This is a genomic window from Enterobacter sp. CC120223-11 (genome assembly GCF_900215375.1).
Classification (GTDB): Bacteria; Pseudomonadota; Gammaproteobacteria; order Enterobacterales; family Enterobacteriaceae; genus Scandinavium.
Genome location: NZ_OBEF01000009.1, coordinates 57,672 through 173,014, shown reverse-complemented (window position 1 = coordinate 173,014; position 115,343 = coordinate 57,672). Strand labels below are relative to the sequence as shown.

The window sequence follows — 115,343 nt, the reverse complement described above, 5'->3', positions numbered from 1 at the left end:
ATGGTCAATCTGATGCGTCTCAGCAGCCTGAAACGCCAGTGTTTAACACGCTGCCGATGATGGGTAAAGCCAGCCCGGTTAGCCTGGGTGTTCCGGCGGATGCCAACGCCACGGCTTCTGGCCAGCAACAACAGGTCCAGGAGCAGCGTCGTCGTATCAATGCGATGCTGCAGGACTACGAATTGCAACGCCGTCTGCACTCAGAGCAGCTTCAGTTTGAACAGGCACAGACTCAGCAAGCGGCTGTTCAGGTGCCAGGTTATCAAACGTTAGGAACGCAACAGCAGTAATGAAGCAACTTTGGTGTGCCATGTCACTTGTGGCTGGTAGCCTGTTCTTCTCCGCCAACGCCTCGGCTGATGTTTCGTCCGGGGCGTTGTTGCAGCAGATGAATCTGGCCAGCCAGTCTCTCAATTATGAGCTGTCGTTCGTCAGCATTAACAAGCAGGGCGTGGAATCGCTACGCTATCGTCATGCACGTCTGAACAATCAGGCCCTGGCGCAGCTGCTGCAGATGGATGGCCCGCGTCGTGAAGTGGTCCAGCGCGGGAATGAAATCAGCTACTTCGAGCCCGGCCTCGATCCCTTTACCCTGAACGGCGATTACATCGTCGATTCACTGCCTTCGCTGGTATATACCGACTTTAAGCGCCTCGCACCCTACTATGATTTTATCTCTGTAGGCCGCACCCGTATTGCCGACAGGCTTTGCGAGGTTATTCGCGTTGTCGCCCGCGACGGCACCCGCTACAGCTATATTGTCTGGCTGGACTCAGAAACGAAGCTGCCGATGCGCGTCGATCTGCTGGACAGGGACGGCGAAACGCTGGAGCAGTTCCGCGTCGTGGCGTTTAACGTTAGTCAGCAGGTAAGCAGCAACATGCAAACGCTGGCGACGGCCAGTCTGCCGCCGCTGCTGTCCGTGCCTACCGGAGACAAAGCCAATTTCAACTGGCAGCCGGGCTGGCTGCCGCAAGGTTTTGCTGAAGTGGCAGGCAGCCGCCGCTCTTTGCCAACCATAGAGACCCCTGTCGAATCTCGCCTCTATTCCGATGGTCTGTTCAGCTTCTCGGTGAATGTTAACCGCGCTGCTGCTAACAGCAGCGAGCAGGTGCTGAGAACCGGGCGTCGAACCGTCAGTACATCCGTGCGTGATAACGCCGAAATTACCATTGTCGGCGAACTGCCGCCGCAAACGGCAAAACGCGTGGCGGACAGCATTAAGTTTAAGGCGGCAAAATGATCAAAGAGTGGGCCACGGTCGTATCGTGGCACGAGGGTCTCGCCCTGGTCAGCTGCGACGTAAAATCATCCTGTAGCAGTTGCTCGTCACGGGCGGGTTGTGGCAGCCGGGTGCTGAATAAGCTCGGGCCGCAGACGGAGCACACCATCAGCGTGCCAAGTTCGCAGCCTCTGGCCGTCGGGCAGAAAGTGGAGTTGGGCATCAGCGAAGGCAGTTTGCTGACCTCAGCCGTGCTGGTTTATATGACGCCATTACTGGGTTTGTTTGTCATGGCGGCGCTATTCCAGCTGCTGTTCAGCAGCGATCTGGCCGCGTTTGCTGGCGGCATTCTCGGCGGCGTGGGCGGTTTCCTGGTCGCCCGCGGACTCTCCCCAAAGCTCGCCTCCCGCGAAGCCTGGCAACCGGTTATTCTCAGCGTTGGCCTCCCGCCGGATCTGCTGCGGGTTGAGACTTCCCCTTCTGAACTGAGCCAGTAATTACGCTGGCTTTTATCTTTATTTACATCTCCAACAGGATCTCCTTCCTGCTAACCGCTAAGCTTGCCGGAAGAGCATTTCCTGGCGACGGAGATGTAGTGTAGAATGCGGCGTTTTCGAACGATCAATCGTCCGGCGCAGACCCGCGGCTTCCAGGAATTCGTAAGGCATAATTAACTCTAACTATGAAGAATATACGTAACTTTTCGATCATCGCTCACATCGACCACGGTAAATCCACCTTGTCCGACCGTATCATTCAGATTTGCGGTGGTCTTTCCGATCGTGAAATGGCGGCGCAGGTTCTCGATTCTATGGATCTGGAGCGCGAACGCGGCATCACCATCAAAGCGCAGAGCGTGACCCTGGATTACAAAGCGTCTGACGGCGAAACCTATCAGCTTAACTTTATCGACACCCCGGGCCACGTCGACTTCTCCTATGAAGTATCCCGTTCTCTGGCCGCCTGCGAAGGCGCGCTGCTGGTGGTGGACGCCGGGCAGGGCGTAGAAGCGCAGACCCTGGCGAACTGCTACACCGCCATGGAAATGGACCTGGAAGTGGTTCCGGTTCTGAACAAAATCGACCTGCCAGCCGCCGATCCTGAGCGCGTGGCGGAAGAGATTGAAGACATCGTCGGCATTGATGCCACGGATGCCGTGCGCTGCTCGGCGAAAACCGGCGTAGGCGTTCCCGACGTGTTAGAGCGTCTGGTCCGCGAGATCCCGGCGCCGGAAGGTGACCCTGATGCACCGCTGCAGGCGCTGATTATTGACTCCTGGTTTGATAACTATCTGGGTGTTGTGTCGCTGATCCGCGTGAAAAACGGCACTCTGCGCAAGGGCGATAAAGTTAAAGTGATGAGCACCGGGCAGGTCTACAACGCCGACCGTCTGGGGATCTTCACGCCGAAACAGGTTGATCGCACCGAGCTGAAGTGCGGCGAGGTAGGCTGGCTGGTTTGCGCCATCAAAGACATCCTCGGCGCGCCGGTGGGCGATACCCTGACCCTTTCCCGTAACCCGGCAGATAAAGCGCTGCCAGGCTTCAAAAAGGTTAAACCTCAGGTCTATGCGGGCCTGTTCCCGGTCAGCTCTGACGACTATGAAAACTTCCGTGATGCGCTCGGCAAGCTGAGCCTGAACGATGCTTCCCTGTTCTATGAGCCAGAAAGCTCAACGGCGCTGGGCTTCGGCTTCCGCTGTGGCTTCCTCGGCCTGCTGCACATGGAAATCATCCAGGAACGCCTTGAGCGTGAATACGATCTGGATCTCATCACCACGGCCCCGACGGTGGTGTACGAGGTCGAGACGACCAATAAAGAAGTGATCTACGTCGACAGCCCGTCCAAGCTGCCGCCGCTGAACAACATCTCTGAGCTGCGCGAGCCTATCGCCGAGTGTCACATGCTGCTGCCGCAGGAGTTCCTCGGCAACGTCATCACGCTGTGTATTGAGAAGCGTGGCGTGCAGACCAACATGGTTTACCACGGTAATCAGGTTGCGTTGACCTATGAAATCCCAATGGCGGAAGTAGTGCTCGACTTCTTCGACCGTCTGAAGTCCACCTCCCGCGGCTACGCGTCGCTGGATTACAACTTCAAGCGTTTCCAGGCTTCGAACATGGTGCGCGTGGATGTTCTCATCAACGGCGATCGTGTTGATGCCCTGGCGCTGATCACCCACAACGACAACGCGCCTTATCGCGGTCGTGAGCTGGTGGAGAAGATGAAAGAGCTGATCCCGCGTCAGCAGTTTGATATCGCGATTCAGGCGGCAATCGGCAACCACATCATTGCCCGTTCCACCGTGAAACAGCTGCGTAAAAACGTTCTGGCGAAATGCTACGGCGGTGACGTCAGCCGTAAGAAAAAGCTGCTGCAAAAACAGAAAGACGGTAAAAAACGCATGAAGCAGGTGGGCAACGTTGAGCTGCCGCAGGAAGCTTTCCTCGCCATTCTGCATGTCGGTAAAGACGGTAAATAACCAATAAGGAGTTGGCATGGCGAACATGTTTGCCCTGATCCTGGTCATTGCGACCCTGGTGACCGGGGTTTTATGGTGCCTGGATAAGTTTATATTTGCACCAAAACGCCGTGAGCGTCAGGCCGCTGCACAGGTTGCAGCGGGTGATTCGCTGGATAAAAAAACGCTGAAAAAAGTCGGCCCGAAACCGGGCTGGCTGGAAACCGGGGCTTCTGTTTTCCCGGTGCTGGCCATCGTGCTGGTGGTACGCTCCTTTATTTACGAGCCGTTCCAGATCCCTTCAGGTTCGATGATGCCAACGCTGTTGATTGGTGATTTTATTCTGGTAGAGAAGTTCGCCTACGGGATTAAAGATCCGATTTATCAGAAGACGTTAGTCGAAACCGGGCATCCTAAGCGTGGCGATATCGTGGTGTTCAAATATCCGGAAGATCCGCGTCTGGATTACATCAAGCGTGCAGTCGGTTTACCGGGTGACAAAGTAAGCTACGATCCTGTCGCCAAAGAAGTGACCATTCAGCCAAACTGCAGCTCTGGTCAGGCTTGTGGAAACGCGCTGCCGGTAACCTACTCCAACGTAGAGCCGAGCGATTTCGTGCAGACTTTTGCCCGCCGCAACGGTGGCGAAGCGACCAGCGGTTTCTGGCAGCTGCCGCAGGGTGAGAGCAAAGACAACGGCGTGCGTCTGAGCGAGCGCAAAGAGACGCTGGGTGAAGTTGCACACCGTATTCTGACCGTGCCAATTGCGCAGGATCAGCTGGGTATGTACTACCATCAGCAGGGCCAGCAGTTAGCCACCTGGATTGTGCCGCCTGGGCATTACTTCATGATGGGCGACAACCGCGATAACAGCGCCGACAGCCGCTACTGGGGCTTTGTGCCGGAAGCGAATCTGGTTGGTAAAGCCGTCGGTATCTGGATGAGCTTTGAGAAGCAGGAAGGTGAATGGCCAACCGGCGTGCGCTTAAGCCGCATCGGTGGGATCAAGTAATTCCTCACTTTTATTCATGTCGCCACGCCTGTTGTGGCGACATGAATTATTTCCGATATAAATGCCTCTCAGCTAACGACATCCCTTGTCGTTGCGTATAGAATATCCCCCCGAAGTTTTAGGTTGGTACCCGCAAGGGATCCACGGCACACGAAACCGCGTTGGCTTTCTCAGGTCGGTTTCGTGTGCTGCATTATTGACGCATTCATCTATTGGTAGAGCATGAACCCCATCGTAATTAATCGGCTTCAACGCAAGCTGGGCTACACTTTTCAACATCAGGATCTGTTACAGCAGGCATTAACCCACCGCAGCGCCAGCAGCAAGCATAATGAGCGCCTCGAGTTTCTGGGTGATTCCATTTTAAGTTATGTCATTGCTAACGCGCTGTATCACCGCTTCCCGCGCGTAGACGAAGGTGACATGAGCCGCATGCGTGCGACGCTTGTACGCGGCAACACGCTGGCGGAAATTGCCCGTGAATTTGAACTGGGTGAATGTTTGCGCCTGGGGCCGGGTGAGTTGAAAAGCGGCGGCTTCCGTCGCGAATCAATTCTGGCGGATACCGTTGAAGCACTGATTGGCGGCGTGTTCCTCGACAGTGACATTCAGAACGTCGAGAAGCTGATTCTGAGCTGGTACCAGACCCGACTGGACGAAATCAGTCCGGGTGATAAGCAAAAAGATCCGAAAACGCGTTTGCAGGAATATTTACAGGGTCGTCACCTGCCTCTGCCTTCCTATCTGGTTGTGCAGGTGCGTGGCGAAGCCCACGATCAGGAATTTACTATCCACTGCCAGGTCAGTGGCCTGAGTGAACCGGTGGTTGGCACAGGTTCCAGCCGTCGCAAGGCGGAGCAGGCTGCCGCCGAACAGGCGCTGAAAAAACTGGAGCTGGAATGAGCGACGAAAAAAGTTACTGCGGATTTATCGCCATCGTTGGTCGTCCCAACGTCGGCAAATCCACCCTGCTGAACAACCTGCTTGGTCAGAAGATTTCTATCACTTCTCGCAAAGCGCAGACCACGCGTCACCGTATTGTCGGCATCCATACCGAAGGGGCTTATCAGGCGATTTACGTCGATACCCCGGGCCTGCATATGGAAGAGAAGCGCGCCATTAACCGCCTGATGAACAAAGCGGCCAGCAGCTCCATCGGCGACGTTGAGCTTATCATTTTTGTGGTCGAAGGCACCAAGTGGACCGCTGACGACGAAATGGTGCTGAACAAGCTCAAAGGTGGTCGTGCGCCGGTGATCCTCGCGGTCAACAAAGTGGACAACGTGCAGGAAAAAGCGGACCTGCTGCCGCACCTGCAGTTCCTCGGCAGCCAGATGAACTTCCTCGACATCGTGCCGATTTCTGCGGAAACCGGCCTGAATGTGGATACCGTGGCGGGCATCGTGCGTAAGCACCTGCCGGAAGCAACGCATCACTTCCCGGAAGATTACATCACCGACCGTTCTCAGCGCTTCATGGCCTCTGAAATCATCCGTGAAAAGCTGATGCGTTTCCTTGGTGCCGAGCTGCCGTATTCTGTGACCGTTGAAATTGAACGCTTCCAGAGCAACGAGCGCGGCGGCTATGACATCAACGGGCTGATCCTCGTTGAGCGCGAAGGGCAGAAGAAGATGGTGATTGGCAACAAAGGCGCCAAAATCAAAACCATCGGCATTGAAGCCCGTAAGGACATGCAGGAAATGTTCGAAGCCCCGGTCCATCTGGAACTGTGGGTGAAAGTGAAATCAGGCTGGGCCGACGACGAACGCGCGTTGCGCAGTCTCGGTTACGTCGACGACCTCTAAGTAAACCCCGTGGAAGGCTGGCAGCGCGCTTTTGTTCTGCATAGTCGTCCCTGGAGCGAAACCAGCCTGATGCTGGACGTCTTCACGGAAGAGTCGGGCCGCGTGCGCCTTGTAGCAAAAGGCGCACGTTCCAAACGCTCAAATCTCAAAGGTGCGCTTCAGCCCTTTACCCCTTTACTGGTCCGTTTCGGTGGCCGCGGTGATGTCAAAACGCTGCGCAGCGCTGAAGCCGTCTCGCTTGCGTTGCCGCTAAGTGGCATTGCGCTTTACAGCGGTTTATACGTCAACGAACTCCTCTCTCGCGTGCTGGAAAACGAAACCCGTTTCTCCGAACTCTTCTTTGATTATCTGCACTGTATCCAGGCCCTGGCTGGCGTAAACGGCACACCGGAACCGGCGCTGCGTCGCTTTGAACTGGCGCTGCTGGCGCATCTTGGCTACGGCGTGGATTTTCTGCACTGTGCGGGCAGCGGTGAGGCCGTCGACGACACCATGACCTACCGCTACCGCGAAGAAAAAGGCTTCATCGCAAGCGTAGTGATTGATAACAGCACGTTTACCGGGCACCATCTAAAAGCCCTCGCCAGCCGGGAGTTTCCGGATGCCGATACGCTGCGGGCAGCAAAACGCTTTACCCGCATCGCGCTCAAACCTTATCTCGGTGGCAAGCCGCTCAAGAGCCGTGAACTGTTCCGGCAGTTTGTGCCGAAGCGAACATAAAGATTGACCGATTTCCCTCTCCCCGGCCCTCTCCCAGGGGGAGAGGGGGAAAATCAGCCCGCGATTTCATTGTGGTCGCGATCTATTCCCTCTCCCTCCGGGAGAGGGTTAGGGAGAGAGAAAACAACGAACCAAAATCAATAACGAGGATTGTCATGGCTGAATTACTGTTAGGCGTCAACATCGATCACATTGCCACCCTGCGAAACGCGCGCGGCACGGCGTACCCGGATCCTGTTCAGGCGGCATTCATCGCCGAGCAGGCTGGCGCTGACGGCATCACCGTGCATCTGCGTGAAGACCGCCGTCACATTACCGATCGTGACGTGCGTGTCCTGCGCCAGACCCTCGACACCCGCATGAATCTGGAAATGGCGGTCACCGAAGAGATGCTGACGATTGCCTGCGAGACGAAGCCTCACTTCTGCTGTCTGGTGCCTGAAAAGCGTCAGGAAGTGACCACCGAAGGCGGTCTGGACGTGGCAGGCCAGCTCGATAAAATGCGCGATGCCTGCAAGCGCCTGGCGGACGCCGGGATCCTCGTCTCCCTGTTCATTGATGCCGATCGCGAACAAATCAAAGCCGCGGCAGACGTGGGTGCGCCGTATATCGAAATTCACACCGGCTGCTACGCTGATGCCGAAAGCGAAGCACAGCAGGCGAAAGAGCTGGATCGCATTGCTCAGGCAGCGACCTACGCGGCGAGCCTCGGCCTGAAGGTCAATGCCGGACACGGCCTGACCTATCACAACGTCAAAGCCATTGCTGCGCTGCCGGAAATGCACGAGCTGAACATTGGTCATGCCATCATTGGTCGCGCCGTGATGAGCGGGCTGAAAGAAGCCGTGGCCGAAATGAAGCGCCTGATGCTGGAAGCGCGCAAGTAATGGCCATCGTCGGCATCGGCACGGATATCGTGGAGATCGCCCGTATCGAAGCGGTGATCGCCCGCAGCGGCGATCGCCTCGCACGGCGGGTGCTCAGCGAGCATGAATGGAAAATCTGGGAGACGCACCAGCAGCCGGTGCGTTTTCTGGCAAAGCGTTTTGCGGTCAAAGAGGCTGCGTCAAAGGCGTTGGGCACCGGGATCCGTAACGGGCTGGCGTTTGAACAGTTTGAAGTCTACAACGATGAACTGGGCAAGCCGAAGCTGCGTTTATGGGGCGCAGCGGCAGAGCTGGCGGCTCAGCTTGGGGTGGCCCACATGCACGTGACGCTGGCAGACGAACGTCATTACGCCTGCGCCACGGTGATTATGGAAAGCTAGATTTTATCGGCGTGATGCAGCTGAACGAATTTGTCCCACAGCTGCTCTTCGTTTTCCAGGTGGGCCGGGTCTTTGATGATAGTGTTGGGGATCGGGCACACTTTCTGGCAGGTCGGCGTTTCGTAATGGCCGATGCACTCGGTGCAGCGGTCGCTGTTAATCTCATAAATGCTGTCGCCCATCGAAATGGCCGTGTTCGGGCATTCCGCCTCGCACATATCGCAGTTGATGCATTTTTTGGTAATTAACAGCGCCATACGGAAATTCTCAGAAACAACACAAACAGGGCGGGCATTATACGCTCATTCTCTGTTCAGACCAGTTTTTTCACCAACGCTTCGCTGTGGCGGATCCTGTCCGGCGCATTTTCCAGATCCTGCTGAACCAGGCCCATAAATAGCAGATCGGTCAGCAGCATCTGTGCGCTGGTTGAGGAAATGGCTGCGCTGCGCGTGGCCTGCTCCTCGGCGATGGTATAAAGACAATGGCTGGCCCGCTGCTGCAGGGCATTGGGCGAAAACCCGGTAATGGCAAGCACTTTGCCGCCGACTCGCAGCGTTTCGTCTGCCGCCAGGTTTATCTCTCGGCGCTCGCCGGAATAGGAGATAGCCAGCAGCAAATCATCCGTCGTCAATGCCTGGACGGTGGCAAGCAGGGCGTGCATATCCTGTTCTGCGACGGCATTGAGGCCAATTTTCATTAGCTTCCAGCTAAAGTTTTGCGCCACCAGCCCCGAGGCGCCGATACCGGTCACCACAATCCGCCGGGCGCTGCGCAGCAGGCCGATGCTTTCCCGCAGCTTCTCCTCAGGGTTAACGTCCAGGGAGGCGTGCATCGCTGAGACGTTGTCTTTAATCAGCTTTTCACCCACCAGGCGCAGCGGATCGTCACCACGGATCTGGTTATGCACCGGGACAGAGTAGGGGTGGGGATGACTTGCCAGCGCCTCACTGAGCGCAAGCTTTAGCGCGGGGAAACCTTTGAATCCCAGCTTCTGCGCAAACTTCACCACGCTCGACTGGCTGACGCCTGCGGCTGCGGCCAGCTGCTGGGAGCTGAGATGACGGGCCTCGTCCGGCTGCGCCAGAATAAAGTCCGCCAGTTTTTTGTCGCTTTGCGCAAGCCCGGCGTACCGTTGGCGGATGCGAATCAAACAGTTCATTGCCTCTCCAGAGGGCCAAAGCCTGGCCAGCTGTCAGAAATTTGTCTTTGATTATAGGGGATTGCGATGCTGCACGGCCCAAACAGGGAAAATTATGCGGCATTATTAAACAATTCATTATGCTAATCAAAAGGATACGCTGTCCGGAAAAGAAGGGAAAGCCGCATTGCGTATCGTTTTTGGAAATGTGAGGTTCCGACTGTTAGGCTAACTAACAGGCATGACGCTTACGCGTTCAACTATGAGAGGGAAATGCTTTGGTAAGTAATTCGCGTCGGGTGGTGTTTTTTGACCTGGATGGCACGCTGCATCAGCAGGATATGTTTGGCAGTTTTTTACGCTACCTCTTCCGCCATAACCCTTTGAATGCTCTGCTGGTGCTTCCATTGCTGCCGGTGATAGGCGTGGCTCTGTTGGCAAAAGGGCGCGCGGCACGCTGGCCGATGAGCCTGCTGCTGTGGGCCGCCACCTTCGGCCACAGCGAAACGCGGCTCAAAGGCATTGAGGCTAACTTCGTTCGTTGGTTCCGCGGGCATGTTACCGCTTTCCCGGTGGTGCATCAGCGTCTGACGGATTATCTGACCAGTTCCGATGCGGACGTGTGGCTGATTACCGGTTCGCCAAAATCTTTAGTGGAGCAGGTTTACTTCGACACGCCCTGGTTGCCGCGCGTCAACCTGATAGCCAGCATGACAGAACGCCGCTACGGCGGCTGGGTGCTGACGCTTCGCTGCCTGGGACACGAAAAAGTTGCCCAATTGGAGAAAAAAATCGGTACCCCTTTGCGCCTCTACAGCGGCTACAGCGACAGCAATCAGGACAACCCACTGCTCTATTTTTGCCAGCACCGCTTTCGTGTTACGCCGCGCGGCGATCTGCAACAACTGGAATAGTGCAACCGCCAGGCGCCATGTATAATGCGCCCCGTTTTCTACCGGAGTAGCCGCTTTGTCTGACAATGAACTGAACCACGAACGCTGGATGCGCCACGCGCTGACGCTGGCTCAACGCGCCTGGGACGAAGGGGAAGTGCCGGTCGGCGCGGTACTGGTTTATCAGGATCAGGTGATTGGCGAGGGCTGGAACCGGCCGATTGGTCGTCATGACCCGACGGCGCACGCGGAAATTATGGCGCTGCGCCAGGGCGGGCTGGTGCTACAGAACTACCGATTGATTGACACCACGCTATACGTGACGCTTGAACCCTGCGTGATGTGCGCAGGGGCAATGGTTCACAGCCGCATAGGGCAGCTGGTGTTTGGTGCACGGGATGCGAAAACGGGTGCGGCGGGCTCGCTGATTGACGTGCTGCACCATCCGGGCATGAACCATCGGGTTGAAATCACCGAAGGGGTGCTCGCCGACAGCTGCTCGGCCATGCTGAGTGATTTTTTCCGCCACCGTCGCGAACAGAAAAAAGCTCTCAGGCGCGCCGCCCAGTCTCAGTGACGCAGAATATCAATGAGGCTGCCGGGGTGTTTGACGCCAATCTGCCCGCTGTGCTCATCTGCCGTTAATGAGATAAATGGCAGCACGCCGACGCTTGCGGTGGTGTGATTCAGTTCGTCCGGCCTGACCGCCGGATAATCCTGCGCGAACTCCCTTTCTTGCGTGGCCTTCTTCTCTTTCTCCAGCAGATAGCCCACCAGGCTTATCTGATACTTACGAATGTTTTCCACATAGGCGTAGGCTTCATGCCCGCGCGCGTAGCCGTACGTCAGCCGGGTGTAATAGGGTTTCTGGCTGAGCAGCGGCAGACGCTGCTTTACGTCCGCCCAGCTGTCCGGATTGCCTTTTTGCTTCGCGGTGAGTGCCCTGGCATCCAGCATATGTGCATAGCCCATGTTGTAAGCCGCCAGTGCGAACCAGATCTTTTCGTCCTTTGGCACGGTGTCCGGCACTTTATCCATCATGTCCTGCAAATAGCGCATCCCGCCGCTGACGCTCTGCTCGGCATCGGTGCGGTCCGTCAGGCCCAGGCTTTGCGCGGTGTTTTTGGTCAACATCATCATGCCGCGCACGCCGGTGGGAGAAGTGGCGAGCGGATCCCAGTGGGATTCCTGCCAGGCGATGGCCGCCAGCAGACGCCAGTCGATCTCTGCGGCATATTTCTGGAACAGCGGCTGGAAGTCCGGCAGCAGGTTGTCCACCGCGCGCAGGAAGGTGCGGGTGTCGAAATAGTCGAAATCGTCGCCGTGGCCGAGGTATTTCTCCTCAAGCCTTGCCAGGGTGCCGTCTTCATTGATGTTGTTGAAGAAATCGAGCATCGCGGCGGGCAGGGTATTGTCGCTGTCCTTCAGGCTGAACCAGGTGACCGGCTGCTCATCGGTAATGTCGAGCGCCACCGCCAGCTCCGGATGCACGCGCTGGAACAGGCTTATCGCCACCGAATCGGCAATGGTATAGTCGAGCCTGCCGTCAAGAACCTCATCCATCAGCTCAACGCTGCCGCGCTTGTCGTCGACGGTCCAGTCCAGATTCGGGTACTTCTTCGCCTTCAGTTCCTGCAGGTCATTAATGGCCACATGCCCTGGTGCAATAGTCAGCTGCTGAGCCGTGATATTTTCAAGCGTTCGCGGGCGGAAGCTGCCTTTGCGGTACACCAGCTGCTGTGAAACGGAGTAATAGGTCGGGCCGGCCTGATAGTTTTTGATGCGCTCGCTGTTGTACACCAGGCCTGCGGCCAGCATATCGGCTTTGTCATTATCGAGGTCGTCAAACAGCTGGCTGATGTTCTGCCGGACGGTGACTTTAAGCTCCACGCCGAGGTAGTCGGCGAACTGCTGGGCCAGCTCGTAGTCCAGGCCATAATCTTTTTCGTTAATGCTGGCGAAGGTCAGGGGAGAGACTATTGTGCTGACGCGCAGCTCACCGCGCGCCTGAATGGCGGCGATGCGGTTCTCTGGTTTATTGAACCAGGGAACGGAGGGCCATAGCGCCGCTGCCAGTAGCAGGGTGACAATGCCGATAAACAGATAATTAATCTTTAATTTTTTCAATTAGTTAATTCTCTGCAACGAGAGCAATCTCAGGCAATAGTTACCGTGTTAAAGTTTAGGGACACTACAGAATGAGCGGCATTTTGCTTAAACAAGCGCCAGTTGGCAACCTATTGATCGTATAAGTCGCATTGGGTGGTAAAACGAGGCGGCGGTTTTATTTTGACGCAAACGGTTACGTAGCCGTGCAGGATGCTCTATAATGGCGCCCGTTTTCCGCCATTGCGCACACTGAAACCCAGAAGACGAGAGACTTATGATGGAAATTCTGCGTGGTTCGCCTGCACTGTCTGCATTTCGTATTACCAAACTGCTGGCACGCTTTCAGGCAGCCAACCTTCCGGTCAGCAACATTTACGCCGAGTACGTGCACTTCGCCGAGCTGAATGCGCCGCTGTCAGAAGAGGAACACACCCGCCTGGCAAGATTGCTGCAGTACGGCCCAAGCCTCAGCAGCCATACACCCGCCGGTAAATTACTGCTCGTCACTCCCCGCCCTGGCACCATCTCCCCCTGGTCTTCAAAAGCAACCGACATCGCCCACAACTGCGGCCTGGCTCAGATTGAGCGCCTGGAGCGCGGCGTCGCGTACTACGTTGAAGCCTCCACGCTGAACGAAGCGCAGTGGAAGCAGGTTGCTGCCGAACTGCACGACCGGATGATGGAGACCGTTTCTGCTGAGCTGCAGGATGCGGAAAACCTGTTTGCCCATCATCAGCCTGCGCCTGTTGCCAGCGTGGACGTGCAGGGGCAGGGCCGTCAGGCGCTGGTGGACGCCAATATGCGTCTGGGGCTGGCGCTGGCGGAAGATGAAATTGATTACCTGTTCGATGCCTTCACCACGCTGAACCGCAACCCGAACGACATCGAACTCTATATGTTTGCCCAGGCGAACTCCGAACACTGCCGTCACAAGATTTTCAACGCCGACTGGGTGATTGACGGCGAACAGCAGCCCAAGTCGCTGTTCAAAATGATCAAGAACACCTTCGAAATAACGCCGGATCACGTGCTGTCTGCTTATAAGGACAACGCCGCGGTGATGGAAGGTTCCGACGTGGGGCGCTTCTACGCCGACCGCGACGCGCAGCGCTACGATTTCCACCAGGAGCCAACGCATATCCTGATGAAGGTGGAAACCCATAACCACCCGACGGCCATCTCTCCGTGGCCGGGCGCGGCAACGGGTTCCGGCGGTGAAATCCGTGATGAAGGTGCCACCGGGCGCGGCGCTAAGCCGAAAGCCGGGCTGGTGGGCTTCTCCGTTTCCAACCTGCGCATTCCGGGCTTTGAGCAGCCGTGGGAAGAAGACTTCGGCAAGCCCGACCGCATCGTGACAGCGCTGGATATCATGACTGACGGCCCGCTGGGCGGCGCTGCGTTCAACAACGAATTTGGTCGTCCGGCGCTGAACGGCTACTTCCGCACCTATGAAGAGAAGGTCAACAGCCACAACGGTGAAGAGCTGCGTGGCTACCACAAGCCGATCATGCTGGCAGGCGGGATCGGCAACATTCGTGCCGATCACGTGCAGAAAGGTGAGATCAACGTCGGCGCTAAGCTTATCGTCCTCGGCGGCCCGGCGATGAATATCGGCCTCGGCGGCGGGGCGGCATCGTCTATGGCCTCCGGTCAGTCCGATGCGGATCTCGATTTCGCCTCTGTCCAACGCGATAACCCGGAAATGGAGCGCCGTTGCCAGGAGGTTATCGACCGCTGCTGGCAGCTGGGTGAAGCCAACCCGATTCTGTTTATCCACGATGTTGGCGCGGGCGGCCTGTCCAACGCCATGCCTGAACTGGTGAGCGACGGCGGACGCGGCGGCAAATTCAACCTGCGCGATATCCTCAGCGATGAGCCAGGGATGAGCCCGCTGGAGATCTGGTGTAACGAATCCCAGGAGCGCTACGTGCTGGCGGTGGCTGCCGATCAGCTGCCTTTGTTCGACGAACTTTGCCAGCGTGAGCGAGCGCCTTATGCGGTCATCGGTGAAGCCACCGAAGAGATGCATCTGAGCCTCAGCGACAGCCACTTCGACGATACGCCTATCGATCTGCCGCTGGACGTGCTGCTGGGCAAAACTCCAAAAATGACCCGCGATGTGGAAACGCTGGCCGCTAACGGTGAAGCGCTGGACAGAGCGAGCATCACTATCGCTGATGCGATTAACCGCGTTCTGCACCTGCCGACCGTGGCAGAGAAAACCTTCCTCGTCACCATCGGCGACCGCACGGTGACAGGCATGGTGGCCCGCGATCAGATGGTCGGTCCGTGGCAGATCCCCGTGGCGAACTGCGCGGTGACCACCGCCAGCCTCGACAGCTACTACGGCGAAGCGATGGCGATGGGCGAGCGTGCCCCGGTTGCGCTGCTGGACTTCGCGGCATCCGCTCGTCTCGCCGTCGGCGAAGCGCTGACCAACATCGTCGGTACTCAGGTGGGTGACCTTAAACGCATCAAGCTTTCCGCAAACTGGATGGCGGCGGCAGGGCACCCGGGTGAAGACGCAGGCCTGTACGCGGCGGTGAAAGCTGTCGGCGAAGAGCTCTGCCCGGCGCTCGGCCTGACCATTCCGGTCGGCAAAGACTCTATGTCGATGAAAACCCGCTGGCAGGAAGGCCACGAGCAGCGCGAAATGACGTCGCCACTGTCGCTGGTGATTTCCGCCTTTGCCCGCGTGGAAGATGTGCGTGGCACCGTGACGCCACAGCTCTCCACCGAAGACAACGCCCTGCTGCTCATCGACCTTGGTAAAGGCCACAACGCGCTGGGTGCGACGGCGCTGGCGCAGGTTTACCGCCAGCTCGGCGACAAAACCGCCGACGTCCGCAGCGTGGAACAGCTGAAAGGCTTCTGGGATGCGATGCAGGTCCTGGTGGCTGAACGCAAACTTCTGGCCTGGCACGACCGCTCCGACGGCGGCCTGCTGGTGACGCTCGCTGAAATGGCCTTCACCGGCCACTGCGGCGTGGACGTGGATATCGCCGCACTGGGCGACGATCGTCTGGCTGCGCTGTTTAACGAAGAGCTGGGCGGCGTGATTCAGGTGCGTGCAGAAGATCGTGCGCTGGTGGAAGGCATCTTCGCCAGCCACGGCCTGGCCGACTGCGTACACTTCCTCGGCAAAGCCACCGAAGGCGACCGCTTTGTTATCACCGCCGACGGCCATCCAGTCTACAGCGAAAGCCGCACCACGCTGCGTATGCGGTGGGCCGAAACCACGTGGCAGATGCAGCGCCTGCGCGACAACCCGGAATGCGCCGATCAGGAGCATGAAGCGAAGCGTAACGACAGCGATCCTGGCCTGAACGTGAAGCTCAGCTTCGATATCAACGAAGACGTGGCGGCCCCTTACATCGCGAAAGGCGCGCGTCCGAAGGTTGCGGTCCTGCGCGAGCAGGGCGTGAACTCCCACGTCGAAATGGCGGCGGCGTTCCACCGTGCTGGCTTCGATGCCATCGACGTACACATGAGCGACCTGCTGGCCGGACGTACCGGACTTGCAGATTTCCAGGCGCTGGTGGCCTGCGGCGGCTTCTCATACGGCGACGTGCTGGGCGCGGGTGAAGGCTGGGCGAAGTCGATCATGTTCAACGAGCGCGTGCGCGACGAGTTCGAAACCTTCTTCCACCGTCCGCAGACGCTGGCGCTGGGCGTGTGTAACGGCTGCCAGATGATGTCCAACCTGCGTGACCTGATTCCGGGCAGCAGCCTGTGGCCACGCTTCGTGCGTAACCACTCGGATCGCTTCGAAGCTCGCTTCAGCCTGGTGGAAGTGACCCAGAGCCCATCCTTGCTGTTGCAGGGCATGGTCGGCTCGCAGATGCCAATTGCGGTTTCCCACGGTGAAGGCCGCGTTGAAGTGCGTGACGCCGCGCACCTGGCGCAACTCGAAAGCAAAGGCCTGGTGGCGCTGCGCTACGTTGACCACTTCGGCAACGTGACGCAAAACTACCCGGCAAACCCGAACGGCTCACCGAACGGGATCACTGCGGTCACCAGCGAAAGCGGGCGCGTCACGCTGATGATGCCGCACCCGGAACGCGTATTCCGTACTGTCGCCAACTCCTGGCACCCGGAAAACTGGGGCGAGGACAGCCCGTGGATGCGTATTTTCCGCAACGCGCGTAAACAGCTGGGTTAACGTTCCCCGTCCTGTAAAAAGCCTTCCCGATGACGGAAGGCTTTTTTATTTGTGAGCCTGGGCGGGAAAGGTGTCGGAAAATGGCGACAGGGCTAATCTTCTGGTGTCGTCAAATGGAGACATTTATCTTATTGATATTTAATGGCTGTATGTGTGCTTCAAGTAAGGTGTCTCTTTTTAGCGACAGAGTGATTAAAAAGCAAACAGCTGCTCATTCCCTTTAAGAAGATGAAAAATCCTTATCTATTAGTGTGTTAATAAATTGTTTTGTATTGTGGCACGCTTACTGCATAATAATAAGCAGTGGCTCATTCACCCTCTTATGTCAGCCCCTTCGGGACGCGCTACATAAACTTCGAATGACGCACAACAAGGTGCCTGCCGTCCAACATCTGATATCAGCTTAGCTATATCAACCATCGGGCGAAACGTGGAGTTAGGCACCGCCTTATTCAGTAACAACGCCGGGTTAATGCCCGGCGTTGTTTTTTGGGCGAAAAAGAAGGAAAAAGCGTGGTTTTTCCTTCTTTTTGATTAGCAGCCGAAAATCAATGAATTGATTTTCCCTATTTTTTATCTGATGGCCCTGGTTGAGAGTCTCTTCGTTTACTCTTCCTCAGCCATCCGCGCGCCGGGTTAATGCCCGGCGTTGTTGTTTCCGCTTCCTGCCTCAGTTACCCTGCCATTATCATTATGTTCAGGGGCAAACTCATTGAAACGCTGGTCACTTTTCCCCCGTTCGCTGCGTCAGCTGGTTACGCTGGCGTTTCTGCTGATCCTGCTGCCGCTTTTGGTCCTTGCCTGGCAGGCGTGGCAGAGCCTCAATGCGCTGAGCGATCAGGCTGCCATGACCAACCGCACCACGCTTGTGGACGCGCGCCGCAGTGAAGCGATGACAAACGCCGCGCTGGAGATGGAACGCAGCTACCGTCAGTACTGCGTCCTCGATGACGCGACGCTTGCGAAGGTGTATCAGGGCCAGCGTAAGCGCTACAGCGAAATGCTGGATGCCCACGCGGGCGTGCTACCGGATGATAAAATCTGGCAGGCGCTGCGCCAGGATCTGAACGATCTTGCGGAGCTGCGCTGTAAAAACAGCGGCCCGGATGAGATCTCTGCCGCAAAACTTGAGGCTTTTGCCTCGGCGAATACCGAAATGGTGCAGGCCACCCGCGCGGTGGTGTTCTCTCGCGGGCAGCAGCTTCAACAGGAGATCGCCGAACGTGGGCAGTTCTTCGGCTGGCAGGCGCTGGTGCTGTTCCTGGTCAGCCTGACCATGATGCTGCTGTTCACCCGCATGATTATCGGCCCGGTGAAGGGCATTCAGCGGATGATTAACCGGCTCGGCGAAGGAAAATCGCTCGGCAGCACGGCGATGTTTACCGGGCCCCGCGAGCTGCGATCCGTTGGGCAGCGTATCGTCTGGCTGAGCGAGCGCCTTTCCTGGCTCGAATCCCAGCGCCACCAGTTTCTGCGCCACCTTTCCCATGAGCTGAAAACACCGCTTGCCAGCATGCGCGAGGGTACCGAGCTGCTTGCCGATAAGGTCGTCGGGCCGCTGACGCCTGAGCAGGAAGAGGTGGTGTCGATCCTTGACGACAGCAGCCGCAACCTGCAAAAGCTGATTGAGCAGCTGCTGGACTACAACCGCAAACTTGCCGACAGCCCGGTTGAAATGGAGAAGGTCGAACTGGCCCCGCTGCTGGATATCGTTATCTCCGCCCACAGTTTGCCCGCAAGAGCTAAAATGATGCATACCCGCGTCGAGCTTGATGTGCGCGAGTGTCAGGCGGAGCCTGTGCTGTTGATGAGCGCGCTCGATAATCTCTACTCCAACGCCGTGCACTACGGCCACGAATCCGGTACTATTTTTCTGCGCAGCCGTCAGCAGGGAAACCAGCTGCTGCTTGAAGTGGAAAACAGCGGGACGCCGATCCCGGAGGCTGAAAAAGCCATGATTTTTGAGCCCTTTTATCAGGGCAGCCATCAGCGTAAAGGGGCTGTAAAGGGAAGCGGTCTGGGACTGAGCATCGCCCGGGATTGCGTCCGTCGAATGCGGGGAACCCTGCAGTTGGTAGACGCGCCAGAGGGCCAGGTTTGTTTCTGCATTGCGCTCTCTCTTTCAGACACGGATAAACCCATAAAATGAAGCAATGTCTGGTGAATATGTCCCCTCGTTTTCTATCGCTCCTCGCCGGAGCGTCCTGTTTATGGCTGGCCGGGTGCGTCAGCGCACCGCATACTGCCAGCGCCAGCGATGAAGATAAGCTGCCGCAGCAGCAGGTTGCTGATTTCCTTTCAACAGACTGTGCCGACGTCTGGTCGTTGCAGGGTGACACCACGGAGAAAAACCCGCTCTACTGGCTGAGAAGCATGGACTGCGCCGAGCGCCTGTCGCCTGAAATGGCCCGCAGCGAAGCCCGCCTGCACAGTGATGATTCCTGGCAGGACGCGCTGCGCCGCGGCATTTTGCTTGGCAGCGCTAAAATCACCCCGCTGGAGCGCCGTGAAATGGTCAATCGCCTCGACACGTTCAGCCCACAAATTCCCGCTCAGGTGCGCCCGCTGTATCAGTTCTGGCGCGACGGGCAGACGCTACAGCTGCAGCTTTCCGATGAGCGTTCCCGCTACAGCAAGCTGCAGCAGTCCTCGGATGCCGAACTGGATATCCTCCGCCAGCAGCAACAGCACCTGAGCAGCCAGCTGGAGCTCACCACCCGCAAGCTTGAGAATCTGACCGACATTGAGCGCCAGCTCTCCAGCCGTAAACCTGCGGGCAGCAACTTTACGCCGGACGCCGGGCATGCGGGCGATGCCACTCCAACGGTGAAAGAGGCGCCCGCCGGAGAGGAGAAACCATGACAGGACGTAAACCCGCTCACCTTTTACTGGTTGACGACGATCCGGGCCTGCTGAAACTGCTCGGTATGCGCCTGACCAGCGAGGGTTTTTCGGTGGTCACCGCTGAAAGCGGTCAGGAAGGGCTGCGCGTGCTGGCGCGGGAAAATATCGATCTGGTGATAAGCGATCTGCGCATGGATGAGATGGACGGCCTGCAGCTGTTCGCCGAAATTCAGAAAGTGCAGCCCGGCATGCCGGTGATCATCCTGACCGCGCACGGCTCAATTCCGGATGCCGTCGCCGCCACCCAGCAGGGCGTCTTCAGCTTCCTGACCAAACCGGTGGATAAAGACGCCTTGTACAAAGCAATCGACGAGGCGCTGGTGCACACCGCCGCCGCCACCGATGACAGCTGGCGCGAATCCATCGTCACCCGCAGTCCGGTGATGTTACGCCTGCTCGAACAGGCGCGGATGGTGGCGCAGTCCGACGTCAGCGTGCTGATCAACGGCCAGAGCGGCACCGGGAAAGAGATTTTCGCCCAGGCGATCCACAACGCCAGCCCGCGCGGCAAGTACCCGTTCATCGCCATCAACTGCGGTGCCTTGCCGGAACAGCTGCTGGAGTCTGAACTCTTCGGTCACGCGCGCGGGGCGTTTACCGGCGCGGTCAGCAATCGTGAAGGATTATTCCAGGCCGCAGAAGGCGGCACGCTGTTTCTGGATGAGATTGGCGATATGCCGTCGCCGCTGCAGGTCAAGCTGCTGCGCGTACTGCAGGAGCGGAAAATCCGCCCGCTCGGCAGCAACCGTGATATCGACATCAACGTTCGCATTGTCTCCGCCACCCATCGTGATTTACCGAAAGCGATGGCGCGCGGCGAGTTTCGCGAAGATCTCTACTATCGCCTCAACGTGGTCAGCCTGAAAATCCCGACGCTTGCCGAGCGCACCGAGGACATTCCGCTGCTGGCGAACCATCTGCTGCGCCAGTCTGCCGACAGGCATAAGCCGTTCGTGCGGGCGTTCTCCACCGATGCGATGAAGCGGCTGATGACCGCCAACTGGCCGGGCAACGTGCGCCAGCTGGTGAACGTGATCGAACAGTGCGTGGCACTGACTTCGTCACCGGTGATTGGCGATGCGCTGGTGGAACAGGCGCTGGAGGGGGAGAACACCGCGCTGCCGACGTTTGTCGAGGCGCGAAACCAGTTCGAGCTGAACTACCTGCGCAAGCTGCTGCAAATCACCAAGGGTAACGTGACTCATGCCGCGCGCATGGCGGGGCGTAACCGCACTGAATTCTACAAATTGCTGTCGCGTCACGAACTCGACGCCAATGATTTTAAAGAGTAGCCCACCGTGCGCAGCGACGTTATGATAGGGTAAGCAACCGGTTACGCGGATAAGACAGGAAACCATGAAAAAGATTGATGCGATTATAAAACCCTTCAAACTCGATGATGTGCGCGAAGCGCTGGCGGAAGTTGGCATCACCGGGATGACGGTAACGGAAGTGAAAGGCTTTGGTCGTCAGAAAGGTCACACCGAGCTGTATCGCGGTGCGGAGTACATGGTCGATTTTCTGCCAAAGGTGAAAATTGAAATTGTGGTCACCGACGATATCGTCGATACCTGCGTGGACACCATTATCCGCACGGCACAGACCGGCAAAATCGGCGACGGCAAAATCTTCGTCTTTGACGTGGCGCGCGTGATCCGTATCCGTACCGGCGAAGAAGACGACGCGGCAATCTGATTTATTACGCTGCCCGCCACGTTCAGCGGGCAGCGCTCTCTGCATTACTCTTCTGCCATCCCCGGCGCCTGAATTTTACAATACCTTATGCGGGCCGAAGCATTCGTAGTGAATGTTTTCAGCGCTGATACCCTGCGTCATGAGCTGTTTTGCCGCGAATTGCATAAAGCCGACCGGGCCGCAGAGATAAAACTGCATTGCCGGGTCGCTGAACTGGCCTTCCTGAACACGCAGATCCATCAGGCCCGCGCTGTCGAACGCGTCATTGTCGTGTGGCGTGTTGTACCAGACGTGGGACGTAAAGCGCGGCAGTTTTGCGCCCAGCTTTTTCACTTCATCAGCAAAGGCGTGAACAGAGCCGTTTTCCGCCGCGTGGAACCAGTTCACCTGCGCCGGGTGAGCGCGGTTTGCGAGGGTGTCGAGCATCGCCAGCATTGGCGTCTGACCCACGCCTGCGGAGATCAGCGTCACTGGGGTGCTGGCATCAACGGACATAAAGAAATCACCCGCCGGGGCAGCAAGGTGCACGGTGTCGCCCACGCTTGCCTCATCATGCAGCCACTCTGAAACCTGCCCGCCGTTTTCGCGTTTCACGGCGATGCGATAGCTTTTACCGTCTGCCTGACGGGTCAGGGAGTACTGGCGAATTTCCTGATGAGCAAAACCTTCCGGCTTCAGCCACACGCCGAGGTACTGGCCGGGCTGATAATCAGCCACATCGCCGCCGTCTGCCGGGGCGAATTCAAAGGCGGTAATCAGTGCGCTTTGCGGCGCTTTGCTCACAATGCGGAATGCTCGAGTGCCTTCCCAGCCGCCGGTTTTCACCGCGTTCTGCTGATAAATTTCCCCTTCACGCTTGATGAAGACGTCTGCCAGCACGCCATAGGCTTTACCCCACGCGTCCAGCACTTCCTGGCCCGGGCTGAACATTTCATCGAGCGTTGCCAGCAGATGTCCGCCCACGATGGCGTACTGTTCAGGCTTGATCTGGAAACTGGTGTGCTTCTGGGCAATCTTTTCCACCGCAGGCAGCAGGGCGGCGAGATTCTCAATATTGCTGGCGTAGGCGGCAATGGCGTTAAACAGCGCTTCACGCTGGTCGCCGTTGCGCTGGTTACTCATGTTGAAGATCTCTTTCAGCTCCGGGTTATGGGCAAACATGCGATCGTAAAAGTGAGCGGTGAGTTTAGGTCCGGTTTCGACCAGCAGGGGAATAGTGGCTTTCACCGTAGCGATGGTTTGAGCGTCGAGCATAGCAATATCCTTTTGGGGTTTTTTAATGATGCATTTTAAATGCATGTTATGAAAAAGCCCTTCGGTTGTAAAGGCTTCTGTGCAAGGTGAAAAATTTGCATCACAAACCTGAAAAGAAATCGCTTTACCCAGGCCGAAGCTTTATTGCTCAAACCCTTGTGCGACGGCAAGGTAATCGTTTGCGTAAAAACGTTTGTCAAGACCTGTTATCGCAGAACTTATCAGTTATACTGTCCGCCGTTGTCCGAAAGGGCCCCCTTTTTTAGCGGTAAAACTACTGTTAGCTGAGTCAGGAGATGCGAATGTTAAAGCGTGAAATGAACATTGCCGATTATGATGCCGAACTGTGGCAGGCTATGGAGCAGGAAAAAGTCCGTCAGGAAGAGCACATCGAACTGATCGCCTCCGAAAACTACACCAGCCCGCGCGTGATGCAGGCTCAGGGTTCTCAGTTAACCAACAAATACGCTGAAGGTTACCCGGGCAAACGCTACTACGGCGGCTGCGAATACGTGGACGTGGTAGAGCAGCTGGCTATCGACCGTGCGAAAGAGCTGTTTGGTGCAGATTACGCCAACGTGCAGCCGCACTCCGGCTCCCAGGCTAACTTCGCGGTCTACACCGCGCTGCTGCAGCCGGGCGACACCGTGCTGGGTATGAACCTGGCGCAGGGCGGTCACCTGACTCACGGCTCTCCGGTGAACTTCTCCGGCAAGCTGTACAACATCATCCCTTACGGCATCGATGAGTCCGGCAAAATTGACTACGAAGACATGGCGAAGCAGGCCAAAGAGCACAAGCCGAAGATGATCATCGGCGGCTTCTCTGCCTACTCCGGCGTGGTTGACTGGGCAAAAATGCGTGAAATCGCAGACAGCATCGGTGCCTACCTGTTCGTCGACATGGCGCACGTTGCGGGCCTGATCGCCGCAGGCGTTTATCCGAACCCGGTTCCACACGCACACGTTGTGACCACCACCACCCACAAAACCCTGGCGGGCCCACGCGGTGGTCTGATCCTGGCGAAGGGCGGTGACGAAGATCTGTATAAGAAGCTGAACTCCGCTGTCTTCCCAAGCGCGCAGGGCGGCCCGCTGATGCACGTGATCGCGGCGAAAGCCGTGGCGCTGAAAGAAGCGATGGAACCAGAGTTCAAGGTTTACCAGCAGCAGGTCGCTAAAAACGCCAAAGCGATGGTGGAAGTGTTCCTGAGCCGCGGCTACAAAGTGGTTTCTGGCGGCACTGAGAACCACCTGTTCCTGCTGGATCTGGTCGACAAAAACCTGACCGGTAAAGAAGCTGACGCCGCCCTCGGCCGCGCCAACATCACCGTCAACAAAAACAGCGTACCAAACGATCCGAAGAGCCCGTTTGTGACCTCCGGTATCCGTATCGGTTCTCCGGCCGTTACTCGCCGTGGCTTTAAAGAAGCGGAAGTGAAAGAGCTGGCAGGCTGGATGTGTGACGTGCTGGACAACATCAATGATGAAGCCAACATCGAACGCATCAAAGGTAAAGTACTGGATATCTGCGCCCGCTTCCCGGTTTACGCATAATTCTCTGCACCCATAAAAAAAGGCCGCTAATGCGGCCTTTTTGCTTTCAGTGGCTCAACGCCTGTCGACCGAAATCGCCCCCGGCCCGGTAATTGCCAACAGTAAAAACGCCCCGGCAATGCTGACGTTCTTGTAGAAATTAATCATGTTTGGCACCACCGCATCGCCGCTCATGTCCCAGTAGTGGTGACCAATCACCGCCGTGCCCAGGGTATAGAAAATGAAAAGTACCGCCAGTGGACGGGTAAAGAAGCCGATCACAATCAGGATGGCGGCGGGTACTTCCATAATCACCGCAATGATGGCCGAGAGCGTGGGCACCGGCGCGCCGCTGGCGGCCATGTACTGCACCGTGCCGTTAAACCCCATCAGCTTCGGGTAACCGAAAATGATAAACAGCGCGACGATGGCGATGCGCGCAACCAACAGCAGGAACGAACGCGAGGAGCCGAAATCGAAATAACGTAGAGAGTTCATAGCCTTTCCGTTGTGCAGGTGGGTGTCCTTAAAACCTAATACACAATCCTCACTGCCGCCACGTTGCCGCCGCTCATAATTGTTCCAGCATTTCCTATACGTAGAGATAGCCGATGTCCAACAGCTGTGGCGAGCGGGTCAATTGCCCGAAGATGATATGTGTCGCCGCAGCCTGTGGGCTGTCGCGAGGGGCGAAGGGATTGAACCCGGTTTGCTGCACGATGGCGATTTTCTACGAGCATCCTCGTAAATTTGCACCTTATATGTTAGCAGTTTGTTAAAGTGACTTGCCAGCCGCACCGTTTGTCGCCAGACTGTCGCCACCATTTGGGAGGGAATCATGGTCTTGCACTCCACGCGCTGGCTGGCGCTCAGTTACTTCACCTACTTTTTTAGCTACGGCATCTTCTTACCTTTCTGGAGCGTGTGGCTGGCGGGCACGGGCCTGACGCCGGAAACCATCGGCGTGCTGCTTGGCGCGGGCCTGGTGGCGCGTTTCCTCGGCAGCCTGCTGATTGCCCCGCGCGTCAGCGATCCGTCGCGCTTAATCAGCGCCTTACGCATTCTCGCGCTGTTAACCCTGCTGTTTATTCTCGCCTTCTGGGCTGGCACCCACGTTGCCTGGCTGATGGCGATGATGGTGGGCTTCAACCTGTTCTTTTCACCGCTGGTGCCGCTGACGGATGCGCTGGCGAACACCTGGCAAAAGCAGATCACGATGGACTACGGGCGCGTGCGCCTGTGGGGCTCGATTGCCTTTGTGATTGGCTCGGCGCTGACGGGGAAGCTGGTCAGCCTGTTTGACTATCACGCCATTCTGGCGTTGCTCAGCATCGGGATTGCTTCCATGCTTATCGGGATGATGATCGCGCCGTCGGTGATGCCGCAGGGTGAAACGCGCCATCAGGAGCATGCGGGCTGGCCCGCCTGGAAAGCGCTGGTTGTGCAGAGCTGGCGGTTCCTCGCCTGCGTTTGCCTGTTACAGGGCGCGCATGCGGCTTACTACGGCTTCAGCGCCATTTACTGGCAGGAAGCGGGTTACTCGGCATCGGCAGTGGGCTATCTGTGGTCGCTTGGCGTGGTGGCTGAAGTGGTGATTTTTGCCGTCAGCAAGAAAGTGTTCCGCCGCTTTGGCGCGCGTGATTTGCTGCTGCTTTCCGCCTTCTGCGGGCTGCTGCGCTGGGGAATTATGGGCTGGACCACCGAACTGCCGTGGCTCATCGTCGCGCAGATCCTGCACTGCGGCACCTTTACCGTCTGTCACCTGGCCGCGATGCGCTATATCTCGGCCCGTCAGGGCAGTGAAGTCATTCGCTTACAGGCCGTTTACTCTGCGGTGGCGATGGGCGGCAGTATCGCCATCATGACCGTCGTTGCCGGGTTCCTGTATCAGCATCTGCACCAGGGCGTGTTCTGGGTGATGGCGATGCTGGCTATTCCGGCGATGTTTGTGCGTCCGAAGGTCAGCCCTCAGCCTGGCGCTTCCAGCATCTGACAAATATGCTGCCGCTGCCGTTCGCTGAGCGCCTCCCCGGCGTGAATCAGCGGAGGGGAAAACAGCGGCAGGGCAATCGAGTAAGGCGTGACGATAAGCGCCACGCCTTTCGGCGCGCCCTCGGTCTGGAAGGCGCTCAGCGTCTGGTATTTGATGTTCAGCGGCAGCAGCGTCAGCTCCCGCAGCTGCTGCTCAATTTCCTGCTCCAGCTGCGGATTGTCGCCGGTGAGCAGCACCACCTGTTTTTCCTGTAAATCGCTCTCCTGCATCAGCCATGCGCCAAATATCACCGCAATCAGCCCCATTTCTTCATCAGAAATGCGTAACCCGTAGCTGTTTTCAAATGGCACGAGCGCCTGCTGGGTTGTGCGCATCAGACGCGGGTAGAGGCGCTGCACCTCTTCGGGCAGGCTGTTATCAATGCCGATACCGTACAGGCTGCGGTTGATAGCCTGCGCCAGATGCACGTACAGCTGATCGCGAATGCCGCGACGATCGTTAAAGCGATGGCCAGAAAGCTGCTGGAAATGGTCGATAAGCTGATTGATGCTGCGATAAAGCCGCACTTCCTGAGTGTGGTGATCCCGCTTCGGATCCGGCACCTTCAGCAGCATAAACAGCAGGGTGAGGAACAGGTGTTCATCGGGATGAGCGTGCTGGTGCGTGCGGCGCTGCCAGTGGCGGGCTATCTCCGCCGCCACCTGATATTCAGCGCTGGCTTGCGCCCACTTACGCTGCCCGTCGTTAAACTCGGGTGCCTGCTGCGGATGCTGTTGCAGCAGGCAATATTGCAGATAGAGGCCAATAAAGGCGGCATCGCGGCTGTCCATCGGGCGTTGCAGCGCCCGGCCGCAGCGGTTGACCAGCGCGCGCAGGTTGGTATCGTCGTAAAGAATGCGCGAGATGCCAGATTGTTTAAGCTGCATTTTAAGCGATGGGGTAAACTGCTCGCGGATAAAACCGGGGCAAAGCCGCAGCGCCCGGCGCAGCCAGTGGATCAGACACAGGCGCTGGTCAAGTGTGGTGCCCTCAATCCGATAGCTGCCGTCTGCAAGCGTCACGATGTTGAGCCGATGATAGCGCTGGATAACGTGACGAATATCGGCGATGTCCTGGCGGGCCGCCTCGTCATCCACGCTGTTCAACCGGCTTATGGCCTCTGGCGTCACGGACTGCCCTGGCAGATACAGCATCAGCAGGATCTGGCAGCGGCGCTGTGGACTGGAAAGCACAGATGGCGGTTCTTGAACGGTCATCATCTGTCAGGTTCCAGTAAGTTTTTTGATAAGAATAGCTAAAGGATCCCGGCATGAAAGCCAGACGGCGCGCCTTTGCGCAAGGATTGCTGGAGTCGGTCACAGAATTTTTCACGGAGTTTGCGATGACGAGAGTGAAACAGAGCACAATTCTGGCCATTGGCGCGCTTTTATCGTGTCAGGCGGCGGCGCATCCGCACAGTTTTATCAGCATGCAAAGCCAGCTGGTGATGAAAGAGGGCAAGCTCACCGCCATTGATATGCGCTGGACAATGGATGAAATCACCTCCGCCGATCTGCTGTACGATGCGGGCAACGCAAAGCCCGGCAGCGACGTCTGGAAGAAGCTGGCGGCAGAAGTGATGGCCAACGTGCTGGGGCAGCACTACTTCACTGAGTTCTGGCACGGCAAAGAGAAGGTGAAGTTTGAGAATCTCCCGACGGCCTACGGCCTTGCCCGCGAAGGGCACAAAGCGGTGCTCACCTTCACGCTGCCGCTGGCAGAGCCGCAGCTGCTCGCCGGGCAGACTTACCAGTTTTCCACCTTCGATCCGACCTATTTTGTCGACATGCATTACGACAAAGATGCTTACGTTTCTCTCCCTGCCGGCGCGCCAAAAGGCTGTAAGCTCAATGTGCATACGCCAAAGCCCAACGAGGATTTGACCGCCTATGCGCTCTCTCTTGATAAGGCTGACGCGCCGCCCGAGGATATGGATCTCGGGAAACAGTTTGCTCAACAGGTGACGCTCGCATGTCCATAATGTCCGCAGGTCCCGTTCGTTCACGCCGCTGGCTACAGCTCTGGCCGTTGGCGCTGTTTCTGCTTTTGGCGCTGGCGGGCGGCGCATGGCTGTGGCACGCCTGGCCGCAGGTGATGCTGAAAAGCATTGTCTGGCAGCGGGAGCTGAATCAGCAGATGAGCGGCTTATTGCAGGCGGTGGCGGAAAACCCGCGCAAAGCAGGCGGCTCTCTGTTGGCGTTCAGCTTTATCTACGGCGTGCTGCATGCGCTCGGCCCGGGCCACGGCAAAGTGGTGATTACGACCTGGCTTGCGACGCATCCTTCAAAGCTGAAATCGAGTATCGGCCTGACGCTTGCCGCTTCCCTGCTTCAGGGGCTGGTGGCGATTGGGCTGGTTGTCGTGGTGCTGACGCTGCTGGCGCTGCCTGCAAGGTCGCTGCATCTGAGCAGCTTCTGGCTTGAGAAGGGCAGCTATGCGCTGGTGGGCGTGCTGGGTGTGCTGCTTTGCTTGCGGGCGTTGAAAAAGCTGCGCCAGATCCTGCGCAGACCGAAATTTACTGCTTTTACCCCACATCATCAACACCACGCTAACTGCGGCTGCGGGCATCAGCATATGCCGGATCCGCAACAGATGGAGAGCGGCAACGACTGGCGTGCGAGGCTGGTGATTGTGCTGTCAATGGGGATGCGGCCCTGCTCCGGCGCGATTATGGTGCTGCTGTTCAGCAAGGTGATTGGCGTCTTCAGCTGGGGCGTGGTGTCTGCGTTGGCTATGGCGGCAGGAACGTCGATTACCATTTCTTCGCTCGCGCTGCTGGTTCACAGCTTCCGTCAGCTGGCGGTACGCCTCAGTAAAAATCAGGCTCCGGTGCTGTGGCGTCAGATTGGCTGGACGACGCTGGCCTTTGCGGGTGGTGCGATTCTAGTGGTTGCTGCGGTGGTGATGTGGATTAGTGCGGTGCCGGTGGGAAGAGGATTGCGGCCGTTTTAAATTGCCGGATGGCGCTGTGCTTATCCGGCCTACAAATTCTTCCGTAGGCCCGGTAAGCTTGCGCCACCGGGCTGTACAACGGAATTAACGCTTCAGCGCTTCGCTGAGTTCGTCGCGCATGTTCGCCAGCATCGCTTTCACGACGCGTGGGTTACCTGCCACGATGTTACCGGTGGTCATGTAGTTATGGCCGCCGGTGAAATCACACACCAGAGCACCTGCTTCGCGGGCAATCAGCTCGCCTGCTGCAAAATCCCACGGCTTCAGCGCCAGTTCGAAGTAACCGTCAACGCGGCCAGCGGCCACATAGGCCAGGTCCAGCGCGGCGGAACCGCTGCGGCGGAAATCGGCACATTCGGTGAACAGTTTGCCGAGGATGTTCATGTAAGCCGGAGCGTGCTGCTTGGCTTTGAACGGGAAGCCGGTCGCCAGAATGGTGCCGTCGAGATCGCGGGCGTTGGTGCCGCGCAGACGGAAGCCGTTCAGCTGTGCGCCCTGGCCGCGAGTGGCGGTAAACAGTTCGTTGCGCATTGGATCGTAAACCACAGCCACTTCAGTACGGCCTTTGATGCGTACGGCAATGGAAACGGAGAAATGTGGGAGGCGTTTAACGAAGTTGGTGGTGCCATCCAGTGGATCGATAACCCATTGCACATCCTGATCTTCGCCTGCATGTTCACCGGACTCTTCGGTGATAATGGTGTGCTGCGGGTAAGATTTGCGGATCACTTCGATAATCATCGCTTCGGCGGCTTTATCGACGTTAGTCACGAAATCATTGCTGCCTTTCTGGCTGGTTTCTACGGAATCTGGCATCTCGTAGTGTTTGGCAATCACATTACCCGCCTTGCGCGCTGCACGCACGGCGATAGTCAACATAGGATGTTGCATCGGTCACTCTCACTGGATGTTAAAGAACGGGAAAAACGGCGCATATCATAGCAGCGAATTCGGATTCTGTCTCAGCTTTATGATAATATGCGGCGAATAATCTTTAGCCGAAGAATGACAATGCTGCAAAATATCCGAATCGTACTGGTAGAAACCTCCCACACCGGCAATATGGGCTCCGTGGCGCGCGCCATGAAAACCATGGGCTTAACCAACCTTTGGCTGGTCAACCCGCTGGTCAAACCTGACTCGCAGGCTATTGCCCTGGCCGCAGGCGCAAGTGACGTGATTGGCAACGCGCAAATCGTCGATACCCTGGACGAAGCCCTCGCAGGTTGTAGCCTCGTGGTTGGCACCAGCGCACGTTCCCGTACGCTGCCGTGGCCGATGCTCGATCCGCGTGAATGCGGGCTGAAAAGCATTGCCGAAGGCCAGCAGGCACCGGTAGCGCTGGTGTTTGGTCGCGAACGCGTGGGCCTCACCAACGAGGAACTGCAGAAGTGTCATTATCATGTGGCGATTGCAGCGAACCCGGAGTACAGCTCCCTGAACCTCGCCATGGCGGTGCAGGTTATCGCCTACGAAGTGCGGATGGCGTGGCTTGCCACCCAGGATAAAGGCGAGAGCGTCGAAGAAAAAGAAGACGAAGCCGCTTATCCTCTGGTGGACGATTTAGAGCGTTTCTACGGCCACCTTGAACAAACCCTGCTGTCGACAGGCTTTATCCGTGCCGGGCATCCAGGCCAGGTGATGAATAAGCTGCGCCGAATGTTTACCCGTGCGCGTCCGGAAAGCCAGGAACTGAACATCCTGCGCGGGATTCTGGCGTCGATTGAGCAGTTAAAGAAAGATAAATAGTTTTTTTGCCCGGCGGCGCTTCGCTTGCGCGGGCCTACTGTTTTGTAGGTCGGGTAAGCGGAGCGCCACCCGACAATGAAACGGCACAGAAGGTTAAATACCTGACTAAAACAGTCAAGTAAATAGTTGACCATTTTAGTCGGGAATGTCAGACTTGGCCCTGCTATGCGATTCCTACATTTTAATAACAACCCCGGGCAGGGGCGAGTTTGAGGTTAAGTAAGACATGAGACTGACATCTAAAGGGCGTTATGCCGTGACCGCGATGCTGGACGTTGCGCTCAACTCCGAAGCGGGCCCGGTTCCGTTGGCTGATATTTCTGAACGTCAGGGCATTTCACTGTCCTATCTGGAACAGCTGTTCTCCCGCCTGCGTAAGAATGGACTGGTGTCCAGCGTACGCGGTCCTGGCGGTGGTTATCTGCTGGGTAAAGAAGCCGGTAGCATCGCCGTGGGCGAAGTGATCAGCGCGGTAGATGAATCCGTTGACGCGACTCGCTGTCAGGGTAAAGGCGGCTGCCAGGGCGGCGACAAGTGCCTGACCCACGCGCTGTGGCGCGATCTGAGCGACCGTCTGACCGGTTTCCTGAATAACATCACCCTGGGTGAACTGGTAAATAACCAGGAAGTGCTGGACGTCTCTGACCGTCAGCACACGCACGAATCCCATCGCAGTACCCGCGCACAGGACGCTATCGACGTCAAATTACGCGCGTAATAAAAAGATTTCAGAATCAGGCCGGGGTGTCTCGCGCACCCCGTCAACACGGTCGTACATCCAGCCGGTTGCCTGATTCATTGCATTGAAGCGATGTACGGAGTTTATAGAGCAATGAAATTACCGATTTATCTCGACTACTCCGCAACCACGCCGGTGGACCCGCGTGTTGCCGAGAAAATGATGCAGTGCCTCACCCTGGACGGAAACTTTGGTAACCCGGCTTCCCGTTCTCACCGTTTTGGCTGGCATGCTGAAGAGGCGGTTGATATCGCCCGCAATCAGATTGCCGAGCTGGTGGGCGCTGACCCACGTGAAATCGTCTTTACCTCTGGTGCAACCGAATCCGACAACCTGGCGATTAAAGGTGCGGCCAACTTCTATCAGAAAAAAGGCAAGCACATCATCACCAGCAAAACCGAGCACAAAGCGGTGCTGGATACCTGCCGTCAGCTGGAGCGTGAAGGGTTTGAAGTGACCTACCTCGCACCGCAGGCCAACGGTATTATCGACCTGAAAGAGCTCGAAGCGGCGATGCGTGATGACACCATTCTCGTGTCCATCATGCACGTGAACAACGAAATCGGCGTGGTGCAGGATATCGCCACCATCGGCGAAATGTGCCGTGCGCGCGGCATCATTTATCACGTGGATGCGACTCAGAGCGTCGGCAAACTGCCTATCGACCTGAGCCAGCTGAAAGTGGATCTGATGTCCTTCTCCGGCCACAAAATCTATGGCCCGAAAGGCATCGGCGCGCTGTATGTGCGTCGTAAACCACGTATTCGCATCGAAGCACAGATGCACGGCGGCGGTCACGAGCGCGGCATGCGTTCCGGTACGCTGCCTGTGCACCAGATCGTTGGCATGGGTGAAGCTTACCGTATCGCCAAAGAAGAGATGGACACCGAGATGGCACGCCTGCGCAAGCTGCGTAACCGTCTGTGGGAAGGCGTGAAGGATATGGAAGAAGTCTACCTGAACGGTGACCTCGAGCAGGGTGCGCCAAACATTCTCAACGTCAGCTTCAACTATGTTGAAGGTGAGTCGCTGATTATGGCGCTGAAGGACCTGGCGGTTTCCTCCGGTTCTGCCTGTACTTCCGCAAGCCTTGAGCCATCCTACGTGCTGCGCGCGCTGGGCATGACTGACGAGCTGGCACACAGCTCCATCCGTTTCTCTTTAGGTCGTTTCACTACCGAAGAAGAGATCGACTACACCATCAATCTGGTACAGAAATCCATCGGTCGTCTGCGTGACCTTTCTCCGCTGTGGGAAATGTTTAAGCAGGGCGTGGATCTGAACAGCATTGAATGGTCGCATCACTAATCGGTACCCAATAAGGAGAATTCATCATGGCTTACAGCGAAAAAGTTATCGATCATTACGAGAATCCACGCAACGTTGGCTCGTTTGACAACAGCGACGACAGCGTCGGCAGCGGCATGGTCGGCGCACCGGCCTGCGGCGACGTGATGAAGTTGCAGATTAAAGTCAACAATGAAGGTATCATTGAAGACGCGCGTTTCAAGACCTACGGCTGCGGCTCTGCTATCGCTTCCAGCTCCCTCGTCACCGAGTGGGTGAAGGGCAAGTCCCTGGACGAAGCACAGGCTATCAAGAACACTGATATCGCCGAAGAGCTCGAACTGCCACCGGTGAAAATTCACTGCTCTATCCTGGCAGAAGACGCGATCAAAGCCGCCATTGCGGACTACAAAAGCAAACGTGAAGCGAAATAAGAGGTAGGTTTTTATGTCCATTACCCTTAGCGACAGCGCGGCCGCGCGAGTCAGCACCTTCCTGGTCAACCGGGGCAAAGGCTTCGGACTGCGCCTGGGCGTGCGGACCTCCGGTTGCTCTGGCATGGCCTACGTGCTGGAATTTGTCGATGCACCCGACGCGGAAGACACCGTGTTTGAAGACAAAGGCGTGAAGGTTGTGGTCGATGGCAAAAGCCTGCAGTTCCTCAATGGCACCGTGCTGGACTTCGTGAAAGAAGGCCTCAACGAAGGGTTTAAATTTACCAACCCGAACGTTAAAGACGAGTGCGGTTGCGGCGAAAGCTTCCACGTTTAATCACGCGTAAGATAACCCCACGGTGGCCCGTCTGCCTGTGGGGTTTGCTTTTTCAGAGACAGCTATGGATTACTTCACGCTCTTCGGCCTGCCTGCTTCGTACCACCTTGATAGCCAGCAGCTCGCCACGCGCTTTCAGGACTTACAGCGCAAGCATCATCCGGACAACTTCGCCAGCCACTCCTCTGCCGATCAGCTTGCTGCGGTTCAGCAATCCGCCACCATCAACCAGGCCTGGCAGACGCTGCGCCACCCGCTGACCCGCGCGGAATACCTGCTCTCGCTGCACGGTTTCGATCTCGCCAGCGAACAGCACACGGTACGCGACACGGCTTTCCTGATGGAGCAGCTTGAACTGCGCGAAGAGCTGGATGAGATTGAGCGTGCCAAAGATGGCGATCGCCTGGACGCGTTTATGAAGCGCGTGAAGGGCATGTTCGACAAGCGTCATCAGCAGATGGTCACCGAATTAGACAATGAAACGTGGGACGCGGCGGCGGATACCGTGCGTAAACTGCGTTTTCTCGATAAACTGCGCAGCTCAGCAGAACAACTCGAAGAAAAGCTGCTCGATTTTTGATTTTGATTCCGGAAGCAAAACATGGCCTTATTACAAATCAGTGAGCCTGGCCTGAGCGCCGCGCCGCACCAGCGTCGTCTGGCGGCGGGCATCGATCTGGGCACCACCAACTCTCTGGTGGCGACCGTGCGTAGCGGCCAGGCCGAAACGCTGGCCGATCATCAGGGTCGTCATCTGTTACCCTCCGTGGTGCATTACCAGTCTCAGGGACATGAAGTGGGCTATGAGGCCCGCGCCAATGCCGCCCTGGATCCGGTGAACACCATCAGTTCCGTTAAGCGCCTGATGGGCCGCTCTCTGGCCGACGTGCAGGCGCGCTACCCGCATCTGCCGTACCAGTTTCAGGCAAGCGAAAACGGTCTGCCGATGCTGGCGACCAACGCAGGCCTGCTCAACCCGATTCGCATCTCCGCCGATATCCTTAAAGCGCTCGCCGCCCGTGCGACAGAAGCGCTGGCTGGTGAGCTCGATGGCGTAGTCATCACGGTTCCTGCGTACTTTGACGATGCACAGCGTCAGGGCACCAAAGACGCCGCGCGCCTGGCGGGCCTGCACGTTCTGCGTCTGCTCAACGAACCGACTGCTGCGGCGATTGCCTACGGTCTGGATTCCGGGCAGGAAGGCGTGATTGCCGTCTACGATCTCGGCGGCGGTACCTTTGATATTTCCATTCTGCGCCTGAGCCGCGGCGTGTTTGAAGTGCTGGCGACCGGCGGCGATTCTGCCCTCGGCGGCGATGACTTCGATCACCTGCTGGCCGACTTCATTCGTGAGCAGGCAGGCATTGCGGATCGCTCCGACAACCGCCTTCAGCGTGAACTGCTTGATGCCGCTATCGCTGCCAAAATTGCGCTCAGCGATGCCGAAAGCGTCAGCGTGAACGTGGCAGGCTGGCAGGGTGAAATCACCCGCGAACAGTTCAACGAGCTGATTGCCGCCCTGGTGAAGCGCACATTGCTGGCTTGCCGTCGCGCGCTGAAAGACGCGGGCGTGGAAGCCGAAGAAGTGAAAGACGTAGTGATGGTGGGCGGTTCTACTCGCGTGCCGCTGGTGCGTGAGCGCGTGGGCGAATTTTTTGGTCGCACGCCGCTGACTTCTATCGATCCGGATAAGGTTGTCGCCATCGGCGCGGCTGTTCAGGCCGATATTCTGGTCGGCAACAAGCCGGACAGCGAAATGCTGCTGCTGGACGTGATTCCCCTGTCGCTTGGCCTTGAAACCATGGGCGGCCTGGTGGAGAAGGTTATCCCGCGTAACACCACCATTCCGGTGGCGCGCGCGCAGGAGTTCACCACCTTCAAAGACGGCCAGACCGCGATGTCCATCCACGTGATGCAGGGCGAGCGCGAGCTGGTTCAGGACTGCCGCTCGCTGGCGCGTTTCGCGCTGCGCGGTCTTCCGGCGCTGCCTGCGGGCGGGGCGCACATTCGCGTCACCTTCCAGGTGGATGCGGATGGTCTGCTGAGCGTCACGGCGATGGAGAAATCCACCGGCGTGGAAGCCTCCATTCAGGTGAAGCCATCCTACGGCCTGAGCGACACCGAAATCGCCACCATGATTAAGGACTCAATGAGCTTTGCCGAAAGCGACGTGCAGGCACGTATGCTGGCGGAGCAGAAAGTGGAAGCCGCGCGCGTGATGGAAAGCCTGAACAGCGCCCTGGCGGCCGATGCTCATCTTCTGAGTTCCGAAGAACGTAAAGCGATTGATGACGGCGTGGCTGCCCTGCAGGCCGCTGCCGTCGGCAGTGATGCCGAATCCATAAAAGAAGCCATTAAAAATATCGACACACAAACCCAGGAATTTGCCGCACGCCGCATGGACCAGTCGGTCCGTAAAGCGCTGAAAGGCCAGCCCGTGGACGAGGTTTAATATGCCAAAGATTGTTTTTCTGCCCCATCAGGATCTCTGTCCGGACGGTGCAGTTCTGGAAGCGAAGAGCGGTGAAACCATTCTTGACGTTGCCCTGCGCAACGGCATCGAGATTGAACACGCCTGTGAGAAATCCTGTGCCTGCACTACCTGCCACTGCGTCGTGCGTGAAGGGTTCGACTCCTTGCAGGAGAGCACCGAAGACGAAGACGACATGCTTGATAAAGCCTGGGGTCTGGAGCCTGAAAGCCGCCTGAGCTGCCAGGCGCGCGTCGCCGACGAAGATCTGGTCGTCGAAATGCCGCGTTACACCATCAACCATGCACGCGAGCACTAAGATGAAATGGACCGACAGCCGTGAAATCGGCGAAGCTTTGTACGATGCCTTCCCGGATACCGATCCGAAGACCGTTCGCTTCACAGATATGCATCAGTGGATTTGCGAACTGGAGGATTTTGAGGATGATCCCAACGCATCCAATGAAAAAATTCTCGAGGCGATTCTGTTAGTCTGGTTAGACGAAGCAGAATAGTTCACATAACGGGCTGCCTTTGGCGGCCCGTTTGCTCAATAAGGATAAAGACAATGACCGAAGCGATGAAGATTACGCTCTCCACTCAGCCTGCCGACGCGCGCTGGGGCGAGAAAGCCACTTACAGCATTAACAACGACGGCATTACCCTGCACCTGAACGGCAAAGATGATCTGGGCCTGCTCCAGCGTGCGGCACGTAAAATTGACGGCATGGGCATCAAACATGTTGCGCTGACGGGTGAAGGCTGGGACACCGATCGCAGCTGGTCTTTCTGGGCGGGTTACAAAGGGCCAAAAGGCAGCCGCCAGGTTGAGTGGGCAGGCGAAGACGAAGAGCTGAAAAACCGTCTGGCAATTATCGACTGGGTGCGCGACACCATTAATGCCTCCGCCGAAGAGCTTGGCCCTGAGCAGCTTGCTGCCCGCGCGGTGGATCTGCTGTGCCGCTTTGGCTGCGACAACGTGCACTACCGCATAACCAAAGGTGAAGATCTGCGCGAGCAGAATTACATGGGGATCCACACCGTAGGTCGTGGTTCCGAGCGCCCTCCTGTGCTGCTGGCGCTGGACTACAACCCGACCGGCGATGAAAACGCTCCGGTGTACGCCTGCCTCGTGGGGAAAGGTATCACCTTTGACTCCGGCGGTTACAGTATCAAGCAGAGCGCGTTCATGGACTCCATGAAGTCCGACATGGGCGGTGCGGCGCTGGTGACCGGCGCACTGGCATTTGCCATCACCCGTGGCCTGAACAAGCGCGTGAAGTTGTATCTCTGCTGCGCAGAAAACATGGTCAGCGGTAACGCGTTCAAGCTTGGCGATATCATTCGCTACCGTAACGGCAAAAACGTCGAGGTGATGAACACCGACGCCGAAGGCCGTCTGGTGCTGGCCGATGGCCTGATCGACGCCTGCGCGCAGAAGCCTGAGCTGATTATCGATGCCGCGACGCTGACAGGTGCGGCGAAAACGGCGCTGGGCAATGACTACCACGCGCTGTTCAGCTTCGATGACAAACTGGCGGCCCGCCTGATGGCGAGCGCGGCCGAGGAAAACGAGCCGTTCTGGCGCCTGCCGCTGGCGGAAATCCACCGCAGCCAGCTGCCGTCGAACTTTGCCGAGCTGAACAACACCGCCAGCGCTGCTTACCCGGCGGGGGCCAGCACCGCGGCAGGCTTCCTGTCACACTTCGTCGAGAACTATCACGAAGGCTGGCTGCACATCGACTGCTCTGCAACCTACCGCAAATCTGCCGTTGAGCAGTGGGCGGCAGGTGCGACCGGTCTGGGCGTACGCACGATCGCGAATCTTTTGACCGCTGAGTAATTTTTATCCCCCTCCCTAACCCTCTCCCATTGGGAGAGGGAACTGTCCGGCTTGGTTATTCTCCCTCTCCCTTTTGGGAGAGGGCCGGGGAGAGGGGATACACGAACTGGAATCAAAATGTCCGAAACCAAAAACGAATTAGAAACCTTACTGGAGCAGGCAGCCACCGAACCCGCTCACCGCCCGGCTTTCTTCCGCGCACTGCTTGATGCAACGGTCTGGGTGCCAGGCACGGCGGCGGAAGGCGAGCAGGTCGTCGCAGACAGCGCGCTGGATTTGCAGCACTGGGAAAAGGATGACGGCACTTCGGTGATCCCGTTCTTCACCTCTCCGGACGCCTTACAGCAGGCCGTTGAAGATGAGCAGGCGTTTGTGGCGATGCCGGTACGCACGCTGTTTGAAATGACGCTCGGCGAAACCCTGTTCCTGAATGCCAAACTGCCGACTGGCAAAGAGTTCACCCCGCGTGAAATCAGCCATCTGATTGGCGAGGAAGGCAACCCGCTCAGTACCCAGACGGTGCTGGAAGGCGGCGCGTCGCTGCTGCTGTCTGAAGTGACCGAGCCGCCAGCGCAGATGGTAGATTCGCTGACCACGCTGTTCAAAACCCTCAAAACCGTCAAGCGCGCGTTTCTGTGCTCTATCAAAGAGGGTGCAGACGAGCAGCCTAATCTGCTGATCGGCATTGAAGCGGAAGGCGATATCGAAAATATCATTCAGCAGGCAGGCAGCGTGGCGACCGATACGCTTCCGGGCGATGAGCCGATTGATATTTGTCAGGTGGTGGAAGGCGAGAAGGGCATCAGCCACTTTATGCTGGCCCACATCACGCCGTTCTATGAGAAACGCTGGGGCAGCTTCCTGCGGGACTTTAAGCAGAACCGTATTATCTGATTTTGGTTTGATTGCCGGGTGGCGCTGGCGCTAACCCGGCCTACGGTTTTGTGGTTTTGTAGGCCGGGCAAACAACGTGCCGCCCGGCATTTCCGTTTACTGAGCTACAGGCAAATCCTCTCTCGCACCCCATTCGCTCCAGGACCCGTCGTACAGCGTCACGTCTGGTGCACCCAGCGTGGCTAAAGCAAGCATCACGACGGCCGCCGTCACGCCGGAGCCGCAGCTGGCGATAATCGGCGCATCAATGTCCACGCCCTGGCGTTCAAAAATCTCTTCCAGCTCGTCCGTCGTTTTCAGCTCACCGTTAATCACCAGATCGCCCCAGGGCACGTTTTTCGCGCCGGGAATGTGGCCACGCTTCAGGCCCGGGCGAGGTTCGTCTGCCTGCGCGAGAAAACGCGGTGCCGGACGGGCATCAAGGAGCTGAATATGCCCTTCGTGGCTGGCGACCAGCACGTCGGTCAGGCGTTTGATTTTCTCAGGCGCAAACTTCACCTCAAAATCACCTTCGGGCAGCTTCACGTCGCCCGTTTCCAGCAACAGCTCGTCGCGCTGCCAGCCTGCCAGACCGCCCGCCAGAATCGACACATTATCCACGCCGAAGGTGCGCAGCATCCACCAGGCACGCGGGGCAGAGAACAGATTGCCTTCGTCGTACACCACCAGATGTTTTTCGCTGTCGACACCCAGTTCGCGCATGGCCACGGCGAAGGCTTCTGGCCTCGGCATCATGTGGGGAAGGGGGCTACTGTGATCGGACAACGCTTCAATATCGAAAAACACAGCGCCGGGTAAATGCCCTGAGCGATACTCGGCGGCAAGGTCGCGATGCTCCTGACCCGGCGGGGCCATACGGGCATCGATAAGCTGAATCTGCGGGTCGTTGATGTGCTCTGCCAGCCAATCGGCGGCAACAAAATAAGAGGTGGTCATGGCGTTCTCCATTCTACCGGGGATTCGGCGATTGTCGGCTGTTTTGCCGGAGGCGACAAGCGAGTGAATCTCAGAATTGATGCAAATATCAGAATTTATAGACTGTTGGTAAAAGGTCAGTTTAAGCATAATACTTTGTTGACGAAAATTTGAGGCTTCAGGGCCAGGGGTTAATGGATGAAACCGTACCGAATTGCCGCGCTGACGTTCGCGCTGATGACCGCACTTTCGCTGGTGGGCTGCGATAATAATGACAAAGCGCAGACCGTGAAGCCCGCCGCAACCGCGGCCGACACGAAAGCGAAACCCGCGCCTGTTGCCCCGGATGAAGCCACGCTCGATAAGCTGGCGGCGCAAAGCAAAGGCAAAGCGCTGACCCTGATTGACGCCTCCGAAGTGCAGCTCGACGGCGCTGCAACACTGGTACTGACGTTCTCCGTTCCGTTGAACCCGGCTCAGGATTTCTCCAGCCGCGTGCACCTTGTCGACAAGAAAAGCGGCAAAGTGGATGGTGCCTGGGAACTCGCACCGAACCTCAAAGAGCTGCGGATGCGCCACCTGGAGCCGAAGCGTAACCTGATCCTGACGATTGACCCGGATCTGGTGGCGGTGAATAAAGCGACCTTCGATAAAAACTACGAACAGAAAATCGACACCCGCGATATCGCGCCAAGCGTTGGCTTCGCCAGCCGCGGCTCTCTGCTGCCGGGCAAAGTGGTTGCCGGACTGCCGGTAATGGCGCTGAACGTGAACAACGTTGACGTGAACTTCTTCCGCATCAAGCCAGAATCCCTGGCCTCGTTTGTCAGCCAGTGGGAATACCGCAGCTCGCTGAGCAACTGGGAATCCGACGAACTGCTGAAAATGGCTGACCTGGTCTACACCGGACGTTTCGACCTCAACCCGGAACGTAACACTCGTGAAAAGCTGCTGCTGCCGTTAAGCGATATCAAACCGCTCCAGCAGGCGGGCGTGTACGTGGCGGTTATGAATCAGGCAGGGCACTACACCTACAGCAACGCGGCCACGCTGTTCACCCTGAGCGATATTGGCGTGTCGGCACACCGCTACCACAATCGTCTCGATGTCTTCACCCAGAGTCTGGAAAACGGTGCGGCGCAAAGCGGGATCGACGTTCAGCTGTTGAACGATAAAGGCCAGACGCTGGCGCAGGCGAACAGCGATGGCAAAGGTCATGTGACGCTGCAAACAGATAAAGAAGCCGCTCTGCTGCTGGCGCGCAAGGACGGGCAAACCACGCTGCTGGATCTTAAGCTTCCGGCGCTCGATCTGGCCGAGTTTGATATTGCAGGCGCACCGGGCTACAGCAAGCAGTTCTTTATGTTTGGCCCGCGCGATCTTTATCGTCCGGGCGAAACGGTGATTGTGAACGGACTGCTGCGTGACAGCGACGGCAAGCCGCTCCCGGATCAGCCCGTGAAGCTTGAAGTCGTTCAGCCGGACGGCCAGGTTGCCCGCACCGTGATGAGCAAAGCAGTGAACGGCCTGTACCAGTTCAGTTGGGCGCTGGATGCCAGCGCCGCCACCGGCATGTGGCACGTTCGCGCCAGCGCGGGCGATAACCAGAAGCGCGAGTGGGATTTCCACGTCGAAGACTTCATGCCAGAGCGTATGGGGCTGAACCTGACGCCGAAAAAAGCGCCGATTGCCTCCAGTGAGAACGTCAGCTTTGGCGTGACGGGTTACTACCTGTATGGCGCACCGGCGAACGGCAATGCGTTACAGGGCAAGCTGTTCCTGCGTCCGCTGCGCGATGCGGTGGCCTCGCTGCCTGGTTTTGAGTTTGGCGATATCGCCGAAGATAACCTTTCCCGCACCCTCGATGAAGTGCAGACCAAACTGGATGCGCAGGGGCGCGCAGAAGTTTCTGCAGATACCCAATGGCAGGAAACCCATTCGCCGCTGCAGGTCATTTTGCAGGCAAGCCTGCTGGAATCGGGCGGTCGTCCGGTTGTACGTCGTGCTGAACAGGCCATCTGGCCTGCCGAAACGCTGCCGGGGATCCGCCCGGAATTCGCCAGCAAAGCCGTGTATGACTACCGGACCGACACCACCACTAACCAGCCGATGGTGGATGAAAACAGCAACGCCGGGTTCGATATCGTTTATGCCAACGCGCAGGGCGAGAAAAAAGCCGTGTCTGGCCTGCAGGTGCGCCTGATTCGCGAGCGCCGCGACTATTACTGGAACTGGTCAGACAGCGAAGGCTGGCAGTCACAGTTTGATCAAAAAGATTTGGTGGAAGGCGAGCAGTCGCTCGATCTGAAGGCCGATGAAACCGGCAAGGTCAGCTTCCCGGTGGACTGGGGTTCATATCGTCTGGAAGTCAAAGCTCCGGATGACACCGTCAGCAGCGTGCGCTTCTGGGCGGGCTACAGCTGGCAGGACAACAGCGACGGCACGGGCGCCGCTCGTCCGGACCGCGTCACCATGAAGCTCGATAAGCCATCCTACAAGCCAGGCGACACCATTAAGTTGCACATCTCTGCCCCTGCGGCAGGCAAGGGCTATGCGATGGTTGAATCCAGCGAGGGCCCGCTGTGGTGGCAGGAGATTGACGTTCCGGCTGACGGCATGGATTTGTCTATTCCGGTCGATCAGAAGTGGAACCGTCACGATCTTTATCTCAGCACGCTGGTGGTTCGTCCCGGCGATAAATCCAAATCCGCCACACCAAAACGCGCGGTTGGCCTGCTGCATCTGCCGCTGGGCGATGAAAACCGTCGCCTGAATATTGCCCTGGACGCGCCGCAGAAAATGCGCCCGAACCAGCCGCTGCAGGTGAAAATTAAGGCCACTGCGAAAGATGGCGTAGTGCCGAAACAGGTTAACGTGCTGGTATCCGCCGTCGACAGCGGCGTGCTTAACATAACCGATTACGTGACCCCGGATCCATGGAATGCCTTCTTTGGGCAGAAACGCTATGGGGCTGATATCTACGATATTTACGGCCAGGTGATCGAAGGCCAGGGCCGTCTTGCCAGCCTGCGCTTCGGCGGCGACGGTGATGAACTGAAACGCGGCGGCAAACCGCCGGTTAACCACGTGACCATCGTGGCGCAACAGGCTCAGCCGGTCGCACTTGATGACAACGGCGAAGGCACCGTCTCGCTGCCCATCGGCGATTTCAACGGCGAACTGCGCGTCATGGCGCAGGCTTGGACCACAGAGGATTTCGGCAGCAGCGACAGCAAAGTGGTGGTTGCTGCGCCAGTGATTGCAGAACTGAATACGCCTCGCTTCCTCGCGGGCGGCGACAACAGTCGCCTGACGTTTGACGTGACAAACCTGACGGACAAACCGCAAACACTGAACGTGCAGTTTACCGCCAGCGGCCTGCTGGCGCTTCAGGGCACGCAGCCGCAGCCAGTCAGCCTTGATCCAGGTGCCCGCATGACGCTGTTTGTGCCAGTCAGCGCGCAGGATGGCTTTGGTGAAGGTGCCGTCCAGGCGACCGTCAGCGGCCTGACGCTGCCGGGGGAGACCTTCGCTCCGCTGCAAAAAGAGTGGAAGATTGGTGTCCGCCCGGCGTTCCCGGCGCAGACCGTCAACTCAGGGATTGCCCTGCAACCGGGCGAAAGCTGGAGCGCACCGGCCTCGCATCTTCAGGGCTTTATTCCGCAAACGCTGCAAAGCCAGCTGCTGTTCAGCGGCAAGCCGCCGTTGAACCTGGGCCGCTATATTCGTGAGCTGAAAGCGTATCCGTACGGCTGCCTGGAGCAAACAACCAGCGGCCTGTTCCCGCAGCTCTACACCAATGCGGCGCAGCTGAAGGCGCTGGGCATCGCGGGCGACAGCGATGACAAGCGTCGTGCTGCGGTCGATCTGGGCATCGCACGTCTCCTGCAGATGCAGCGTGACGACGGCGGTTTCGCACTGTGGGACAAAGCGGGTTCAGAAGAGTACTGGCTCACGGCCTACGTGATGGACTTCCTGACCCGGGCCAGCGAGCAAGGCTACAGCGTGCCTGCGGATGCAATAACGAAAGGCAATAGCCGCCTGCTGCGCTATCTGCAGGAGCCGGGCCTGATGACCATCCGCTATACCGATGACAGCCAGGCGAGCCGCTTCGCCGTGCAGTCTTATGCCGCTCTGGTACTGGCCCGTCAGCAGAAGGCACCGCTGGGTGCGCTGCGTGAAATCTGGGAGCGTCACGCTCAGGCGAAAGCTGGCCTGCCGCTGATGCAGCTGGGCTTTGCTCTGAAAGCGATGGGCGATGCAGCGCGTGGCGATGAAGCTATTGCGCTGGCGCAGAACACGTCGCGTCAGGATAAAAACAGCTGGATGGCAGACTACGGCAGCACGCTTCGCGACAACGCGCTGATGCTGAGCCTGCTCGAAGAGAACAAACTGCTGCCAGACGTGCAGAACACGCTGCTGAATGAACTCTCTCAGCAGGCATTCGGCGAGCGTTGGCTGTCGACCCAGGAGATGAACGCGCTGTTCCTGGCGGCGAAAGGCCTGCAGGATCTGCCGGGCAGCTGGCAGGCGCAAACCTCACTCCAGTCTGAACCGCTGAGCAGCGATAAGGCGCAGTCGCGTAGCCTGAATGCCGATCAGCTGACCTCGCTGAACGTGAAAAATACCGGCACCCAGCCGCTGTGGCTGCGTCTGGACAGCAGCGGCTATCCGGAATACGCGCCGCAGCCTTCCAGCAACGTGTTGCAGATTGAACGTCAGTTCCTCGGCACCGATGGGCAGCTGAAGTCGCTCTCTTCGCTGCGCAGCGGTGATTTGGTGCTCGTACATCTGCAAATCAAGGCGACGCAAAACGTGCCGGATGCGCTGGTGGTCGATCTGTTGCCTGCGGGCCTGGAGCTTGAAAACCAGAACCTGGCCAACAGCAGCGCTAGCCTGCAGGATAACGGTGCCGAAGTGCAGAACCTGCTCAATCAAATGCAGCAGGCAGACGTGCAGCACATTGAGTTCCGCGACGACAGATTTGTTGCGGCGGTGGCGGTCAGTGAAGGGCAGCCTGTCACGTTGGTTTACCTGGCGCGCGCGGTGACGCCAGGAACTTATGATGTGCCCGTATCGCAGGTGGAATCCATGTACGTTCCACAGTGGCGCGCCACGGGCACCACCGACGGACCGCTGATCATCACGCCATAACATGACATTGACCCGTCTGAAAAAATCCCGCTGGCTGTGGCTCGCGGGATTTCTCTTTATAGCCTGGCTGGCAATACTTGCCGCCGATCGCCTCTGGCCTTTGCCGCTCAGGGAAGTCACACCTGCGCGCGTTGTGGTGGCTGAAGACGGCACGCCGCTGTGGCGCTTTGCCGATGCCGAAGGGATCTGGCGCTATCCTGTCACCATTGAAGACGTTTCCCCTCGCTATTTGCAGGCGCTTATCCAGTACGAAGATCGCTGGTTCTGGGATCATCCTGGCGTGAATCCGCTGTCGGTGCTGCGTGCGGCCTGGCAGGATCTTAGCGCCGGAAGGGTGATCTCCGGCGGCAGCACGCTCACCATGCAGGTGGCGCGCCTGCTCGATCCTCATCCCCGCACTTTCGGCGGCAAAATTCGCCAGCTCTGGCGGGCTATGCAGCTGGAATGGCATCTCGATAAGCGGCAAATTCTGACGCTGTATCTCAATCGTGCTCCGTTTGGCGGCACGTTGCAGGGCATTGGCGCGGCCAGCTGGGCGTACCTCGGAAAGCCTCCGCAGCAGCTGAGCTACTCCGAAGCCGCGCTGCTGGCCGTTTTGCCGCAGGCACCGAGCCGATTACGCCCCGACCGCTGGCCTGAACGCGCTCAGGCCGCGCGCGACAAAGTGCTCGCTCGCATGCTGACGCAGAAAGTGTGGTCAGCGGAAGTCGTGAAAGAAGCCCGCCAGGAGCCGGTGTGGCTGTTCCCGCGGCAAATGCCGCAGCTGGCACCGCTGTTTTCCCGTCGCGTACTGGCGAGTAGCCGCAGCGAAAAAGTTGTCACCACGCTGGATGCATCATTACAGCGTCAGCTGGAAGAACTGGCCCTGAACTGGAAATCGCGCCTGCCGCCACGCAGCTCTCTGGCGATGATCGTCGTCGATCACACCAATATGAAGGTGCGCGGCTGGGTGGGGTCGGCAGATATTAGCGACGACAGCCGTTTCGGCCATGTGGATATGGTCAGCGCGGTGCGATCGCCGGGATCGGTGCTGAAACCCTTTATTTACGGCCTGGCAATGGACGACGGGCTGATCCATCCGGCTTCTTTGCTGCAGGATGTTCCACGCCGTTTCAGTGACTATCGGCCAGGAAATTTCGACAGCGGCTTCCACGGCCCGGTAAGCATGAGCGATGCGCTGGTTCGCTCCCTGAACCTCCCTGCCGTGCAGGTGCTGGAAGCCTATGGGCCAAAACAGTTTGCTGCGCGCCTGCGCAATGCCGGATTGCCGCTGATTTTACCGAACGGCGCAGAGCCGAATTTATCGTTTATTCTCGGTGGCGCGGGCGCTCGCCTGGCCGATATTGCTGCGGCCTACACGGCGTTTGCGCGTCATGGGCAGGCAGGGCGTTTGCGCCTGCTGGCAAGCGATCCGCTGATTGAGCGACCGCTGCTTTCCCCGGGATCGGCGTGGATTATTCGCCGGATCCTGGCCGGTGAAGATCAGCCATTGCCGGATGGTTCGCTGCCTGCGGTGGTGCCGCTGGCGTGGAAAACGGGCACCAGCTACGGCTATCGCGATGCCTGGGCCGTGGGCATTAATGCGCGTTATGTGATTGGCATCTGGACGGGCAGGCCGGACGGCACGCCGGTCGTCGGGCAGTTTGGCTTTATCAGCGCGGTGCCGCTGCTGAACCAGGTCAGTAATATGCTGTTGTCCAGGGCCACGTCTGCGAAGAACGGTTTGCCTGCCGATCCGCGTCCTGCATCGGTGAGCGCTGGCTCGATATGCTGGCCGGGCGGACAATCTTTGGCGGCGGGCGACAGCAACTGCCGACGCCGCTTATCAACCTGGCTGCTGGACAAAAGTCAGCCACCGACGCTGTTGCTGCCCGATCAGGACGGCCTGCGCGGTATTCGCTTCCCGGTGTGGCTGGATGCGGACGGCAAGCGCGTGGCGGCAGATTGCCCTGGGGCAACGCAAACCACGCTTGACGTCTGGCCGCTGCCACTGGAGCCGTGGCTGCCTCCAGGTGAACGGCGCGCGGCGCGTTTGCCCGCGGCATCCACAACCTGTCCGCCGATGCACCAGCAGGATCTGATCCCGCTGACTCTAACGGGCGTGCGGGAAGGGGCCATCATCAAGCGCCTTCCGGGCGAGAAGCAGGCGTCTTTGGCGTTGCAGACTCAGGGCGGGGAAGGGCGCCGCTGGTGGTTTGTTAACGGCGAGCCGCTGGAGAACAGCGGGCCGAACACCACGCTGATGCTCGAGCGCGCAGGTGAGTATCAGTTAGTGGTGATGGATGAGGCTGGACAGGCCGTGACGGCAGGCTTTACCCTGCAATAAATTGACTTTCAGTGGCTTAGCGAAGCGTGTTGCTGAAATTCGTCTTATTTTAACAAAATGTTACCTTCGTCCATATGCAGAGGCATTATTGCTCATTATAATGCGCGCCAGGTCATACAGTCGTATGCACAACAACAGAACACAGAACAGAGGTTATCATGGCTATTGAACGTACTTTTTCCATCATCAAGCCAAACGCGGTGGCAAAAAACGTTATTGGCAGCATCTTTGCGCGCTTTGAAGCAGCAGGGTTCAAAATTGTCGGTACCAAAATGCTGCACCTGACCGTTGAGCAGGCTCGCGGTTTCTACGCAGAACACGACGGTAAACCTTTCTTCGACGGCCTGGTTGAGTTCATGACCTCCGGCCCAATCGTTGTTTCCGTCCTGGAATGCGAAAACGCAGTGCAGCGTCACCGCGATCTGCTGGGTGCAACCAATCCGGCTAACGCCCTGGCAGGTACCCTGCGCGCGGATTACGCAGACAGCTTCACCGAGAACGGCACCCACGGTTCCGACTCCGTTGAATCTGCGAAGCGTGAAATCGCTTACTTCTTCGCAGAAGGCGAAGTTTGCGCGCGTACCCGTTAATCGGGCATTACACTTTATTTCGCTGATGTCGCGTGCAAACGTGGCATCTGTGCGCCAGAATTTGTACAATGCAACGCCCCCGGATGAGCCACTGCTCGCCGGGGCGTTTCTTTTTCAACCCTCCAGGGGCCATAACGTGTAATAACGAGGCCGGAAAACATTATGTCTGAATTAGTTAATACCACTGAAGTCATCACACCCGCGGTGCCAAACAAAAATGGAAAAATCAACCTGCTGGATTTAAACCGTCAGCAGATGCGTGAGTTTTTCAAAAACTTAGACGAAAAACCGTTCCGTGCGGATCAGGTGATGAAGTGGTTGTATCACTACTGCTGTGATGACTTTGATGAGATGACCGACATCAACAAAGTCCTGCGCGGTAAGCTCAAAGAAGTGGCTGAAATTCGTGCCCCGGAAGTGGTGGAAGAGCAGCGTTCTTCCGATGGCACCATCAAATGGGCAATCGCTGTGGGCGATCAGCGCGTTGAAACGGTTTATATCCCGGAAGACGACCGCGCCACGCTGTGCGTCTCTTCTCAGGTTGGCTGTGCGCTGGAGTGTAAATTCTGCTCGACGGCGCAGCAGGGCTTTAACCGTAACCTGCGCGTTTCGGAAATTATTGGCCAGGTCTGGCGTGCGGCGAAAATCATCGGCGCGCAGAAAAAAACCGGCGTACGTCCGATCACCAACGTGGTGATGATGGGCATGGGCGAGCCGCTGCTCAACCTGACCAACGTGGTGCCGGCGATGGAAATCATGCTCGACGATTTCGGTTTCGGCCTGTCTAAACGTCGCGTAACTCTGTCTACTTCGGGCGTTGTGCCTGCGCTGGATAAGCTTGGTGACATGATCGACGTCGCGCTGGCAATTTCCCTGCATGCGCCAAACGATGAAATCCGCGATGAAATTGTGCCGATCAACAAAAAGTACAATATCGAGACTTTCCTGGCGGCGGTGCGTCGTTACCTGGAAAAATCTAACGCCAATCAGGGCCGCGTGACTATCGAATATGTGATGCTCGACCACGTCAACGACGGTACCGAGCATGCACATCAGCTGGCAGAGCTGCTGAAAGACACGCCTTGTAAGATTAACCTGATTCCGTGGAACCCGTTCCCGGGCGCGCCGTATGGCCGCAGCTCTAACAGCCGAATCGATCGTTTCTCTAAGGTACTGATGGGCTATGGCTTTACCACCATCGTGCGTAAAACCCGCGGGGACGACATCGACGCGGCCTGTGGTCAGCTGGCGGGCGATGTCATCGACCGAACCAAACGCACCATGCGCAAACGCATGCAGGGTGAACCGATCACGGTGAAAGCTGTCTGACAGAGCGGACTCCGCGCACGTTTTTCTGCACGGGGTCTAAAATGTTTAAGGAATAACCGAAACGCACTGATCCGGTTAATAATTACGGTGCGTTTCTGCCAGGATTGAGGCAGTATGTAGCGGGGCAACAACGGGTTAGCCTGTCGTACAAAAGGTTAGCCGAACCTGTTAAGAGTGCCCGTCAGATGACGGGCAATCAGATGTTTCGCGGTGCGGTGTTTTCCGCCACCAGAACCTTAAATTTACGTACCAGCAGCTGTAGCGAATGAATACTGAAGCCACTCAAGACCCAAAAGCAGCACAAAGCACGGGCACGCGTCTGCGTACGGCCCGTGAACAACTCGGACTCAGCCAGCAAGCCGTCGCTGAACGCTTATGCCTGAAGGTTTCCACGGTTCGTGATATTGAAGACGATAAGGCGCCTGCCGATCTTGCTTCAACGTTCCTGCGTGGCTATATCCGTTCCTACGCTCGTCTTGTTCATATCCCTGAAGAAGAGCTTTTACCTATTCTCGCCAAAGAAGTGCCTGTTCGCGCCGCGAAAGTGACGATGGGTCAGAGCATGTCCCTGGGCAAGCGCCGTAAAAAGCGCGACGGCTGGCTGATGAGCTTTACCTGGCTGGTGCTGTTTGTGGTGATTGGCCTGACCGGCGCATGGTGGTGGCAGAACCACAAAGCGCAGCAGGAAGAGATCTCCACCATGGCGGATCAGTCCAGCGCTGAGCTGAATGCCAACGACAGCAGCAACAGCCAGTCTGTGCCGCTGGACACCAGTTCGGCACAGAATCAGGCACCAGCCGCGACGGCGGATAGCTCGCAGCCTGCTCCGGCGGATGCGAACGCGCCTGCGGCAACGGCCCAGTCCACGCCTGCGCAAACGGCTCCGGCAACCGCGCCAGATGCGCAAAGCAATGCCGTGGTTTCTCCTTCTCAGGCGAACGTTGACAGTACTGCGACAGCGGCGACCCCTCCTGCTGCGCCACTGCCAACCGATCAGGCCGCCGTCACACCGTCTGCAAACCCAAATGCGCTGGTGATGAACTTCAACGCCGACTGCTGGCTGGAAGTGTCCGATTCAACGGGCAAAAAGCTGTTTAGCGGCCTGCAGCGCAAAGACGGCACGCTCAATTTAGAAGGCCAGGCACCGTATAAGCTGAAAATTGGCGCACCGGCGGCCGTGCAGATCCAGTTCCAGGGTAAACCTGTCGATCTCAGCCGTTTTATCAGAACAAACCAGGTTGCACGTCTGACCCTCAATGCCGAACAATCACCGGCCCAGGCTCAGTAACAGACGCGTAACGCGGGAGATTTTACATGCATAACCAGGCTCCGATTCAACGTAGAAAATCCACGCGTATTTACGTTGGTAACGTGCCAATCGGCGATGGGGCTCCTATCGCCGTACAGTCGATGACCAACACGCGCACCACAGATGTGGAAGCGACGGTCAATCAGATCAAAGCCCTCGAACGAGTGGGTGCGGATATCGTCCGCGTCTCCGTGCCGACCATGGATGCCGCCGAAGCTTTCAAGCTGATTAAGCAGCAGGTTAGCGTCCCGCTGGTTGCCGATATTCACTTCGATTACCGCATCGCGCTGAAAGTGGCCGAATACGGCGTTGATTGCCTGCGCATCAACCCGGGCAATATCGGCAACGAAGAGCGTATTCGCATGGTTGTCGACTGCGCGCGTGACAAAAATATTCCTATCCGCATCGGCGTGAACGCCGGATCGCTGGAAAAAGATCTGCAGGAAAAGTACGGCGAGCCAACGCCGCAGGCGCTGCTCGAATCCGCTATGCGTCACGTCGATCATCTCGATCGCCTGAACTTCGATCAGTTTAAAGTCAGCGTAAAAGCCTCTGATGTGTTCCTGGCGGTGGAATCCTATCGTCTGCTGGCGAAGCAGATCGATCAGCCTCTGCATCTGGGGATCACCGAAGCAGGCGGCGCGCGTGCCGGATCGGTTAAATCGGCGATCGGCCTCGGCCTGCTCCTTTCGGAAGGGATCGGCGACACGCTGCGTATTTCGCTGGCGGCGGATCCTGTGGAAGAGATCAAAGTCGGCTTCGACATTCTCAAATCGCTGCGTATCCGCGCCCGCGGGATCAACTTCATTGCCTGCCCGACCTGTTCGCGTCAGGAGTTCGACGTTATCGGCACCGTTAACGCGCTGGAACAGCGCCTGGAAGACATCATCACGCCGATGGACGTGTCCATTATCGGCTGCGTGGTGAACGGTCCTGGCGAAGCGCTGGTCTCCACGCTCGGCGTGACCGGCGGCAATAAGAAAAGCGGCCTGTATGAAGACGGCGTGCGTAAAGACCGCCTCGACAACGACGACATGATTAGCCAGCTCGAAGCACGCATTCGTGCCAAGGCCAGCATCCTCGACGAAACCCGTCGGATTGACGTTCAGGAAGTGGACGCAAAATAACGACTTGGGAAGCCATGCGCTTCCCGTGTATGATTGAACCCGCGGCGCCCCGGGCGTCAGGGTTCATTTTTGTATCTATAAAGAGAAAAAACGTGGCAAAAAACATTCAAGCCATTCGCGGCATGAACGATTACCTGCCGGGCGAAACCGCTCTGTGGCAGCGCATTGAAGGCACACTGAAACAGGTGCTCGGCAGCTACGGTTACAGCGAAATCCGTTTGCCGATTGTAGAGCAGACCCCGTTATTCAAACGCGCGATCGGCGAAGTGACCGACGTCGTTGAAAAAGAGATGTATACCTTTGAGGACCGCAACGGCGACAGCCTGACGCTGCGGCCTGAAGGCACTGCGGGCTGCGTACGCGCCGGCATTGAGCATGGTCTTCTGTACAATCAGGAACAGCGTCTGTGGTACGTTGGCCCGATGTTCCGCCACGAGCGTCCGCAAAAAGGGCGCTACCGCCAGTTCCATCAGCTGGGTTGCGAAGTCTTTGGCCTGCAGGGCCCGGACATCGACGCCGAGCTGATCCTGCTCACCGCCCGCTGGTGGCGTGCACTGGGTATTTCCGAACATGTGCGTCTCGAACTGAACTCCATCGGTTCGCTGGAGGCTCGCGCTAACTACCGTGAAGCGCTGGTTGCGTACCTCGAACAGTTCAAAGATAAGCTCGACGAAGACTGCAAACGTCGCATGTATACCAATCCGCTGCGCGTGCTGGATTCCAAGAATCCGGACGTTCAGGCGCTGCTCGATAACGCGCCAGCGCTGGGGGATTATCTCGACGAAGACTCCCGCGAACACTTTGCGGGCCTTTGCGCGCTGCTGGATGAAGCGGGCATCGCCTATACGGTTAACCAGCGCCTGGTGCGCGGTCTTGACTATTACAACCGCACCGTTTTCGAATGGGTGACCAGCAGCCTCGGCTCGCAGGGCACGGTCTGTGCGGGCGGCCGTTACGACGGTTTAGTCGAGCAGCTGGGCGGGCGTCCTACGCCTTCCGTGGGCTTCGCGATGGGCCTCGAACGTTTAGTTTTACTGGTTCAGGCAGTGAATCCGGAATTTAAGGCCGATCCTGTTGTCGATATATACCTGGTCGCGTCAGGCACCGGTACTCAGTCTGCTGCATTGCGCCTGGCCGAGGCCCTGCGTGACCAGCTGCCAGCCATCAAACTGATGACTAACCACGGCGGCGGTAACTTCAAGAAGCAGTTTGCTCGTGCCGATAAGTGGGGCGCTCGCGTCGCGCTGGTGCTGGGTGAATCGGAAGTGACCGACGGCAACGTGGTGGTGAAAGATTTGCGCTCTGGTGAGCAGACGACTGTAACGCAGGACAGCGTTGCCGCGCATTTGCGCACACTGCTGGGCTAATCGCCCAGGATTATTATTCAGGAGAAGAACTGCGTGGAAGTTTACAACAACGAAAACGAACAGGTCGACGCGCTCAAAAATTTCTTTGCTGAAAACGGCAAAGCGCTGGCGGTTGGCGTCATCCTTGGGATTGGTGCGCTGGTCGGCTGGCGCTACTGGACGTCTCATCAGGAAGATACTTCGCGTGAGAGTTCACAGGCTTATCAGACTGCCGTGACCGGCCTGAAAGCAGGCAAGCCTGAAACTTATGCCGCAGCAGAGAAAATCGCTGCCGGTGAAAAGAATGCCTACGGTGCCTTTGCGGCCCTCGAGCTGGCTCAGCAGTTTGTTGATGCCGGTGAATTGGATAAAGCAGAAAAACAGCTGCAGCTGGGCCTCGCTGCCGCGCCTGATGACAACCTGAAATCGGTTATCAATATGCGTCTGGCGCGCGTTCAGCTGCAAATGAAACAACCGGACGCTGCCCTGAAAACCCTAGAAGGGATTAAAGGGGAAGGCTGGACGGCAATCGTTGCAGATTTACGCGGCGAAATCCTGTTGAGCAAAGGCGATAAGCAGGGGGCCCGTGCCGCCTGGGAAGCCGGTGTGAAAAGTGATGCTTCCCCTGCGCTCAGCGAAATGATGCGCATGAAAATGAATAATTTGTCCATCTGAGAGGGACCCGATGCAATTGCGTAAATTACTTTTGCCAGGACTGCTGTCTGTTACGTTATTGAGCGGTTGTTCACTGTTTAACAGCGAAGAAGACGTTGTGAAAATGTCCCCGCTGCCAACGGTTGAAAATCAGTTTACTCCGTCGACCTCCTGGAGCGAATCCGTAGGGAGCGGTATTGGTGATTTCTATTCCAACCTGCATCCAGCTATCGCCGATAGCGTGGTGTACGCAGCGGACCGTAAAGGTACCGTTAAAGCGCTGCACGCGGATAGCGGGGAAGAAGTCTGGTCCGTCAATCTGGCCGAGAAAGATGGCTGGTTCTCACGTGCTCCGGCGCTGCTGTCCGGCGGCCTGACGGTGAACGGTGGCCACGTCTACGTGGGCTCTGAAAAAGCGCAGGTTTATGCCCTGAATACCAGCGATGGTACCGTGGCATGGCAGACCCGCGTCGCTGGTGAAGCTCTGTCTCGTCCTGTGGTCAGCGACGGCATGGTGCTGATTCACACCAGCAACGGCCAGCTGCAGGCGCTGAACGAAACTGACGGTAGCGTCAAATGGACCGTTAACCTCGACATGCCAGCGCTCTCCCTGCGCGGCGAATCCGCACCGGCAGTCGCGTTTGGCGCGGCTATCGTCGGCGGTGATAACGGTCGCGTGAACGCCGTGCTGATGCAGCAGGGCCAGCTGATTTGGCAGCAGCGTATTTCTCAGGCTACTGGTCCGACTGAAATCGATCGCCTGAGCGACGTGGACACCACTCCGGTGATTGTTAACGGCGTCGTGTATGCTCTGGCGTACAACGGCAACCTGACCGCGCTGGATCTGCGCAGCGGTCAGATCATGTGGAAACGTGAGCTGGGCTCGGTGAACGATTTTGTGGTCGACGGTAATCGTATTTACCTGGTCGATCAGAATGACCGCATACTGGCGCTGAGCACCGATGGCGGCGTGACGCTGTGGACGCAGAGCGATCTGCTGCACCGTCTGCTGACCTCACCTGTGTTGTACAATGGCAGCCTGGTGGTTGGCGACAGCGAAGGTTACATGCATTGGATGAATCCGCAGGATGGCCGCTTTGTTGCTCAGCAAAAAGTGGACAGTTCCGGATTCCTGACCGATCCTGTGGTGGCCGATGGTCAACTGCTGATCCAGGCGAAAGACGGTACGCTGTACTCCATTACGCGTTAAGTCTGTTCGCAGTCTGCATTGCAAACGGCTCCTGTTTTAGCAGGGGCCGTTTTACTGTTTTTAGATTTTAAGAGGCATTTATCATGGTACCTGTGGTCGCGCTTGTCGGGCGCCCTAACGTTGGAAAATCCACGCTGTTTAACCGTTTGACGCGCACGCGAGATGCGCTGGTCGCGGATTTCCCGGGTCTGACTCGTGACCGTAAGTACGGTCGTGCTGAAGTGGAAGGCCGCGAGTTTATCTGTATCGATACCGGAGGTATCGACGGCACGGAAGAAGGCGTGGAAACGCGCATGGCGGAACAGTCGCTGCTGGCGATTGAAGAAGCCGACGTGGTGCTGTTTATGGTCGATGCGCGCGCCGGGCTGATGCCTGCGGACATTGCCATCGCCAAACATCTGCGCTCTCGTGAAAAAGCCACTTTCCTGGTGGCCAACAAAACCGACGGCATCGACCCGGATCAGGCCATGGCTGATTTCTGGTCCCTGGGCCTCGGCGATATTCACCCGATTGCGGCTTCCCACGGTCGTGGCGTAACCAGCCTGATTGAAGAAGCACTTCTGCCGTTTATGGAAGAGCTGGCACCGGCGGAAGAAGTAGACGAAGACGCCGAGTACTGGGCGCAGTTTGAAGCTGAGCAGAACGGTGAAGAAGCAGAAGAGGAACCGGAAGACGATTTCGACCCGCGTAGCCTGCCAATTAAACTGGCTATCGTTGGCCGCCCGAACGTCGGTAAGTCAACGCTAACTAACCGTATCCTCGGCGAAGACCGCGTAGTGGTCTACGACATGCCGGGCACCACTCGCGACAGCATCTATATCCCGATGGAACGCGACGAGCGTGAATACGTGCTCATCGACACCGCGGGCGTGCGTAAACGCGGCAAAATCACCGACACCGTTGAAAAATTCTCGGTAATCAAAACGTTGCAGGCTATCGAAGATGCTAACGTGGTGATGCTGGTCATTGATGCCCGCGAAGGCATTTCCGACCAGGATCTCTCGCTGCTGGGCTTTATCCTCAATAGTGGGCGCTCACTGGTGATTGTCGTCAACAAGTGGGATGGCCTGAGCAATGAAGTGCGCGAGCAGGTGAAAGAGACCCTCGACTTCCGTCTGGGCTTTATCGACTTTGCCCGTGTGCATTTCATCTCCGCCCTGCACGGCAGCGGCGTTGGCAACCTGTTCGAATCTGTCCGCGAAGCCTACGACAGCTCGACCAAACGCCAGAGCACCGCGATGCTGACCCGCATCATGAACATGGCGCAGGACGATCACCAGCCGCCGCTGGTGCGTGGCCGTCGCGTGAAGCTGAAGTATGCGCACGCCGGTGGCTACAACCCACCGATTGTGGTCATCCACGGCAACCAGGTGAAAGACCTGCCGGATTCCTACAAGCGCTACCTGATGAACTACTTCCGCAAGTCGCTGGATGTGATGGGCACGCCTATCCGCATTCAGTTCAAGGAAGGGGATAACCCGTTCGCCAACAAGCGCAACACCCTGACGCCAAATCAGATGCGTAAGCGTAAGCGTTTGATTAAACACATCAAGAAAAGCAAGTAACCGCCGCAGCAATGCTGGCGCGGAACTGATACTAACCCGCCTTTATGGCGGGTTTTTTCTTTCTGAGGTTGATGATGAAATTTGGATTTATGGGTCTCGGCGCAGTCGTTGAAACCGCATACCTGCCGGCATTGAAGCGGCTGAATATTCCACTTGAGCACTGTTACGGCTTTGATGTGGACGCCTCCCGCGCACCCATTGGGATTCAGCGCTGCGAATCGCTGGACGCGCTGCTGGCAAAAAAGCCTGAGATTGTCTTCATCACCACGTCTTCGCTGTGGCATTTGCCCGTGTTGGAACAGATACTGGCGTCTGACGTGCCGCGTATCGTGGTGGAAAAACCTGTCGCGGCCACGCTGGAGCAGCTCGATCAGCTTCAGGCGCTGCTGGCCGAGCCTGAAAACGCCCGCCGCGTTCTCGCGCTCGATCACTGGATGGCAAGGGACGGCGTGGCGCAGATAGTGCGCGGGGAAGTGGAAAGCGACTGGCTACCTGAGTCTGATGTTTCCCTGGCCGTGCCGCCGCTCACGCTTGTCGATATCGTTAAAATCGAAGGCTATCTGTTAGAGCCCAGCGGCTTTAACGACAAGGGTGAGCCTGTTGCCCTTAATTTCGCCACCGGCGAGCCGGACACGCGCACGCTCAGACACCCTGATGGCGTCATTGTGGATATCGGAACCCACGTATTGGCGATGATGCATGAGACGCTGGCGACGCTCGGGGTGAATAATCAGTTAGCGCTTACTTTGGTTGAGGCCAAAGACCGCCTGGGCAACGCCATTGCGCAAGGCGATTTTACGACCGCGGAAGGCAGCGCGCATCTGCAAGGGCAACTCTGCGGCATTCCGCTGGAAATGTGGCTGAACAAATACGCAGGTCCCGCGGGTGGCCAGAAAGGAATTCGCCTTCATCTGCTCGACGGCACTATTCTCAGCCAGGATCGCCGTGGGGCAAATGACGTGCTGGAAATCTGGCAGGGGGAAACGGTGCAGCGCTGGACGTTGAACGGCCCGGTTTACGACCGCTGCCTGGCGCGGTGGATCCTCGGTGAAAACAGCCTGTTTGTGCGAGCCGCAGACCAGGTCAGCCAGTTCACTCAGCGCCGCATCGCCGAAGTGGCTGCGCTGCTGGAATTACAGCAGCTGCTGCGCGGTGCTCATTAACTTCTCATCACATGCATCAGGAGATCACGATGGAACTGAATTGTCCGATTTGTCATAGCGCGCTGGAACAGCAGGGCGAACAGGGACACTGCGCGCACTGTCAGCAGGATTTTGCTTTACAGGCGCTTTGCCCGGAGTGTCATAAGCCGCTGGAAGTGCTAAAGGCCTGCGGTGCGGTGGATTATTTCTGCCAGAACGGCCATGGGCTGATTTCGAAAAAGCGCGTGGAGTTTGTTGTTGCCTGATGGCTTATGCCCGGTGGCGGCTTACGCCTTACCGGGCTACGGTTGCGCTTTACGCGCCCGCGTTTTCTTCACGGGTGTCACTTTTGTCACTTTACTTTCTACCACGCCATCAGCCAGACGCGTGGTCAGCGTTTCTCCCGCTTTCAGCTGCTTCGCCTGTTTCACCAGCTTGCCATCCGACGCGGTGGTGACGCTATAGCCGCGCGCCAGCGTGGATAACGGGCTGACGGCTTCCAGGTGCGTGACCGCATTGCCAAAACGTTCACGCGTGGCGCTTAACTGGCTGCGAAGCGTCTGCACGAGCCGATATTCCAGCTGCTGAATACGCGTCTGAGCGCGATAGATTCGCGGCTGTGGGTTTTGCTGGTTCAGGCGCTGAGTGAGCCGCTGCTGGCGCTGGGTCGTTTTCTTCAGCTGATTATCGAGCGCAAAGCTCATGCGCTGGCGCAGACGGTCGAGCACGGTTTGCTGACGAGCCAGACGCAGCTGAGGATGCTGCTGTTGCAGGCGATGATGCAGCTGGCTGAAGCGGCGGTTGCGGTTGGCAATGAAATAATCCATCGCCATTTCCAGCCGCTGCTGCGCCGACTGCACCTGGCGCAGAAGCTCCAGCTGATTACGGCTGACCATTTCTGCGGCTGCGGAAGGCGTGGGGGCCCGTAGGTCTGCCACGAAATCGGCAATTGTCACGTCGGTTTCATGCCCGACGGCACTCACCACCGGAATGCGGCTGGCGAAAATTGCCCGCGCCACTCGTTCGTCGTTAAAGCTCCACAAATCTTCCAGCGAACCGCCGCCGCGGCCCACGATCAGCACGTCACATTCTTCGCGCTGGTTTGCCAGTTCAATCGCGCGAACAATTTGCGCGGGCGCATCTTCGCCCTGAACGGAAGTGGGATAAATAACCACCGGCAGCGACGGATCACGGCGTTTCAACACGTGCAGAATGTCGTGCAGAGCGGCACCTGTTTTAGATGTAACGACACCCACGCAGTGCGCAGGAGAGGGGAGTTCTTGCTTGAACTGCTGATCAAACAGACCTTCCGCCGACAGCATTGCCTTCAGCTGTTCATATTTCTGCTGAAGCAGGCCTTCACCGGCGGGCTGCATGCTTTCGACGATGATCTGATAGTCGCCGCGCGGTTCATACAGAGTGATATTCGCGCGGACTAAAACCTGCTGGCCGTGCTGCGGGCGAAATGTGACGCGGCGATTGCTGTTGCGAAACATCGCGCAGCGCACCTGAGCGGTGTCGTCTTTAAGCGTGAAATACCAGTGGCCGGAGGAGGGCTGAGAAAAGTTGGAGATTTCGCCGCTGATCCAGACTTGCCCCATTTCCTGCTCAAGCAGCAGTCTTACCGTCTGATTCAGGCGGCTGACGGTAAAAATTGAGGGAGATTGAGAGGGCAACATGTGAGCGAGATCAAATTCTAAATCAGCAGGTTATTCAGTCGATAGTAACTTGCTCAGAGGCCAGTGCAAGTATTTTTTGCAAAAAAGTGTGGATGCAACCGATTACGCTCTGTATAATGCCACGGCAATATTTATTAACCTCCAGGTAGAGATATTGCCCATGCTACGTATCGCCAAAGAAGCCCTGACGTTTGACGACGTCCTCCTCGTTCCCGCTCATTCCACCGTTCTGCCGAATACTGCTGACCTCAGCACGCAGCTGACTAAAACCATTCGTCTTAACATTCCTATGCTCTCCGCAGCCATGGATACCGTGACTGAAGCGCGTCTGGCCATTGCCCTGGCTCAGGAAGGCGGCATCGGCTTTATCCATAAAAACATGTCCATCGAGCGCCAGGCGGAAGAAGTTCGCCGCGTGAAGAAGCACGAATCTGGCGTGGTGTCCGACCCGCAGACCGTGCTGCCAACCACCACCCTGGCTGAAGTGAAAGAGCTGACCGCCCGTAACGGCTTTGCTGGCTATCCGGTTGTGACCGAAAGCAACGAGCTGGTCGGTATCATCACCGGTCGCGACGTGCGTTTCGTTACCGACCTGAACCAGCCTGTCAGCGTTTATATGACGCCGAAAGAGCGTCTGGTGACCGTGCGTGAAGGCGAAGCCCGCGACGTGGTGTTCGCGAAAATGCACGAAAAACGCGTTGAGAAAGCGCTGGTTGTCGATGCCAGCTTCCACCTGCGCGGCATGATCACCGTAAAAGATTTCCAGAAAGCAGAACGTAAACCAAACGCCTGTAAAGATGAGCAGGGTCGCCTGCGCGTTGGCGCGGCTGTTGGTGCAGGTGCGGGTAACGAAGAGCGCGTTGATGCGCTGGTTGCTGCAGGCGTGGACGTGCTGCTGATCGACTCCTCCCACGGCCATTCCGAAGGCGTTCTGCAACGTATTCGTGATACCCGCGCGAAATACCCTGATCTGCAAATCATCGGCGGCAACGTGGCGACAGGCGCAGGGGCTCGTGCTCTGGCTGAAGCAGGTTGCAGCGCAGTAAAAGTAGGTATCGGCCCTGGCTCCATTTGTACTACCCGTATCGTGACCGGCGTGGGTGTGCCACAGATCACCGCCGTTGCCGACGCGGTTGAAGCGCTGGAAGGTCTGGGCATTCCGGTTATCGCCGATGGCGGGATCCGTTTCTCTGGCGACGTGGCGAAAGCTATCGCCGCTGGTGCAAGCGCGGTGATGGTTGGCTCCATGCTGGCAGGCACCGAAGAATCTCCGGGTGAAATCGAGCTGTATCAGGGCCGTTCTTACAAATCCTATCGCGGCATGGGCTCCCTGGGCGCGATGTCCAAAGGCTCTTCTGACCGTTACTTCCAGACCGATAACGCGGCGGACAAACTGGTGCCGGAAGGTATCGAAGGCCGCGTGGCTTACAAGGGCCGTCTGAAAGAGATCATTCACCAGCAGATGGGCGGCCTGCGCTCCTGTATGGGCCTGACCGGCTGTGGTACCATCGACGCGCTGCGTACCAAAGCTGAATTCGTCCGCATCAGCGGGGCGGGCATTCAGGAGAGTCACGTTCACGACGTGACCATCACCAAAGAATCCCCGAACTACCGCATGGGTTCCTGATAATTCCGCGCCCGGCTCTCGCCGGGCGCTTTGATTTTGTTTCACTTGCCCTGGAATTACCGTCAATGACCGACAATATTCATAAGCATCGCATTCTTATCCTCGATTTTGGTTCTCAGTACACCCAGCTGGTGGCGCGTCGCGTACGTGAACTCGGCGTTTACTGCGAACTGTGGGCCTGGGACGTTACCGAAGCGCAGATTCGTGAGTTCAATCCGAGCGGTATCATCCTTTCCGGCGGCCCGGAAAGCACCACTGAAGACAACAGCCCGCGCGCGCCAGAGTACGTGTTTAATGCAGGCGTGCCGGTGTTCGGCGTCTGCTACGGCATGCAGACCATGGCAATGCAGCTTGGCGGCCACGTTGAGTCCTCCAGCGAGCGCGAGTTTGGCTACGCGCAGGTGGAAGTGAAAACCGACAGCGCGCTGATTCGCGGTATCGAAGACTCCCTGACCGCCGACGGCAAAGCGCTGCTCGACGTGTGGATGAGCCACGGCGACAAAGTCACCGCGATCCCGTCTGATTTCGTCACCGTTGCCAGCACCGAAACCTGCCCATTTGCCATTATGGCAAACGAAGAAAAACGCTTCTACGGCGTGCAGTTCCACCCGGAAGTGACGCACACCCGCCAGGGCCAGCGTCTGCTGGAGCGTTTTGTGCTGGACATCTGCGGCTGCGAAGCGCTGTGGACCCCGGCTAAAATCATCGAAGACGCGATCGTCCGCCTTCGCGAGCAGGTTGGTAACGACAAAGTTATTCTTGGCCTGTCCGGCGGCGTGGACTCTTCCGTCACCGCGATGCTGCTGCACCGCGCCATCGGCGAAAACCTGACCTGCGTGTTCGTCGACAACGGCCTGCTGCGCCTGAACGAAGCCCAACAGGTTATGGACATGTTTGGCGATCATTTCGGCCTGAACATCGTTCACGTGGAAGGTGAAAAGCGCTTCCTCGACGCGCTGGCGGGTGAAAACGATCCTGAAGCGAAACGTAAGATCATCGGTCGCGTATTCGTGGAAGTGTTCGATGAAGAAGCGCTGAAGCTGGAAGACGTGAAGTGGCTGGCGCAGGGCACTATCTACCCTGACGTTATCGAATCTGCGGCGTCTGCCACCGGTAAAGCGCACGTCATCAAATCTCACCACAACGTGGGCGGCCTGCCGAAAGAGATGAAGATGGGCCTCGTTGAGCCACTGCGTGAGCTGTTCAAAGACGAAGTGCGCAAGATTGGCCTGGAACTGGGCCTGCCGTACGACATGCTCTACCGTCACCCGTTCCCGGGCCCGGGCCTTGGTGTTCGCGTGCTGGGCGAAGTGAAAAAAGAGTACTGCGACCTGCTGCGCCGTGCCGATGCTATCTTCATCGAAGAGCTGCATAAAGCCGACCTGTACAACAAAGTGAGCCAGGCGTTCACCGTGTTCCTGCCGGTTCGTTCCGTCGGCGTGATGGGCGATGGCCGTAAATACGACTGGGTTGTTTCCCTGCGTGCGGTAGAAACCATCGACTTTATGACTGCCCACTGGGCGCACCTGCCATATGACTTCTTAGGCCGCGTCTCCAACCGTATCATCAACGAAGTGAACGGCATTTCCCGCGTGGTGTATGACATCAGCGGCAAGCCGCCAGCGACGATTGAGTGGGAATAATCTTTCTGACTTAATGTATCAACCCTCTGTTCGCAGAGGGTTTTTTTTGCCTGAAATTCAGGCCTGCCGATCAAAACGCACAATCGCCTGGCGCAGAAAATCCACCATTCGCTGGGCGGCTTCACTCTGCGGACGATCGACGGTTTTCACCACGCCGACATCCATATACGTGATGCAGTCTTCGATCGTGCGGCGAACCACGCGCTGACCGTTGAGCGACCACGGGCGGTAAACCAGATCGGACAAAATCGTAACGCCTTTTCCCTGAGCTACCAGGCTGCGAACGGCTTCGAATGAATTGCTGCGAAAATGGATATTCAGCCGATAGCCCTCATGCTGCCAGACGTCACCGATAACCGTCGGGTATTCGTCGGTGTCGAGCATCAAAAACGGCAACTTTTCTACGTCGCGGAGATGGACAACCGGCTGGCTGAGCAGCGGGTGGCCCGGCGCAACCCACAGCTGACGCAGGGAACGGAGGAAGGTTTCGACGTTCAGACTGCCGTCGTGCTCAATGTTCGAGGTCAGCAGCAGGCAAAAATCGACCTTGTTTTCACGCAGTGCGGTCAATAGCTGGGGGGCTGTTGCTTCGTACCAGTCGATATTCAGGAGCGGAAAGCGGCTTTCAATGTCGCTGATTATTTCAGGCAGCAGATAGGCTGAAAGCGTCTGAGCGATCCCTATTCGTACCGCGCCCGTCACGGTCTCTGGCTTGCGGTGCAGATCTTCAATGGCAAGCTGGCTGTCGGTGAGAATTTTGCGGGCATGCGCCAGGAAGCGCTCGCCTTCCACCGTCAGCCTGATGCCTTTCGGCTGACGCAGGAAGAGTTGAGCGCCCAGCGCCTCTTCCAGATTTCGCAGGGCAACGGTCATCGACGACTGAGAGATATGGCAGCGACTGGCGGCTTTAGAAACCTGTAACGTTTCTGCTAAAGCGATGTAGAACTCAAGTTGTCGCAGTGTAAACTTCATAGTTTAAAACGATACCGGATGGGTAAAACATTATATTAGCATCTCGATTGTGCTGGCGATAACCTTCTTCCTATCCCGTTATCGTTATTTCAGGACAGCTTATGCCTTATTTACTGCTCAGCCTTGCCGCCTGTTTCTGGGGCGGAAATTATGTCGTGGGCCATATACTTGTCTCTCATGCCGACCCGCTTTTATTATCCTCTTTTCGCTGGATTCTGACGGCGATGCTGCTGATGGTTCTCTATTTCAGGCAGGTCAGAGCGCAGTGGGGAGCGATGAAGAGATGCTTTCCGGTTATCCTTTTTTTAGCTTTATTTGGTCAGGTTTTATTTCCCGTTACGCTGTACATTGGTTTGCAATACACCTCATCGTTAAATGCGGCGATATATTTATCCACCACGCCGGTGCTGGTGTTGCTTATTAATCGGCTGGTATTTAAAGAAACGATATCCCGGAACAACATTGCCGGAGTGGTGCTGAGCTCCTTCGGCGTGCTGTGGCTGATTATGCAGGGTGATTTGTGGCACCTCGATACCCTGAAAAACCTGAGCCGGGGCGATCTTTGGACCATGGGGTCGGCGGCCAGTTGGGCTATCTACTGCGCGTTTCTGCGGATAAAACCGCGTGAGGTGAAAGGCAATGCGTTTGTCGCCGTCAGCGCCAGTATCGGGGCGGTGGTTTTACTTCCGGTGTTAGCCTACGCGCTGGTCAAAGACGGAATACCTTCCGTAACGGCCTATACGACACCTGAATTTATAGCGGGCCTTGCGTATCTGGTCGTCTTCCCGTCCTGGCTCTCTTATCTGCTGTGGAACAAAGGGATCGATGCTATCGGCGCGACGCGGGGCGAAGTTTACTCTCACCTGATCCCGCTGAGTGGCGGATTGCTGAGCGTGCTGTTTCTTCACGTCACGCTGCATCCTTTCCATCTTGTCAGCACGCTGCTGATTGTGGCTGGAATAGCCCTTTGCTCGGGGCATTCACGCAAAAAAGAGAAAGAGACGCTGGCCGCAGAACAATCGGGGGCCTGAACTGGCCCCGTTCACCTGCCAGATTACCGCGCGGCTTCGCTCTCCTCTGTCGAAGGTTCTGCCGGTGTGTCCACCATGACCTCCTGAATCACCTCTTCGTCGAGCCCAGGGTTGAGCGCCACCGCCAGCGGGGAAGAGGTCAGGCTGTCTGGCATCACCACGTGCGGCAGCGGTGCGTCGACGATAATTTCGGGCTTGCGCTTTCTGATCCAGCTGATTGCGCCGATGGTGACGCCGCAAAGCGTAAAGCAGAAGTAGAGCACGTTGCCGCCAAAGGGTTGCATCACGGCGCCGGTGATAAGCGGCCCCACGCAGGCCCCAACGCCGAAGGCCATCAGCAGACAGGCGGTGAGCGACACTCGCCGCTCCGGGTCTACCGCGTCATTAGCAATCGCCACGCCGAGCGGATAAAGCGAGAACATCGCCATGCTGGACACGAACGCCATACCCAGCAGCCAGTAAAACCCCAGATGGGGCAGGACGGACAGCGGCAGCGATGCCAGCGCAAACAGCACCGCGGTATAGAACAGCAGGTGCTGACGGTCATAGCGGTCGGACAGCCAGCTCAGTGGAAACTGCGAAACCATGCCGGCGAAAATCGTGACGCCCATAAACAGCCCTGTCTGCTGCGTGCTCAGCCCTTTGGAAATGGCGAATACGGGCGCGAGGCCATAAAACGCACCTGCTGCCATCCCCATCACCAGCGTAGCGGCCAGCAGCTTCGGGATGGCTTTGAAAAAGTAGCCAAGCTCCATCGGCGCAGGCGACATCGGCTGGGCTGTTGTGCGAGTGGTGAGCGCGATCGGCACCAGGCACAGGGCAAAGCAGAGTGCGACAATCAGCAGCATTGACGGGCCGGTTCCGGCGGCGGCCATCAGGATTATCTGCCCGCCGCAAAGGCCGAGGTAGGTGGCGACCATGTACAGCCCAAAGATGGTCCCGCGCTGGGAGGATTCTGCCCGGTCGTTCAGCCAGCTTTCCAGCACCATGTACTGACACATCATGCACAGGCCGATAATCAGGCGCAGGAAAATCCACAGGGGAATGTAGTCGGTGAGGCCATGACCCACCACTGAGGCGGTGATAATCCCGGCACAGGAGACGTAAGCGCGAATGTGCCCAACGCGGGCAATGAGGTTGTGACCGACTTTACCGCCAATGACCAGCCCGAGATAGTTCGCGGCGGTAATCGCCCCGATAAGCGTGCCACTCACTTCGTCGTGGGCCAGGCGCAGAGAGATGTAAGTCGTCAACAGGCCAGAGCCGAGCAGCATCAGCAGGGTAGTGGTATAGAGCGGCAGAAATGTATTCAGAACATTTTTCATACGTTTCCCTGTATTGGCTTCTCATTACGGGTTGACCTTCATCGTGCTAGGTTTTGCCGCAGGATGCAAATTCAGGGAAGAAGCGAGGAATGCAGGGCGCTAGTTTTTTTCTGCACGCAGCTGAGATTCTGTGACCAGGCTTGACTGTTGTGCGGCTTTCTTGTCCTGATGATGATACCAGGCACCTACGGAGGAATAGATAAAGCGGCCAACGAAAAAGAGGAAGCTGATAAGAATGATGATCCGGGTCATGCGGCTGTTGAACTGGTGTCGTTTGCGCATTGGTGTTGCCTGGCTCACGGAGGGTTCCTTGAAAAATACCCGATTTGGGCGACAGGCATATTAAGGCACAGCGGGGCAGCCGGGTCAATTAACAATTGGGTGAAAATTGCGCAAATCAAGTGGGAATGGCACAACAGGCTTATGAGAGAATCAGCTGAATAAGCCGTCACCCCCGTCGTTATTTATTTTGATTTAAGTCAAATCGCCATCACTGCTGCTGATTATAATCTCTTGCCCCATTCCAGGCTGCGATTTATTCGGGGATTCAAAACCAGGTTGGAAACCTGTCTGAACTTGCCCATCGGGAATCGGGTCCTCTGTTGAGCAACTATGCACCTTACTGAGTTTTATAAAAATAATCGTGATAAATGGTGGGGACTTCCGCTTATCCTGCCGCTGGTCTTGTTACCTGTCGCCCGCAGCGCGGACACCTTCGCGCGTATCGATGGCGGTATCGTCTCGCTCTACTATCTCCCGTTAGCATTCCTGCTGACGATGATGCTTTTCTTTGGCTGGGAAGCACTTCCCGGCATCGCGCTGGGCATCTGGTTTATCATCGCGCATGACATGTCGATGCCGGAGCGTATCGTTATCGTCTTCCATTTTTTAATTCCGATTATCCTGAGCTGGGGCGGCTATCGGGTGTTTGTCCCCCGCCGACACGCTATCGCCTACGACTGCACGCGGCTGATGCCGCAGCGGCTGTTCTGGCAGGTATTTTTCCCCGCCACGCTGTTTCAGCTGCTGCTGTTGGCCTGCGTCTTTTTTAACATTCTTCCAGCCCGTATTTCGCTGGCGGGCGCTGGGCCAATGACGCTGCACAGTCTGATTAACTATCAGTCCATGCTGATGGGGTGCTTAACGGGCGTTCCGCTTTGCTATCTGGCGATCAGGACTATCCGTAATCCGTTATATTTACGCTCTTTTTACTCCCGGCTTCGTCTGCAGATTGACGCTAAAGCTTCGAAGACGGAGATCGCATTCTGGTTGTTAATCTTATTGGTGATAACCGGATTGCTGTTCATCCCGGATGCGAATGCCGCGTCTATCTTTACCACTAACTACACGCTTTCCCTGCTGCTGCCGGTCATGCTGTGGGGGGCAATGCGCTTTGGCTATCGCCTGATGTCCATCGTGTGGACGCTGGTGCTCATTGTGACGATTCACTTCTATTATCGCTACTTGCCTCTGTACCCGAGCTACAGCAACCAGCTGGCGATCACTTCGTCAAGCTATCTGGTGTTCTCCTTTATCGTGATGTATATGGCGATGCTTGCCACACAGCAGCGCAGAATCCATGCCCGGGTGAAGCGCATGGCCTACATCGACCCCGTTGTTCAGATGCCTAATCTGTGGGCGCTGAGCCGTAAGCTCTCAGCCACGCCGTGGTCGGTGCTTTGCTTCCTGCGCATTCCGGAGCTGGAAGTGCTTGGGCGGCACTACGGCATGATGGTGAGGATCCAGTACAAGCAAAATCTGGGGAAATGGGTGGAGTCTGCCCTCCTGGAGGGAGAAAGCATTTATCAGCTCTCCGGCCACGATCTGGTTATTCGCCTGAATACGGACGCCCATGAGACGCGCATTGCTGCCATCGATACGCTTATCAAAAAATTCCGCTTTATTTGGGACGGCATGCCGCTGCAGCCCAACGTTGGCGTCAGCTACTGCCACGTCCGCTCCCCGGTTCAGCAGTTGCCGATGCTGCTGGGAGAGCTTAGCACCATTGCGAATGCTTCTCTGATTACGGGCTCTCCTGAGAATTTACAGCACCGTAATACCGTGCACCTGCAGCAGCGGCTGAAAGATAAAGTGACCATGATGAACCGTCTGCAGCTGGCGCTGGAACATGATGGCTTTTGCCTGATGGCCCAGCCGATCGTTGGGAGCCGTGGCGACAATTATCATGAAGTACTGCTCCGTATGCAGGGTGAGAACGATCAATTGATCTTCCCGGATGATTTCTTGCCCGTGGCCCATGAGTTTGGTCTCTCTTCGCGGATCGATCTGTGGGTGCTGGAGCATACGCTTATCTTTATGGACAGCTGTCGCGAAACGCTGCCGGGTCTGCGTTTGTCGATCAATATTTCATCTGCTTCGGCCTGCGGTTCGCAGTTCGCCAAAACGGTCGCTGGCCTGCTCCTGCGTTATAATATTCAGGGCTGGCAACTGGTGTTTGAGATAACCGAAACGCAGTCGCTGAACCACCCTGAGCAGGCGATGCAAAATATGGAGCAGCTCCAGACGCTCGGTTGTCGGATTGCCATTGATGATTTCGGTGCCGGCTACGCCAGCTATGCGCGGCTGAAAAAAGTGAGTGCCGATATCCTGAAGATTGATGGAGGCTTTATCCAGAATCTGCTCTCGAGCAGTCTGGACTACCAGATAGTCTCTTCCATTTGTCAGCTGGCGCGAATGAAGAACATGCAGGTGGTGGCAGAGTTTGTGGAATCGGAAGAGGTGCATCAGGCGGTGATGGCGCTCGGCATTGACTATGTGCAGGGCTTTTATATCGGCAGGCCAGAACCTTTAGAAGGCCTGGCTGCCGCAGGAAGTGAACCGCAGCCGTCAGGCCGCGATATCTGGTGAGGCTTCTTCTTCGGTAATTTTCAGCATCCAGCCGGTGACCGCCTGCCAGTACTGCTGCTCTTTTTCCAGGTCGAGCAGCACCAGCGCATTCTGGCTAAACCAGTCGTGCGGGAAGCACAGCGTCCAGTGATTGGCTTCGGTGGTGAGCTTCAACGTCGGCGGCGTGGTTGTCGCCTGTCGCTGGTTGTTCAGCAGCACGCCGAGGCGCAGCAGCTGGATCATCGGCAAGAACTGCTTTTTCTTAAACAGCGTGAAGCGCGGCAGGTCGTCGAGCTTTACCGCTTTGCGATGATAGCGAACCAACGTGGCGATAAGCATCTGCTGTTCCTGATTAAAGCCCGGCAGGTCGCTGTTTTGCAGAATGTATGCCGAATGGCGATGCATTCCGCTGTGGTTGATATTCAACCCAACCTCATGCAGCATCGCCGACCACTTCAGCAGCGCGGCCAGCTGAGGATGCGCCTGCTTCGCGTTCTGCTCCACCCACTGTTCATACATGCTGTTCGTGGTTTCCAGCACACGGCGCGCCTGTTCGCGGTCAACGTTGTACTGGCTGGCCAGGCTCTCGGCGGTGCGGCTGCGAATATCATCGTGGCGGAAGCGGCCTTCCATTTCGTACAGCACGCCTTCGCGCAGTGCGCCGTCAGAGAGGCGTAGCTCTTTGATGGCCAGCGAATCGAACACGCCGCACAGAATAGCGAGGCCAGGCATGAAGACCGCCTGACGATCTTCTGATAACCCCGGCAGGCTGAGCGCGCTGAAGTTTTTAAACTTCAGCACTTCGGCCACCAGCATCTCCAGACGCTCAGGGGTGATAATGCCGTCCTTCTCGCCCATTTCGACCAGCACTTCATGCACCGCCTTGATGGTGCCGGATGCGCCCATCGCCACGTTCCAGCCCTGAATGCGGTACTGCCAGGAGAGCGTCTCCAGCTTCTGAACCGCCGCGAGACGGGCACGCTGGAAGTTCTCTCTGCTGATAGCGCCGCCCGGGAAGAACATCTGGGCGAAGCTGACGCAGCCCATGCGGCGGCTTTCTACCAGCTGCGGCGTGAAGTCTTCGCCAATCACCAGCTCCGTCGAGCCGCCGCCGATATCAATCACCAGCTTGCGGCCTTTTTCCGGCTGCGTGTGCTCCACGCCCATAAAGATCAGGCGCGCTTCTTCGTTCCCCGAAATGATTTCAATCGGGTAGGGGATAACCTTTTCGGCCCGCTTGAGAAACTCCGGCGCGTTCAGCGCCTGGCGCAGCGTATGGGTGCCGACGATAACCACGTTCGCCGGTGAGAACCCCTGAAGGCGCTCGGCAAACAGTGACAGACAATTCAGGCCGCGTTCCATCGCTTCTTCACTGAGCATGTTGTTTTCATTCAGGCCGTCGGCCAGATGGACGCGCTGTTTCAGGCGGCCAATAATCTGCAGCGCACCGTCGACGACGCGCGCGATCACCATATGAAAACTGTTCGATCCCAGGTCGACCGCAGCAATCTCCTGCGGGCGTGACGTTTTGGTTTTTATGGGCATAGATTAGTCAGGTTGCTCTAGGGTTTTGATATAGTCGTAAATCGCCAGCTGGGCCCGGACTTTGCGGCGGTTGCCGCGGGGCACATAGCGATTACTCAGTTCTTTGTCGATAAAACGGGCTTTCACGGTGTCGCTGAGCAGCAGATCGATGATGTCCAGAACCTGTTGCTTCAGGCGTGGATCGAGCAGCGGCGTTGCGACTTCGATACGGTAATCAATGTTGCGCGTCATCCAGTCGGCGGAAGACAGCCACACTTTTTTATTGCCACCATCTTCGAAAATATAGATCCGATCGTGCTCCAGGTAACGGTCAACGATGCTGATGACGTTAATATTTTCGCTGATGCCTTCCAACTGCGGAATAAGAGAACACATGCCGCGAATCAGCAGGTTTACCGGCACGCCAGAGCCAGAGGCCGCATAGAGCCTGTCCACCAGGCCTTTGTCGACCAGGTTGTTCAGCTTCAGCGTAATGCCCGACGGCAACCCTTTCTGGGCGTTGGCAATTTCGTTGTCGATCATCTCGTACAACAGGCGACGCGAGTTCTGCGGCGACACCATCAGATAATCGAAATTCACCGGGCGATACGGATTCTCGATGAAGTTAAACACCCGACGTACTTCGTTGGTGATGCGCGCGTCGGCGGTCAGCAGCGAGTAGTCTGTGTAGATACGGGCGGTCTTCTCGTTAAAGTTGCCGGTGCCGATATGCGCGTAGCGCACCACGTCATCGCCTTCTTTACGGGAAATCAGGAACAGCTTGGCGTGAATTTTCAGGCCCGGCGCGGAGAAGATAACGTGCACGCCCGCTTCCGTCAGCCGCTTCGCCCAATGGATGTTGGCCTCTTCATCGAAGCGCGCCTGCAGTTCAACCACCACGGAGACTTTCTTACCGTTATGGGCGGCGTGGATCATCGAATCAATAATGCGGGAGTCTTTCGCCACGCGGTAAATATTGATTTTGATGGCCAGCACGCTCGGGTCAAACGATGCCTGACGCAGCAGTTCCAGCACGTGCTCGAAGGTGTGGTACGGGTAGTAGAGCAGCACGTCGCGTTCGCGGATGGCGTCGAAGCCGTTGCGGAATTTATCAAACCAGATATGACGCAGGCGCGGCAGCGGCTTGTTCACCAGGTTTGCTTTGCCGACGTTCGGGAAGCCGATAAAGTCTTTAAAGTTGTGGTAGCGCCCGCCCGGCACGATGGAGTCATAGCGGGTGATGGCAAATTTATTACGCAGCATTTCGACCATCGCGTCCGGCATGTCGCGCTGATAAACAAAGCGCACCGGTTCGGCGGTCAGACGCTGCTTGAGGCTCGAAGACATCAGCTCCATCAGGCTCGATTCCATCTCGTGCACCAGGTCGTACTCGGCATCACGGGTCATTTTCATCGAGTAGGCGTTCAGCGCGTCGTAATCAAAGAAGCCTTTAAAGATATCGTCGAGGCAATAGCGCAGAATGTTATCCAGCAGGATCATCGGCTTGCGGCGGCGCGGGGTTTCCGGCGGCAGGTTCACAAAGCGCGGCACCTTGTCCGACGGAATTTCCAATAGCGCGTAGCTGATTTCTTCGCCGCGAATAATCTCCACGGCCAGATAGGTGTAATCGTCCTTCAGGAACGACACCAGATCGGTTTCACGGTTAATGAGGATCGGCGTGATGTGCTGGCGAAGATAGTGTTTGAAGTAGTGACGTAACCAGCCTTGCTGGTTGACCGAGAGCTGGCGTTCGTTAATCAGGAAGATCTGGTTGCGGGCCATTTCCAGCAGCAGCTCATTATAAAGGCTGTCGAACTCCTGATCGGCCTTCAGCACTCGGGCCTGAATTTTGCCGAGTAAATGACGGGAATGAGCGGTAATGCCTTGTTCTTCACTGATAATAATGCGGCGCTTGAGTTCGGCAAAACGCACCTTGTAGAACTCATCCAGGTTATTGGAGTAGATCCCCAAAAACCGCATACGTTCTATCAACGGGTTGCTTTTATCCGCCGCTTCCTGAAGAACGCGCTCGTTAAACGACAACCAGCTCAGTTCTTTTTCGATATAAAGCTTATCCTGACCCATTACTTCTCACACTCCGGTTGATTGACGCGGACAGCTCTCACATTATGGCGAGCTTTGACCTGTTATGTCCAACTGTGCCAGAAAAGTATGACAGTAAATTTTTTCTCAGGGGATATTAGGAGGTTGGGATGTGAAGGAGAGGTCGGGTAAGCGGAGCGCCACCCGACAATAAATTACTCTTCGGAAGCGTAGCCCTGAGCCGGCAGTTGAACGCCGTCGAGCAAGGCGCTGTTGCCTTTCATCTCCAGACGACCGTCAACAAACCAGCTGACGACCAGGGGATAAATGGCGTGCTCCTGATGCTGCACCCGGTCAGTAATTTCTTCTTCCGTGTCACCGGCGAAGACCGGCACTTTGGCCTGAAGGATAACAGGGCCGCCGTCCAGCTCGTCGGTCACGAAATGCACAGAGGTACCGTGCTCTTCGTCGCCATTGTCCAGCACCTGACGGTGAGTGTTGAGGCCCGGATATTTCGGCAGCAGGGAAGGGTGAATGTTCAGCAAACGTCCCTGATAGTGTGCGACGAACGCCGGGCTGAGAATGCGCATATAGCCCGCCAGCACCACCACGTCGGGTGCATAAGCATCAATTTCCTGCATCAGCTCGCGATCAAAGGCTTCGCGGCTGGAAAACTGACTGGCGGAGAGCGCATGAGCCGGGATCTCCGCTTCACGGGCGCGTTCCAGGCCGAACGCGTCGGCCTTATTGCTGAACACTGCACGCAGGGTGCCGTTGATTTTCTTCTGCTTGCAGGCATCGATAATCGCCTGCAAGTTGCTTCCGTTGCCGGAAATCAGCACCACAATGTTTTTCATTACTCGATGACCACACGCTGTTCAGAATCGGATGCTTTGATATACCCGATTTTCCACGCGTTTTCACCTTTCTCGTTCATCAGCGCCACGGCCTTGTCTGCTTCTGCCGCAGGCAGCGCAATGACCATGCCCACGCCGCAGTTAAAGGTCCGGTACATTTCGTGCTGGCTGACGTTGCCCGCTTTTTGCAGCCAGTTGAACACGGACGGCCACTGCCAGGAGGATTCGTCGATCACGGCCTGAGTGTTGTCCGGCAGCACGCGCGGAATGTTTTCCCAGAAGCCGCCACCGGTGAGGTGGGCGATGGCGTGAACGTCAACGTTCGCAATCAGCTCCAGCACGTTTTTCACGTAGATGCGGGTCGGGGCCAGCAGGTGATCGGCCAGCGATTTGCCGTCCAGCTCTTCGGTTTCCGGGTTGCAGCCGCTCACTTCGATGATTTTACGCACCAGGGAATAGCCGTTGGAGTGCGGGCCGCTGGAGGCCAGGGCGATCAGCACGTCGCCGTCGGCCACTTTGCTGCCGTCGATGATCTCTGATTTTTCCACCACGCCGACGCAGAACCCTGCCACGTCATAATCTTCACCGTGGTACATGCCCGGCATTTCTGCCGTTTCACCGCCAACCAGCGCGCAGCCAGACTGTAAGCAGCCTTCGGCGATGCCGGAAATAACGCTGGCGGCGGTATCGACATCCAGTTTACCGGTGGCGTAATAATCGAGGAAGAACAGTGGCTCAGCGCCCTGAACCACCAGGTCGTTAACGCACATCGCCACGAGATCGACGCCGATAGTGTCGTGACGTTTGAGATCCATTGCCAGGCGCAGCTTGGTGCCGACGCCATCCGTGCCGGAAACCAGCACTGGCTCACGATATTTTTGCGGCAGTGCGCACAGCGCGCCGAAGCCACCCAGGCCACCCATCACTTCCGGGCGGCGGGTTTTCTTCACCACACCTTTGATTCGGTCAACCAGAGCATTGCCTGCGTCAATATCAACACCGGCATCTTTGTAGCTGAGAGAGGTTTTATCGGTCACTGCAAATCTCCACGAAGGGCGTTAGCAAATAAAATCGGCGCCATTCTAACAGCCTAAGCAAACGTTTGCGAGCCTGAGCGAGGGATATCTTTTGCTGACGAAAATTTACACGCCAGGGGCGGTTCCGGGCGCAAATTTGAACCCGTTCACGAAAATGAAACCGGTTGCGGTTTAATGCTTGCAGGTTATTGCCACAGCACACAATATCGCACTGAAACCGGTTTCTGAAATGGCCTTCAGGAGGAGTGGGTGTGATGCACATTGCCGCATTTGATATTGGTGGCACGGCGCTAAAAATGGGCGTAGTGACGGACGAAGGCGCGATCCTCGAGAAGGGAAAAATCGCCATCAAAGAGAGCGACGGCGACGCCATTCTACAGGGGATCCTGAGCTGGATTAACGCGCACCCGGAGTGCGAAGGTATCGCCATCAGCGCACCAGGCTATGTGAATCCTCACACCGGTTTTATCGAAATGGGCGGCGCTATCCGCAAATTCGATAATTTTGCGATTAAAGAGTGGCTTCAGGAGCGCACGCGTTTGCCCGTCGCCATTGAAAACGACGCTAACTGCGTGCTGCTGGCCGAGCGCTGGCAGGGCAAAGCCGCTGAGATGAGCGACTTTCTGGTACTGACCATCGGCACAGGTATCGGCGGGGCCATTTTCTGCAACAACCAATTGGTGCGCGGCGCACGCTTTCGCGGCGGAGAGTTTGGCTACATGTTTACCGACAGGCCCGGCAGCCGCCATCCCACGCACTACACCATGAATGCCACCTGCACGCTGCGAGTACTGCGCATCCGCTATAGCCATCACACCGGCAAACCGCTGGATGACGTCAGCGGCGAAGAGATTTTCGATGCTTATGACGCGGGCGATGCCATTTGCGTCCGGCTGGTGGAGGATTTCTTCAACGGCATTGCCAGCGGGCTTTATAACCTGGTCAACCTGTTTGACCCGCAAACCATTCTGCTCGGCGGCGGCATTACCGAACGCCCGGGCTTTCTGCAACAGCTTAAACAGCATCTGGCCTGGTTTGGCATCGACGAGTACGTCGATACCGTGAGCCACGGCAACGACGCCGGCCTGCTCGGCGCGGTTTATCATTTTAATCAGCAGTCAGAACGTTAAAGAGGGAGTTGTTATGTCCGGATTTAAAAGCGATTTTCTGTGGGGCGGGGCCGTGGCGGCGCATCAGCTGGAAGGCGGCTGGAAAGAGGGCGGGAAGGGCCCAAGCGTGGCCGACGTAATGACCGCCGGTGCCCACGGCGTGGCGCGTGAAATCACCGACGGCGTGCTGCCAGGAAAAAACTACCCGAACCACGACGCGATCGATTTTTATCACCGCTATAAAGACGACATCAAACTGTTCGCCGAAATGGGCTTCAAATGCTTCCGTACTTCTATCGCCTGGACGCGCCTGTTCCCGAAAGGCGACGAACTGGAGCCGAATGAAGCAGGCCTGAAGTTCTACGACGACCTGTTCGACGAGTGCCTGAAGTACGGCATTGAGCCAGTCATTACTCTGTCGCACTTCGAAATGCCGTACTACCTCGTTAAAGAGTACGGCGGCTGGCGCAACCGTAAAACTATCGACTTCTTTGTGCGCTTCGCGAAAGTGGCCTTCGAGCGCTATCAGCACAAAGTGAAGTACTGGATGACCTTCAACGAGATCAACAACCAGGCTAACTTCCACGAAGATTTCGCGCCGTTCACTAACTCTGGCATTAAGTATGAAGAGGGTGAAGATCGCGAACCGATTATGTATCAGGCGGCGCACTATGAGCTGGTGGCCAGTGCCCTGGCGGTGAAAATCGCCCGCGAAATTAATCCGTCATTGCAGGTCGGTTGCATGATCGCTATGTGTCCAATTTACCCGCTCACCTGCGCGCCGGACGACATGATGATGGCGATGAACGCCATGCATAAACGCTACTGGTTCACCGACGTGCACGTGCGCGGCAAATACCCTCAGCACCTGCTGAATTACTTCGACCGTCGCGGCTTTGAGCTGGATATCACCGCCGAAGACAAAGCGGCGCTGCTGCAGGGTTGTGTCGATTACATCGGCTTCAGCTATTACATGTCCTTCGCCACTAAAGCGACCGAGGACAACCCGCAGCTGGACTACGACGAAACCAAAGCGCTGGTGTCCAACCCGTACGTGAAGAAATCCGACTGGGGCTGGCAGATTGACCCGGTTGGCCTGCGCTACTCTCTGAACTGGTTCTGGGATCACTACCAGCTGCCGCTGTTTATTGTGGAAAACGGCTTCGGCGCAATCGACGTGCGTGAAGCGGACGGCAGCGTGAACGACCAGTACCGCATCGACTATCTCTCGGCGCACATTGCGGAAATGAAAAAAGCCGTAGTAGAAGACGGCGTGGATCTGATGGGCTACACGCCGTGGGGCTGTATCGACCTCGTTTCTGCGGGCACCGGCGAGATGAAAAAGCGCTACGGCTTCATCTATGTCGACAAAGATAACGAAGGCAACGGCACGCTGGAACGTAGCAGGAAGAAGTCATTTGACTGGTATAAGAAGGTGATTTCCAGTAACGGAGAGAACCTGTAATTGCCAGGTGGCGCTTCGCTTACACGGGCCTACGAAATCCGTAGGTCGGATAAGCGTTAGCGCATCCGACGGTCAATGAAATCAAAAACCTCGCTTCGGCGGGGTTTATTTTTGTCCTTATTTTATAATCAGTAACAGAGTGTTAATCGTCTGACTTGATCGAACAGGTATGGCGCTTCGGAAAAAAAGCGGTATAATCCCGCGATTTTTTTGTGGCTGCCCCTCAGAGGAGAAAGAGAATGAAGATTGTGGAAGTGAAACACCCACTCGTCAAACACAAGCTGGGACTGATGCGTGAGAATGACATTAGCACCAAACGCTTCCGTGAACTCGCCTCAGAAGTTGGCAGCTTACTGACCTACGAAGCGACCTCCGATCTGGAAACCGAAACCGTCACCATCGAAGGCTGGAATGGCCCGGTGCAGGTTGAGCAGATCAAAGGCAAGAAAATCACCGTTGTGCCAATCCTGCGTGCAGGCCTCGGCATGATGGAAGGCGTGCTGGAGCACGTTCCGAGCGCGCGTATCAGCGTGGTCGGCATCTACCGTAATGAAGAAACCCTCGAGCCGGTTCCTTATTTCCAGAAGCTTGTCTCCAACATCGACGAGCGTATGGCGCTGGTGGTTGACCCAATGCTGGCAACCGGTGGCTCTATGATCGCCACCATCGACCTGCTGAAAAACGCGGGCTGTAGCAGCATTAAAGTGCTGGTACTGGTTGCCGCACCGGAAGGTATCGCCGCGCTGGAGAAAGCGCACCCGGACGTCGAGCTGTACACCGCCTCCATTGACCAGGGCCTCAACGAGCACGGGTACATCATCCCGGGCCTCGGCGATGCCGGCGACAAGATCTTTGGTACCAAGTAAGTGATTCACTAAAAAGAGCCGACTTTGAGAGTCGGCTTTTTTTTGATTAAAACACAACAACAACCCACTCAGAGGATATTACTATGACGCGCCGCGCTATCGGGGTTAGTGAAAGACCACCGCTTTTGCAGACCATCCCGCTTAGTTTGCAGCACTTGTTCGCCATGTTTGGCGCAACCGTGCTGGTGCCTGTGCTTTTTCATATTAACCCGGCAACGGTCCTGCTGTTTAACGGCATCGGCACGCTGCTGTATCTGTTCATATGCAAAGGCAAAATTCCGGCGTATCTCGGCTCAAGCTTTGCGTTTATTTCTCCGGTGCTGCTCCTTCTGCCGCTGGGATATGAAGTGGCGCTCGGTGGCTTCATTATGTGTGGCGTGCTGTTCTGCCTGGTGTCGTTCATCGTTAAGAAAGCGGGTACCGGCTGGCTCGATGTGATGTTCCCGCCTGCGGCGATGGGGGCCATCGTGGCCGTTATCGGTCTGGAACTGGCGGGCGTTGCGGCGAACATGGCGGGTCTGCTGCCTGCCGACGGCCAGAGCGTCGACAGCAAAGTGATCATCGTGTCGATGGTGACGCTGGCGGTGACGGTGTTTGGCTCCGTGCTGTTCCGCGGCTTTATGGCGATTATCCCAATCCTGATTGGCGTGCTGGTGGGCTACGGTCTTTCCTTCGCGCTGGGCATGGTGGATACCACCGCCATCAGCCAGGCGCACTGGTTTGCGCTGCCAACGTTCTATACCCCACGTTTTGAGTGGTTCGCTATTCTCACCATTCTGCCTGCGGCGCTGGTGGTCATTGCGGAACACGTTGGCCACCTGGTGGTGACCGCGAACATCGTGAAAAAGGACCTGATTAAGGATCCGGGCCTGCACCGCTCCATGTTCGCCAACGGTTTGTCCACCGTGATCTCCGGTTTCTTCGGCTCCACGCCTAACACCACCTACGGCGAAAACATCGGCGTTATGGCGATCACCCGCGTGTACAGCACCTGGGTTATCGGCGGCGCGGCGATCATTGCGATTCTGCTCTCCTGCGTGGGTAAACTGGCGGCGGCCATCCAGATCATTCCGGTCCCGGTGATGGGCGGCGTTTCCCTGCTGCTGTATGGAGTAATCGGTGCCTCCGGTATTCGCGTGCTGATTGAATCCAAAGTGGATTACAGCAAAGCGCAGAACCTGATCCTGACCTCCGTTATCCTGATCATCGGCGTCAGCGGTGCGAAAGTGCACATTGGCGCGGCGGAGCTGAAAGGCATGGCGCTGGCGACCATCGTCGGCATCGCGCTGAGCCTGATCTTCAAGCTGATCAGCGTCCTGCGCCCGGAAGAAGAAGTGCTGGATGCCGAGGAAAGCGACGCAGCGTCGCATTGATCCTTCAGCCGGGCGGACGATCCGCCCGGTTCTCTCCTTGATGGCTTTTGTGTTACACTCACCGCGTTTTTAGCAGTTCCATGTTGAGGTCACTCTGAACGCTCCGGCTCAGCTCTCTCTGCCACTCTATCTTCCCGACGACGAAACCTTCGCGAGTTTCTGGCCGGGCGATAACTCTTCTCTCCTTGCCGCAGTGCAAACCATGCTGCGTCAGGAACACAGCGGATATATCTACGTCTGGTCACGTGAAGGCGCTGGCCGCAGCCATTTGCTGCACGCAGCGTGCGCCGAACTGTCACAGCGCGGCGATGCCGTGGGCTACGTTCCGCTTGATAAGCGCACCTGGTTTGTGCCGGAAGTGCTGGAGGGAATGGAGCAGCTGGCGCTGGTCTGCATCGACAATATCGAGTGCATTGCCGGGGATGATCTGTGGGAAATGGCGATTTTTAATCTCTACAATCGCATTCTGGAATCCGGCAAAACGCGTCTGCTGATCACCGGCGATCGTCCGCCGCGTCAGCTCAATCTGGGCTTGCCGGATCTGGCCTCGCGCCTCGACTGGGGACAAATCTACAAGCTGCAGCCGCTGTCGGATGAAGACAAACTTCAGGCGTTGCAGCTGCGCGCGAAAATGCGCGGCTTTGAAATGCCGGAAGACGTGTGCCGCTTCCTGATGAAGCGCCTCGATCGCGAAACCCGCACCCTGTTTATGACGCTGGATCAGCTCGATCATGCGTCAATCACCGCCCAGCGTAAGCTGACGATTCCTTTTGTGAAAGAGATCCTCAAGCTGTAGAGCTGTCCCTCTCCCTAACCCTCTCCCACAGGGAGAGGGAACTGTTCTGTACTGTCTTCTTCCCCCTCTCCTGAAGGACTGAGGAAATGGCCACGTGCGCTTTTCTCCCTCTCCCACTGGGAGAGGGCCGGGGAGAGGGGGAACTCCGCTACTTAAGATCGTCCAACAGATGCTGCACCAGCAGCGGAATCGGCCTGCCGGAGGCCACGCTTCTTCCTCCTTCGCGCCACAATGCCGTGCCGCTGACGTCCAGATGCGCCCAGGGGATTTCCGGGGGGCAGAAGTATTGCAGCAGCCAAGCCGCTGAGGCGCTTATCGCGGCGTTATTGGTCGGCGTGTTGCACAGATCGGCAATCGCGCTTTCGGTCTGCTTTTTCAGGCGATTATCCAGCGGCAGCGACCACACTTCATCGCCGCTTTTCCTCCCGGCGCTTGTGAGCTGCTCCCGAAGGGTTTCACTTTGCGTCATCAGCCCGCTCAGCTCATAGCCCAGCGCTTTCACTACCGCACCCGTTAATGTCGCCATATCGATAATGAAATGCGTCTGCTTATGGCGCTGGCTGGCCCAGGCAATGGCGTCCGCCAGCACCAGGCGGCCTTCGGCGTCGGTGTTGTTGATTTCCACCGTCATGCCGTTGCAGGCTCGCGCCACGCTTCCGGGCTGCATTGCATCCGGGCCAATGGCATTTTCTGCCAGCGCCAGCACGCCCATCACTCGCACCGGCAGCACCAGTTCGGCGATGCTCAGCATCAGCCCCAGCACGTTCGCCGCGCCGCACATGTCGTACTTCATGGTGTACATACCCGCGCCTTCCTTCAGCCACAGGCCGCCGGTATCGAAGGTAATGCCTTTGCCGACGTAGGTGCGAACCGGGCCGTTTGCCGCGCCATCATAGTGAATAGCCAGCAGACGAGGAGGACGCGTGGAACCTTTACCGACGGCATGCAGCAGCCCAAGTCCTTGCTCCTGAATGGCGTGTTCATCCAGCACTTCGCAGCGCAGCGCCGGGAATGTGGCGCAAAGCTTCTGAGCTTCCTCCACAACAAACTGCGGCGTGCAGGTCTCCGAGGGAATATCTGCCAGACGGCGAGCCGCGAGCATCCCGCTGGCGATGGCTGACTGCTGGCGACAGGCATTCTGCAAGGCTTCCTGCTGTGAGGGCTGGCAGAAAACGGTCAGCGTTTTGACCCGCACGCTGCGACCAGCCGTCGTTTTCAGACCCAGATCGTCGAGTTGATGATCGAGGTTGAAGAACCAGCGCAGCGCTGAATCACGCACGCGAGGTTCGGTCATGACGGAGAAATCCAGCGCCACGTTTTCGCTTACGGGGGCTTTGAATAGCGGACGCAGATGGGCCAGCAACTCGTCCGTCAAAGTATCGTGCCAGGCTGATTCCGGGATTAGCGTCACGCGTGAAAAAGGCGCACAGGCAAAGCGGCAGTCTGCCACTTCACCTTTTTCAGTCAGCGCGAGCATTTCGCCCATAGCGGACAGGTCGAGAGAGGCCAGCAGCGGGCTGCGCGGCGAGGTGATTAAATGGCTGCCTTCGGCAAGAGCAGCAGCCTCAGCGATAATGCGGTATTCCATTCCTTTACTCCTCAATCGGGGCGCGAATGCGTGCGGCGTAGGCCTGCATCCATTCATCGTCGACTGGCTGATAATGGGTTTTTTCTGCGCGGCGTTCCGCACGGAACACGGTCAGCGGCTGTTTCTCCGTCGCCACCACAAACGAGAAGGTTTTGATGTTGGTCGCCGCGCCAAACTCGCCCTTGCGGTTCATGCACACCACCGAGAGATCGCCTGCGCGGCCAAATCGCGACATCAGCTTGTCTTCCAGTTCAAACACCACCGAATCGGCGGCCTGCTGCGGCGTCATGCCGCCCGCCATGCGGCGAACGATTTCATAGCTGGTACAGCCCTTCATCAAATCTTCACCCACGCCCGTGGCGGTGGCCGCGCCAGTTTCGCTGTCACAGTAGAAACCGGAGCCCATAATTGGGGAGTCACCGATGCGCCCGCGCTTTTTCATAAACAGGCCGCTGGTGGAGGTCGCGACGCTCATCGAGCCTTGCTTGTCGAGGCCGATAATACCGACGGTGTCGTGGCCGTCATAGGGACTCAGGCCTTTATCCAGCGTTTCTCGGCAGCGCTTGCGGTAATGCTGCATCGCGCGGTCGGTGAGCATAGTTTTTTCGGCGAAGCCCTGCTCCAGCGCCCATTCGCGCGCGCCCTGGCCAACCAGTAGCGAGTTGTAACGCTGGCGGCTCAGCGCTTGCGCCACGCGCACCGGGTTGGCGATATCAATCAGATTGCCCACCGCGCCAAATGCCAGCGTATCGCCATCCATAAAGGCGGCATCCAGCTCCACTTCGCCGTTCTCCGTCGGCAATCCGCCGTAGCCCACGGATTTGTAGTACGGAAAATCTTCAACGGCGGCAACGGCATCGACGATACTCGCCGATGCACCGCTCCCTGCGGCAAGCTGAGTGGCGGCCTCGGTAACCCCTTCCAGCGCCATACGCCAGGTTGCAATAATTCCCCACATCGTTACGACTCCTGTTTTGCAAGCTTGCTGGTTTCTGTTTCGGTGATGATTTCCGCGGCGCGGTACTGCTTGTCGAGAATGCGCATAAACGGCAGGTAGAGCATCGCGCCAATCAGCAGGTTGAGGATTTGCATCACGCTGCCGGAGAGGTGCCCGGTGACGATAAACCCGCTCAGCACCGGCGGCAGCGTCCACGGAATAAACACCCCGGTGGTGACGGCGACCGCGCCAATTTTCATGGCCACATACTGGATGGTCACCAGCACCAGCGGCACAAGGTTGAACGGGATCAGCATGATCGGGTTCATGATCACCGGCAGGCCGAACAGCACCGGTTCGTTAATATTGAAAATGGACGCGCCTGCACCGAGGCGTGCCACTTCGCGCATGTTTTTACTGCGGGCGAAAATCAGCATCGCGATAACCAGCGACAGCGTGGCCCCCGCGCCGCCCATCCAGATCATGTCGAAGAACTGCTCGGTAATGATGTGCGGCGGCGTCACGCCTGCCTGAATGGCGGCGATGTTGTCGGTCTGGTTCTCCATCCACAGCGGGCGAATGATGCCGTTGATCATCGAGCCGGAGTTAATGCCGACGGACCACAGAATAGTGATGCTGAACACCGTCATCAGCGCGCCAAAGTAGGAGGTGCCGTAGTGGCGCACCGGCGTGGCGACCACTTCATAAATGAACTGGTGAATAGTCCTGTAATGCGTATTTTCAAAGCCGATACGGATAACCAGCACCAGGATCATTACCAGCAGCGCCGGGATGAGTGCTGCGAAAGACTCCTGCACCGCAGGCGGCACGCCGTCCGGCATTTTGATGACCAACTTCTTGCGCTTCAGCCAGCAGAATAGCTCGGTCCATAGCAGGGAACCGATCATCGACACGAACAGCCCCTTGGTGCCGATCCATTCGACGGGCATCACGGTGATGCCGCCGTTTTCCGCCACCTTAATGAAAGGGGTGAGGATCAGGAAGCTGACCAGCGCCAGGATCCCGCAGGAAAGGCGGTCTTCTTTGTAGTGTTCCGCCAGGCGATAGGCGACGAGGAAGCTGATAAACAGCGACATGGTGGAGAACACCGCGTTGAACGGGATCTCGACGATGCTGCTCCAGCTGTCACCAAAGGTGTGAGACATGAACTGCTGATACCCCTGATTCGGGAACGAGGAAATCACCAGCAGGATCGAGCCGACAATAATAAACGGCATGAATGAAACATAGGCACCGCGAATGGCGCACAGGTGGCGCTGCTGCGAAGCCTTTGCCGCCAGCGGCATCAGCTTGGCTTCTAAAAATCCCAGAACATTGTTCATTGTGAGCTCCGCACGAGACTGAGAGTCGGGTTGTGTGTTATGACTGCGGATTATCAATGAAAGCCAGGCGGTGAAAGGTGAATTCGGTCACAATGCCAGCGCGTTGATAATGTAAGTCTCATATGATTGGTTCTATGAAGCCACCAGGAATTGACGATGGAAATTAAGCTGCACGCCAATGCCACCACCACACCGCGAGTTCGCCGCTATTTGCAGGAGTCCGATAAAAGCGACCGTGAGCTGGCTAAAGAGCTGGGGATTTCGGTGACTACCGTGCGGCGCTGGCGTAATCGCGAGCAGACAGGCGATCGCCCGACCACGCCTGATGTGGTACACAAAGCGATGAGACTTGAACAAATAGCGGTGGTGAATGCCCTGCGCGACACGCTGCACGCCCCGCTGGATGAACTGCTGTTTATGGTGACCGAAGGGTTGGGGATTGCGGTTTCCAGAGCAACTCTTAACCGCTATCTTCGCCCGGCGCACCAGCGGGAAAGGTCGGGGCCGCAGGGCGTCCGGGCGCTGAAGGGCGGTCATCTGCCTGATACGCTGACGCTGCACTACCGCAGATTGTCGATGACTATGGACGACGGCGGCGAACATCATTTGCTGTGGGCGCGTGAGCCTGTCAGCGGCTGGTGCTCGGCGCGTGTGTTTTCCGGGGTGTCGCTCCCGCTGGTCAAAAACTGGCTGACTGAAATGCTGGCACGCTGTCCGGCTGATATTCAATGTCTTGAGACTGAAGCCATAAAATGGCTCTCAATTGAGATGCCGGGGCTGACCGTTACCCGCCAGCCGGAAGCAAGTGGCACGGCGATAACCCTCACGGAAAACCTGAGCACGCTGATCCCGGCGGCTAGCGAGCCTGACGCACTGGCGCAGCGGCTGTGTGAATTGTGGAACACGGGGAAAGTGCAGAAGAAGCTAGGTGAGCGCACGCCGCAGGCTTTTCTGGAAGCGCTGCGGCGTTAGAGATTACAGAATTTCCAGCACCGACTCCGGCGGGCGACCGATGCGCGCCTGGCCGTTTTTCACCACAATCGGGCGCTCAATCAGCTTCGGATTGGCAATCATCGCTTTAATCAGATCGGCTTCGCTGAGCGCGCTGTCCGCCAGGTTCAGCTCTTTGTAGAGATCTTCCTTCTGGCGCATCAGCTCGCGGGCGCTTTTCATGCCGAGCATTTTCAGCAGGCTTTTCAGCGTGGCGGCATCCGGCGGCGTGTCAAGGTACAGCACCACGTCTGGCTCAACGCCTTTCTCTTTCAGCAGCGCCAGGGTTTCGCGGCTTTTGGAACAGCGCGGGTTGTGGTAAATCGAGACCGGGTGACTCATCGGGTGTCCTTACATTTTCATATAGGGTTTAAAGGTGTCCTGCAGCTGGCGGAACTGATCGATGCGCGCGTCATAGCGGGCCTGTTGCAGACTGCCAAGCTTGACCTGCGAGCTGGCGCTGCTGAGCAGGGAAATCGCCTGATCGAGTCGGCCAACCAGCGCCATGCCTTCCGCCCGCGCGGCAAGTTCCTGATCGCGGTTGCCAAGCTGGCCTTCCGCCTGCGCCAGCAGATCCCAGCCGTTGGTATCGTCTTTATAGGTAAACGTATAACGGTTGAGCAGGGTGGCCGCTTCGCCCGGATTGCCGGACTGCAGCAGGGCGTTGGCGAGGTTCAGTTGCAGCACTGGATTGGTGCGCAGATCCTTCGCCGCTTTCAGGCGGTTGACCGCCTCGGCGTTCTTTTTCTGCCCCAGCGAAATGTCCGTGGCGAGGTCGAGATACCAGGCATTCTGCGGGTTTGCCGTCAGCAGCGGCTGTAGCTGCTTGCTGGCTTCGGCATAGTTGCTGGCTTCCATGGCCTGGAGTGCGCGCCCGTACTGCGCGGCGTGCTGCTCGCGGATATTGCCCTTCGACCAGTTGTCGAGCAGGTCGCTGCCGAGCTGGTTTTGCCCGTTGTTATACATGCCGAGCGTACGCGCCTTGGCCATGTAGAAATCTTCTGAGGATTGCACGACGACCGGGCGCATCTGGTTGGCGCGGTTACGCGCATCAGACAGACGGCTTTCCGGCAGCGGGTGCGTCAGCAGCATCTCCGGAGGGCGTGAGGAGTAGCGGGACTGATCCATCAGCTTGTCCATAAACTGCGGCATGCCCTGCGGGTCGAAGCCGGAGCGTTGCAGGACCTGGATCCCGATGCGGTCCGCTTCCTCTTCATTCTGGCGCGTGAAGCTGATAAGCCCCTGTTGGGTTCCTGCCAGGGTGCCCGTCAGCGCGGCCATCCCTGCCTGCGGGCTTGCCATCGCTAACAGAATGGAGCCGAGCGCGCCAACCCATGTCAGCGGGGCGTTACGCTTCTGATCCTCCATGGCACGCGCCAGGTGGCGCTGAGTCACGTGTGAAATTTCGTGCGCCATAACTGAAGCCAGCTGGCTTTCGGTATCGGCATAGCGGAACAGCGCCGAGTGCAGGACCACGTTGCCGCCGAAGAAGGCGAAGGCGTTCAGCTCGTCGTTGTTAATTAAAAAGAAGTGGAACGGCGTGCGCACAGAGTTGGCGTGGGAAACCAGGCGCATCCCGAGACCGTTGATGTACTGCACCAGCAAAGGATCGTTTATCAGCGGCGCGCTGCCGCGCAGCTGGCGCACGTAGTAATCACCCATCTGCATCTCTTGTCCGATAGAGAGCGTGCTGCCTGCGGTGGTGCCCATATCCGGCAGGGAATCGGCGGTGTCCGCAAAGGCGGGCAGGGCCTGGCCCAGGGTCAACGACGCGATGAGAGTCGCAACCAGCGTTTTCTTTAACTGCCTGAACATAACTCGGTCCTGTCTGTAGGGTGTGCCAGTTTGACCGACGACGCGGCGTAACGTTCCACTGTCGGCTGCCCTGGCAGTTTAGCTGGCTGAGGCACGCCTGGAAATAGCCGCGGGCGACTTTTGCTGTACAGTGCGGCGCAGGGCAAAAAGCACAGGCAATTTCGTGACATTTCGATACAATTCACGCGGGCCTTTTGCCCGCCATTCAGGGAACGGTGTAGTCATGCTCGAAATGTTAATGCAGTGGTATCGTCGTCGTTTTAGCGACCCGGAAGCGATAGCGCTGCTGGTCATTCTGCTTGCCGGTTTCGGCATTCTCTTCTTCTTCAGCGGCCTGCTGGCACCGTTACTGGTGGCGCTGGTACTGGCCTATCTTCTGGAGTGGCCGACCGTACGCCTGGAGCGCATCGGCTGCTCACGACGCTGGGCGACCTCCATTGTGCTGGTGCTGTTCGTCGGCGCGATGCTGCTAATGGCGTTCGTAGTGATGCCGGTTGCCTGGCAACAGGGCATTAATTTAATCCGCGACATGCCCGGCATGCTCAATAAGCTCTCTGATTTTGCCGCCACGCTGCCGCGCCGCTATCCGGCCCTGATGGATGCGGGGATCATCGATGCGATGGCGGAGAACCTGCGCGGGCGAATGACGACCATGGGTGATTCAGTGGTGAAATACTCACTTGCTTCGCTGGTCGGGCTGCTGACCCTTGCCGTCTATCTGGTATTAGTGCCGCTGATGGTGTTCTTCCTGGTGAAGGACAAAGAGCAGATGCTCAACGCCGTGCGCCGCGTGCTGCCACGAAACCGCGGGCTGGCGGGGCAGGTGTGGAAGGAGATGAACCAGCAAATCACCAACTACATTCGCGGTAAGGTGCTGGAAATGATCGTGGTTGGCGTGGCGACCTGGATTGGCTTCCTGCTTTTCGGACTGAATTATTCGCTGCTGCTGTCGGTGCTGGTGGGCGTCTCGGTGCTGATCCCTTATATCGGCGCGTTCGTAGTGACCATTCCTGTGGTGTTTGTGGCGCTGTTCCAGTTTGGCCTGGGAACGGAGTTCTGGAGCCTGTTTGCCGTGTACCTGATTATTCAGGGACTCGACGGCAACCTGCTGGTGCCGGTGCTGTTCTCCGAGGCGGTGAACCTGCACCCGCTGGTGATCATCCTATCAGTGGTAATTTTCGGCGGCCTGTGGGGCTTCTGGGGCGTCTTCTTCGCCATTCCACTGGCGACGCTGATTAAAGCGGTGGTACACGCCTGGCCGGACAGCCCGGCGGCGGCAGAGTAAAATAGCGACAACACTGCCGGGTGGCGGCCACGCCTGACGCCGGCCTACGATACATAGAGAATTTGTAGGCCAGGCAAGCGGGAGCGCCGCCGGGCAATGAAGCAAAAAAAGGCCCGTCAGCAATGAGATGCAAACGGGCCTTTTCTTTCTTAAGGTTCGTTATCAGGCGTTCTCTTTCAGCCAGTTCAGCACCACGTCGTGGTGATTGCTGGTTTTGAAGTCGTCGAAGACGTGCTGAACTTTGCCGTCGCCGTCGATGAGGAAGCTGATGCGGTGAATGCCGTCATAGGTTTTGCCCATGAAGGACTTCTCGCCCCAGATACCAAACTGTTCGCAGACCTGGTGGTCTTCGTCAGAAAGCAGAGTGAAATTCAGCAGCTCTTTTTCGGCGAAACGGGAGAGCTTTTCCGGTTTGTCGGTGCTGATACCCAGCACTTCAACGCCCGCTTTCTTCAACTCATCCATATTGTCGCGCAAGCCGCAGGCCTGGACGGTACAGCCCGGGGTCATGGCTTTCGGGTAGAAATAAACCAGAACACGCTGTCCCTGGAAGTCGGTCAAATTTACTTGCTCGCCGTCTTGATCGGGCAGGCTAAATTTCGGTGCGATGTCACCGGCTTTCAGTGGGGTCATTACTAAACTCCATCTTGTTCATCATGCTGTGAATAATTGACGATGTTTATACTGCCTTGCGCTTTCAGTTCTGTACACAGGTCTTTAAACGCTTGTTCGATCTTCGCCGCATTTTGCGACGCCGGACTGTGCGCTGTCACCTGAATAAACAGCTGCGGCGCAGAGGCGTTATTGCCAGGCTGAGTGCGTGACACCAGCTCGGCGATGTTCATCTCATTGGCGTCCAGCAAACCGGTAAAACGCTCGATGATGTGCGGTGAATCAGGCACTTCCACCTGCAGCCAGACGGTTGACGGCTGCGCCGGGCGCGGCTGAGCCGAGGTGCGCTTCATCACAATCAGCAGATCCAGCTCCGCCCCTTTCAGCGGCAGGGTCGATTCAATCAGCGTAATGGCGTTCCAGGAGCCGGAGAGCAGCATAATAAACGTAAACTCATCGCCGAGCATCGCCAGGCGGCTGTCCTCAATATTACAGCCACAGCTACTGACGTGACGAGTGATGGTGTTTACGATGCCGGGGCGGTCGGCACCCAGGGCGGTAATCACCAGATAGTGATGCAGGGAGGCTGTCAAACCTGTTCTTCCTGTGAAAAGGGGAGGTTGTGACTAGGAAAGCATAAAAAAAACATGCATACAACATCCTGAGTGTCTCTGCTCTCTTGCTTTTATAACAGGACCAAACGTACCATTGAGGCTCTTGTCCGCACCCGCACCGAGGATGGCCCATGTTCACGGGAAGTATTGTAGCGCTTGTCACGCCGATGGATGAAAAAGGTCAGGTCGACCGTTCCAGCCTGAAAAAACTGATTGATTACCATGTCGCCAACGGAACCTCGGCGATTGTGTCGGTAGGGACGACCGGGGAGTCTGCCACCCTGAGCCACGACGAGCACGGCGACGTAGTGCTGATGACCGTAGAGCTTGCCGATGGCCGTATTCCTGTCATTGCCGGTACAGGCGCGAACGCCACCGCCGAAGCAATCAGCCTGACCCAGCGCTTCAATAACAGCGGCATTGTCGGTTGTCTGACCGTCACCCCTTACTACAATCGCCCGACCCAGGAAGGGCTGTTCCAGCACTTCAAAGCGATTGCCGAACATACTGATTTACCACAAATTCTGTATAATGTGCCGTCCCGTACCGGCTGCGATATGCTGCCGGAAACCGTGGGCCGCCTTGCCGAAATCAAAAATATTATCGGTATTAAGGAAGCCACAGGGAACTTAAGTCGCGTTCACCAGATCAAAGAGCTGGTTTCAGACGACTTCATTCTGCTGAGCGGCGATGACGCTACTGCGCTGGACTTCATGCAGCTCGGCGGCCACGGTGTGATTTCCGTGACCACTAACGTTGCCGCGCGCGACATGGCGGAAATGTGTAAACTGGCCGCCGACGGGCGCTTTGCTGAAGCCCGTGCGATTAACCAGCGTCTGATGCCGTTGCACAATAAATTATTTGTCGAACCCAATCCTATCCCGGTGAAATGGGCCTGTATGGAGTTGGGTCTTGTGGCGACCGATACGCTGCGCCTGCCAATGACCCCGATCACCGCCCATGGCCGTGACGTGGTGGCTTCCGCGCTGAAGCATGCCGGTTTGCTGTAAAGTTTAGGGAGATTTGATGGCTTACTCAGTACAGAAGTCGCAGCTGGCAAAAGTTGCGGGTGTTTCGCTTGTTCTGCTTCTTGCAGCCTGCAGTTCCGATTCGCGCTACAAGCGCCAGGTAAGTGGTGATGAATCCTACCTGGAAGCGGCGCCGCTTTCTGAACTTCACGCGCCTGCCGGGATGATCCTGCCGATTCAGAACGGCGACTACAACATCCCGGTTGCTCGCGGCGACGGTGCCACGGGGAAAGCGCTGGATATTCGTCCGCCTGCACAGCCGTTAGCGCTGGTGTCCGGTGCGCGCACCCAGTTCACCGGTGACACCGCTCAGCTGCTGGTCGAAAGCGGCCGTAGCGGCAACCTGTGGCCGCAGGTAGTGAGCATTATTCAGGGCAAAAACTACACCATCGACAAGCGTGACGATGCTTCGCAGTCTCTGACCACCGACTGGGTACAGTGGAACCGTCTGGACGAAGACCAGCAGTACCGCGGTCGCTATCAGGTCTCCGTGAAACCGCAGGGCTATCAACAGGCCGTAGTGGTGAAACTGCTGAATCTTGAGCAGGCGGGTAAACCGGTTGCCGATGCCGCTTCCATGCAGCGCTACAGCGCCGAAATGCTGAACGTGATTTCCGCCGGTCTGGACAAGAACGCGACCACCGCGCAGAACGCCGCACAAAGCCGCGACGGTGCCACCTTCGACGTGCAGAGCGCCGCAGATGACACCGGCCTGCCAATGCTGGTGGTGCGTGCACCGTTCAACCAGGTGTGGCAGAAGCTTCCGGCCACGCTTGAAAAAGTGGGCATGAAAGTGACCGACAGCACCCGTTCTACCGGTAGCGTGACCGTTACCTACAAACCGCTGTCGGACAGCAGCTGGCGCGATCTGGGCGCTCGTGACCCGGGCCTGACCTCTGGTGACTACAAGCTGCAGGTCGGCGACCTCGATAACCGCAGCAGCATGCAGTTTATCGATCCGAAAGGACACACCCTGACCCAGTCGCAGAACGACGCGCTGGTGGCGGTGTTCCAGGCGGCATTTAAGTAAGATTTTAAAGGGCTGGCGCAATCCGGCCCTTTTTTCTGATATGATACGCAAACGTGTGCGTAGCGCAGAAAACCTGATTTTTTGTTCATTTTCCTGACCGGAGTATTGAAAGATGCAAAAGCAAGCTGAGTTGTATCGCGGCAAAGCGAAAACCGTTTACAGCACGGAAAACCCGGACCTGTTGGTGCTCGAATTCCGCAACGATACGTCAGCAGGTGACGGAGCGCGTATTGAACAGTTCGACCGTAAAGGCATGGTGAACAACAAGTTCAACCATTTCATTATGAGCAAGCTGGAAGAAGCAGGCATTCCGACCCAAATGGAGCAGCTGCTCTCCGATACCGAATGTCTGGTGAAAAAACTGGATATGGTCCCTGTGGAGTGCGTGGTGCGTAACCGCGCGGCAGGCTCGCTGGTGAAGCGTCTGGGCATCGAAGAAGGTATCGAGCTGAATCCACCGCTGTTCGACCTGTTCCTGAAAAACGACGCCATGCACGATCCAATGGTCAACGAATCCTACTGCGAAACTTTCGGCTGGGTCAGTAAAGAAAATCTGGCAACCATGCAAGAGCTGACTTTCAAAGCTAACGACGTGCTGAAAAAGCTGTTCGACGATGCCGGTCTGATCCTGGTCGACTTCAAGCTTGAGTTTGGTCTGTTCAACGGTAAAGTGGTTCTCGGCGACGAGTTCTCCCCGGACGGCAGCCGCCTGTGGGACAAAAACACCATGGATAAAATGGACAAAGACCGCTTCCGCCAGAGCCTCGGTGGCCTGATTGAAGCCTACGAAGAAGTGGCTCGTCGTCTGGGCGTGAACCTCGATTAATCCTAACTCCTTATAAAATGAGAGGATGCTTAGCATCCTCTTTTGCTATCTGCCTTGTTTACTATGGTAATTCCACGCTTAACCGCCTACGATCTCTGTATCAGAAACATAAAATTCAGAGGTTCCTATGCGTTGGCAAGGTCGTCGCGAAAGCGACAATGTGGAAGACAGGCGGAACGATTCCGGCGGCATGCCGCCAATGGGCGGTGGGCGCGGCGGTTTTCGTCTGCCGAGCGGTAAAGGCGGCATTATTCTGCTGATTGTTGTGGTGGTCGCTGGCTATTACGGCGTCGATCTCACCGGCATGCTCACCGGCCAGCCGATGGTGCAGCAGCAGAGCACTCAGCGCTCTATCAGCCCGAACGATGAAGAAGCGGCCAAATTCACCTCCGTGATTCTTGCTACCACCGAAGACACCTGGGGGCAGATTTTCCAGAAAATGGGCCGCCAGTATCAGCAACCGAAACTGGTGATGTATCGCGGCGCAACCCGCACCGGATGCGGCACCGGCCAGTCCGTGATGGGCCCGTTCTACTGCCCGGCGGACAGCACAGTCTATATCGATCTCTCCTTCTACGATGACATGAAAAGCAAGCTCGGCGCCGACGGCGACTTCGCCCAGGGCTACGTGATTGCCCATGAGGTCGGCCACCATGTGCAGAAGCTGCTCGGCATCGAGCCGAAAGTGCGTCAGATGCAGCAGAATGCTTCCCAGACGCAGGTCAATCAGCTCTCGGTGAAAATGGAACTGCAGGCCGACTGCTTCGCGGGCGTCTGGGGCCACAGCATGCAGCAGCAGGGCGTGCTGGAAGCGGGTGACGTGCAGGAAGCGCTGAATGCCGCCGAGGCGATTGGCGACGACCGTCTGCAGCAGCAGAGCCAGGGCCGCGTGGTGCCGGACAGCTTCACCCACGGCACCTCCGAGCAGCGTTACACCTGGTTCAAACGCGGCTTTGACAGCGGCGATCCGTCCCAGTGCAACACCTTCGGTAAAACTGCGCTGAACTGATTGATGACCGACAGGGAAGCCATTCTCGCGTTAACCGCGACCATGAAGGCGCAGGGCATTCGCCGCCTGCTGGTGCTGAGCGGCGAAGTCGACTGGGCTGAACAGCAGGCGCAGTGGCTGAGAGAAACTCTCGGCGGCGACGGCCTGTTTATCAGCCCTCACTCGCAACCTGAACCCTGGTGTGCGCCTTCGGCCGTGAAAACGCTGCTCGGGCGTGAGTTCGAACACGCCCTTTTTGATGCCCGCGACGGGTTTGACGTTGCCGCCTTCGCGGCGCTGGCCGGAACGCTGAAAGCCGGAAGCTGGCTGGTGTTGCTGACGCCCGATTTAAACCGCTGGCACGAGAGGGCGGATGCCGATTCCATCCGCTGGAGCGACAGCCCTGAACCGATCCTCACGCCGCACTTTGTCCATCATTTCTGTCGAACGTTGCAAAACGATGCCGAGGCCCTGATCTGGCAACAGCCTCAGCCTTTCGCGCTGCCTGAATTTGCTGCCCGCCCGGCGTGGCATGCCGCTAACGGCGAACCGCAGGCAGAACAGGCCGACATTTTGACGGCGTTGAAAAGTATGCCACCCGGCGTGGCGGTGGTAACGGCGGAGCGTGGACGCGGCAAATCCGCCCTGGCGGGAATGCACTTACGAACGCTTCCAGGCACCGCTATTGTTACCGCCCCGGCCAGAGCCGCCACCGACGTGCTCGCTCACTTCGCCGGGGAACGCTTCCGCTTTATGGCTCCCGATGCACTGCTGGCCTCATCAGAACAGGCCGACTGGCTGATAGTCGATGAAGCCGCCGCCATTCCCGGCCCGCTGCTGGAGAAGCTGGTTAAGCGTTTCCAGCGCGCGCTGTTAACCACCACGGTTCAGGGCTATGAAGGTACGGGGCGCGGTTTCTTACTCAAGTTTTGCGCGCGCTTTTCACATCTGAAAACTTATTCTTTGCATCAGCCCGTGCGCTGGGCCAGCGGCTGCCCGCTGGAGATTTTTGTGGCTCAGGCGTTACTGTTTGACGACGCACTGCCCGAATTATCAGTACCCGGGCCACTATCCCTGAGGCCAGTGGAGCAAAGCGCCTGGCAACAGGAGCCTGATTTACCTGCGTCGATGTACCGACTGCTCTGTGCCGCGCATTACCGCACCTCGCCGCTGGATTTGCGACGCATGATGGACGCGCCGGGCCAGCACTTTGTCAGCGCACAGGAAGCCCAGGATCGGGTTGGCGCACTGTGGCTGGTCGAAGAGGGCGGCCTGAGCAAAGCGCTGAGCGAAGCCGTCTGGGCCGGATTCCGCCGCCCGCGTGGCAACCTGGTGGCGCAGTCATTAGCCGCACACGGCGGTAGCCCGCAGGCCGCCACGCTGCGAAGCCGACGCGTCAGCCGTATTGCCATCCACCCGCAGCGTCAGCGGCAGGGCATCGGGCAGAGAATGATTGAGCAAGCCATCGCCAGCGCGGACGGCTGCGATTATCTCTCCGTGAGCTTTGGCTTTACTGATGAGCTGTGGCGCTTCTGGCAAAAATGTGGCTTCCGGCTGTTGCGGCTTGGCACCCACCGCGAGGCCAGCAGCGGCTGCTACAGCGCCATGGCGATTTATCCGCTGAATGCGGCAGGGCAGGCGCTGGCAGAGCGCGAACAGCAACGCTTCGCTCGCGACGAAGCCTGGCTGGCGGCCTGGCGCGATGAGTCCACGCCCACGGCGAATCCGCCGTCAGAGACTATCCTTACAGAAGATGACTGGCAGGAGCTGGCAGGGTTTGCCTTTGCCCATCGCCCGCTGATGGCGGCGGTGGGGAGCCTTAACCGGCTTGTCGCCACGGTCGCGCTGCCGTCGCCCGCGCTGCGCAGTGCGCTTCAGCCTCAAAGCCCGGCTGCACAGGCGCACGGTGGACGAAAAGCCTTGCTGGCGCAGCTGCGTGAAGAAACGGCTCATGCGCTGATATCGCTCGACCCACAGCGGACTCAGCGTCTGGCGGACAAGGTCAAAAACCTGCAATTTTTTTAACTAAGTCATTCAGTTAAATGTCATGGTCATTGCCGCCCAACGGCGTAGACTCCCCTGCAACAGACTAAGGAGAAAGCCATGAAACACGACCATTTTGTTGTCCAGAGCCCTTCCGCCCCGGCGAAGCAACTGCTGCTGCTGTTTCATGGCGTGGGCGATAACCCGGTGGCGATGGGGCAGATTGGCAGCTGGTTTGCGCCGCTGTTCCCTGAAGCGCTGATCGTCAGCGTCGGCGGCGTGGAACCCTGCGGCCCGACGGGCCGACAGTGGTTTTCGGTGCAGGGCGTGACGGAAGAAAACCGTCAGGGCCGGGTCGACGCCATCATGCCAACGTTCATCGAGACGGTACGGCACTGGCAGAAAGAGAGCGGCGTCAGCCCACTGGCCACCGCGCTGATTGGCTTCTCACAGGGCTCGATCATGGCGCTGGAAAGCACCAAAGCAGCACCGGGCCTGGCGTCACGCATCATCGCTTTCAGCGGACGCTTCGCAACGCTGCCAACCGAAGCCACCACCGCCACCACCGTGCATTTGATTCACGGCGGCGAAGACAGAGTCATTGATCTGGCGTACGCGGTATCGGCCCAGGAAGCACTGATCCAGGCAGGCGGCGACGTCACGCTGGACATCGTGGATGAGCTAGGTCACGCCATCGACGACCGCAGCATGCAGTTCGCGCTCGATCATCTGCGTTTCACCGTGCCGAAGCACTACTTCGACGAAGCGCTGAGCGGCAGCAAGCCTCAGGACGACGATATTATTGAGTTTTTGTAATCGCTTAAGTTTAAAAACGCCTCGATGCGGTGGTATCGCGGCGTTTTTGTCTTCTTCTATGCATCAAGAAAGCTTTTTCATCTTCATTATTCCCCGCCTCATAGTTTCCTCTATCTGACCATTACCCGGAAAATAGTTTTCCCCCGGTGTTTCCCTTCGTCGCGCAATGGGAAAGAAATGTTCCGCCCTGGTTAAATCGTTCACATCCCCTATAGGAATTTTCCTGGTTGTTTTAGGACGATTCTCGCTTTTTGATAATGGTCAAAAAGATTTTAAAGAATCAAAAATAGTATGTGTCAGAAACAAAATCTTACAACGCCCTTACAACTACTTACATCGCCCTGAAGGATCCTGCGGATTTTTGCCGGGGCGATATTTCATTTTTCACTGCCCGTTTAATCTCGCTTCGTCCTGTTAAATGGCAGGCAGAAGGTCCGCCGCTATGAACAAAATCTATCGTGTTGTCTGGAGTTCAGCATTAGGGTTATGGGTTGTCGCCTCAGAAACGACCCGCAGCCGCAAGAAAGGTCGCGTCCGCCGCGCCTTGCGAGCTGCTGCCGCTGCAGCCCTGAGCAGCGTGCTGCTCTCTCCCGCCTTGGCGGCGGATGAAACGGTGAACTGGTCTCAGGCAGGCGTCTATCTGCCGGCGCCGGACAAAGACGGGGTGTATGACGATTTTGGCTATTTTGCCACGCTCAGCGATGCCATCGCCGCGCAGCCGGATGTGCAGCACACGACCTGGGTCGGCGGCACGAATTTGACGATTAACGGCCCGGTGCCAGATATCACCATGGGCACAAACGGCACTTCTGAAAATAAAACCTTAAAAGAGCTGCTCGCTTCCGGGTCGATGAAATCCATCACCGACAGCCAGGGCAATGCGATCACGATCGATAATATTGACCAGTATGTTGTCTCTTCAGGTTTTAACAACCCGGCCCCTGGAACGGGGATGGATCTGATCATTCCAGGCACCGATGGCAGCGTTGAACAAATCACGATTTACAACTCCGACGATTTCCAGAATGCCGGAACCCGCACCCTCGGCGATATTACCGTGGCCGTGTATGACTTCGACAGCATCTACCAGTACAACCATTTTGGCATCAGCCACATTACCGATGACGGCGGTGACGTCACCGTGGATATTGGCGCGGATACCAACGGCGCAACCGCCATTGCCGATGCGCAAAATACGCTGCGTCTCTATACCAAAAATACCGAACTGACCCGCGCGGAAGGCGCACAGGGCAACAGCAGCCAGACCCACTGGCAGTCTGACAACTACATTCAGTTTGGCGGGGCGATTACGCTGCCATCGGATACCAACTCCGGCAGCGGCGCTTTACACAGCTGGAATAAAACCATTGAGGTCCCGACGTTCTCGATGGATGCCGAGGGCAATGTGGTCGCGGGGCCTGCCAGGACCTTCACCGTCAATTCGCTCAGTGATATCGCGCAGGTGAACGACTTCTTGACCCAGTCTGAGAAAGGGCAGCCGACGCAGCTCCAGCTCTGGCTGGTTGGGGAAGAAACCATCAACGGCGTGCAGGTAAAAGATGCCACCGGCGCGCAGAGCGCCTATCAGGCGATCATCCAGGAGCTGCTTGATGCCAGGCAGTCGCAGAACGTTGACTGGACCTACAACCTCTGGTCTGACGATCAAAGCCACAGCGGCAATGCCACGCAGGGCGCGGGTAACGTCAGCGTGATCTTTGCCACCGGCAAAGACGCATTGGGCGAAATAACCAAAGAGGGCAGTCTGGCGGTGTCCGGCAGTCACCAGGGCGTAATGCATGCGGAAGCGGGCGCGGAAATCGTCAATAACGGGGCGCTGAATACCTGGAATGAAACCGGGGCACGCGCCGACGGGATGTACGCCAGCGACGCGACGGCAACCAACAACGGCACGCTGAACGCCGGGCTGTTTATCGAAAAAGATGGCTCCCGCGTCAATCATATCGTGGTCAGCAATGTCGATATCATCAACCAGGGCTCCATCGGCATCTTCGCCACCACCACCGGCAGCAACACCAGCCGCGTTACTAACAAAGGCATCCTGAACGTCGCCCTGGCCGATAACGGCAATGCGGTGGCGGAAGGGATCCACGCCGAAGGCAATACCGCAGCAACCAACAGTAGCGCCATTAACGTGGTGAACAACCCGCGCAATACGCTCGGCAGCGCCGCAGCTTACGGCGTGAACGTGCTTGGCAATTCCACCTTCACGAATGCCAGCAGCGGCACCATTAAGATTGGCGTACAGCTGGACGGCAGCAGCGCTCAAAGTGATGAAGCGGTAATGGCGGGCGGTTCGACGCAAAGCGCCGCCGTGCGCAGTCAGAGCACGGGCGATGTCATTAACGAAGGCAAGATCCTGCTGGGGAAATACGTTCGCAACGCCATCGGGATGCTCTCTGACGGCGGGCAAGGCCAGGTCATCAACAATGGGCAGATTGACGTGATGGGCACGACCCTGCCGGGCTCCAGTAACATGGCGGGCAACTTTGGCTTGTACGCGCATGACTCAGCAGGCGTCACCAACAACGGTCAAATTAACGTGGGCGGTGCGGGCAATAACGGTCTGCGGGTTTACGCTGAAAACAGCGATGCTCACGCGGATTCCACGGCGACAGGCACGATTACTGTCATCAAAAACAGCGACGGCAGCGATGACCTGAAATACCGCAACTATGCGGTCTATGTGGCCAGCAAAGACGAACAGCATCAGGCCACCGCGAATGTCGATTCGGCCATTACGCTGAATGCGCAGGGGGCGATCGGTGTTCACGTGCGGAACAACGCGCAGGCAGAACTCGGCCAGAACACTACGGTGACATTCAACAACAGCGATCAGATTGGCTACTACGCCTACGGCGATAAGGCACAAGTCAATCTCTCTAATTTGACCCTCGACGACAACCAGCAGACCAATACCACGCTGTTCCTGCTCGATCACGGCGCAAGCTTTGATGGCGACAGCGTTGGGTACGATTTAACCCTCACAGGGGATAACTCCGTTGGGGTACTGGCGAACGGCAGCGGCACTACCGTCAGCACCGGGAAAGCGAAAATCCACGTTGCCAATGAGGGCGGCGTGGGCGTCGAAGTGAGCGGCGGGGCCAGCGGCACCATTGCCGACGGCGCAATCAGCCTTGAGCACGACAACACCACGGCTGTGGTGGTCGACGGAAAAGGCCACGGCCTGGACGGCGCTGACAACAGCAAAACCTTCGCCACCTCCGTCACCTCGAATGCGAACATCGCCACCCTCGACAGCCAGAGCAACGTCACGGGCTATCATGTCAGCAACCAGGGCGTGCTGACCCTCAGCGGCAGCTCGGGCCTCGATATTCGCGGTCAGAACAATATCGGCGTAAATCTCGACACCGACGGCACCCTCGACAATCAGTCCTCATCGGCGCTGACCGTCAGCGGCAACGGTCGTCAGTCCGGTAACATCGGCGTGCTGGTGAACGGCGCGAACGCGAAGGTCAAACAGCTCGGCACCGTAACGGCGAACGGCGGGGAAGCGGCGGTTAAACTGCAAAACGGCGCGACGCTGAATATCGCCGGGACCGGCAACCACATCTCTGCGGCAGACGGCGCCGACGCCATCCTGCTGGCCGACGGCGCAAAACAGCTCACCGCGTCCAACACGGAAATTGACGTGGCGGGCACCGGGGCCGGTATCCAGAACGACGCTAACAACTCCGATATTCAGCTGAATAACGTCACGATCAACGCAGGTGACGGCCCGGCGATCAGGACGTCTGTTTCTCTCACCGCAGGCGGCTCTAATAACGTCTTAAATGTTACCGGTAACGATTTGGCGGGCAGCGGCGCGGGCTTTGCGTTTGAGAATAAAGATTCCAGCGACCTGATTCAGGGCAAGGATCTGACCATCGACGGCAGCTACACCATCAACGTCGGCAATGCGGCGGGGGATGCAACCGGCAGCGGTATTCGCGCCAGAACCACCGGCAACGTGAGCACATCGACCACCGTAAATATTCTCGACAAAACCGGCGGCAGTGCGCTGCTGGCGGAGAATGCGAAGTCGGTGAGCAACAGCGGAAAAATCACCACCGCCAGCGACGCGGCTGCGGCGATCAATGCGAAATCTGCCACAACCTTCACCAACACCGGCGATGTGGAATCCACCAGCACCAGCAGCACGGCATCGCTGATCGATCTCTCGGGCACCGATGATGACACCGGCAGCAGCAAAACCGTCACCAACAGCGGAGCGCTGAAAACCGCCAGTCAGAACTCCGTGGTGCTGAACGTCAGCAGTGACACCAACAACACCATCACCAACCGCGGCGATCTGATCGCGGCGAACGGTGGCACCGCACTTTTAAGCGGCGCAGGCAGCGACAGCATAATTTTTGAATCTGGAAATGTTACCGGTAACGTCATGGCGGGTAACGGAAATGATACGCTGCGGATCAACGGCGGTAATGTCGCCAGCCGAATCGATCTGGGCAACGGCAGCGATACCTTTGCCTGGAATGCGGGCACGCTTGCGGGCAGCGTTGATTTTAGCGGCGCTGAGGGCAACGACAAAGCCAGCATCGCCGACGTCGATCTGAGCAAGGTGACGCATGTGCAGACCGCCTCGAACAGCGGCAACGCGCTGACCTTCACCGACACCCACGGCGACGCGGCGAAAATCGGCAGCTTCGGCAGCGACGATCTCAGCAAAGGCACCAACATCGGCAGCGGCTGGAACGCGCTGACCGTGACTGGCACGAAAGCCGATATGCGCGTGGTAGATAATCTGCTGGGCGTGAGCGACCTGAACATCAGCAACGGCGCGACGCTGCGCTCTGGCGACAATGCCGCGACGGCAGGCTCGCACAGCATCAACAACCTGGATGTTAAAACGGCAGGCGCTAACAGCAAACTGGTGCTCGACGGCGACAGCGATACCGTTTACAGCGGCGTCATTAGCGGCGACGGCCAGATGGAACGCGCAGGCTCCGGCACCACGGTTCTGCTTGGCGACAACACCTACACCGGGCAAACGACCATTGATACCGGCGCAGCGGTGCAGGTGGGCAACGGCGGCATCGCCGGGGCGCTCTCAGAAGCAACGCGCATTCTCGACAACGGCCTGTTCACCATCAATCTCAGCAAAGTGCTGACCCTCGGCGGCATCATCAGCGGCAGCGGCAGCTTCCACCAGGACGGCAGCGGCCTGACGCGCCTCAACGGTGACAACAGCTACGCGGGCGAAACCAGGGTGAATCAGGGCTCGCTGATTATCAACGGCAACCAGAGCGCGGCGGGCGGCGATGTCACCGTGGCGGACAACACCTTGCTCGGTGGTCACGGCACACTCGGCGGCAACGTCGTGATGGGCGATAACGCCACCCTGCAACCGGGCGACGGCGGCACCGGCACGCTGTTTATCGTCAACAGTAAATCGCTGACGCTTGGCAAAAACACGCTTTCCGATTTCGAATTCGGCGAAGCCTACAGGCCGGGCGGCAACCTCAATGACCTGGTCGACGTGGCGGGCGACCTGACCCTCGGCGGCACGCTCAACGTCAGCACATCCTCCGGCGGCAGCTTCGGGCCGGGCGTCTATCGCGTTTACAACTACGGCGGCAGCCTGCACAACGACGGGCAGCTGCAGCTCGGCTCGCTTCCGGCGGGCACGGAAGACGATTATTACGTACAGACCAACATCGACCATGAGGTGAACCTGGTCAATGACGGCGGCCTGTATTTGCAGTTCTGGGACGGTGCGGAAAACATCGCGACCCGCAACCACGGCGCCTCTGGCATTGAAGGGGATAACCGCGTCGACGGCGGCGACGGCGTCTGGATGTCGCGCGGCGACGCCGGGGATAACAACTGGACTAACGCCTCCGGGAAAGGCAATGCGCCGTGGGCTCAGTACGCCTACGCTATTTTCCAGAGTACCCCGGGCACGGTGACCGTTGATGATAAAACCGGAGACGTGCATTTCGCCGGGGCGCAGTTCGCCAGTGACGGCTACGTGGTCAAAGGCGATGCGCTGCATGCGGTGGATACGCTTTCTGCGGCGGCCAGCGACAGCTCGGTGCCGTCAGATTCCTCACTGAAAAAAGGCGATTTGTGGCTGAGTGTGGGCGACGGCACCGCAGGCTCGGCAAACTGGAAAGCGACCATTGAGTCGAATATCGTGCAGGCCAACGCCAGCGATTCGATCGAACTGGTGAAAGGCAACACCGGTGTGCTGATCCTCAAGGGCAACAACGACTACCTGGGCGGCACCCGCATTGAAGGCGGTACCTTGCAGGTTCAGGGCAATCAGAACCTGGGCGCGGCGGGTACGACCGTCGCTATCAACAACAATTCGACCCTGCAAAACGGCGCGGACTGGGAAACCTCACGCGGCATTATTTTAGGAGATGCAGGCGGGCAGCTCGATCTGAACAGCCACGCGCTGAAAGACGACGGCGTGATTAGCGGTAACGGCAAGCTCACCGTGCGCAGCAGCACGGCAGACGCCGACAGCCTGCTGACGCTGCTCGGGGGTAACAGCTATCAGGGCGGCACGGCGATTATCGGCACCGATCATCGTTCAGACGTGGTTGTGGATGCAGAAACCAGCGCCGCGCTTGGCCTGGGCAGCAGTAAGGTCGATCTAAGCCACGGCGCAACGCTGAACGTGAATAACGCCAGTTCGACGCTGACGCACCACTTCACCGTTGACGACAGCCTGCTGACGCTGAATGAGACCAGCGAAGCCGCAGATTCTGTTATCGACATTACTAACAAAGGTGAGGTGCAGTTCAACGACAGCGCGCAGGGTGACAACGCGCAGATCAACGTCGGCGCAGGCGCAACGCTTGCGATGAACGACAGCGCCGACGCAGGCCAGGCGCAGATCCGCAATAGCGGTCGGGTGAACTTCAGCAATAACGCGCAGGGCCGCAGTGCGACGGTCAGCAACCAGCAGGGTGGCGTGGTGAGTATCGCGGGCGCCGACAGTGACACTGATATCGGTTCACTGTCCGGCGCGGGTAACGTCGAACTCGGTGCGAATACGCTGCACGAGGGGGCGCTGAACCGTAACGATGCCATCAGCGGCATCATCAGCGGCGCTAACGGCAGCCTGGTGAAAGAGGGCGACGGTACGCTGACCCTGACAGGCGCTAACACATACACTGGCACAACTCACGTTGAACAGGGCGTGCTGCTGGTAAACGGCGATCAGCACGCGGCGACCGGTGATGTAACCGTTGATGCGGGTACCACGCTCGGCGGGGACGGCATCATCGGTGGCGCGGTAAGCGTTGCCGACAACGGCCACATTGCGGCAGGCCGGGATCTGAACAGCGTCGGTAAACTCACCACCGGCAGCCTGACGTTCAGTCAGAACTCGCAGCTCGATTACCAGTTAGGTGAGGCGTACATCGTTGGCGGTAAGCTCAACGACTTAATCGACGTCAACGGCGACCTGAACCTCGACGGCAAGCTGAACATCACCGAAACCAGCGGCGGCAGCTTCGGTGTCGGGGTGTACCGCCTGATCAACTACACCGGCAGCCTGAACAATAACGTTCTGGATATCGCGAACGCGCCGGAAGCGGCGGACAGCCTCTACGTGCAGACATCGGTCAACCATCAGGTGAACCTGGTGAACCGTGCAGGCCTGCAGCTGCGCTTCTGGGACGGCGCGGGCGGCAAGGATGGCGTGAAGAAAAACAATAACGTCATCGACGGCGGTGACGGCGTCTGGCAGAGCGGGGCCGGGAACGACAACTGGACCACCGACGGCACCAATCCATCGGGCGCGCTGAACGCGCAGTTTGATGATGATGCCTTTGCGGTGTTCGAAGGTGACAAAGGCACCGTCACCGTTGATAAATCTCTCGGCGACGTGTGGATCAGCGGCGCGCAGTTCGCCACCGACGGCTACGTGGTGCAGGGCGATGCGATCAACACTCACACCGCAGACACTATTCTGCGCGTGGGCGACGGCACCGTCGACGGCGTGGATATGACCACAACCATCAACAGCATTATCCAGGGCTCTGGCGGCATCGACAAAACCGACGTCGGTACTCTGGTACTGAACGGCAACAATACCTACAGCGGCGGCACGACAGTCAGCGGCGGGGTGTTGAACGTCAGCGCCGACAACAATCTTGGCGTGCATGACACCACTCTGACGTTGAACGGTGGGGCATTGCAGTATGGCAAAGGCTTCGACACCGATCGTCAGGTAACGCTCGGCGAACACGGCGGCGGCATCGACACCAACGGCAATCAGGCCACGTTGTCCACCGCGCTGACCGGCAGCGGCAGGCTGACCAAACTCGGCAAAGGCACGCTGACGCTCACCGCCGACAGCAAAGCCACGGGCGGCACGACGATTAACGGCGGAGTGCTGCAACTGGGCAACGGTGGCACCACCGGGGCGATTATCGGTAATGTTGAAGATAATACCGCGCTGGTGGTGAACCGCAGCAATACTCTGACGCTGAGTGGAAACATCAGCGGCAAAGGGGACGTGCAGCAAATCGGTAGCGGCAGCACGGTGCTGACGGGCGATAACAGCTACAGCGGCATAACCCGTGTCGTGAACGGTATCTTGCAGGCGGGCGGCACGCAGACCCTGAGTGAAAACTCCGTTCATACCGTTTACCAGGGCGCGAAGCTGGATACGCAGGGCTACAATCAGCAGATCGCCGGGCTGAACAACGCCGGGACGGTGAACCTGACCAGCGGGCATATCGGTTCGCGACTGACGGTAAAAGGCAATTACGTCGGTGATAACGGCACCATCAATCTTGCCGCGCAGCAAAAAGGCAGCGAAGGCACGGCGGATAAACTGGTGATCGACGGCGGCAAGGCTTCCGGCCAGACGACGCTGAATATTGATATCACCCGTCTCGGCGCGCCGACTCACGGCAACGGCATTGAAGTGGTGGAAGCCCTGAATGGCGCAACGACCACCGCGCAATCGACACGTGATGCGTTCACCCTTGGCGCGGATCACCTGGAAGCAGGTGCGTTTGAATATCACCTCTTCGCGGGTGACCTGAAAGCGCAGGGCGAGAACTGGTATCTGCGAACCGATTACCGTTCAGAAGTGCCACTGTTCAACGGCATTGCGCAGGCCGTGCGCACCGGCGATCTGGCGGTGCTGAGTAACCTGCATAAACGCATGGGGGATGAGAACAGCTTCGCCAAAGGTAACGACGACGACAAACGCGTCTGGGCGCGCTACCTGGGTGAAGCGGGCAAAACGCGGCTGAACGATGCGGCCAGCACTTCGCTCGATACGCATATGAACGGCGTGCAGGTGGGCAGCGACATCTGGACCAACAAACAATGGAAAACCGGGCTCTACGCCAGCCTGCTGGATAACCGTTCGTCCATCTATGGCGAGGCGGGCGGTAGCCACGGCTATGTGGGTGATATCAAAGATCACGCCCTGTACCTCGGCGGCTATGCCACCTGGACGGCGGACAACGGTTTCTGGGTCGATAACGTGTTGCAGTACGGTCGCCACGATTTGCGCCTGAAAACCGAGGGCAAATCTTACAAACCGAACGGCAACAGCTTCGCTGCCTCGGTGGAAATCGGCAAACCGTACCAGCTCGGCGACAGCCGCTGGCAGCTGGAGCCGCAGGCGCAGTTTATCTGGCAGCACAGCAGCTTTGACGACATCGACGTGAAAGGCGATACCAAAACCAAAGCGAGCATCAACGCCGGGGACTCTGTGACCGGACGCATCGGCACTCGTCTGGTGGGCCACTACCAGACACGGCAGGGCGAAGTGACGCCTTATGTACGCGTCAATCTGTGGCAGGGCATGGGCGGTTCGGACAACACCCGTTTCAGCAACAGCACTGCTACCACGAAACTGACCGCAGGCCAGCGCTATTCCAGCACCGAAGCCGCTGCCGGTGCCACCTGGAGCGTGAAACCTGACCTGCAGTTCTACGGCGAAGTGGGCCGCGAATGGAGCAACAAAGGTGGACAAAGCGAGGTCAGCAAGGATGTGACAGGGAGTATTGGGTTTAAGGGCAGTTTTTGATTAATCGCTGAGTACGACAGGCGACCTTCGGGTCGCCTTTTTTATTTTACGGATGATGGATTGGGTTTGTGGCTGTGTTTTATGGAAGGGGAGGTTTGTGACTGGAGCGGACCCTTATTTGTAAGAGAGCTGAGTTTCTTTGACAAGCCTGCCTTTATCAAGCTGAATCAGGTGATGGGCCACGTTCCAGGAACGTAGAAAGCGCGATATAGCTGCGAACAGAGCGAACACCTTCAAGACTCTGAATCTCCATCAGGAAATTTTCCAGCGATTCGGTATCGGCGGCGCGTACTTTGATAAAGACGCAGCCATCCCCGGCAACGGTATGCAATTCTTCCACTTCCTTGCGACTGGTGAACTGCAAAAGGGCTCGCGTCGCTTGATAGCTACTGGTATCGATAACCAGGAATGTTAATAGCGTCCGTCCCAGCTTGCAGCCATCCAGCACCGCCACAGTACCCTTGATCACCCCGTCGCGTTTCAGTCGTTTTACGCGATCGTGAACCGCCGGGGCCGATAAGTTCACAATCTCACTCAACTCTGTGTAACTGCGACCTGCATCTTCCGCCAGGGCACCTAATATTTTTCGGTCAATGGTATCCAGTTCTACTGGTTTGTGCTTTGTCTGCCGAATGCCATCTTTTTCTTTATCAAATGCGCTCATTGGGCTTCTCGGTCTGAATGAAAGTATGAATATAATTAATTATACCTAATTTTATTAAGTCACAAAACAGAGAATGGAGTTGCAATGCCTATCGCACTTTTCGCCCTCGCCGTGGGGGCATTTGGTATCGGCCTGACTGAGTTTGTCATTGCCGGGATCCTCCCACAAATCGCCGCCGAATTTAGCGTCAGCATCCCGAAAGCGGGAATGATGGCTACGTCCTACGCTCTGGGCGTATTTATTGGTGCACCACTGCTAACGATTATCGGTGCGAGGATCCCTCGCAAGGCCATGCTGATTGCATTAGCGGGTATTTTTACGGTCGGTAATATTATTACGGCCATCGCGCCGACAATGGAGATAGCGATTGTGGGCCGAATTATCACCTCCTTTAACCACGGTGCTTTTTTTGGTATCGGTTCGATTATTGCCGCATCGCTAGTGGCGCCCGGACGCCAGGCAAGTGCCATTGCCTTTATGTTTTCGGGGCTGACATTAGCCAATCTTCTTGGCGTTCCTGCGGGTACCTGGCTTGCGCAAACCTTTAGCTGGCGACTGGTATTCTGGGTCATTGCCGGTATCGGTCTGCTGACGATGGCCAGCGTAGCCCTACTGGTTCCACATATTGCGAAAGGCAAAGCGATTGCTTTACGTAACGAACTGAGAGCCTTTATTGACCCGCAGGTGCTGCTTGTCATGGGGATCACTATTTTCGGTCCGGCGGCCTTTTTCACGTCCATCACGTACATTGCACCAATGATGGTTCAGGAGGCCGGTTTCTCCGCAGGCGGCGTGGCAGGGTTAATGGTGCTGTTTGGTCTGGGGCTCGCCGTCGGCAACTGGATTGGCGGACGCTTCGCCGATCGTTCCCTGTTTGGCACGCTTTTCGTTACCCTTGCGGCTCAGGGACTGGTGTTGCTGGTATTCTGGGCTGGTGTTGAAAGCCAGTGGGTTGCCGGCATCTCTGTATTCCTGATGGCGGCATTCGGTTTTGCGACAGTCTCTCCGATTCAGAAGCTGGTAATGGAGCGTGCCAGCCATGCGGGTGCCCCCACTATGGCGGCATCGGTCAATATTGGTATGTTTAATCTGGGAAATGCGCTGGGGGCATGGGCTGGCGGGGTAACCATTGCCGCAGGTTTTGGTCTGGATTCACCGAACTGGGCGGGCGCAATTTTATCCTTCATTGCGCTGGGTCTGGCTTATTTTGCCTGGCTCAGTTCTCGCAAAGGATATGTGTTAAATGTCGGTTCTTGCTGATTAAAAAAGACGGTTGCTTGCGGCCCTAATGAGGACATCGGTTTAGATCTGACTGATGTCCGCTCCCCGTTCAGAGCGGATAACCCCAAGGGCAGGTATCAGTGAAGGGCCCAACAGAAGCGCAATTGGCGAATCTTTTGCGCCCTTCTGGAGCGTAAGAGATATGATTATCGGTCAGTGCGCAGTGCCGCTGGGAATACCTCGGTTAGCCAGTCAATAAACACGCGTAACCGGTGCGTCATGTGCCTGTTTTGGGGATAGACGACATAAAAAGGATAACTCGCGGGACGCCATGCCTGCAGGATCTCAACCAGCGTGCCGTTGTTCAGTTCATCTTTAGCCGCATAGTAAAAGGTCTGGATAATGCCCATCCCGGCCACGGCCGCCGCCAAATGCGCATTACTTTCGTTAATCCCGATGTGATGCTGCGTCTTCATCTCCCGCACTTCACCTTCTACGATAAAGCGAAAAGGAAAGGCTCTGCCCGTCAGCGGAGACAGATAGCTCACCAGCTTATGCCCATTTCTTAATTCATCCGGATACGCAGGCACGCCAGCGGCTTTCAGATATCCAGGCGTAGCGCAGGTCACCATCGAGGCATCACCAATATGGCGGGCGATCAACGACGAGTCATCGAGAGCGCCACCGCGGATGACGCAGTCCACATTGCCGCTAATAAGATCCACCGGTCTATCGGACACGCCTAAATCGATTTTGATTTCCGGATAGCGCTGCAAAAAATCGGGTAATGCCGGGATCAGGACATCACGTGCGGTAGAGCCGCCGACATCAATACGCAAATACCCTTTAGGTCTGCTCTGCAAGGCGCTAAACGAAGTGTCTATCTCCTCAATTTCAATGAGCACCCGCGAGGCTTTTTCATAATAGTCCTGACCCTCTGGGGTTGCGACGACGCGCCGGGTCGTGCGATGTAAAAGCCGCACGCCGAGATGGGCCTCCAGGGATTTAACCAGCTTACTTAATGTGGCATTCGGCAGGTTCAGTGAATCCGCAGCCCGCGTAAAATTGCCCGTTTCCACCACCCGCGTAAACGCGCGCATAGCCATTAACTGATCCACGTTCTGTTCTCCGTGAGATATCTGATTATTCACCAATGGAAATAGTGTTTTCTATTTATGCTAATTTATCAATAATTCCTCTGCGGCTAAAGTTGGTTCACAGGCTGAATGACGGCCAATTCGAAACAACAACCGAGGACATGAATAATGAGCAAACCACTTTCAGACAAAATTGCACTGGTCACGGGCGGCAGCACAGGAATCGGTCTTGCCAGCGCTCAGGAACTGGCGGCGCAGGGGGCAAAAGTCTACATCACCGGACGTCGTCAGGAGGAACTGGATGCGGCCATCGTGCTGATCGGCTCGTCGGCTAAGGGGATTCGGGCCGATGCTTCACGTCTTGACGACCTGGATAAGGTTTACGCGCAAATTGCAGAAGAGTCAGGGCGTCTGGACATTCTGTTTGCTAACGCCGGTGGCGGAGATATGCTGCCGCTGGGTGCCATAACCGAAGAACATTTTGACCGAATTTTCGGGACTAATGTGCGCGGAGTCTTATTCACCGTCCAGAAAGCACTGCCACTGCTAAGTGCCGGTTCATCCATTATCCTCACCGCTTCCACCGTTTCGGTAAAAGGGACTGCTAACTTTAGCGTGTATAGCGCCAGTAAAGCCGCAGTGAGAAACTTTGCTCGCTCATGGGCGCTGGACTTGCAGGGGCGTGGTATTCGGGTGAATGTCGTGAGCCCGGGCCCGGTCAAAACGCCTGGATTAGGGGGGCTGGTTGCCGAGGACCAGCGTCAGGGCCTGTTTGATGCACTGGCGGCGCAGGTTCCGTTGGGCCGGATTGGTGAGCCCGCGGAAGTCGGCAAAGCCGTTGCGTTTCTGGCGTCTGATGCTGCCAGTTTTATCAATGCCATAGAGCTGTTTGTTGACGGCGGTATGGCGCAGATTTAAATCTGATATCACACCGTCAAATCCTTCGAGGCGACGGTTTTTCAATAGATGGCTGGAGTCGCGCGGTCTTAGCTTCGCAGTGAGACAGCGCATAATACGGCTCCAGCCATTTCTGCTGGGTATTGTCATCCCGCAAAATATAGCGACCGGTTGCAAATCACATCACTCTCGTCGACAAGATTTGCTCATAACTCCCTTCTTATGACGAGGTTGGGTCAGAATGGCTGCTGGGTGCCAAAGCAGTCGTTGTCGGCCAACTATGCTGACACTTTCTGGTGTATGTCTGTCAACGGACGGCTTGATTAACAAATACGAACTTCCGGATAGGCCTCAATATAACTTTCGCCATTGCAGCCATAATAAGAGACTTCACGAGCGGAGAAATCGACGCTATATCGAACAATCCCTGCTTTCCAAACCGCGGACAGAAATTCGGGGAAGGTGGTTTTACCTGCCTGATCTTCCCTTAATGCGTGGATAAGCGCGCGCTCATCAAATGTCGGAATATCCGCTGGATTTGTCGTGAGATACTGACCCGGCATCATTACCGGCCCGAGCGTAGTGATATACAGACTTTGGCATGAAGGGAGCTCCCATTCATTCTTTATGACTCCGGCCTTTCGGAGGGTTTCTGCCAGATAGGGAAATCCACCTACAGCAGGGCGACCTGCGATAGCTTTTTGCATTGCGGCGTTGAGATTATTAATCGCTTCACTCATCGTACCTATTCCTTCTTAATTCAATTGGTTATTCCACTATAGTCAGTTTATTTGTAGAAGGAAAACGAATGAGTGTGTATGCAATCTGAATTTTGTATCGATGTCTGATGCTATTTTGCCACCCCTGGGGAATCTCGGTATTACGCTACAGCAAGGGGCGGGAAATGAGGTGATTCATGCGGCTCAAATGACGCTGAAGCAGCTAATGGAAAAAGCGTTGTTAAGTACGGCTTAAATATGAACTTGTCATTGGCCTGTGATACCCAGCCCCAATATGGGCTGGGTGATATCTTTGCCGCGATCAGTTATCGCAATGTCCTGGCACAGCTAACTTTACTTCAGATTTAGAAACGACACGCATCCCTTCGATGTCAGAAACCTGCTGCAGCCCAGCCCCGCCTACAAACACGCCCATTTTGATGTACTGGCGAACAAAATAGTTCTTCCCGGGCATCGCATTGAGGGTCAGATTATTGGGTGAGAACTCGGATTCAGTGCCCAGCGTGTGTGGCTGGTCGGTTGATATTTGCTGATAGAAAAAGACTCTGTCGGACGTTTCACCAAGGCAACGTCCGTCAAGATAGACATCCTTTTTTAACGCTTTCCCGACGAAGCTATCTCTGTACACATAGAGGCCTGCCTTGCCATTTTCCGGGACCGGGAATGATTTAGCAGTCGCATTTTCTGCAGTACTGGCCAGAGGAACCGACGCACACCCACCCAGAAGCATCGAGGAAAGAATGACTGCTGCGAAAATTATTTTATTCATAGTATTCTCATAGAGTTAAGTAAAACAGCGGGATGAGAATAATCTTATTTTTTGTGCCTGTCACCAGGGGATAAATCAGAGCGCGACGTCACCGATTTTCATCCTGCAATAACGATTTCATCAATTAGATTGCCGTGGGCGCAGGGTCGTTTGCAGGCGGGATCAGCCTTAATTGCTCATATTGTTTTAAACGGTTCCGGCGATGACCAGAACCGTTTAGCCTGAATACTGACTATTCAGCTTCCCTTTTATAAGAGGGAGGTGTGCGTAAATCTGGAAAGATTAAAAGGCAACCGCGACGTCCAACTGACCAGAAATGCCGTCACTGTGGGTATCGGCGGTGAGGTAATCCGCGCGTGAAGTGACCGTCACATTACGATAGCCGCCGCTAAGACGCAGGCCCGCCTTATACAGGTTTTTGCTACCAAAGGCAGAGGTCTGGTCGATGCCGATGCCATAGAGTGTGCTATGGCTGGTGGGGCGGTCGTCATTCAGCAGGCGCTCATAGCCAAGATTGATGCCCGGCGTTAACGTCCAGCTTCCGGCCTGCTGCGGCAGGATCCCAATGCCAAGATCGGCAGTCAGGCTGGTCTGTGTGTCATTCACACCCGCCATGTCCAGCGCCAGTTCGCTCCCTGTCTCCTGGAATCCATCGATAGCAAGATGGGTGACCTGAACGCCAAGGGCCGGATCAATCGTCAATGTTTTCGCAGTGCTGAGCCAGCCTAACGAGGCCCGGCCGCTGTAATATTGCCCGTTGCTGTCACCCTTTGCCGTCCCCAGACCCTGAGAAAGGTGCCGCTCGCTCTGATAATCGATATAGCCCGCGCTGCCCTGAACGCCGGCCCACGGGCCGGTGTTGAGAGAGCTGAAACCATAGCGAACGCCGAGCGTTGCGGAAGTGGTATTGGTTTTAACATTGCCACCTGCTGCAGAGACGGAACCATGACTGTAACCGATAGCGCCATTCGCCGCGGCGGCGTCGTTAAAGCGGTGGGTGACGCCGACGAGTGCGCCGCTGGTATGCTCATTACTGGAGCTTGCTCCATCCTGGCGGTCGGTACCCAGGTAACCCGTCAGTCCTTGTAGCCAGACCTGCGACTGTTCGGCCTGAAGGTTGCGGCCTGAAATTTGCGGGGTGATGGCATCGTACTGGCGGGACGGCTGGCGCAGCAGATAACTTTCGGTATCAGCGTGAACCTGGCCGCCAATCTGTGTTTCCACCCCGCCCAGGGAGCCCTGAACGATGGCATTTTGCAGATAATAGTTATAGGCGGTGTAGTGCCCGGAGAGTGACGAATCCTGCAAGGCATTCAGCGCGCTGGCTCCTGCCGCCGCGTTGCCAGACAGATTTTCCTGACCGGGCAGCATCAGATAACGCACCATCTTGCCTCTGAGCACATAAATTGTGGCCTGATCGAGGCCCAGACCTTCCTTGAGATAATTATCCATTGAACCATAGCTGGCGACGACCTGCTCCAGTCCTGCCTGCAGCCAGTTTGCCCGCACGCCCATCAGCGCGCCGTATGTCTCTTTCATCGAGGCAGGTAGCATGGCGACGGTGGCATTCAGGCGTGCCGCCGTATAATCGTTGGTGGCGAGATAGTTCGCCATAATATCGTCCTGGCTTACGCCCGCGATTGATTGCAGCACCGCGCTTATCCAGCCTGTGCGATCTTTTCCTGCCGTACAGTGGAAGAGTGCGGCATCATCCGCACTGGCGAGCTCCCGGAATACGCTGCCAAGCCCCTCGCGCGCATAGCCACTGGTCACGAAGCTTCGCTCGCCATCTTCCATCATCGCGTCAACATCGCCGACGGTCATTTTCGACAGATCGATAACGAACGCGCCGTTATTCCCGATAAGGTCAATGTTCACGTACCGGCTGCCTTCAGGCAGCGTATCGCCCTGTGCGGCCACTTCTGCGGGGGAACGCACGTCAACAACCGTAGAGATATTCAGGCTGTTCAGCGTGGCAAGATCGTCACCTTTTGGCGTCAGGGCATTGGAGCGATAGAAAACCCCTGAGCGCATTTCACCGTTGTGGGCGGTGGTATAAGCCGTACCGATCCCCGCAATATCACGAAAATTGTCGATCCCGACGAGGTGGGGCGTCGTGAGAACGGTTTCAGCCTGGGCGGCAGAGCAGATCAGGCAAATCAGAACAGCCAGAGGACGTACGGACAATTTCAAAGCAACACTCCTTGCAGGTAAATGTAAACAAGGCGCGGAGTATATTGATATTATGTTGCAAATTTGTTACATAATTGCGTGCGTATCAAATCAGCCGAAGGAGGACGGCAGAATGGCCTCGCGGTACGCCATAAATGAGCGATACGACATATCAGTATTAACGAGGTAACCTTTGCTTTATTGCGTGTTTATTTGCCTCGAATAAATGAGCTGGTTGTTTTTTGTTCAATGATGTGAGGGTTTAGTGCGACTTAAATAAAAGTATGGCTGTTGCTTAATTAATATTAAAAATATAACTAAAATTAATGTATTGATTTATAAGGGATTTAAGTCAAAGGCGTGTGATTGCATCAACAATGCCCAAGCCGCATATATAAATAGCACAGTAACTAAATTATAATTCTTTAACATACGGTAGAAAGACGAGGTCAAAATGCGGTTCATTGTCATGCTGTTAAGCCTGGTAGTCTGCACACAGACATGGGCGGGTGAAATTCCCAAACCTGCCGGTAAAGTCCTTTTAACAATGTCGGGTAATATCGAAAATACCAATGAGGATGGCAAAGCGGTTTTTGATGTCGCCAGCCTCGAGAAGTTAGGGCTGGTTAGCTTCCAGACGACGTCCCCCTGGTATGATGGCCGTACGACCTTCACGGGTATCTCCCTGCAAAAACTCATGGATTACGTCGGGGCAAAAGGCTCTGTTGTTAAGGTCACTGCGCTTAACGACTACACCACGGATATCCCTCTCAGCGATTTCAAGAAGTACAACGTTATCCTTGCCCTGAAAATCAACGGCGAATACATGCGTGTCCGTGATAAAGGCCCGCTGTTTGTGGTCTACCCTTACGACAGCTTGCCTGAGCTGAATAATCAGATCTACTACTCAAGGTCAGCCTGGCAGGTCAGCAAAATGACGATTGAGTAAGGGGTCAGAAGACCAACATGAACAGAATTCTGGCTGGCATCATTTTTTTCCTGTTTATATCGACCGGGTATATCTCTTACCTTGTGCATGAAAGGCAGCAGGAGCTGCAAAAGCTGACCCATTACACGGCTTCCTGGTCTGCTGCACAGCTGGTGTCAGAGTATTACCGGTTTGAATCGATGCTGGGTCTTTACACTATCGATGAGAATATGTCGATGGACGAGGCGCGCCTGCGTCTCGACATTATGCTCAGCCAGAGCGATTTAATGAAAGAGGGCGACCTGAAGGGATACATTGACAGCAGTAAAGCCCATCAGGAGTTAGCGTCACAGCTCGAGCAGGCCCTTGATTATCTGGATACTCATCTTGAGAAGATGAACCGCCCTGAAATCCAGGCCTATCTGAAGACCATGCACTCGCTCGATGCCCGGTTGGGCAGTCTGTCGTCCGGTGCTTTGGACAGGGATATCAACTCGGTTAGTGACGCCAACCTGAAGATTAAAACCCTGTACTATATCTACTCCGCGACCTCTGTATTGCTGATTATTATGAGTGCGATACTGGGGTTGCTGATATTTTACCAAAACAGAAATATTCGTCTGGCACATCTTCAGGTCAAGAGCCTTGCTGATGCGCTGCAGGAATCTAAAGAGCAGCTGCAAATCCAGAATGCCCGACTGGAATATGACGTCTATCATGACTCGCTGACCGAGATGAATAACCGACATTTCTTCTGGGGCAATCTAACTGAAACCATCGAGGTCGCAGCAAAAATTGATAGCTCTGTGACGGTGATGTTGTTTGATTTAGACCGATTCAAGGAAGTCAATGACACCTATGGTCATGATGTCGGTGACATGTTATTACGCCAGATCTCACAACGCCTGATTGCGATTGGCCTGACCTCCGCAACGCTTTATCGCTTAGGCGGGGATGAATTTGCGTTTCTCTCCAGTGGCTTGACGGAGACGGGTGCCGTTTCACGAGCACAAAAAATCTGTGATGCCATCAACCAGCCATACACCATCTATAACACGGTTATCAATATCACCACCTGCGTCGGTATTGTTATCTCAGACACTGAACGTCGCTCTGACTACCTCTATAAATTTGCCGACCTGGCCCTTTATGAAGCAAAAAATGAAGGTGCAGGTAA

At 57.0% G+C, this 115,343-nt stretch carries 93 protein-coding genes and 2 pseudogenes (2 of these 95 cut by a window edge); 66 read left to right on the top strand and 29 right to left on the bottom strand.

Translation table 11 applies throughout. The features are described from left to right. From rseA to acpS, 10 genes are all read left to right on the top strand, one after another. Positions 1-290 carry the 3' portion of an anti-sigma-E factor RseA gene (gene rseA, locus CRO87_RS12720; protein ID WP_097163310.1) on the top strand. The gene continues 364 nt to the left of window position 1, outside the view, so only the last 290 of its 654 coding nucleotides appear in the window; the start codon falls outside the window, past its left edge; the stop codon is at positions 288-290. Then, entirely contained in the window at positions 290-1,243 is a 954-nt protein-coding gene (gene rseB, locus CRO87_RS12715) for a sigma-E factor regulatory protein RseB (RefSeq protein WP_097163309.1), read from the top strand. Before rseA ends, rseB begins: the two co-directional genes overlap by 1 nt. After that, on the top strand, positions 1,240-1,719 hold the full coding sequence (gene rseC / locus CRO87_RS12710; protein ID WP_097163308.1) for a SoxR-reducing system protein RseC: 480 nt from the start codon (positions 1,240-1,242) through the stop codon (positions 1,717-1,719). The genes rseB and rseC overlap by 4 nt, the downstream gene beginning before the upstream one ends. 185 nt (positions 1,720-1,904) lie before the next feature. After that, positions 1,905-3,704, top strand: a complete 1,800-nt coding sequence (gene lepA / locus CRO87_RS12705) for a translation elongation factor 4 (RefSeq protein ID WP_097163307.1) — start codon at positions 1,905-1,907, stop codon at positions 3,702-3,704. A gap of 16 nt (positions 3,705-3,720) precedes the next feature. After that, the gene (gene lepB, locus CRO87_RS12700) at positions 3,721-4,695 is read left to right on the top strand and encodes a signal peptidase I (RefSeq protein WP_097163306.1); all 975 of its coding nucleotides are present in this window, start codon (positions 3,721-3,723) and stop codon (positions 4,693-4,695) included. A gap of 222 nt (positions 4,696-4,917) precedes the next feature. Beyond that, a complete protein-coding gene (rnc, locus tag CRO87_RS12690; RefSeq protein WP_097163305.1) occupies positions 4,918-5,598 on the top strand; it encodes a ribonuclease III in 681 nt (226 codons plus the stop codon). Continuing rightward, the gene (gene era, locus CRO87_RS12685; RefSeq protein WP_097163304.1) at positions 5,595-6,500 is read left to right on the top strand and encodes a GTPase Era; all 906 of its coding nucleotides are present in this window, start codon (positions 5,595-5,597) and stop codon (positions 6,498-6,500) included. The genes rnc and era overlap by 4 nt, the downstream gene beginning before the upstream one ends. Before the next feature lie 9 nt (positions 6,501-6,509). Then, complete coding sequence (gene recO, locus CRO87_RS12680; RefSeq protein ID WP_097163303.1) at positions 6,510-7,220, top strand: DNA repair protein RecO; 711 nt, start codon at positions 6,510-6,512, stop codon at positions 7,218-7,220. A 155-nt stretch (positions 7,221-7,375) separates the two neighbouring features. After that, positions 7,376-8,107 (top strand): pyridoxine 5'-phosphate synthase, encoded by a 732-nt coding sequence (gene pdxJ / locus CRO87_RS12675; RefSeq protein ID WP_097163302.1) that lies wholly within the window; start codon positions 7,376-7,378, stop codon positions 8,105-8,107. After that, positions 8,107-8,487 carry a holo-ACP synthase gene (gene acpS / locus CRO87_RS12670; protein ID WP_097163301.1) on the top strand — a complete coding sequence of 127 codons (381 nt, stop codon included), beginning with the start codon at positions 8,107-8,109 and terminating at the stop codon, positions 8,485-8,487. The genes pdxJ and acpS overlap by 1 nt, the downstream gene beginning before the upstream one ends. Here acpS and CRO87_RS12665 read toward each other — a convergent pair. Together CRO87_RS12665 and CRO87_RS12660 are read right to left on the bottom strand one after the other, a co-directional pair. Continuing rightward, entirely contained in the window at positions 8,484-8,744 is a 261-nt protein-coding gene (locus tag CRO87_RS12665) for a YfhL family 4Fe-4S dicluster ferredoxin (protein WP_097163300.1), read from the bottom strand. The genes acpS and CRO87_RS12665 overlap by 4 nt on opposite strands. Positions 8,745-8,800: 56 nt before the next feature. Then, positions 8,801-9,649, bottom strand: a complete 849-nt coding sequence (locus CRO87_RS12660) for a MurR/RpiR family transcriptional regulator (protein ID WP_097163299.1) — start codon at positions 9,647-9,649, stop codon at positions 8,801-8,803. Between the two features lie 257 nt (positions 9,650-9,906). On the opposite strand from CRO87_RS12660, the gene yfhb reads away from it, so the two are divergent. Then, positions 9,907-10,542: a phosphatidylglycerophosphatase C gene (yfhb, locus tag CRO87_RS12655; protein ID WP_097163298.1), complete on the top strand. Its 636-nt coding sequence runs from the start codon at positions 9,907-9,909 to the stop codon at positions 10,540-10,542. Between the two features lie 55 nt (positions 10,543-10,597). Next, positions 10,598-11,098: a tRNA adenosine(34) deaminase TadA gene (gene tadA, locus CRO87_RS12650; RefSeq protein WP_097163297.1), complete on the top strand. Its 501-nt coding sequence runs from the start codon at positions 10,598-10,600 to the stop codon at positions 11,096-11,098. A gap of 110 nt (positions 11,099-11,208) precedes the next feature. Here the strand turns inward: tadA and mltF are convergent. After that, positions 11,209-12,681, bottom strand: a pseudogene (gene mltF, locus CRO87_RS12645) (membrane-bound lytic murein transglycosylase MltF); the annotation flags it as partial. 223 nt (positions 12,682-12,904) lie between these two features. Between mltF and purL the strand changes: the two are divergent. The 5 genes from purL (at position 12,905) to glnB (ending at position 21,391) form a co-directional block, all read left to right on the top strand. Then, entirely contained in the window at positions 12,905-16,792 is a 3,888-nt protein-coding gene (gene purL / locus CRO87_RS12640; protein ID WP_097163295.1) for a phosphoribosylformylglycinamidine synthase, read from the top strand. Between the two features lie 712 nt (positions 16,793-17,504). After that, positions 17,505-18,941 (top strand): two component system sensor histidine kinase QseE/GlrK, encoded by a 1,437-nt coding sequence (qseE, locus tag CRO87_RS12635; RefSeq protein ID WP_141398698.1) that lies wholly within the window; start codon positions 17,505-17,507, stop codon positions 18,939-18,941. Next, positions 18,938-19,654 (top strand): two-component system QseEF-associated lipoprotein QseG, encoded by a 717-nt coding sequence (qseG, locus tag CRO87_RS12630; RefSeq protein WP_097163294.1) that lies wholly within the window; start codon positions 18,938-18,940, stop codon positions 19,652-19,654. Before qseE ends, qseG begins: the two co-directional genes overlap by 4 nt. Further along, entirely contained in the window at positions 19,651-20,988 is a 1,338-nt protein-coding gene (glrR, locus tag CRO87_RS12625; RefSeq protein ID WP_097163293.1) for a two-component system response regulator GlrR, read from the top strand. The genes qseG and glrR overlap by 4 nt, the downstream gene beginning before the upstream one ends. A 64-nt stretch (positions 20,989-21,052) precedes the next feature. Next, positions 21,053-21,391 (top strand): nitrogen regulatory protein P-II, encoded by a 339-nt coding sequence (gene glnB, locus CRO87_RS12620; RefSeq protein ID WP_002914032.1) that lies wholly within the window; start codon positions 21,053-21,055, stop codon positions 21,389-21,391. Between the two features lie 75 nt (positions 21,392-21,466). Here the strand turns inward: glnB and hmpA are convergent, their stop codons facing one another. After that, the gene (gene hmpA, locus CRO87_RS12615) at positions 21,467-22,645 is read right to left on the bottom strand and encodes an NO-inducible flavohemoprotein (protein WP_097163292.1); all 1,179 of its coding nucleotides are present in this window, start codon (positions 22,643-22,645) and stop codon (positions 21,467-21,469) included. 302 nt (positions 22,646-22,947) lie between these two features. On the opposite strand from hmpA, the gene glyA reads away from it, so the two are divergent. After that, the gene (glyA, locus tag CRO87_RS12605) at positions 22,948-24,201 is read left to right on the top strand and encodes a serine hydroxymethyltransferase (RefSeq protein ID WP_097163291.1); all 1,254 of its coding nucleotides are present in this window, start codon (positions 22,948-22,950) and stop codon (positions 24,199-24,201) included. A 54-nt stretch (positions 24,202-24,255) separates the two neighbouring features. Here the strand turns inward: glyA and CRO87_RS12600 are convergent, their stop codons facing one another. Both CRO87_RS12600 and CRO87_RS22905 read right to left on the bottom strand, forming a co-directional pair. Continuing rightward, positions 24,256-24,678, bottom strand: coding sequence for a DoxX family protein (locus tag CRO87_RS12600; protein WP_097163290.1), 423 nt, complete (start codon positions 24,676-24,678; stop codon positions 24,256-24,258). 94 nt (positions 24,679-24,772) lie between these two features. After that, a pseudogene (locus CRO87_RS22905) lies at positions 24,773-24,901 on the bottom strand (hypothetical protein); the annotation flags it as partial. A 117-nt stretch (positions 24,902-25,018) separates the two neighbouring features. Here CRO87_RS22905 and CRO87_RS12595 point away from each other — a divergent pair. Beyond that, the gene (locus CRO87_RS12595) at positions 25,019-26,173 is read left to right on the top strand and encodes a 3-phenylpropionate MFS transporter (protein ID WP_097163289.1); all 1,155 of its coding nucleotides are present in this window, start codon (positions 25,019-25,021) and stop codon (positions 26,171-26,173) included. Here CRO87_RS12595 and csiE read toward each other — a convergent pair. Further along, positions 26,149-27,432, bottom strand: a complete 1,284-nt coding sequence (gene csiE, locus CRO87_RS12590) for a stationary phase inducible protein CsiE (protein ID WP_097163288.1) — start codon at positions 27,430-27,432, stop codon at positions 26,149-26,151. The two genes, CRO87_RS12595 and csiE, sit on opposite strands and share 25 nt — an antisense overlap. 122 nt (positions 27,433-27,554) lie before the next feature. Here csiE and CRO87_RS12585 point away from each other — a divergent pair, with 122 nt between their 5' ends. Continuing rightward, the gene (locus CRO87_RS12585; RefSeq protein ID WP_097163330.1) at positions 27,555-28,193 is read left to right on the top strand and encodes a DUF1007 family protein; all 639 of its coding nucleotides are present in this window, start codon (positions 27,555-27,557) and stop codon (positions 28,191-28,193) included. Beyond that, the gene (locus CRO87_RS12580; RefSeq protein ID WP_097163287.1) at positions 28,184-29,164 is read left to right on the top strand and encodes a nickel/cobalt transporter; all 981 of its coding nucleotides are present in this window, start codon (positions 28,184-28,186) and stop codon (positions 29,162-29,164) included. Before CRO87_RS12585 ends, CRO87_RS12580 begins: the two co-directional genes overlap by 10 nt. Before the next feature lie 84 nt (positions 29,165-29,248). Here CRO87_RS12580 and suhB read toward each other — a convergent pair whose 3' ends face one another. After that, entirely contained in the window at positions 29,249-30,055 is an 807-nt protein-coding gene (gene suhB / locus CRO87_RS12575) for an inositol-1-monophosphatase (RefSeq protein ID WP_176504308.1), read from the bottom strand. Between the two features lie 120 nt (positions 30,056-30,175). On the opposite strand from suhB, the gene trmJ reads away from it, so the two are divergent. From trmJ to sseB, 11 genes are all read left to right on the top strand, one after another. Continuing rightward, positions 30,176-30,913, top strand: coding sequence for a tRNA (cytosine(32)/uridine(32)-2'-O)-methyltransferase TrmJ (gene trmJ / locus CRO87_RS12570; RefSeq protein WP_097163285.1), 738 nt, complete (start codon positions 30,176-30,178; stop codon positions 30,911-30,913). Positions 30,914-31,139: 226 nt separating this feature from the next. Further along, a complete protein-coding gene (gene iscR, locus CRO87_RS12565; protein WP_097163284.1) occupies positions 31,140-31,631 on the top strand; it encodes a Fe-S cluster assembly transcriptional regulator IscR in 492 nt (163 codons plus the stop codon). 114 nt (positions 31,632-31,745) lie between these two features. After that, the gene (gene iscS, locus CRO87_RS12560) at positions 31,746-32,960 is read left to right on the top strand and encodes a cysteine desulfurase (RefSeq protein ID WP_097163283.1); all 1,215 of its coding nucleotides are present in this window, start codon (positions 31,746-31,748) and stop codon (positions 32,958-32,960) included. A gap of 26 nt (positions 32,961-32,986) precedes the next feature. Further along, positions 32,987-33,373 carry a Fe-S cluster assembly scaffold IscU gene (gene iscU / locus CRO87_RS12555; RefSeq protein ID WP_015703172.1) on the top strand — a complete coding sequence of 129 codons (387 nt, stop codon included), beginning with the start codon at positions 32,987-32,989 and terminating at the stop codon, positions 33,371-33,373. A gap of 13 nt (positions 33,374-33,386) precedes the next feature. Next, on the top strand, positions 33,387-33,710 hold the full coding sequence (gene iscA / locus CRO87_RS12550; protein ID WP_097163282.1) for an iron-sulfur cluster assembly protein IscA: 324 nt from the start codon (positions 33,387-33,389) through the stop codon (positions 33,708-33,710). Between the two features lie 64 nt (positions 33,711-33,774). After that, a complete protein-coding gene (gene hscB, locus CRO87_RS12545) occupies positions 33,775-34,290 on the top strand; it encodes a co-chaperone HscB (RefSeq protein ID WP_097163281.1) in 516 nt (171 codons plus the stop codon). Between the two features lie 21 nt (positions 34,291-34,311). After that, complete coding sequence (gene hscA, locus CRO87_RS12540; protein ID WP_097163280.1) at positions 34,312-36,162, top strand: Fe-S protein assembly chaperone HscA; 1,851 nt, start codon at positions 34,312-34,314, stop codon at positions 36,160-36,162. Position 36,163: 1 nt separating this feature from the next. After that, positions 36,164-36,499: an ISC system 2Fe-2S type ferredoxin gene (gene fdx / locus CRO87_RS12535; protein WP_097163279.1), complete on the top strand. Its 336-nt coding sequence runs from the start codon at positions 36,164-36,166 to the stop codon at positions 36,497-36,499. A gap of 1 nt (position 36,500) precedes the next feature. After that, the gene (gene iscX, locus CRO87_RS12530) at positions 36,501-36,695 is read left to right on the top strand and encodes a Fe-S cluster assembly protein IscX (protein WP_097163278.1); all 195 of its coding nucleotides are present in this window, start codon (positions 36,501-36,503) and stop codon (positions 36,693-36,695) included. Between the two features lie 53 nt (positions 36,696-36,748). Further along, positions 36,749-38,023 (top strand): aminopeptidase PepB, encoded by a 1,275-nt coding sequence (pepB, locus tag CRO87_RS12525; RefSeq protein WP_097163277.1) that lies wholly within the window; start codon positions 36,749-36,751, stop codon positions 38,021-38,023. A gap of 117 nt (positions 38,024-38,140) precedes the next feature. Beyond that, entirely contained in the window at positions 38,141-38,917 is a 777-nt protein-coding gene (sseB, locus tag CRO87_RS12520) for an enhanced serine sensitivity protein SseB (RefSeq protein WP_097163276.1), read from the top strand. A 96-nt stretch (positions 38,918-39,013) separates the two neighbouring features. Here the strand turns inward: sseB and sseA are convergent, their stop codons facing one another. After that, positions 39,014-39,853, bottom strand: coding sequence for a 3-mercaptopyruvate sulfurtransferase (sseA, locus tag CRO87_RS12515; protein ID WP_097163275.1), 840 nt, complete (start codon positions 39,851-39,853; stop codon positions 39,014-39,016). A 177-nt stretch (positions 39,854-40,030) separates the two neighbouring features. On the opposite strand from sseA, the gene CRO87_RS12510 reads away from it, so the two are divergent. The 12 genes from CRO87_RS12510 to CRO87_RS12455 all read left to right on the top strand — a co-directional run bounded on the left by CRO87_RS12510 (position 40,031) and on the right by CRO87_RS12455 (position 57,850). Continuing rightward, entirely contained in the window at positions 40,031-44,986 is a 4,956-nt protein-coding gene (locus tag CRO87_RS12510) for an alpha-2-macroglobulin (RefSeq protein WP_097163274.1), read from the top strand. A gap of 1 nt (position 44,987) precedes the next feature. After that, on the top strand, positions 44,988-47,312 hold the full coding sequence (pbpC, locus tag CRO87_RS12505; RefSeq protein WP_097163273.1) for a peptidoglycan glycosyltransferase PbpC: 2,325 nt from the start codon (positions 44,988-44,990) through the stop codon (positions 47,310-47,312). A gap of 158 nt (positions 47,313-47,470) precedes the next feature. Continuing rightward, a complete protein-coding gene (gene ndk / locus CRO87_RS12500; protein WP_097163272.1) occupies positions 47,471-47,902 on the top strand; it encodes a nucleoside-diphosphate kinase in 432 nt (143 codons plus the stop codon). Between the two features lie 162 nt (positions 47,903-48,064). Beyond that, a complete protein-coding gene (locus tag CRO87_RS12495; RefSeq protein WP_097163271.1) occupies positions 48,065-49,231 on the top strand; it encodes a bifunctional tRNA (adenosine(37)-C2)-methyltransferase TrmG/ribosomal RNA large subunit methyltransferase RlmN in 1,167 nt (388 codons plus the stop codon). 265 nt (positions 49,232-49,496) lie between these two features. Continuing rightward, entirely contained in the window at positions 49,497-50,519 is a 1,023-nt protein-coding gene (gene rodZ, locus CRO87_RS12490; RefSeq protein ID WP_097163270.1) for a cytoskeleton protein RodZ, read from the top strand. 26 nt (positions 50,520-50,545) lie between these two features. After that, positions 50,546-51,667: a flavodoxin-dependent (E)-4-hydroxy-3-methylbut-2-enyl-diphosphate synthase gene (gene ispG, locus CRO87_RS12485; RefSeq protein WP_097163269.1), complete on the top strand. Its 1,122-nt coding sequence runs from the start codon at positions 50,546-50,548 to the stop codon at positions 51,665-51,667. Positions 51,668-51,759: 92 nt separating this feature from the next. Continuing rightward, positions 51,760-53,034, top strand: coding sequence for a histidine--tRNA ligase (hisS, locus tag CRO87_RS12480; protein WP_097163268.1), 1,275 nt, complete (start codon positions 51,760-51,762; stop codon positions 53,032-53,034). 33 nt (positions 53,035-53,067) lie between these two features. Continuing rightward, positions 53,068-53,688 carry a YfgM family protein gene (locus CRO87_RS12475; protein WP_097163267.1) on the top strand — a complete coding sequence of 207 codons (621 nt, stop codon included), beginning with the start codon at positions 53,068-53,070 and terminating at the stop codon, positions 53,686-53,688. 10 nt (positions 53,689-53,698) lie between these two features. Further along, on the top strand, positions 53,699-54,877 hold the full coding sequence (bamB, locus tag CRO87_RS12470) for an outer membrane protein assembly factor BamB (protein WP_097163266.1): 1,179 nt from the start codon (positions 53,699-53,701) through the stop codon (positions 54,875-54,877). Positions 54,878-54,960: 83 nt separating this feature from the next. Then, a complete protein-coding gene (gene der, locus CRO87_RS12465; RefSeq protein WP_097163265.1) occupies positions 54,961-56,442 on the top strand; it encodes a ribosome biogenesis GTPase Der in 1,482 nt (493 codons plus the stop codon). 74 nt (positions 56,443-56,516) lie between these two features. Further along, complete coding sequence (locus CRO87_RS12460; protein WP_097163329.1) at positions 56,517-57,605, top strand: Gfo/Idh/MocA family oxidoreductase; 1,089 nt, start codon at positions 56,517-56,519, stop codon at positions 57,603-57,605. 29 nt (positions 57,606-57,634) lie between these two features. Continuing rightward, positions 57,635-57,850 carry a zinc ribbon domain-containing protein gene (locus CRO87_RS12455; RefSeq protein ID WP_097163264.1) on the top strand — a complete coding sequence of 72 codons (216 nt, stop codon included), beginning with the start codon at positions 57,635-57,637 and terminating at the stop codon, positions 57,848-57,850. Positions 57,851-57,886: 36 nt separating this feature from the next. On the opposite strand, the gene xseA is transcribed toward CRO87_RS12455, so the two are convergent. After that, positions 57,887-59,263, bottom strand: coding sequence for an exodeoxyribonuclease VII large subunit (gene xseA, locus CRO87_RS12450; RefSeq protein ID WP_097163263.1), 1,377 nt, complete (start codon positions 59,261-59,263; stop codon positions 57,887-57,889). Positions 59,264-59,423: 160 nt separating this feature from the next. On the opposite strand from xseA, the gene guaB reads away from it, so the two are divergent. Together guaB and guaA are read left to right on the top strand one after the other, a co-directional pair. Further along, a complete protein-coding gene (gene guaB / locus CRO87_RS12445; RefSeq protein ID WP_097163262.1) occupies positions 59,424-60,890 on the top strand; it encodes an IMP dehydrogenase in 1,467 nt (488 codons plus the stop codon). A 65-nt stretch (positions 60,891-60,955) separates the two neighbouring features. Further along, complete coding sequence (gene guaA / locus CRO87_RS12440; protein ID WP_097163261.1) at positions 60,956-62,533, top strand: glutamine-hydrolyzing GMP synthase; 1,578 nt, start codon at positions 60,956-60,958, stop codon at positions 62,531-62,533. Positions 62,534-62,590: 57 nt separating this feature from the next. On the opposite strand, the gene CRO87_RS12435 is transcribed toward guaA, so the two are convergent. Beyond that, on the bottom strand, positions 62,591-63,505 hold the full coding sequence (locus CRO87_RS12435) for a LysR family transcriptional regulator (protein ID WP_097163260.1): 915 nt from the start codon (positions 63,503-63,505) through the stop codon (positions 62,591-62,593). Between the two features lie 101 nt (positions 63,506-63,606). On the opposite strand from CRO87_RS12435, the gene CRO87_RS12430 reads away from it, so the two are divergent. Next, positions 63,607-64,536 carry a DMT family transporter gene (locus CRO87_RS12430; protein WP_097163259.1) on the top strand — a complete coding sequence of 310 codons (930 nt, stop codon included), beginning with the start codon at positions 63,607-63,609 and terminating at the stop codon, positions 64,534-64,536. Between the two features lie 23 nt (positions 64,537-64,559). On the opposite strand, the gene CRO87_RS12425 is transcribed toward CRO87_RS12430, so the two are convergent. Continuing rightward, positions 64,560-65,861, bottom strand: a complete 1,302-nt coding sequence (locus CRO87_RS12425; RefSeq protein WP_097163258.1) for an MFS transporter — start codon at positions 65,859-65,861, stop codon at positions 64,560-64,562. 99 nt (positions 65,862-65,960) lie between these two features. Further along, positions 65,961-66,161: a YfgG family protein gene (locus tag CRO87_RS12420; RefSeq protein WP_097163257.1), complete on the bottom strand. Its 201-nt coding sequence runs from the start codon at positions 66,159-66,161 to the stop codon at positions 65,961-65,963. A gap of 312 nt (positions 66,162-66,473) precedes the next feature. Between CRO87_RS12420 and CRO87_RS12415 the strand changes: the two genes are divergently transcribed. Beyond that, positions 66,474-68,729, top strand: a complete 2,256-nt coding sequence (locus CRO87_RS12415; RefSeq protein ID WP_097163256.1) for an EAL domain-containing protein — start codon at positions 66,474-66,476, stop codon at positions 68,727-68,729. Here the strand turns inward: CRO87_RS12415 and ppx are convergent. The 4 genes from ppx to purM form a co-directional block, all read right to left on the bottom strand. After that, positions 68,709-70,253 carry an exopolyphosphatase gene (ppx, locus tag CRO87_RS12410; protein ID WP_097163255.1) on the bottom strand — a complete coding sequence of 515 codons (1,545 nt, stop codon included), beginning with the start codon at positions 70,251-70,253 and terminating at the stop codon, positions 68,709-68,711. The genes CRO87_RS12415 and ppx overlap by 21 nt on opposite strands. A gap of 3 nt (positions 70,254-70,256) precedes the next feature. Next, entirely contained in the window at positions 70,257-72,317 is a 2,061-nt protein-coding gene (ppk1, locus tag CRO87_RS12405; RefSeq protein ID WP_097163254.1) for a polyphosphate kinase 1, read from the bottom strand. Positions 72,318-72,490: 173 nt separating this feature from the next. Next, positions 72,491-73,132 (bottom strand): phosphoribosylglycinamide formyltransferase, encoded by a 642-nt coding sequence (gene purN, locus CRO87_RS12400; protein ID WP_097163253.1) that lies wholly within the window; start codon positions 73,130-73,132, stop codon positions 72,491-72,493. Further along, complete coding sequence (gene purM / locus CRO87_RS12395; protein WP_097163252.1) at positions 73,132-74,169, bottom strand: phosphoribosylformylglycinamidine cyclo-ligase; 1,038 nt, start codon at positions 74,167-74,169, stop codon at positions 73,132-73,134. The genes purN and purM overlap by 1 nt, the downstream gene beginning before the upstream one ends. Positions 74,170-74,423: 254 nt before the next feature. Here purM and bglK point away from each other — a divergent pair, with 254 nt between their 5' ends. The 5 genes from bglK (at position 74,424) to CRO87_RS12370 (ending at position 79,778) form a co-directional block, all read left to right on the top strand. Further along, entirely contained in the window at positions 74,424-75,299 is an 876-nt protein-coding gene (gene bglK, locus CRO87_RS12390) for a beta-glucoside kinase BglK (RefSeq protein WP_097163251.1), read from the top strand. A 13-nt stretch (positions 75,300-75,312) separates the two neighbouring features. Continuing rightward, positions 75,313-76,743, top strand: coding sequence for a 6-phospho-beta-glucosidase (locus tag CRO87_RS12385; protein ID WP_097163250.1), 1,431 nt, complete (start codon positions 75,313-75,315; stop codon positions 76,741-76,743). Positions 76,744-76,982: 239 nt separating this feature from the next. Continuing rightward, positions 76,983-77,609: a uracil phosphoribosyltransferase gene (gene upp, locus CRO87_RS12380; RefSeq protein WP_097163249.1), complete on the top strand. Its 627-nt coding sequence runs from the start codon at positions 76,983-76,985 to the stop codon at positions 77,607-77,609. 83 nt (positions 77,610-77,692) lie between these two features. Next, positions 77,693-78,982, top strand: a complete 1,290-nt coding sequence (uraA, locus tag CRO87_RS12375; protein WP_097163248.1) for a uracil permease — start codon at positions 77,693-77,695, stop codon at positions 78,980-78,982. A 94-nt stretch (positions 78,983-79,076) separates the two neighbouring features. Continuing rightward, positions 79,077-79,778, top strand: coding sequence for a DnaA inactivator Hda (locus CRO87_RS12370; RefSeq protein ID WP_097163247.1), 702 nt, complete (start codon positions 79,077-79,079; stop codon positions 79,776-79,778). Positions 79,779-79,926: 148 nt separating this feature from the next. Here CRO87_RS12370 and CRO87_RS12365 read toward each other — a convergent pair whose 3' ends face one another. The 3 genes from CRO87_RS12365 to celB are packed head-to-tail and all read right to left on the bottom strand — an operon-like array spanning position 79,927 to position 83,646. Beyond that, positions 79,927-81,366: a M17 family metallopeptidase gene (locus CRO87_RS12365; RefSeq protein ID WP_097163246.1), complete on the bottom strand. Its 1,440-nt coding sequence runs from the start codon at positions 81,364-81,366 to the stop codon at positions 79,927-79,929. Positions 81,367-81,370: 4 nt separating this feature from the next. Then, entirely contained in the window at positions 81,371-82,324 is a 954-nt protein-coding gene (locus CRO87_RS12360; RefSeq protein ID WP_097163245.1) for a N(4)-(beta-N-acetylglucosaminyl)-L-asparaginase, read from the bottom strand. Positions 82,325-82,326: 2 nt separating this feature from the next. Then, positions 82,327-83,646: a PTS cellobiose transporter subunit IIC gene (gene celB, locus CRO87_RS12355; protein ID WP_097163244.1), complete on the bottom strand. Its 1,320-nt coding sequence runs from the start codon at positions 83,644-83,646 to the stop codon at positions 82,327-82,329. A gap of 156 nt (positions 83,647-83,802) precedes the next feature. Here celB and CRO87_RS12350 point away from each other — a divergent pair, with 156 nt between their 5' ends. Continuing rightward, entirely contained in the window at positions 83,803-84,618 is an 816-nt protein-coding gene (locus CRO87_RS12350; RefSeq protein WP_097163243.1) for a helix-turn-helix domain-containing protein, read from the top strand. Between the two features lie 3 nt (positions 84,619-84,621). Here the strand turns inward: CRO87_RS12350 and arsC are convergent, their stop codons facing one another. Together arsC and bepA are read right to left on the bottom strand one after the other, a co-directional pair. Continuing rightward, positions 84,622-84,978, bottom strand: coding sequence for an arsenate reductase (glutaredoxin) (arsC, locus tag CRO87_RS12345; RefSeq protein ID WP_097163242.1), 357 nt, complete (start codon positions 84,976-84,978; stop codon positions 84,622-84,624). 9 nt (positions 84,979-84,987) lie between these two features. Further along, positions 84,988-86,451 carry a beta-barrel assembly-enhancing protease gene (bepA, locus tag CRO87_RS12340; protein WP_097163241.1) on the bottom strand — a complete coding sequence of 488 codons (1,464 nt, stop codon included), beginning with the start codon at positions 86,449-86,451 and terminating at the stop codon, positions 84,988-84,990. Positions 86,452-86,674: 223 nt separating this feature from the next. Here bepA and CRO87_RS12335 point away from each other — a divergent pair, with 223 nt between their 5' ends. Continuing rightward, the gene (locus tag CRO87_RS12335; protein WP_097163240.1) at positions 86,675-87,736 is read left to right on the top strand and encodes an AI-2E family transporter; all 1,062 of its coding nucleotides are present in this window, start codon (positions 86,675-86,677) and stop codon (positions 87,734-87,736) included. A 162-nt stretch (positions 87,737-87,898) separates the two neighbouring features. Here CRO87_RS12335 and bcp read toward each other — a convergent pair whose 3' ends face one another. Both bcp and CRO87_RS12325 read right to left on the bottom strand, forming a co-directional pair. After that, the gene (gene bcp, locus CRO87_RS12330) at positions 87,899-88,369 is read right to left on the bottom strand and encodes a thioredoxin-dependent thiol peroxidase (protein ID WP_097163239.1); all 471 of its coding nucleotides are present in this window, start codon (positions 88,367-88,369) and stop codon (positions 87,899-87,901) included. A gap of 2 nt (positions 88,370-88,371) precedes the next feature. After that, positions 88,372-88,941, bottom strand: a complete 570-nt coding sequence (locus CRO87_RS12325; RefSeq protein WP_097163238.1) for a glycine cleavage system transcriptional repressor — start codon at positions 88,939-88,941, stop codon at positions 88,372-88,374. A gap of 152 nt (positions 88,942-89,093) precedes the next feature. On the opposite strand from CRO87_RS12325, the gene dapA reads away from it, so the two are divergent. The 7 genes from dapA (at position 89,094) to CRO87_RS12290 (ending at position 105,678) form a co-directional block, all read left to right on the top strand. After that, a complete protein-coding gene (gene dapA, locus CRO87_RS12320) occupies positions 89,094-89,972 on the top strand; it encodes a 4-hydroxy-tetrahydrodipicolinate synthase (protein WP_097163237.1) in 879 nt (292 codons plus the stop codon). 16 nt (positions 89,973-89,988) lie between these two features. Then, the gene (gene bamC, locus CRO87_RS12315; RefSeq protein WP_097163236.1) at positions 89,989-91,020 is read left to right on the top strand and encodes an outer membrane protein assembly factor BamC; all 1,032 of its coding nucleotides are present in this window, start codon (positions 89,989-89,991) and stop codon (positions 91,018-91,020) included. A 112-nt stretch (positions 91,021-91,132) separates the two neighbouring features. Continuing rightward, positions 91,133-91,846: a phosphoribosylaminoimidazolesuccinocarboxamide synthase gene (purC, locus tag CRO87_RS12310; protein ID WP_097163235.1), complete on the top strand. Its 714-nt coding sequence runs from the start codon at positions 91,133-91,135 to the stop codon at positions 91,844-91,846. Between the two features lie 127 nt (positions 91,847-91,973). Then, positions 91,974-92,855, top strand: coding sequence for a neutral zinc metallopeptidase (locus tag CRO87_RS12305; protein WP_097163234.1), 882 nt, complete (start codon positions 91,974-91,976; stop codon positions 92,853-92,855). 3 nt (positions 92,856-92,858) lie between these two features. Next, on the top strand, positions 92,859-94,859 hold the full coding sequence (locus tag CRO87_RS12300; protein WP_097163233.1) for a tRNA(Met) cytidine acetyltransferase TmcA: 2,001 nt from the start codon (positions 92,859-92,861) through the stop codon (positions 94,857-94,859). Between the two features lie 78 nt (positions 94,860-94,937). After that, positions 94,938-95,633 (top strand): esterase, encoded by a 696-nt coding sequence (gene ypfH, locus CRO87_RS12295; RefSeq protein WP_097163232.1) that lies wholly within the window; start codon positions 94,938-94,940, stop codon positions 95,631-95,633. Between the two features lie 442 nt (positions 95,634-96,075). After that, positions 96,076-105,678 (top strand): autotransporter-associated beta strand repeat-containing protein, encoded by a 9,603-nt coding sequence (locus tag CRO87_RS12290; RefSeq protein ID WP_097163231.1) that lies wholly within the window; start codon positions 96,076-96,078, stop codon positions 105,676-105,678. Positions 105,679-105,835: 157 nt separating this feature from the next. Here the strand turns inward: CRO87_RS12290 and CRO87_RS12285 are convergent, their stop codons facing one another. After that, on the bottom strand, positions 105,836-106,342 hold the full coding sequence (locus CRO87_RS12285) for an Lrp/AsnC family transcriptional regulator (RefSeq protein ID WP_097163230.1): 507 nt from the start codon (positions 106,340-106,342) through the stop codon (positions 105,836-105,838). 84 nt (positions 106,343-106,426) lie between these two features. On the opposite strand from CRO87_RS12285, the gene CRO87_RS12280 reads away from it, so the two are divergent. After that, a complete protein-coding gene (locus CRO87_RS12280) occupies positions 106,427-107,602 on the top strand; it encodes an MFS transporter (RefSeq protein ID WP_097163229.1) in 1,176 nt (391 codons plus the stop codon). Positions 107,603-107,769: 167 nt separating this feature from the next. On the opposite strand, the gene CRO87_RS12275 is transcribed toward CRO87_RS12280, so the two are convergent. After that, a complete protein-coding gene (locus tag CRO87_RS12275; RefSeq protein ID WP_097163228.1) occupies positions 107,770-108,681 on the bottom strand; it encodes a LysR family transcriptional regulator in 912 nt (303 codons plus the stop codon). Between the two features lie 147 nt (positions 108,682-108,828). Here CRO87_RS12275 and CRO87_RS12270 point away from each other — a divergent pair, with 147 nt between their 5' ends. Further along, positions 108,829-109,578 (top strand): SDR family NAD(P)-dependent oxidoreductase, encoded by a 750-nt coding sequence (locus CRO87_RS12270; protein ID WP_097163227.1) that lies wholly within the window; start codon positions 108,829-108,831, stop codon positions 109,576-109,578. 302 nt (positions 109,579-109,880) lie between these two features. Here CRO87_RS12270 and CRO87_RS12265 read toward each other — a convergent pair whose 3' ends face one another. The 3 genes from CRO87_RS12265 to CRO87_RS12255 form a co-directional block, all read right to left on the bottom strand. Continuing rightward, the gene (locus CRO87_RS12265) at positions 109,881-110,297 is read right to left on the bottom strand and encodes a DUF1398 domain-containing protein (RefSeq protein ID WP_097163226.1); all 417 of its coding nucleotides are present in this window, start codon (positions 110,295-110,297) and stop codon (positions 109,881-109,883) included. Between the two features lie 301 nt (positions 110,298-110,598). Then, positions 110,599-111,066, bottom strand: a complete 468-nt coding sequence (locus CRO87_RS12260) for a DUF2846 domain-containing protein (RefSeq protein ID WP_097163225.1) — start codon at positions 111,064-111,066, stop codon at positions 110,599-110,601. Between the two features lie 282 nt (positions 111,067-111,348). After that, positions 111,349-113,259 (bottom strand): tyrosine-protein phosphatase, encoded by a 1,911-nt coding sequence (locus CRO87_RS12255; RefSeq protein ID WP_097163224.1) that lies wholly within the window; start codon positions 113,257-113,259, stop codon positions 111,349-111,351. Between the two features lie 433 nt (positions 113,260-113,692). Between CRO87_RS12255 and CRO87_RS12250 the strand changes: the two genes are divergently transcribed. Together CRO87_RS12250 and CRO87_RS12245 are read left to right on the top strand one after the other, a co-directional pair. Then, positions 113,693-114,187 carry a molybdopterin-dependent oxidoreductase gene (locus CRO87_RS12250; RefSeq protein ID WP_097163223.1) on the top strand — a complete coding sequence of 165 codons (495 nt, stop codon included), beginning with the start codon at positions 113,693-113,695 and terminating at the stop codon, positions 114,185-114,187. A gap of 17 nt (positions 114,188-114,204) precedes the next feature. After that, a protein-coding gene (locus tag CRO87_RS12245) for a bifunctional diguanylate cyclase/phosphodiesterase (RefSeq protein ID WP_097163222.1) crosses the window boundary here: on the top strand, positions 114,205-115,343 show its 5' portion. Its footprint extends 790 nt past the window's final position; 1,139 of the gene's 1,929 nt are visible here — the first part of the coding sequence; the start codon lies at positions 114,205-114,207; its stop codon lies off the right edge, out of view.

Bases quoted from the DNA above. Each gene is read 5' to 3' on its own strand.
- fdx (WP_097163279.1), top strand. From the start codon at position 36,164: ATGCCAAAGATTGTTTTTCTGCCCCATCAGGATCTCTGTCCGGACGGT.
- CRO87_RS12365 (WP_097163246.1), bottom strand. From the start codon at position 81,366: ATGGAATACCGCATTATCGCTGAGGCTGCTGCTCTTGCCGAAGGCAGC.
- CRO87_RS12510 (WP_097163274.1), top strand. From the start codon at position 40,031: ATGAAACCGTACCGAATTGCCGCGCTGACGTTCGCGCTGATGACCGCA.
- hscB (WP_097163281.1), top strand. From the start codon at position 33,775: ATGGATTACTTCACGCTCTTCGGCCTGCCTGCTTCGTACCACCTTGAT.
- purN (WP_097163253.1), bottom strand. From the start codon at position 73,132: ATGAAAAACATTGTGGTGCTGATTTCCGGCAACGGAAGCAACTTGCAG.
- glnB (WP_002914032.1), top strand. From the start codon at position 21,053: ATGAAAAAGATTGATGCGATTATAAAACCCTTCAAACTCGATGATGTG.
- celB (WP_097163244.1), bottom strand. From the start codon at position 83,646: ATGAACAATGTTCTGGGATTTTTAGAAGCCAAGCTGATGCCGCTGGCG.
- glyA (WP_097163291.1), top strand. From the start codon at position 22,948: ATGTTAAAGCGTGAAATGAACATTGCCGATTATGATGCCGAACTGTGG.
- glrR (WP_097163293.1), top strand. From the start codon at position 19,651: ATGACAGGACGTAAACCCGCTCACCTTTTACTGGTTGACGACGATCCG.
- rodZ (WP_097163270.1), top strand. From the start codon at position 49,497: ATGAATACTGAAGCCACTCAAGACCCAAAAGCAGCACAAAGCACGGGC.
- bcp (WP_097163239.1), bottom strand. From the start codon at position 88,369: ATGACCCCACTGAAAGCCGGTGACATCGCACCGAAATTTAGCCTGCCC.
- sseB (WP_097163276.1), top strand. From the start codon at position 38,141: ATGTCCGAAACCAAAAACGAATTAGAAACCTTACTGGAGCAGGCAGCC.
- CRO87_RS12600 (WP_097163290.1), bottom strand. From the start codon at position 24,678: ATGAACTCTCTACGTTATTTCGATTTCGGCTCCTCGCGTTCGTTCCTG.
- rseC (WP_097163308.1), top strand. From the start codon at position 1,240: ATGATCAAAGAGTGGGCCACGGTCGTATCGTGGCACGAGGGTCTCGCC.
- der (WP_097163265.1), top strand. From the start codon at position 54,961: ATGGTACCTGTGGTCGCGCTTGTCGGGCGCCCTAACGTTGGAAAATCC.
- guaB (WP_097163262.1), top strand. From the start codon at position 59,424: ATGCTACGTATCGCCAAAGAAGCCCTGACGTTTGACGACGTCCTCCTC.
- purC (WP_097163235.1), top strand. From the start codon at position 91,133: ATGCAAAAGCAAGCTGAGTTGTATCGCGGCAAAGCGAAAACCGTTTAC.
- rseB (WP_097163309.1), top strand. From the start codon at position 290: ATGAAGCAACTTTGGTGTGCCATGTCACTTGTGGCTGGTAGCCTGTTC.
- lepA (WP_097163307.1), top strand. From the start codon at position 1,905: ATGAAGAATATACGTAACTTTTCGATCATCGCTCACATCGACCACGGT.
- xseA (WP_097163263.1), bottom strand. From the start codon at position 59,263: ATGTTGCCCTCTCAATCTCCCTCAATTTTTACCGTCAGCCGCCTGAAT.
- suhB (WP_176504308.1), bottom strand. From the start codon at position 30,055: ATGCAACATCCTATGTTGACTATCGCCGTGCGTGCAGCGCGCAAGGCG.
- CRO87_RS12280 (WP_097163229.1), top strand. From the start codon at position 106,427: ATGCCTATCGCACTTTTCGCCCTCGCCGTGGGGGCATTTGGTATCGGC.
- CRO87_RS12260 (WP_097163225.1), bottom strand. From the start codon at position 111,066: ATGAATAAAATAATTTTCGCAGCAGTCATTCTTTCCTCGATGCTTCTG.
- lepB (WP_097163306.1), top strand. From the start codon at position 3,721: ATGGCGAACATGTTTGCCCTGATCCTGGTCATTGCGACCCTGGTGACC.
- pbpC (WP_097163273.1), top strand. From the start codon at position 44,988: ATGACATTGACCCGTCTGAAAAAATCCCGCTGGCTGTGGCTCGCGGGA.
- CRO87_RS12595 (WP_097163289.1), top strand. From the start codon at position 25,019: ATGGTCTTGCACTCCACGCGCTGGCTGGCGCTCAGTTACTTCACCTAC.
- era (WP_097163304.1), top strand. From the start codon at position 5,595: ATGAGCGACGAAAAAAGTTACTGCGGATTTATCGCCATCGTTGGTCGT.
- CRO87_RS12660 (WP_097163299.1), bottom strand. From the start codon at position 9,649: ATGAACTGTTTGATTCGCATCCGCCAACGGTACGCCGGGCTTGCGCAA.
- purL (WP_097163295.1), top strand. From the start codon at position 12,905: ATGATGGAAATTCTGCGTGGTTCGCCTGCACTGTCTGCATTTCGTATT.
- uraA (WP_097163248.1), top strand. From the start codon at position 77,693: ATGACGCGCCGCGCTATCGGGGTTAGTGAAAGACCACCGCTTTTGCAG.
- pdxJ (WP_097163302.1), top strand. From the start codon at position 7,376: ATGGCTGAATTACTGTTAGGCGTCAACATCGATCACATTGCCACCCTG.
- bamB (WP_097163266.1), top strand. From the start codon at position 53,699: ATGCAATTGCGTAAATTACTTTTGCCAGGACTGCTGTCTGTTACGTTA.
- CRO87_RS12360 (WP_097163245.1), bottom strand. From the start codon at position 82,324: ATGTGGGGAATTATTGCAACCTGGCGTATGGCGCTGGAAGGGGTTACC.
- csiE (WP_097163288.1), bottom strand. From the start codon at position 27,432: ATGATGACCGTTCAAGAACCGCCATCTGTGCTTTCCAGTCCACAGCGC.
- ypfH (WP_097163232.1), top strand. From the start codon at position 94,938: ATGAAACACGACCATTTTGTTGTCCAGAGCCCTTCCGCCCCGGCGAAG.
- CRO87_RS12585 (WP_097163330.1), top strand. From the start codon at position 27,555: ATGACGAGAGTGAAACAGAGCACAATTCTGGCCATTGGCGCGCTTTTA.
- acpS (WP_097163301.1), top strand. From the start codon at position 8,107: ATGGCCATCGTCGGCATCGGCACGGATATCGTGGAGATCGCCCGTATC.
- ppk1 (WP_097163254.1), bottom strand. From the start codon at position 72,317: ATGGGTCAGGATAAGCTTTATATCGAAAAAGAACTGAGCTGGTTGTCG.
- ppx (WP_097163255.1), bottom strand. From the start codon at position 70,253: ATGCCCATAAAAACCAAAACGTCACGCCCGCAGGAGATTGCTGCGGTC.
- rnc (WP_097163305.1), top strand. From the start codon at position 4,918: ATGAACCCCATCGTAATTAATCGGCTTCAACGCAAGCTGGGCTACACT.
- CRO87_RS12580 (WP_097163287.1), top strand. From the start codon at position 28,184: ATGTCCATAATGTCCGCAGGTCCCGTTCGTTCACGCCGCTGGCTACAG.
- iscU (WP_015703172.1), top strand. From the start codon at position 32,987: ATGGCTTACAGCGAAAAAGTTATCGATCATTACGAGAATCCACGCAAC.
- trmJ (WP_097163285.1), top strand. From the start codon at position 30,176: ATGCTGCAAAATATCCGAATCGTACTGGTAGAAACCTCCCACACCGGC.
- iscS (WP_097163283.1), top strand. From the start codon at position 31,746: ATGAAATTACCGATTTATCTCGACTACTCCGCAACCACGCCGGTGGAC.
- iscA (WP_097163282.1), top strand. From the start codon at position 33,387: ATGTCCATTACCCTTAGCGACAGCGCGGCCGCGCGAGTCAGCACCTTC.
- dapA (WP_097163237.1), top strand. From the start codon at position 89,094: ATGTTCACGGGAAGTATTGTAGCGCTTGTCACGCCGATGGATGAAAAA.
- CRO87_RS12270 (WP_097163227.1), top strand. From the start codon at position 108,829: ATGAGCAAACCACTTTCAGACAAAATTGCACTGGTCACGGGCGGCAGC.
- iscX (WP_097163278.1), top strand. From the start codon at position 36,501: ATGAAATGGACCGACAGCCGTGAAATCGGCGAAGCTTTGTACGATGCC.
- CRO87_RS12290 (WP_097163231.1), top strand. From the start codon at position 96,076: ATGAACAAAATCTATCGTGTTGTCTGGAGTTCAGCATTAGGGTTATGG.
- sseA (WP_097163275.1), bottom strand. From the start codon at position 39,853: ATGACCACCTCTTATTTTGTTGCCGCCGATTGGCTGGCAGAGCACATC.
- upp (WP_097163249.1), top strand. From the start codon at position 76,983: ATGAAGATTGTGGAAGTGAAACACCCACTCGTCAAACACAAGCTGGGA.
- CRO87_RS12425 (WP_097163258.1), bottom strand. From the start codon at position 65,861: ATGAAAAATGTTCTGAATACATTTCTGCCGCTCTATACCACTACCCTG.
- hmpA (WP_097163292.1), bottom strand. From the start codon at position 22,645: ATGCTCGACGCTCAAACCATCGCTACGGTGAAAGCCACTATTCCCCTG.
- bamC (WP_097163236.1), top strand. From the start codon at position 89,989: ATGGCTTACTCAGTACAGAAGTCGCAGCTGGCAAAAGTTGCGGGTGTT.
- qseG (WP_097163294.1), top strand. From the start codon at position 18,938: ATGAAGCAATGTCTGGTGAATATGTCCCCTCGTTTTCTATCGCTCCTC.
- iscR (WP_097163284.1), top strand. From the start codon at position 31,140: ATGAGACTGACATCTAAAGGGCGTTATGCCGTGACCGCGATGCTGGAC.
- CRO87_RS12350 (WP_097163243.1), top strand. From the start codon at position 83,803: ATGGAAATTAAGCTGCACGCCAATGCCACCACCACACCGCGAGTTCGC.
- CRO87_RS12460 (WP_097163329.1), top strand. From the start codon at position 56,517: ATGAAATTTGGATTTATGGGTCTCGGCGCAGTCGTTGAAACCGCATAC.
- CRO87_RS12305 (WP_097163234.1), top strand. From the start codon at position 91,974: ATGCGTTGGCAAGGTCGTCGCGAAAGCGACAATGTGGAAGACAGGCGG.
- ispG (WP_097163269.1), top strand. From the start codon at position 50,546: ATGCATAACCAGGCTCCGATTCAACGTAGAAAATCCACGCGTATTTAC.
- CRO87_RS12335 (WP_097163240.1), top strand. From the start codon at position 86,675: ATGCTCGAAATGTTAATGCAGTGGTATCGTCGTCGTTTTAGCGACCCG.
- CRO87_RS12435 (WP_097163260.1), bottom strand. From the start codon at position 63,505: ATGAAGTTTACACTGCGACAACTTGAGTTCTACATCGCTTTAGCAGAA.
- arsC (WP_097163242.1), bottom strand. From the start codon at position 84,978: ATGAGTCACCCGGTCTCGATTTACCACAACCCGCGCTGTTCCAAAAGC.
- CRO87_RS12415 (WP_097163256.1), top strand. From the start codon at position 66,474: ATGCACCTTACTGAGTTTTATAAAAATAATCGTGATAAATGGTGGGGA.
- CRO87_RS12265 (WP_097163226.1), bottom strand. From the start codon at position 110,297: ATGAGTGAAGCGATTAATAATCTCAACGCCGCAATGCAAAAAGCTATC.
- hscA (WP_097163280.1), top strand. From the start codon at position 34,312: ATGGCCTTATTACAAATCAGTGAGCCTGGCCTGAGCGCCGCGCCGCAC.
- CRO87_RS12430 (WP_097163259.1), top strand. From the start codon at position 63,607: ATGCCTTATTTACTGCTCAGCCTTGCCGCCTGTTTCTGGGGCGGAAAT.
- bepA (WP_097163241.1), bottom strand. From the start codon at position 86,451: ATGTTCAGGCAGTTAAAGAAAACGCTGGTTGCGACTCTCATCGCGTCG.
- guaA (WP_097163261.1), top strand. From the start codon at position 60,956: ATGACCGACAATATTCATAAGCATCGCATTCTTATCCTCGATTTTGGT.
- CRO87_RS12495 (WP_097163271.1), top strand. From the start codon at position 48,065: ATGTCTGAATTAGTTAATACCACTGAAGTCATCACACCCGCGGTGCCA.
- ndk (WP_097163272.1), top strand. From the start codon at position 47,471: ATGGCTATTGAACGTACTTTTTCCATCATCAAGCCAAACGCGGTGGCA.
- CRO87_RS12385 (WP_097163250.1), top strand. From the start codon at position 75,313: ATGTCCGGATTTAAAAGCGATTTTCTGTGGGGCGGGGCCGTGGCGGCG.
- CRO87_RS12300 (WP_097163233.1), top strand. From the start codon at position 92,859: ATGACCGACAGGGAAGCCATTCTCGCGTTAACCGCGACCATGAAGGCG.
- CRO87_RS12285 (WP_097163230.1), bottom strand. From the start codon at position 106,342: ATGAGCGCATTTGATAAAGAAAAAGATGGCATTCGGCAGACAAAGCAC.
- bglK (WP_097163251.1), top strand. From the start codon at position 74,424: ATGCACATTGCCGCATTTGATATTGGTGGCACGGCGCTAAAAATGGGC.
- CRO87_RS12665 (WP_097163300.1), bottom strand. From the start codon at position 8,744: ATGGCGCTGTTAATTACCAAAAAATGCATCAACTGCGATATGTGCGAG.
- CRO87_RS12250 (WP_097163223.1), top strand. From the start codon at position 113,693: ATGCGGTTCATTGTCATGCTGTTAAGCCTGGTAGTCTGCACACAGACA.
- pepB (WP_097163277.1), top strand. From the start codon at position 36,749: ATGACCGAAGCGATGAAGATTACGCTCTCCACTCAGCCTGCCGACGCG.
- CRO87_RS12455 (WP_097163264.1), top strand. From the start codon at position 57,635: ATGGAACTGAATTGTCCGATTTGTCATAGCGCGCTGGAACAGCAGGGC.